This window comes from Bosea sp. OAE506 (assembly GCF_040546595.1).
Lineage (GTDB): Bacteria > Pseudomonadota > Alphaproteobacteria > Rhizobiales > Beijerinckiaceae > Allobosea.
Genome location: NZ_JBEPOB010000001.1, coordinates 4919948 through 5008847, shown reverse-complemented (window position 1 = coordinate 5008847; position 88900 = coordinate 4919948). Strand labels below are relative to the sequence as shown.

Here is an 88900-nt window from a genome sequence, read left to right as displayed (position 1 = left end):
GAAAGGGCGCGCTCAAGCGCGCCGGAAACGGATGCGTCTCAGGAAGCTGGGGCGCGGGCGTCGATCAGTCGGTAGCCAACGCCCGGCTCGGTGATGATGAAACGCGGATCGGCGGCGTCGTCGGCGATCTTCTCGCGGACATGGCCGATCGCGATGCGCAGATAATGCGTGTCGGCGACATGGGCGGGTCCCCAGATCGTGGTCAGCAACTGCCGGTGCCCGACGAGCTTGCCGGCATTGCGCGCCAGCAGCGCCACCACGTCGAATTCCTTGCGCGTCAGCTTCACCGCGAGGCCGTCGACCGTCAGCATGCGCCCGGCCAGATCGACCTCCAGCCCGCCGATCCGGAGCAGTGCCGGCTCGGCGTTACGCTCGCCACGGTTGCGCAGCAGCGCCCGCAGTCGCGCCAGCAACTCGCCCGTCGAGAACGGCTTGGTGACATAGTCGTCGGCGCCGGCGTCGAGCGCCGCAATCTTCTCGGTTTCAGCATCGCGCACGGACAGCACGAGGATCGGCACGCTCGACCATTCGCGGATCGCCTGGATCACCGCCTTGCCGTCCATGTCGGGCAGGCCGAGATCGAGAAGCACCGCATCGGGAGCGGCCGTTGCGGCCCGCTCGACACCAAGCCGACCGCGATCGGCCTCCAGCATCTCGAAGCCGCCGGCGCCGAGCACGATCGCGAGAAAGCGACGGATCGGAGCCTCGTCGTCGATCACCAGGATGCGGGCGGGCTTGGATTCGGTCATTCGGAAAGATCGCTGCAGGCGGGGGCGAAGGGCAGCCTGATCACGATCGCGGCGCCGCGTCCACCGACACCCGCCTGGGCGCGCGCGGTGCCGCCATGGGCCTCGACCAAGCCGCGCACGATCGACAGGCCGAGCCCGGTTCCGGCTGGCCGCGAATCCCCGTCCGCGACGCGGTGGAACAGGTCGAAGACGCGCTCGCGCTCACCCTCGGGGATTCCCGGTCCTTCGTCGGTCACCGCAATCTCGGCTATGGCACCGTCGGCCCGCGCCGTGATCGTGATCGACGTGCCCGCTGGCGCGTATTTGGCGGCATTCTCGACGATGTTGGCGATGGCCTGGCCGATCAGCACCGGATCGACATGCAGCGGTGGCAGATCGCGCGGCGTCTCGATGACGAGGCCGTGGTTGGCGAGCACGCGCTTCAGATCGGTGCGGACGACGCCGAGGATCTCGCGCAGATCGACCGCCGCGCGCTTGGGCGCCAGCACGCCATGCCCGAGCCGGGTCATGTCGAGCAGGTTCTGGACATAGCGGTCGAGCCGGCGCGCCTCGTCTAGGGCCGTCATCGTCAGCTCGCGGCGGTCGGCCGCGCCGAGGACGCCATCGGTCTCGGCCAAGCTCGACACGGCGCCGATCACCGTCACCAGCGGCGTGCGAAGATCATGGCTGACGGAGTTCAGGAGCGCCCCGCGCAGCTTCTCGCCCTCGGCCGAGACGCGGGCATTCGCCAGTTCGCCGGCGAGCCGCGTCCGCTCCACCGCCACGGCGACCTGATCCTCCACCGCCAGCAGCAGGCGCCGCGTCTCGGGGTCGAGCCCGCGCTGCCGGTCGCGGAAACGGACGCCGATCACGCCCAGGATGCTGCTGGCGGTGGCGAGCGGCACGAACAGCCATTCGGCCATCGGCAACGTCGCAGTGCCGGCTCCGGCCGGCTCGTTCTTCTCGAAGGCCCAGCGCGCGGCGCCCTCGGCGCGGGCATCGAGATCCTCGATCGTGGGGTGGCCCTGCACCTGCTGCAGCGCCCCCGCCGCATCCGGCATCAGGATCAGCGACTGGCAGTCCAGCGTCGCAGCGATGTGGAAGGCCGCGGCCCAGAGCACGTCGTCCGTCTGCGTGGCCGAGGCGATCTTGCGGGCAAAGTCGTAGAGGGTTTCGGTGCGCCTCTGCGCGGCGCGCATCGCCTCGACCTGGGCCTTGAGCCGCCCGGCCAGCGTGCCGGTGAAGAGCGCGCCCAGCAGATAGACGCCGATCGAGACGACATCCTCCGAGCGGCTGATGTGCAGCGAGTAATAGGGCGGCGTGTAGAAGAAGTTGTAGGCGAGCGAGCCCAGCGCCCCCGCCGCCAGCGACGGGCCGAGCCCCCAGCGCGCACCCACCGTCAGCACGGCGATGAGGTAGATCGCAGAGATCGCGCCGCCCGGTACGGCCTCCCAGATCGAAATCGGCAGGGCCAGGATGGTGGCGACCACGATCGCCCCGAAGGCCGTCGCGTAAGCCTGCCAAGGTCCATGCAGCCAGGGGCCGGCGACCGCCTTGCGCCGCTCGATCCGGGCATGCGGCGTCACCACGGTGATCTCGAAATCGGTGGCATCGTCGAGCAGCCGGTCCGCGACGGGCTCACGGAAGGCGCCGGCCAGCCGCTGCCACCAGGAGCGCTGCGAGCGCGGGCGCCCGATCACCAGCCGAGAGACATTGCGCTGGCGGGCGTAGCGCAGGATCTCGCCGGCGGCATCCGTCTCCGCCCGCAGGACCACCGTCTCGGCGCCGAGCGATTCCGCCAGGCGCAGGGCCTCGACGGTGACGGCGCGGGCCTCCGCGGGCAGTGCCTCATGCCGGGGTGTCAGCACCGTCGCCACGATCCAGGGCAGGCGCGCACGCTCGGCCATGCGCTTGCCGGCCCGCACCAGGCTGCGAGCGACGGGCGCCTCGTTGATGCAGACCAGCAGCCGCTCCTCCGCCGGCCATGGACCTTTGACGGCATGGGCCTGCATCCAGTCGAGCATTTCGGCATCGACCCGGCTGGCGGCCGTGCGCAAGGCGAGTTCGCGCAGCGCCGTCAGCTTGCCCTTGCCGAAGAAGTTGTCGAGCGCCCGGCCGATCTGCTGGGGCACATAGACCTTGCCGTCCTCGAGCCGCTTGATCAGCTCCTCGGGCGGAAGGTCGATCAGCTCGATCTGGTCGGCCCGCTGCAGGATCTGGTCGGGCACCGTCTCCTGCACGCGCACGCCGGTGATGCGGGCGACGACGTCGTTCAGGCTCTCGACATGCTGGATGTTCAGGGTGGTGACGACGTCGATGCCGGCATCGAGCACCTCGACGACATCCTGCCAGCGCTTGGGATGGCGGGAGCCAGGCGCATTGGTGTGGGCGAGTTCATCGATCAGCGCGATCGCCGGCCGGCGCGCGAGCAGGGCGTCGAGATCGAGCTCGCTCAGGACCTGGCCGCGATACTCGACCTGCCGCCGCGGCAATTGCTCGAGGGTATCCAGCAGTGCCGCCGTCTCGGCCCGGCCATGCGTCTCGACCAGGGCTACCACGACATCGCGGCCCGCGCGCTGGCGCACGCGGGCCTCCTCGATCATCGCGAAGGTCTTGCCCACGCCGGGCGAGGCGCCCAGGAAGATCTTGAGCCGGCCGGCGCCCGCCGCCTCCTCGCCGCGCGCACCGGCAAGGAAGGATTCGGGCGGGGGCCTATCGTCTTGCGGGCTGGGCATGCGCGGGCAACCAGAGCATCAGCGCGCGAGCCTGTCGAGCGCGAGATTTAGGGCGAGCACATTGACGCGCGGCTCGCCGAGGACGCCCAGCATCGTCGGCTCGACCTGGTCCTGCACGAGGCGCCGCAGGCTGTCCTCCGGCACGCCGCGGGCCTTCGCCACGCGTGCCACCTGGACGAGCGCCGCCTGCGGCGAGACGTCGGGATCGAGGCCCGAGCCCGAGGCCGTCACCAGATCGGCCGGCTGCGGACCGCCGCCGAGCGCGGCGACGCGGTCGGTGATCGCGGTCTTCAGCGTCGCGGAGCCCGGCCCGAGGTTGGAGCCGGTCGAGTTCGCGGCGTTGTAGGGGCTGTCCACGGTCTTGGACGCGTCCTGCGGATCGGGCGCGGAGGTCGCCGAGGGGCGGCCGTGGAAATAGCGCTCGGACGTGAAGGACTGGCCGATCAGCGCGGAGCCGATCACGGAGCCGTCCTTCACCACCGGCGAGCCGTTGGCCTTGGCGGGAAACACGGCTTGGGCGACGCCGGTGACGGCGAGGGGGTAGGCGGCGCCCGTCAGCACACTGAACAGGCCGAGCAGGACAAGCGCGGGACGAAGATAGGAGGTCATGATCTCTCTCCTCAGGCGAGGTGGAGCAGGTCGACGATCAGGTCGATCGCCTTGATGCCGATGAAGGGAACGATCAGCCCGCCGAGCCCGTAGACCAGCAGGTTGCGGCCGAGCAGCGAGGCCGCCGAAGCCGGCGCATAGCGCACGCCCTTCAGGGCGATCGGGATCAGCGCGACGATGACGAGCGCGTTGAAGATGATCGCCGACAGGATCGCCGATTGCGGGCTGCCCAGCCCCATCACGTCGAGCACGGCCAGGCCCGGATAGGCCGTGACGAACAGCGCCGGCAGGATGGCAAAATACTTGGCGACGTCGTTGGCGATCGAGAAGGTCGTCAGCGCGCCGCGCGAAATCAGGAGCTGCTTGCCGACCATGACGATCTCGATCAGCTTGGTGGGATCGCTGTCGAGGTCGATCAGGTTGCCGGCTTCCTTGGCGGCGGGCGTGCCGGAATTCATGGCGACGCCGACATCGGCCTGCGCCAGCGCGGGCGCGTCGTTGGAGCCGTCGCCGCACATCGCCACCAGCCTGCCTTCCGCCTGCTCCTTGCGGATCAGGGCGAGCTTGGCTTCCGGCGTCGCCTCGGCGAGGAAGTCGTCGACGCCGGCTTCGGCTGCGATGGCGGCCGCCGTCAGCGGGTTGTCGCCGGTGATCATCACGGTGCGGATGCCCATGCGGCGCAGCTCGGCGAAGCGCTCGCGGATGCCGGGCTTCACCACATCCTTGAGATGAACGACGCCGAGCACGTCGTTGTCGCGCGCCACCACGAGCGGAGTACCACCCGAGGAGGCGATCTTGCGAACCGCCTGCTCGACCGTCGCCGACAGCGTGCCGCCGGTGAGCTTGGCCATCGTGTCGGAGGCGCCCTTGCGCAGAGCGCGGCCGTCGGGGAGATCGACGCCCGACATGCGGGTCTGCGCGGTGAAGGGCACGAAGACCGCGCCAGCGCCGGCAGCAGCATCGAAGCCGAAGCGCTTGGCGGCGAGATCGACGATCGATTTGCCCTCCGGCGTGTCGTCCGACAGCGAGGCCAGGAAGGCCGCCTCCGCCAGATCGCGCTCGCTGATATTCGCCGCCGGCTCGAAGGCATGGGCCATCCGGTTGCCGAAGGTGATCGTGCCGGTCTTGTCGAGCAGCAGCACGTCGATGTCGCCGGCCGCCTCGACCGCGCGGCCGGATTTGGCGATGACGTTGGCCTTCACCAGCCGGTCCATGCCGGCGATGCCGATGGCCGAGAGCAGCCCGCCGATCGTGGTCGGGATCAGCGTCACGAACAGCGCCGCGAGGTAGATCACCGGCAGCGTCGTGCCCGACCAAGAGGCGAAGAAGGGCAGCGTCACCACGACGAAAAGGAAGACCAGGGTCAGCGCCGCCAGCAGGATGTCGAGGGCGATCTCGTTGGGCGTCTTCTGGCGCTTGGCGCCCTCGACCAGCGCGATCATCCGGTCGAGGAAGGTCTCGCCCTGGCGGGCGGTGACGCGCACCACAAGCCAGTCTGACACCAGCCGCGTACCGCCGGTAACCGAGGAGCGGTCGCCGCCGGATTCGCGGATGACCGGGGCGGATTCGCCGGTGATGGCGCTTTCGTCGACCGAGGCGACGCCCTCAATGATCTCGCCATCGGTCGGCACGGTATCGCCGGCCTCAATCAGGATGACCTCGCCGGGCTCGACGAGCTCGACCTCCTTGGTGCCGTAGACGACGCGGTTGGCCGGATCGACCAGGACCTTAGCCAGCGAGGAGGAGCGGGTCGAGCGGAAGGCGTCAGCCCGCGCCTTGCCGCGCCCTTCCGCGACCGCCTCGGCGAAGTTCGCGAACAGCACCGTGAACCACAGCCAGATCGCGATCTGCAGCCCGATCCAGAAGACAGGCCCCCCGGTCAGTCCCTCGCGGATGACCAGAACGCTGGCGAGCACGGAGACCAGCGCCGTCGAGAAGATGACCGGGTTGCGCGCCAGGCTGCGCGGATCGAGCTTGCGGAAGGCCTGCAGGATCGCGGGCCGGAGGATGACGGGCGAGAACAGACCCATCTCGGTGGGAGCATGCTTGCTCATGGGGACCTCTAGAAGCTCTGCCCGGCCAGGATCGAGACGTGTTCCGCGATCGGGCCCAGAGCGAGGACGGGGAGGAAGGTAAGCGCGCCGACGATCAGGATCGTCGCCACCAGCAGCGTGACGAAGAGCGGCCCATGGGTGGGGAAGGTGCCCGCCGTCTCGGCCGCCGGGCGCTTGCCCGCAAGGCTGCCGGCGATCGCCAGGATCGGAATGATGTAGCCGAAGCGGCCGAGCATCATGGCGATGCCGAGGAAGCTGTTGTGCCAGGGCGTGTTGGCGGTGAAGCCCGCAAAAGCCGAGCCGTTGTTGCCCGTCGCCGAGGTGTAGGCGTAGAGCAGCTCCGAAAGTCCATGCGGGCCGGCATCCTGCACCGACGCCTGAGCCTGGCCGGTCGCAATGGCCAGCGAGGCGAAGACCAGAATGCCCAGCGGCATGATCAGCAGGGTCAGCGCCGCAAGCTTGATCTCGCGCGCCTCGATCTTCTTGCCGAGATACTCCGGCGTGCGCCCTACCATCAGCCCGGCAAGGAAGACCGTGATGATGACGAAGAGCAGCATGCCGGTGAGGCCGACGCCGACGCCGCCATAGACCACCTCGCCGAGCTGGATATTCAGCATGGCGACCAGCCCGCCCAGCGGCGTGAAGGAATCGAGCATCGCATTGACCGAGCCGTTCGAGGCCGCGGTGGTCGCCGCTGCCCAGAGCGTCGAAGCAAGGATGCCGAAGCGGACCTCCTTGCCTTCCATGTTGCCGGCCGCGGCATCGACGAGTCCGGAATGCAGCGGGTTGCCGAGGCGCTCGGCGCCGTAGATCGCAGCGAAGCCGGAGAGGAACAGCACGGCCATGGCGGCAAACAGCGCGCGACCCTGCCGGCGGTCACCGACCAGCCGGCCATAGGTGAAGCAGAACGCGACCGGGATCAGCAGGATCGATATCGTCGTCAGCAGGTTCGACAGCGCATTCGGGTTCTCGAAGGGATGCGCCGAATTGACGTTGAAGAAGCCGCCACCATTGGTGCCGAGCTGCTTGATCGCGATCTGGCTGGCGACTGGGCCGATCGCGATGCTTTGCTTGGCGCCTTCCAGCGTCGTGGCGTCGAACGAGCCGGCAAGTGTCTGCGGCAGGCCGAGCGCGACGAGCACGAGCGCTAGGACGAGCGAGGCTGGCAGCAGGATGTAGAGCGTGGTGCGGGTCAGATCGACCCAGAAATTGCCGAGCACGCGGGTCTGCTTCGCGGCGAAGCCGCGCGCAACGGCGGCCGCCACCGCCCCGCCGCTGGCGGCCGAGACGAAGTTCTGCGTCGTCAGGCCGAGCATCTGACTGAGGTTCGAGAGCGTCGTCTCGCCACCATAGGACTGCCAGTTGGTGTTGGTGACGAAGGAGATCGCCGTGTTGAAGGCGAGATGCGCCGGCATCCCGTCGAAGCCCTGCGGGTTGAGCGGCAGCAGGTTCTGGTAGCGCAGCATCAGGAACAGCAGCGCGAAGCCCGCAGCGTTGAAAGCGAGCAGCGACAGGGCATAGCCCTGCCAGCGCTGCGGCTGCGGCCGGCCCTGGCCGGCGAGGCCAAGGATCGCGTTTTCGAGCGGCGCCAGGAACTGCGCCTCTCCGGTGAAGACGCGGGCCATGTAGTGGCCGAGCGGCCAGGCGAGGGCCAGCAGCAGGGCACAGAAGATCACGAACTGGACGAGGTCGAGGGTCATCAGCCGGTCCCCCGTTCAGAAGGATTCGGGGCGCAGCAGCGCCTTGAGCAGATAGGCCAGCAGCAGCGCCGCCACCGTCAGCCCCAGGATGATGTCGAGCGGCATGACGCGCCTCACAGCCGCTCTGCCGCGGCGACGGCGACGCCTGCGATGCCGAACAGCGCGAGGCCGCCGAGCAGGAAGATGATGTCGATGAACATGGAAAATCTCCGGTCCGTGTAAGGACCGGAGATGGAGCCGCTGCCCGTAAGGGCGCCATGTCGAATTCGCAGCTGTGCCGTAAAGCGCCCGTAAAGCGCCGTCGTGGCCGTGCGCGCGGGCCGCTTGGCCTCAGCCGCGGAAGGCGCCGCCGCCGTCGACGTCCAGCACCGTGCCGCTGACATAGCCGCAAGCCGGCGAACTGAGGAAAGCCGCCGCATTGGCGATTTCCTCGGGCTCGATCAGCCGGTCGAAGGGCAGCCCGGTCAGCATCTCCTCCCAGCGCTCCTCGTCGCCGAGCTTGATCTTCGCGCGGGTCTTGCTGAGCGAGATGATCCGGTCCGTGCGCGTCTGGGCGGGGTTGATGCCGAAGACCCGGACGCCCCATTCGGGCGAACGCCCGCCGACCGCGCCGGTGAAGGCCATCAGGGCGGCGTTGCCGGTGCCGCCGCAGACATAGTCGTAGCGCGGGCTGCGGCCGGCCCCGCCGATGACGTTGACGATCACGCCCGCACCCCGCTCCTTCATCTGGCCCAGATAGAGCTTGGTCAGGTGGATATAGCCCATCACCTTCAGCGCCCAGGCCTGCTCCCAGCTTTCCATCGAGAGGTCGAGCAGCCCTCCGGCCGGGATCGCGCCCGCATTGTTGACGAGGATGTCAATATCCGGAAAGGCCGCGGCGATGGCCTCTCTCTCGGCGGATACGGAGAGATCGGCGGCATGGGTCGTGACGCGGTTGGCCTCGCCGAGCGCGGCGGCGGTCGCCGCCAGCCTTGCGGCGTCCCGCGCGACCAGCACGACCGAGCAGCCCTCGGCCAGGAAGACCCGCGCGCAGGCGGCACCGATCCCCTTCGAGCCGCCGGTGATCAGCACGCGTCGGCCCGCCAGTTTCAGATCCATCGTCACGTCTCCCTTGCTTCGGCATCATGCTAGCCGATTCCGCCGGCTCCGCCATTTGGATGACGCAGGGCGCGCCGGCAGAACCCTAGGCTTTGCGAATGGCGGGCGCGCGGGGGGAGAGCGGTGGCCGGCGAACTCGCGGGGCGCCCCGGCGCCCGCATCGAGCCCTCAGCGGCGCGACCGCAGGGGCAGCACCGCGCTGCGCAGCAGCGAGACGAGCTGGCTTTGTTGGCGCGTCTCCGTCTTCTGGAAGATGCGCGCCAGATGGGTCCGGGCGGTCGATATCCTCACCTTCTGGGCGGCCGCGGCCTGCGTCAGCGACTGCCCGCAGGCCAGAGCAGAGGCGAAGCGGGCCTCGCTTTCGGTCAGGTGGAAGAGCTGGCGGCTGCTGGCGACGAAATCCGTCGTCTGCTCCAGCGGCTTGAGAGCCAGCATCACGCGCCGCGGCCGGAGCCCGGCCGCAATCGGCGAGACCGGGATGAGGCTGGCCGACAGGGCAGGCATCCCCTCCCGCCCGTCGCGGAGGATGAGGCTGCTGCGGGCGTCGACGAGCGGGGCTTCAGCACAATGCAGGGCCACCTCGACACCCTGCTTCAGCAGGCGCTGGTCGGCGGGATTGCGCAGGAAGAGCCGGCCCTGCCGCAGTCCGAGCGGGCCTTCGGCATCGGCCAGGATCGCCTCGGCCTCGGCATTGGCATAGGCGATGCGCAACTCGCCATCGAGCAGGATGATCGCCATCGCCACCGCATCCAGCGCATCGCGGGCCTCGTCGCGCTGCAGCCTGACATGGCTCATCTCGGCGCTCAGGAAGGCGACGCGTCGCAGCAGGGGCGCGAGCTGCTCCAGCAGTGCCACCTCGTCAGCACCGAAGGGTTCCTGTCGCTGCCCGCGCTGGACGTCGAAGAACCATTGGCTGCTGCCGGTCTCGGCCAGACGACAGCCGAGCCCGCCATACATGTCCTGCGGCGCCATCCATTCGCGCCAGGCGCGGCTGGCGCGCAGCGCTGCCTCGCCGAAGAGGTCGCTGTCGCGATAGACGCAACCGAGCGGCACGCCGCGCAGGCCTTCGGCGAACTGGATGAAATCCTCGGCCAGATCCTCGTAGCAGCGACGCTGCATCGCCTCGTCGCTGTTGGTGGCGACGGCGTCGGCGGCCGTAAGGCCGGGACCCAGCCGGGCGAGGCAGGCTTTCGAGCCGTCGAAGAGTTGTCGCAGCCGCTCGAGCGCCGCCGGCATCTGGGCGGAATCCAGCGCGCCCGCGAGCAGGCTGTCCACGGTGGATGTGACCGCATCGACGCTGGGACGGGACATGGCCGCGCCTCATCCTTCAGCCTGCCGGAGCGGGCAGGCGGCGGGACGCTAGCAGGATGACGCCGTTGCGGAAAGTCCAAAAACAATCCAAAAACAGTAGCCGGCGTCAGACCGTGGAGAGGCCGATCAGCTGGTCGATATCCGCCTGGCGGCCGAGCGCCTCGAAGACGCCGGCACGGCGTGTCGCCACCGCGCCTGCGGCCGCCGCCTGGCGCAGCGCCTCGGCGGTGCCGAGGCCTCGCGCCAGCGCCACGCCGAGCGTTGCGGCGAAGGCATCGCCGGCCCCGAGCGTGTCCACCGCGTCCACGGGAAAGGCCGGCTGGCCGATGGCGCCGTCACGCCCGAGCGCGACCGCCCCGGCCGCTCCCAGCGTCAGCACGACCAGCCGCGGCCCGCGTGCCAGGACGGCCGGCCCCAATTCCGCGACGAACCGCGCCGGCTCGGCCGGATCGGCATGGCCGGGCAGGATCGCCTCTGCCAGCGCCTCGGCCTCGGTCTGGTTGAGCACGAGGATGTCCGTGTCGGACAGCAGGCCGTCCGGGATCGGCCGGAACGGCGAGGGGTTGAGCAGGGTCGCGACACCGGTGCGGCGCGCCAGCGCGAAGGCTTCGGCGATGGGGCCGTCGCCGATCTCGAACTGCGCCATCACCATCGCAGCGGTCGCAATGCGGTCCGAAGCCTCCCGCACATGGGCGGCAGAGAGGGAGCGGTTGGCGCCGGAATCCACAGCGAGACAGGTTTCGCCCTCTGCATCGGTGAAGCCGACGCCGCTGCCGGTCTTGCCCGCGACCCGGATCAGCATCTGCGCCGGCAACTCCGCCTGGGCGAGCGCCGGCGCGGCGAAGGCGGAGGCGAGATCGTCGCCCACGGCGAGCAGGCCGTCCACGTCCGCGCCCAGGCGCCGCGCGGCGATGGCGAGGTTCAGTCCCTTGCCACCCGGTTCGATCGTGACGATATCGGCGGCGAGCGACTCTCCCGGCCGCGGGAAGCGCTGGACCTTGGCCGAGCAGGACACCAGGAAGCTTCCCAGCACGAAGACGGAGCCGTCAGCCATTTTGTTCGATCCTCTTTCGTCGTCCGGCAGCGCCGCCGGCGCATTTGCCCGCTGATGAAGCCGCCACGCAAGCTGAGCAACGTGCCGCCCCGGCCGCCGTTCCAGGATCTTCTGGACCTGCGCGACGACACGGCCCAGCCGCTCTACCAGCAGCTGGAGGATCAGCTCGCCCGCCTGATCGGGGAGGGGACCTTGCCACCCGGCACGACCCTGCCGGCCGAGCGCCAGCTTGCCGAGCGCCTGGCCATCAGCCGCTCGACCGTACAGCGCGCCTACAACGCCCTGCGGGCCAAGAGGCTACTGAGCGCCCAGGGCCGGCTCGGCTCGATCGTCCAGGGCACGGCCGGGCGCCTGCACTCCGGCATGGACCGGCTGAAAGGCTTCACCGAGGAGATGCGCGAACTCGGCCGCGTGCCGTCCTCGCGCATTCTGGAACGGGCCGTCGTCACCGACCGGGCCATCGCCGCGCTCTTCGGGCTGGATGAGCAGGCGCGGTTCCTCAAGCTGGTTCGCGTCCGCAGTGGCGACGGCACACCGCTCTCGCGCGAGGTTGGCTGGTACAATCTCCAGCGGGCGCCGGAACTCGAACAGGCCGATCTCGGCGGCTCTGTCTATGCCGAGCTCGCCCGGCTGGGGGCGCCGCTCGAGCGCTGCGACCAGACCATCGAGGCCGCGCAGCCGAGCGCCGATGAATGCGCCATCTTCGGCTTCTCGCAGCCGGTGCCCTGCCTGCTGATCAAGCGCCGCAGCTTCTCCCGCAATGGCGAGATGCTGGAATATGTCGAGGGCCTGTTCCGCGGCGACAGCTACACCTACCGGCTCTCGCTGCGAATCTGATGCCGCAGACTTCTCATCCGGGCCGCATTCGGATGAACCCGCGGCCGCGCCGCCGCGACCAACAGAAGGAACAGGACCACCCCCTCTGACACGGCCCTGACGGGCCGGCTGTCACGCAAGGAACCGCGAAGATGCTCGAATTCGAGGATGCTCCTCGCATGTCCATGATCTTCAGCCTTCCGAACGCTGCTGCGATCCAGCCCCTGCCGCCCTGCCGCGTCGAGGCGCAGGACCAGGGCCGCGCCGCCAAGCCGCTCTTCGTCATCGATGCCGATCTGCGTGTCCATTTCCGCAACCAGGGTGCCGCAGCGCTGGTGCGCGAGGGGCTTGGGAGCGACGGCCGTCTCATCTGCTCCGACAAGCTCTTTGCCGCCCGTCTCCAGACCTGGCTCAAGCGGCGCCTGGGCGGCGTCGCATCGGAGGAGATCCGCCTGCCGCTGCTGATGCGCTGCGGACGCCAGACCGTGGTCGAAGCCGTCCATCTCGGCGGGGCCGGCATGGATCTCTTCATCCTGACGATCGACGATCCCCAGCGCATGATCGACCGCAATGTCGACGAGGTCGCCGAGGCCTGCGGCCTGACGCCGACCGAGGCCCGCATGCTCGGGCTCATCGTCAAGGGCATGGACACAGTCGCAGCCGCCCGAAAGCTCAACATTGCGCGCACCACGGCGCGCACGCATCTGCAGCGCCTCTTCGCCAAGACCGGCACGGCCCGGCAGAGCGAACTCGTCCGCTTCGTCGCGACCTTCGTCGAGGAGGCCGCCTAAGCGCAGGAGCGACCGCTCAGTCCCGGCGCAGGCCGTCGATCCAGCCATCGACGAGGTTGCGGGCGAGCAGGAACTCGGCGCTGAAAGTGGTGCGCCGCAAGGGCTCGATCGGGATCGGCCCTGCGAGAAAGGCGCGCTCCTCCGCCAGCGCCCGCACCGCCTCGGCATGGCTGACCGCCCGGAAAGCGATCTGCGTTCCCGGCCGTGCCTGGGCGAGGCGCCCGAGATCGGCGCCGATCACCGTCGCGATCTTCGGATAGCCGCCGGTCGACTGCCGGTCCGCCATCAGCACGATCGGCTGCCCTTCGCCCGGGACCTGGATGGCACCCATGGCAACCCCGTCCGAGGGGATGTTGAAGCCCAGCCGGTGCCTCAGCACAGGGCCTTCGAGGAAGCAGGCCATGCGGTCGCCCCGCTCGGAAATCCGCCACGGACCGGCGAGGAAGGCGGCGAAGGCTTCGGCGTCGAAATAGTCGTCTTGCGGGCCGGGGAGCACGCGGATGAGATCGGCGGGCCGGTCCAGCAGGGGGGCCAGGATTTCGCCGGGGCCGGTGCTGCCGCCTGTCTCCACCCCCACGGGCAGACTGTCCCCGGCGCGGAGCATGCGCCCGCCCGGGCCACCCATGCCGGTGCGCAGATGCGTCGCCTGCGAGCCGAGCACCGGCGGCAGGTCGAGCCCGCCCGCGACTGCAAGATAGCCCCACATGCCCGCACTCCCGGCGCGCAGCCTGAGCGTCGCGCCCGGCTCCAGGCGAAGGACCACGGCCGCGGGCAGCGCTTCGCCGTCGAGCGTCACCCGGAAGGCGCCGCCGGCTAGGGCCACCGTGACCGGCTGCTCCTCGGCCGCGATCTCGACGCCCCCGAGCGAGACCTCGATGGCGGCGCTGCCGGCCGCATTGCCGAGCGCCCGGTTGGCGACGGCATGGGCGAAGGGGTCCATCGGGCCCGCAACGGTGACGCCGTAGCGCAGATAGCCATGGCGCCCGCCATCCTGGACGGTCACTCCCGGGCCGGCGGAGAGAATCCGCAGCGACGTCATGCCGGGTCCCTGCGCGCGACGACCTCGCCGGCCTGCGCCCGCGCTTCGAGCGCGGCGAAGGTCCCGGCGTCGATCGGCTCGAAGGCAAGGCGGTCGCCTGGCTCGAACAGGAAGGCGCTGCTGCGCTCCGGCGCATAGAGCCGCTCGGGCGTGCGGCCGACGACATACCAGCCCGTCGGCATCGCGAAATGCGCCACGGCGCAAAGCCCCCCGCCGACCAGCACGGCCTGGCTGTCATGCGGTAGGCGCGGCCGGGCGCGGCGCGAGATCGCGAGCGGCTCGGGCAGGCCGCCGAGATAGGTGAAGCCGGTCGAGAATCCGTACATATAGACGCGGTAGCGCCCGGCGGCGTGGAGCTCTGCAGCCCTGTCCGCCGTGAGCCCGAGAAGGCCGGCCATCTCGGCCAAATCCTCGCCATGGGGCGGCGCATAGCAGCAGGGCAGGGTCCAGAGCGCGCCGCTGCGGGCGGCGACCGGCGCGGGCCCGCAGAGCGCCGCTTCCACATGCGCGACCAGCCGGGCCCGGTCGAGCCGCAGCGGATCGTAGTGGATCATCAGCGAGCGATAGGTCGGGACGAGTTCGCGCAGGCCCTCGGGCGGATCGGCCGCCAGCGCCGCATCCAGCGCCAGAACCCTGTCGCTGAGGCCGGGATCGACGCTGCGGCCGAACTCAACGACCAGCGCCGCTTCCCCGGCATCGAGGAACTTCGGGGCAGCCGGCGTATCCTGGCTCATGCGAAGGGGGCGAGCCCGATGCCGGCCTCCTCCAGCGCCGCCCTCACGGCGCGAGCGGTGGCGACCGCATGGGCGGAATCGCCATGGACGCAGACGGATTCGATGCCGGTCGGCAGCCGCCGCCCCGACAGCGTGATCAGCGCCCCCTCGCGGACCATGGCGACCACGCGCTCGGCCGCCTCGCCCGCATCGGTGATCATGGCCCCCGGCAGATGGCGCGCCACGAGCTGGCCCTCCTCGGTGTAACCGCGATCCGCGAAGATTTCCTGATGGACCTTCAGCCCGGCCGCTTCGCCGGCCGCGACCTGCTGGGTCAGCGCCGTGGCGAGCAGAGCAAGGTTCGGATCGACCGCCTTGATCGCACGCGCGATGGCGTCCGCGACCGGCCGCTCCTCGCAGGAGATGTTCCCGAGCGCGCCATGCGGCTTCACATAGGTGATGCGGTGGCCCGCATAGCTGGCGAGCGCGGCAGCGGCGCCGATTTGATAGGCGACGAGCCGCTCGATCTCGCCCGTGCTGAAGGGGATCCGCCGCCGCCCGAAGCCCCAGAGATCCGGGAAGCCCGGATGGGCACCGACCGCCACCCCGTTCTGGCGGGCGAGGGCGAAGGCATTCGCCATGATCTCGGGATCGCCGGCATGCAGGCCGCAGGCGACATTGGCCGAGGTGACGATCGAGAGCATTGCCGCGTCGTCGCCGCAGCGATAGGCGCCAAATCCCTCCGCAAGATCCGAATTGAGATCGATCGTCGTCATGGTCCGTCCGTGCTGGCCCGACGGTGCCGGAGGGCGACCGCGAAACGTAAGCTTAAGGCCGAGGATGGGCGCCGAGAAGAGCCGCGGCAGCAACCTCCGCCTTTCGTCGGAAGGTCCAGATTGTCGCATTACCTTAGGTCAGTGTTAACGGTTGTGCCGCACCGTTCCATGCGGCATCTCACGCCTGGACGGACCCCCCCCCCCCCATGAAGACACTGGCTACCCGGATTGCCTCGCTGACCGTAGGTGCGAAAATCGCCGTCATCATGGCCCTGATGATGCTGCCGATCGGGCACCTGACCCTGCTGTTCGTCCAGCAGGTCCGCAAAGATGTCGCCTTTTCCGCGCTCGAGGTCGTCGGAGCCCGCGCGCTGACCGATGTCTGGGGCGCGCTGGCTGCCAGCACCAGCCCCACCGCTCCGGTGGACAAGCTCGCGAGCGAAGCCGGGCGCGTGGCCGCACTGCAGGGCGCCGCCGAATCGCTGAAGGCGGGCGAGGCCATGCGGACCTTTGCCGGCGCACTTGCCGACGGCAAGGACCGCGGCGCGACCTGGGACGCCGGCCAGGCGGCCATCCAGAAGATCGCCGATGGCTCCAACCTCACGCTCGATCCGGATGTCGATTCCTACTACGTCATGGACGTCGTCGCCGTCCGCCTGCCGGAACTCGTGATCGCGCGGGCCGCGCTCGAAGCCGCGATGCAGCCGGCCCTGGGCTCGGGCAAAATCACGCCGCGCCAGCACGATGCGCTGGTCCAGGCCGCGACACGCTATGACATCGCGCTTGCCGCCGTGCAGGCCTCGCTCGCCTCCGGCATCGGCGGCAATTCCGATGGCAGCCTCAGCGCGGCGCTCGCTGCCGCGCGTGGCGGCTTCGACAGTGCCAGCGCGGTCGTCGCGAAGCAGGCTGCCGCCCTGCGCGAGGATCACGCGCTGGAACGTGCGCCGTCCCTGCGCCAGCCCGAGGCCCAGGCCGCTGCCGCTGCCCTCGCAGCGTCGTCCGATGCGCTCTGGAGGAGCGGGCAGTCCCAGCTGATCCGGCTGATCGAGGCCCGTATCAGCGGCATCGAGTCCAAGGCGGTCCGCGACCTCGGCATCGCGGCGCTGGCGGCGCTCGCCGCCTTCGGTTGTGCGCTCGGCTTCGTCCGCACGATCCGCAACCCGCTTGGCGACCTTGTCGCGACGCTGCGCCGTCACGAGGCGCATAATTATGCCCAGCCCGTTCCCCACTGCGCGCTCGGCAACGAGATCGGCGAGATCGCCCGCGCCATCGACCAGGGCCGGGACGAAGCCGGCCGGACTGCGCTGACGGTCTCGGCGATGAACCAGTCGCCGACGATGCTGATGATCACCGATCCCGACGAGAGGATCACCTTCATCAGCGCCTCGCTGCAGCGCCTGCTGAAGCAGCTCGAGCCCACCTTCCAGGCGGCGTCGCCGGGCTTCCGGGTCGAGGCCATGATGGGCCAGCACATCGACTGCTACCGCACCAACGCCAATCTCACGCGCCAGCTCATTCTCGACAACGGCCAGGTCCGCAAGGTCCGCTACGATGTCGGGTCCGAGGCGATCATGGTCGACATGGCCTATATCAGCGATACGGGAGGCCGCACGATCGGCCACACCCTGATCTGGCGCAACGTCACGGCCGAACTGCAGAGCGAGGCCGAAGTCGCGGCCGTCGTCGATGCCGCCCGCGCCGGCGACTTCTCGGCGCGCCTGTCACTCGACGACAAGGAAGGCTTCGTCCGCGACATCGCGGTCGGCCTCAACCAGGTCTCGGCGGTGGTCGAGGACTCGACCGCCGACTTTGCCCGGGCGATGCAGGCCCTCGCAGCCGCCGATCTGACCTGCCGCGTCACAGGCGACTATCAGGGCGTCTTCCAGACGCTCAAGAGCGCGATCAACGAGACGGTCGAGCGGCTGTCCTCGACGGTGAAGACGATCCAGGTCACCTCGGCGGATGTCGGCCTCGCGGCGCGCGAGATCAACATGGGCGCCGACGATCTCTCGAAGCGCACGGAAGAGCAGGCGTCGAGCCTGGAGGAGACCGCGGCCACGACCGAGCAGCTCGCAGCCTCGGTCAAGGCGACCGCGCAGGCCTCGCGTCAGGCGGCCTCCGTCGCCGCGGAGGCGATGAAGGCGGCGCAGAACGGCGGGGCGATCGCGGGCCGCGCCGTCGATGCGATGTCGCGCATTGAGGACGCTTCGACCAAGATCTCCGACATCATCCGCGTGATCGACGACATCGCCTTCCAGACGAACCTGCTGGCACTGAACGCGGCGGTGGAGGCAGCGCGTGCTGGCGATGCCGGCAAGGGCTTCGCCGTAGTGGCCTCCGAGGTGCGCACCTTGGCCCAGCGTTCCAGCGACGCGGCCAAGGACATCTCGGCGCTGATCTCGTCCTCCAACAGCGAGGTGGGCGAAGGCGTGAAGCTGGTGCGCCAGGCCGGCGAGCAGCTCAGCCAGATCCTCAGCGCCTCCGAGAAGGTCGCCGCCACCATTGCCGAGATCTCGGCGGCGTCGGGCGAGCAGTCCAGCGGCATCGACGAGATGAGCCAGGCTGTGGCCCATCTTGACGAGATGACCCAGCAGAACGCGGCGCTCTCGGAGCAGAGCGCGGCCTCGGCGGCTTCGCTGTCCAACCGCATCGGCCAGCTCAACGAGCTCGTTGCGGCGTTCAAGACCGGCCCGGACTCCGGCCGCCCCGCGACGGCGGTATCCTCCGCTCCGGCAGGCGAGCCCGCCCGGCTGCGCCAGCTCGCGGAAGCCGCCTTTGCCGGTGCACGCCCCGCACCACGCCCCGCCCCCGCCGCGGCGCCCGCACCGCGCGACCCGGCGAAGAAGGTTGCCAACAGCCGCGCCGGGGACGCCGGCTGGGAAGAGTTCTGAGCGCAACAGACCGCTGCGAACCCAGCAAGGCCCTGCCCAGTGGCAGGGCCTTTTGTCATGCGGCGTTCGCAGCTTCACGGCGGTGAAGACGAAAAGAAGCTGCCGCGGCGGGGCAACATGACGCAGGTGCCGAGTCCGCTCCCGCAGCGAGTTTCGATCGTCCATCTGCCGCAAAAAAAGAGATGGCGACACGACGGGCCAATAGAACGTTACGGCAGTGCCGCGACGGCTTGGTTTATCCTTCGTTAAGTGCTGTTTGGTACCAGTTCTTCACTGCCATCGACAGTGACGCGACCGGGCGGGGGGACTCGCCTTTGCGGCGAGACCGTGCGCGTGGCCTCACCATCGGAGCCGGGACATGCTCAAGAAAATCACCATTCGCGGCTCGCTGATCGGGATCGTCGCCGCGCTCGCTGCCATGCTGGCACTGACGGTCGCGAAGTCGCTGTATTCCATGAAGGATATGAGCGACGACACAGCGGCCTTGGCGCAGCAGGTCATCCCCAACGTGATGATGAGCGGCGAAATCGAGACCGGGCTTCTTCGCCGCCATCTGCGCCTCAACATGCATGTCAATACGACCGATGCCGCCGTCCTGACGCGATACGAGGACGATATCCGGGGCGAGACGTCCAAGATCGAGGCGACGCGGACGAAGCTGGCACCACGGCTGATGCTGGAGCAGAGCCGGGAAGCGCTGAAGCGCTACGAGGCGCAGGTGCCGACCTATCGCACGGGTATGGAACAGGTGCTGGAGCTTTCCCGCAAGGGCGACAAGGCCGCGGCGGCCGGGCAGTTGCGTGAACTGCGGCCGACCCTGACGGCCATGGAAAAGGCGCTCAATGAGCTCTCGACGCATATCGCCAGCCGTGGCGACACCGTCGCCGCAGAGGCTGAAAGCGGCTATCGCAACAGCCTTTACATGCTGTTCGCGCTGGCGACCCTGGCCGCTCTGGTCAGCGTCGGCGCCATCCTGATCGTCACCCGTCGCGTCGCCAGCCCGATCGTGGCCACGACCGACGCCATGAACGAACTGGCCAAGGGCAATCTCGAGACCGTCATCCAGCACACCGATCGGCAGGACGAGATCGGGACGATGGCGAAGGCGCTGCAGGTGTTCCGCGAGAACCTCGTCAAGGTGCGGGCACTGGAGGAGCAGGAGCGCGCGGCAGCCGAGCGGCGCCTGGCCCGCGCCCAGTCGATGGAGGCTGTGGTGTCGGATGTCGGCGAGGTCGTGGCTGCGGCGGCTGCGGGCGATTTCTCGGCGCGGCTGCAGATCGACCAGGCCGACGAGCAGATGCAGAAGCTCGTCGCCGGCATCAACGAGATCAATGCGGTGGTGGACTCCGCCACCAGCGAGTTCGCCCGCACGCTCTCGGCGGTCGCCGCCGGCGACCTGACGGTGCGGGTCGATTCCGCCTATCGCGGCAAGTTCGCCGAGCTGAAGGGCGCCATCAACGAGACGGTCGACCGCCTCTCGGCCACGGTGAAGACGATCCAGCTGACCTCGTCGGAGGTCGGGCTCGCCGCCCGCGAGATCAACATGGGCGCGGACGATCTCTCCAAGCGGACGGAAGAGCAGGCCTCGAGCCTGGAAGAGACCGCCGCGACCACGGAAGAGCTCGCGGCCTCGGTGAAGGCCTCGGCCCAGGCCTCGCGCCAGGCGGCCTCGATCGCGAACGAAGCCATGGAAGCCGCCCAGACCGGCGGCGCCATCGCCGGCCAGGCGGTCGATGCCATGGCCCGCATCGAGGGCGCCTCGACCAAGATCTCGGACATCATCCGCGTCATCGACGACATCGCCTTCCAGACCAACCTGCTCGCGCTCAACGCGGCGGTGGAAGCGGCCCGCGCCGGCGATGCCGGCAAGGGGTTTGCGGTCGTGGCCTCGGAAGTCCGCACGCTCGCCCAGCGTTCCAGCGAGGCGGCCAAGGACATCTCGGCGCTGATCTCCTCCTCCAACAGCGAGGTCGGCGAGGGCGTCAAGCTGGTGCGTCAGGCGGGCGAGCAGCTCAGCCAGATCCTCTCCGCCTCGAAGAAGGTCGCCGCGACCATCGCCGACATCTCGGCAGCGTCGGGCGAGCAGGCCAACGGCATCGACGAGATGAGCCAGGCTGTCGCCCATCTCGACGAGATGACCCAGCAGAATGCGGCACTCGCCGAGCAGAGCGCGGCGTCCGCCGGCTCGCTCTCCAACCGCATCGGCCAGCTCAACGACCTCGTCGCGGCCTTCAGGACCGGGCCTGACGGCGCTTCCACCGGCCATGGCGCGATGTCGGCCTCGACCGAGCCCGCCCGCCTGCGCCAGCTCGCTGAGACGGCCTTCGCACGAACCCCGGCCCGGACCGCGGCGCCGCGGCCTGCTCCGGCCAAGGCCGCCGCCCCCGCGCCGGCCCCGGCGAAGAAGGTCGCCAACAGCCGCGCCGGCGACTCAGGCTGGGAAGAGTTCTGAGCGCCACACACCGCTGCGAACCAAGCAAGGCCCTGCCATCCGGCAGGGCCTTTTTCGTTGCGGCGGGCCTGCCGTCGCACCGCTCGGGATGTCGGTTTCGCCCACCTGCCGCAACGCAAGGCCATGATTGACAAGCGGCGCACGCGGCGCGCAGTATGCAGCATACAACTGAAGACGACGGCACGAACCGTCGCGCTCGGGCAGGGAACATCCGGAGGTGCGGTCATGCGCGCTCGCAGATTCGTCGTCGGCGACAGGCCGTCCGCGCCGCGGGTTCTCGCTGCGACCGGCTCATCCCGTCGGACGCTCGCTCCCTGATCCCGACCGACCGATCGGCTGACCGTCTGCGATGAATCTCTCCCGAATCCTGCTTCGCCAGCTCGAAAACCTGCTCATCCTCGCTTTTGCGGTGATGATCGCGATGGTCTTCGGCAATGTCGTGCTGCGCTACCTGTTCAACTCCGGCATCACCATGTCGGACGAGGCCTCGCGCATGATCTTCGTCTGGCTGACCTTCGGCGGCGCCTTCCTCGTCGCGCTGGAAGGCGGCCATCTCGGCATGACGACCGTGGTGCAGGCCCTTGGCCTGCGCGGGCGCTGGCTGGCGCGCCTCCTCGCCGAGGCGCTCTCGCTGTTCTGCATGGGCCTGCTGGTCTGGGGCTGCTGGCAGCAGAGCAGCCTCAACATGGCCAATCTCTCCCCCGTGATGGGCGTACCGACCGCGATCTTCTATGTCGCGGGCCTCGCCTGCGGCCTCGGCATCGGGCTGATCAACCTCGTCACGCTGGTCCGCCTGCTGACCGGCCGCCTCCCGCCGGGGGAACTCGTCATCGGGGCCGAATCCGAGGAGATGGCCGCCTTCGAGGCGCAGAGCCGCGAGCGCCCGCGTCCATGACCGTGCTCGTTTTCCTCGTGTCGCTGCTTGGCGCGATGGCGCTGGGCATGCCGATCGCCACCTCGCTGCTGGTCTGCGGCGTCGCGCTGATGCTGCATCTCGGCATGTTCGACGCCCAGATCCTGGCGCAGAACCTGATCGGCGGGGCCGACAGCTTCCCGCTGATGGCGGTGCCCTTCTTCATGCTCGCCGGCGAGCTGATGAATGCGGGCGGCCTGTCGAAGCGCATCATCGCCTTCGCGATGGCGCTGGTCGGCCATGTCCGCGGGGGGCTGGGCTATGTCGCCGTGCTCGCGGCGATCGTGATGGCGAGCATTTCAGGCTCGGCGGTGGCCGACACCGCAGCGCTTGCCGCCCTGCTGATCCCGATGATGCGGCAGGCCGGCTACAGGCTCGACCGCAGCTGCGGGCTGATCGCGGCCGGCGGCATCATCGCGCCCGTCATCCCGCCCTCGATCGGCTTCGTCGTCTTCGGTGTGGCCGCCGGCGTCTCGATCACCCGGCTGTTCCTGGCCGGCATCGTGCCCGGCCTGCTGATGGGTCTGGCCCTTGTGATCACCTGGTACATCCTCGCCAAGGACGAGCCGGTCTCGACCCAGCCGCGCCCGAACCTGCGCAGCATCGGCCGCGCCGCGCTCGACGGTTTCTGGGCGCTGATGCTCCCCTTCCTGATCATCGGCGGCATGAAGGTCGGCGCCTTCACGCCCACGGAAGCCGCCGTCGTCGCCGCCGTCTACGCCCTCTTCATCGGTATGTTCGTCTATCGGGAGCTGAGGATCGAGCATCTGCGGCCGGCCTTCCTGGCGGCGCTGAAGATGTCGGCCTCGGTCATGTTCCTGGTGGCGGCCGCCCTGGTCTCGGCCTGGCTGATCACCATCGCCAACATCCCCGCCGAGGTCGGCGCGCTGCTCGGCCCGCTGATCGAATACAAGACGCTGCTGATGATCGCGATGATGCTGCTCGTCGTCGTCGTCGGCACGGCGCTCGACTTCATTCCCACCGTGCTGATCCTGACGCCGGTGCTGATGCCCATCGTCAAGCAGGCGGGCATCGACCCGGTCTATTTCGGCGTCCTCTTCATCATGAACAACGCCATCGGCCTGCTGACGCCGCCGGTGGGGACGGTGCTGAACGTCGTCTGCGCCGTTGGCCGCGTGCCGATGGACAAGGTCATCCGCGGGGTCATGCCCTTCCTGCTCGCGCAGATCGCGGTGCTGGCTCTGCTCACGCTTTTTCCCGACATCGTCATGGTGCCGGCGAGATGGTTCTACGGGCGCTGAACAGCCCGCTCCCCAAGAAGACGATCAACCGGAGGACAACGCCATGACCATCACCAGACGCTCCGCTCTCGCCGCCGCCGGCGCAGGCCTCGGCCTGTTCGCCATCGGCCGCCCCGCTTTTGGCCAGGCGGCGAAGCTGCGCTTCGCCCACCCCCATCCGGAATCCGACAGCTGGCACAAGGCTGCGCTGCAGCTCGCCGAGAAGGTCAAGGCCAAGAGCGGCGGCAAGGTCGAGATCCAGGTCTTCCCGAACGGCTCGCTCGGCTCGGATTCGCAGACCATCAGCGCGGTGCGCGGCGGCTCGCTCGACATCTGCCTGACCGGCAATCCCTTCTTCACCGGGCTCGCGCCGAAGCTCAACGTGCTCGACCTGCCCTTCCTGTTTCAGAGCCGCAAGCATGCCGCCGCAGTGATGGACGGCGCCATCGGTGACGGCCTGCGCAAGGAACTCGAAGGCTCCAATCTCAAGGCGCTCGCGACCTGGGAGATCGGCTGGCGCAACCTCACCAACAGCCGCCGCCCGGTCGCCACCGCCGCCGACATCAAGGGGCTGAAGATCCGCACCACGCCGAACCCGGCCCATATCCGCGCCTTCCAGCTGCTTGGCGCGGTGCCGACGCCGATGGCCTTCACCGAGCTGTTCTCAGCGCTGGAGACGGGCGCGGTCGACGGTCAAGAGAACCCGGTGACGTTGATCCTCAATGCCAAGTTCAGCGAGGTGCAGAAGCATCTCTCGCTGACCCGCCACGCCTTCACCACCGGCCCTGTCGTGATGAACAAGGCCAAGTTCGATGCGCTCGACGCCGACATCCAGAAAATCCTGACCTCGACCGCGATCGAAATCGCCGCCATCCAGCGCCAGATGAACGAGGACACGGAAGGCTCGAGCCTCGCGGCGCTGAAGAAGGCCGGCATGCAGGCGGTCGAGAACCCCGATCGCGAGTCCTTCTCGAAGATCGTCACGGCGGAGGTCGAGAAGGAGTTCGTCACGAAATTCGGCGGCGAGACGCTGGACGCGATCAAGAAGGCCGCGGTCTGATGGAGATCATCGACCTCTCCATGCCGATCGAGCCGCATTTCCGCTGGCCGGTCGATTTGGCGATCAAGGGCGACATCGCGGCGGGGGACCCGTTCCGGGTCTCCCGCATCAGCATGACCTGCCATGGCTTCTCGCATGTCGATGCGCAGGCCCATGTCATCGCCCACAGCCCGACGATCGAGGCCACCGCACTCTCGCGCGTCGTCGGTCCGTGCCGGGTGCTCGACCTGCGCGACGTTGCGCCCAACCAGGCGATCGACGCCGACAGGCTGGCGGCGGCCGACCCCGGCGGGCCCGAGGGCGAGATCCTGCTGCTCTCCAGCGGCTGGGACACCAAGCGCGACTACAGGACCCGCGAATTCTGGCTCGACGCGCCCTATCTCACCCGCGAAGCGGCGCTCTGGCTGAAGGACCGCAAGCCCACCGCGCTCGCCTTCGACTTCCCGCAGGACTTTCCCATCCGCCTGCTGCTGGACGACAAGCACGTGCCCTTCGACCAGCACGTCACCCACGACATCTGCCTGCGCGCCGGCATCACGCTGATCGAATATGTCGTCAACACCAGCGCGCTGAAGAACCCCCGCACCTTCCTCTGCGCCGCCCCGCTGAAGCTGCCCAACGCCGACGGCTCCCCGGCGCGGATTTTCGCGATCGAGGGGATTGGGTGAGGGGAGTACTCTTTCGGGGCAGCCCGCCGGAGCGCCTTCGATGCTGTAGGGCCCTTTGAGGGTGCTGCGGTTTCTCGGACCCGCCGCCGTCATCCCGGGCTTGCCCCGGGACCCATCGGAGGGCTCCGACGCTTTACGATGGATTCCGGATTGGCGCGGCTTCACCGCTTGTCCGGAATGACGGTCTGTTTCCGAGCGACGTCAGCAGGCTCTAGGCATCTTGACTCCAGACCCGACAATGTTCCTATTTCGTTCTCATTCAAGGGAGCGATGAACATGTCAGCCGAGCCAGCCGAGATCGAGGATGATCGCGACGCGATCGAGTGGGAGCTGATCGAGCTGGTCGAGGAACATGGCAGCGAGCGGCATGCCCTGCGGGCGCTCCTGCATGATTTCCATGTGCTGCTGGCCGATGCCGACAAGGCAGTATCGCGGGGCTTCCTGCGCGGAATGTTCTCGGAGGGCGCCAGAGCGCCGCGCGATGATGATCAGGCCGCGTGATGGTCCAGAGATCGAAGCGCGGTTCTGCGATCACCAGCGCGCCGGTCTACCTGGCCGCTCAACGAAGCGCTTGGATGGATGGGTGAGTGTTGAAGCCTATCGGCAGACGCTGCTCGTCACCCGTTCACGGGGCACGATGTGGCCATAACGGCCAAACTGAGCGATATCGATGATTTCAAAGGGTTCCAGCCGGAAAGGGCTGGTGCTGCGAGAGAGGATTGAACTCTCGACCTCACCATTACCAATGGTGTGCTCTACCACTGAGCTACCGCAGCAGGATCGTCGGCCGGGGTGTCCTGCGGTCGCCGGGGCGAGGGGCAGGGCGGGCGTCGTTCCGAAGCGGCGTCCTGATGCCACAAGCGCCGGGTGGACGCAACCCACATCGTCGCGGCACGGACGAGATGGCCCCCGCTGTGCGGGCGGACCTCGTCTGCGGCGGCGGCTCGCTGTCGTTCAGTCCGGCAACAGCAGCCGCGGGTCGATGCGGAAGAGGCGGGCGTCGCCGAGGAGATGGGCGCTGAAGCCGGCGTCGAGCAGCGGGCCGAAGGCGGCGTCGCGCAGGTTGAGCCCGCCGGCATAGGCGCCCATCGCCGGCATGACGCAGCGCCGGGCCGACAGTGCGAAGCAGCGCCGCCGCAGCGCGCGGCCGCGCATCCTGATTTTGGCGGCCGGATGAAGATGGCCGGCGATCTCGAAGCCCGTCTCCCGCGCATCAGGCTCATGGCGCAGGGTGACGCCGCGAAGATTGACCGTCGCGGCGCTGTCGCCCCCCATTGCCGCGCTGATCTGCGGGTCGTGATTGCCGGTCACCCAGAGCCAGTCGCGGCCCGCCTGCAGCCGCTTCAGCGTCGCGCGGTTGTCCTCGTCGAGGCGGATTTCCGCGTCGCGGTCATGAAAACTGTCGCCGAGCGCGATGACGCGCGCGGGCGCATGGCGGGCGATAGCGGCCGACAGTGCCGCCAGCGTCGCCGCCGAATCATAGGGCGGCAGGAAGACGCCGCGCCTCGCATAGGAGGAGCCTTTTTCGAGATGCAGGTCGGCGACGACAAGCGCGCGCTCGTCGGGCAGCCAGAGCGCGCCCGAATGATCGGGCACGACCACGAGCCGGCCGAGCAGGAAGACCGCCTCGGCCGGTACCCGGTCGCTCGCCGCCACTGCGTTCACGCCATCGCCTCTTCGGTCAGCATCGCCTCGGCCTCCGCCAGGATCTCGTCGGCCGCCTCGCCATAGACCGCCTCGCGGCCGATCTCGAGCATGACGGAGACGCCCAGCGGCGACACATGATCCAGCGGCTGATGCACGATTCGCCCGCTGATCCGTGTCAGCATCTGGCCCAGGCGCTTGATGTCGAGCAAGCCCGTCGCGGCATCCGCGCGTGCGGCCTTGAGCAGCACATGCTCGGGCTCGTGCCGGCGAAGCACGTCGTAGACGAGATCGGTCGACATGGTGACCTGCCGGCCGTTCTTCTCCTGGCCGGGAAAACGCCGCTCGATCAGCCCGGCAATCACGGCGCATTGTCGGAAGGTGCGCTTCATCAGCGCCGATTCCGCCAGCCACTCCTCGAGATCGTCGCCGAGCATGTCCTGCGAAAACAGCTCGTCGAGGCTAAGAGCGCCCCGCGCGATCGCCGCGGACATGTCGCCGAGCCCCCAGCAGGCCATGCCGTAATCATTGCAGACGAAGCCGAGCGGCCGCATTTTCGCGCGCTCCAGCCGCCGTGTCAGCAGCATGCCGAGCGTCTGATGCGCGAGCCGCCCCTCGAAGGGATAGGCGACCAAGTAGAACCGCCCGCCGCGCGGAAAGGTCTCGACGAGGAGCTCGCCGGGCTTCGGCAGGCGCGATTTCAGCCGCTGCGCATGCAGCCAGGAGGAGACCTCCTCGGGCAGGCTGTCCCATTCCTTCGGGTTGGCGAGCATCGCCCGCACGCGCGCGGCCAGAAAGGTCGAGAGCGGGAACTTGCCGCCGGCATAGGAGGGGATCTTCGGGTCGGTGCCGGGCGGCGCGCGCGAGCAGACCGCCTCGTTGCCGGTGATGCCCTCGAAGCGCAGAATTTCGCCGGCGAAGATGAAGGTGTCGCCCGGCGTCATCGTCTCCGCGAAATACTCCTCGATCTCGCCGAGCACGCGACCGCCGCGGGTCACTGTCTGCGGCTGGCCGGGCTTGCCCGAACGCGCCTTGCCGAGCCGGACCTTCATCATCGTCGATTCGACGATGGTGCCGACATTCATGCGGTATTGCTGGATGATCTTGGCATGGCTGGCGCGCCAATGCCCGGCCTTGTCCTGCCGCAGCTTGGCGAAGCGCTCATAGCTCTTCAGCGCATAGCCGCCGGTCGCGACAAAGTTGACCACAGCGTCGAAATCGGCCCGTTGCAGCCCGGCATAGGGGGAGGCGGTGCAGACCTCCTGGTAAAGCGCGTCGGCCTCGAACCCGTCCGAGCAGGCAACGCCGAGCACATGCTGGGCCAGAACGTCGAGCGCCCCGATGCGCGCATCCGCCGTGTCCTGCGCGGCCTCGGCCACGGCGTCGAGCGCGGCCCGGCACTCCAGCAGCTCGAAACGGTTGGAGGGAACGAGCAGCGCCTGCGAGGGCTCGTCCATGCGGTGGTTCGAGCGGCCGATGCGCTGCATCAGCCGGCTCGCGCCCTTGGGCGCACCGAGATTGACGACGAGATCGACATCGCCCCAGTCGATGCCGAGATCGAGCGTCGCCGTGCAGACGACCGCCTTCAGCCGGCCCTCGGCCATCGCCGCCTCGACCTTGCGGCGCTGCGTGGCATCGAGCGAGCCGTGATGCAGCGCGATCGGCAGATTGTCGTCGTTGATCGTCCATAGCGCCTGGAAGGCGAATTCCGCCTGCATGCGCGTGTTGACGAAGACCAGCGTCAGCTTGTGCGCCTTGATGGCCTCGTAGATCGCCCCCATCGCATGGCCGGTGGTGTGCCCGGCCATCGGCAGGCGTGTCGGCGTCTGCAGGATGCCGATGCGCGCCGCCGCCCCACCTTTCACCGTCACCAGCCCGGCCGGCGTCTCGCTGCCGCCGAGGAAGCGCTGCAGATCCGCCGGCTCGCGCACCGTCGCAGACAGCCCGACCGCGCTGACCTGCGGGGCGAGGCTGCGCAGCCGCGCCAGGTCGAGCGAAAGCAGGTCGCCGCGCTTGGAGGTAACCAGCGCATGCAACTCGTCGAGCACGATCCGGCGCAGGCTCGCGAAGAAGGGCGCCGCATCCCGATGCGAGACCAGCAACGCGAGTTGCTCGGGCGTCGTCAGCAGGATGTCTGGCGGCGTCCGGAGCTGGCGCGTGCGCTTGGCGGCCGAGGTGTCGCCGGTGCGCGTCTCGACCGTGATGGGCAGCCCCATCTCGCGGATCGGGGCCTCGAGATTACGCGCGATGTCGACGGCGAGTGCCTTCAGCGGCGAGATGTAGAGCGTGTGCAGCCCCTCGCGCTTCCCCTGGCGCTGCGACAGCTCGACCAGCGAGGGCAGGAAGCCGGCCAGCGTCTTGCCGGCCCCGGTCGGCGCCACCAGCAGCGTCGAGCGGCCCGCACGGGCCTCTTCCAGCAAGGCCAGCTGATGCGGTCGCGCGCTCCAGCCGCGGCTGGCGAACCAGCCCGTGAAGGCGGAAGGGAGCGGGGAGGGCACGGCCATGCGCGACAGAGATAGGATGGCGTGGGCCGGAACGAAAGGAGAATGTCCTCACGTCGCGGTTCCGGGGCGGCGGCGCTGGCCGGCCGGAGAACGTCGTGCAACAAAACCGCTCCCCCGGCGTTTGAGCCGCTATCTGCTCCGACCGGGAGCCCGAGGTTCTGCCGTTGCCCGATACCGATCTGTACGAAGCCGGGCTGCCGGTCACCGAAGCGACCTTCAAGATCCTGACCGATGTGATGCCGCAGATGGTCTGGTCGACGCGGCCGGACGGCTTCCACGATTATTACAACGAGCGCTGGTATGAGTTCACCGGCGTGCCGCGCGGCTCGACTGACGGCGAAGGCTGGGCCGGATTGTTCCATGAGGAGGACCAGCCGGAAGCCTGGCGGCGCTGGCGCCATTCGCTGGCGACGGGCGAGGTCTACGAGGTCGAATATCGGCTGCGCCACAATTCCGGGCAGTATCGCTGGACGATCGGTCGCGCCCAGCCGGTGCGGGATGCGCAGGGCCGGATCGTCCGCTGGATCGGCACCTGCACGGACATCCACGAGGCGAAGCTTGCGGCCGAAGCCAACGAATTGCTGAGCCACGAGCTCAGCCACCGCATCAAGAACATCTTCTCCGTCGTCGGTAGCCTGATCGCACTGTCGGCGCGCGAGTTCCCGGAGGCGAAGGATTTCGCCGCCCAGTTCCGCGAGCGGGTCTCGGCACTGGCGCGGGCTCACGAATTCGTCCGCCCCCACAGCGAGGCGTCGCAGCCGGTCATCGGCCGCACCACGATCAAGGGCCTGCTGGAGAACCTGTTCTCGCCCTATCCGGCGGTCAGCGAGGGCCGGCTGATGGTCACCGGCGAGGATGCTGCGGTGGACGACCGCGGCGCGACGCCGATCGCGCTGCTCTTCCACGAACTCGCCACCAACGCCGTCAAATACGGCGCGCTCTCCGTCGAGGCTGGCCGCATCGACATCGCCATCCGCCAGGATGGCGGCGACATTGCCATGCGCTGGACCGAGACCGGCGGCCCGCCGGTGACTGGGCAGCCGGGACGGACGGGTTTCGGCACGAAGCTGGCGGAGATGAGCGTCGGGCGGCAGCTCGGCGGCCGGCTGATGCGCGACTGGAGGCCTGAGGGCCTCGTCGTCGAGGTGGTCGTCGCAGCGGCCAGGCTGGCGCGCGATCAGGACGTCCAGCCCTGAAGCGTTCGCCGGTTCTCAGAACACCGTCAGCCGGCTCGGCGGCGCCGCAGGGCGCCCGGCAGCGCGGCTGGTGACGTATTCGAGCAGCTCGGCGAGGTCGCGGTCGGCGACGGGCTTGTCGAAGACGCCGATCGCGTTTTCGATCCGGTTCTGCAGCATACGCGGATTGGCGGTGATGAACACGACCGCGATGCCGAGTTCGGCGAGCCTGGCCCCGACCTCGGGGCCGGTCGGGCCGTCGGCGAGATTGACGTCCACCAGCGCGACATCCGGCTCTTCCGCGGCAGCGAGCGCCAGCGCCTCCTGCGAGGTTGCGGCGATGCCGACGGGATAATGGCCGAGATCCTCGACGATCGCCTCCGTCTCCATGGCGATCAGGACCTCGTCCTCGACGATCAGAACTTTGGTGGGCATGGGCTGCGTTTCATGTCTTCCGTGGCGCCACTACAGCGCGCGAGGCCGAAGATTGTTCCCCTCCGCGGCGCCCTGCCGCAACGCAAAGCCGGCTCGCTGCACCACCGCGAGCAGCCCCGGTACCGCGACGCCGCGGTCCTGACGCGTGCTGACGGCTTCGAGAGCGACGATCCGCAGACCCGTTTCCTCCAGTCTCTGGCGTAGCCACTCTTCCGCATGAGCGAACCGCCGATCCTGACCCACCACGACGCCCTCGCCATCATGGCTCTGCACGGTGAACGCCAGCAGCCCGTCGCGGGTCATCACACGCGCGGCCTGGGCAAGGGCGGGCCGCAACTCGCCCAGATAGACGAAGACGTCGGCCGCCAGCAGGAGATCGGCGCAGGCGTCGGGACGGCTGGCGAGAAAGGCGGTCAGGCCCGCCACGGCAAGCTTGTCGTAGAGCGGCCCGCCATCGGGCTTCGTCTTGGCGCGTGCCCGCTCAATCATCCGCGGCGCAAGATCGCAGCCGGCGAGGAAGGCGGCCTCGCCGCGGATCGCCTCGCCCATCAGCCCGGTGCCGCAGCCAAGGTCGAAGACGGTGTCGAACCGGAAGGCGCGGCCGGCGTTGTCGCAGAGCCGCGCCAGCGTCGCCTTGATCAGTTCCGGAGCATTGTAGTGCAGTGCCTGCGTCAGATGGCTGTCGAACCGGTCGGCGTAGCCGTCGAACAGGGTGCCGGAGAAGTTCTCGGAGGTGGCGTCCTCCGCCGCCATCGCGCCGATCCGGGCGAGGTCGAGCCGCGCACCGAAATGGTCGTTGGGGTCCAGCGTCAGGCATTGCCGCCAGGCCGTCGCCGCCTCTTCCTTGTGGCCCAGCGCCTCCTGCGCGAGGCCGTAGAGATGCCAGGCAGCGGTGAAGTGGTAGGCTTGCGCCAGGGTCTGGTCGAGGATCTCGACGCAGGCCTGCGCGTCTCCCTCCTTGAAGGCGGCCTCGGCCCAGCCGTAGCGGCGGTCCAGCGTCGGATCGCCGGAACTGGCAGAATGCGCGGTCGAGGCCTTTTCGATCATGCGCGCGGGTCTATCTGAGGAGTATGACGCTGGCCAGACGCAACGCGCCGGGGACGATGCGCCCCTCCGATCTGCTGATCCCGACGCCGGCCGGCCTCTGGTGCCCTCCGGCCGACATTTACATCGACCCGGTGCGGCCGGTGGCGCGGGCGCTGATCACGCATGGCCATTCCGATCATGCGCGCGCCGGCCATGGCGCCGTGCTGGCGACGCGCGAGACGCTCGCCATCATGGCACTACGGTATGGCGAGGGCTTCACCGGCCAGCGGCAGGAAGCCGTGCCTGGCGAGACGACCCGCATCGGCGAGGTGGACTTCACCTTCGTGCCGGCCGGGCATGTACTCGGATCGGCCCAGATCGTCGTCGAATGCGGTGGGCTGCGGATCGTCGCCTCCGGCGACTACAAGCGCGAGCGCGACCCGACCTGCGCCGGCTTCGAACCTGTGCCCTGCGACATCTTCATCACCGAGGCGACATTCGGCCTGCCCGTCTTCCGCCACCCGCCCGCCCACGCCGAGGTCGGCAAGCTCCTGGAATCGGTGCGGCTGTTTCCCGAGCGGACGCATATCGTCGGCGCCTATTCGCTGGGGAAGGCGCAGCGCGTCATGGCCCTGATCCGCGAGGCCGGTTACGAGCGCCCGCTCTATCTCCACGGCGCGATGGAGAAGCTGACCGAGTTCTACCTGTCGGAGGGCGCGCAATTGGGCGAGGTCCGCAAGGTCGTCGCCGCAGAGCGCAAGGCGCTGGGCGGCGAGATCGTCATCTGCCCGCCGAGCGCGATCCAGGATCTCTGGGCCCGCAAATTCCCCGATCCGGTGACGAGCTTCGCCTCGGGCTGGATGCGCATTCGTGCCCGCGCCCGACAGAAGGGCGTCGAGCTGCCGCTCATCGTCTCCGACCATGCCGATTGGGACGATCTGCAGGCGACCATCCGCGAGACCGGTGCGGGTGAGATCTGGGTCACTCATGGCGAGGCCGATGCGCTCGTCCACTGGTGCACGAGCGTGGGCCTGCGCGCCAAGCCACTGCATCTGGTCGGTTATGGCGACGAGGGCGAAGCCGAGCCCGTGGCCGCGGCGGAGAGTGCCGATGCCGTACCGGTCTGAACCGCTAGCGCGTCTGGGCGACGACCGGCCGGCCGCCGGTGGTCAGCGAGACCAGACCGGCCGCCATGTCGCGGGCGAGGCAGTCATAGCCCGCGTCGCTCATATGGAAGCTGTCAGCGGCGAGCGCGGCCCGGAAGGCCTGGGCATCGGCCTCGTGCCATTCCCGCATCGTCTCGTAGCGCGTGAAGACCGGAACGCTCTCGCGCTTGGCGACCTCGGCGATCGCCTCGACATAGCTCTGGTAGCGCGCCGGTTCGCGGATGCCGGGGAAATACTGCGGATCGAGCAGCGCGAGGCTGACGCCAGCCTGCTTCACCATGGCGATGCCGTCGGCGATCATCGCCCGGAACGCCGCCATGTCGCCGCCGCGCACGGCGTCATTGGTGCCGACCTGCCAGATCACGAGGTCGTAGCGGCGCTCGGCCAGAGCCTTCTTCAGCCGCGTCAGCGTCTCGGGGGCGATCTCGCCGCCGATGCCGGCATTGGCGATGCTGACCTGAACACGCGGCCAGGCGGCCGACAGCAGAGTCTGCAGCCGCGCGGGGTAGCTCCTGTCGCGGCTGGTGGCACCGACGCCTTCGGTCGAGGAGGAGCCGATCGCGAGAATTTCGAGCTTGCCGCCGGTCGCAAGCCGCGGCGCGAGCGCTGTCAGCTTGTGGTTCGGCGCGACGATGGGGGTTTCGCGGCAGATGAAGGAGCCGGCCTGGGCGGCGCCTGCAAGCGCAGTCGCCATCGCGATGGCGAGGCCCGTGACCCGGATGGCAATACGCATCGGCAGCAGTTCCCCCTCAGCGAATATCAGCCTGCCGCCCCGTTCATGAATGGAAACTGAATGATGCGCCGCACCGACCGTCGCGTTCTCGAACAGGCCTTCTGGCGCCGGGGGCAGGTTTCGTGAACCGCTTCGCCTGGCTTCTCGACCGGCTGGCCTATGAGCCGCGCCGCAATGCCAAGCTTGCGCTGATCGCGGATTATCTGCGCAGCACGCCCGATCCCGACCGCGGCCTCGCCCTGGCGGCGATGACTGGCGGGCTGGTCTTCCCGAATGCCAAGGCCGGGCTCGTCCGCGGGCTGATCGCCGAGCGAACCGACCCCGTGCTGTTTGCGCTCTCCTACGACTATGTCGGCGACCTCTCCGAAACGGTGGCGCTGATGTGGCCGTCGCGGCATGGCGCCAACGCGGTGCCGCATCTGCCCGATGTGGTCGAGGGCCTGCGCAGCGTCGGCAAGACCGAGCTTCCCCGTCTCGTCGCCTCCTGGCTCGACGCGCTCGACGAGACCGGCCGCTGGGCGCTCTTGAAGCTGATCACGGGCTCGCTGCGCATCGGCGTCTCCGCTCGCCTCGCCAAGACGGCGGCTGCCAGCCTCGGCGGCATCCCCGCCGACGAGGTCGAGCAGGTCTGGCATGGGCTGGAGCCGCCCTATGCCACGCTCTTCGCCTGGCTGGAGGGCAGGGGCCCGCGGCCCGAGGCCACCGATCCCGCGCCCTTCCGCCCGGTGATGCTGTCGCACCCGATCGAGGACGGCGATTTCGAGAAGATGAATCCGGTCGAGTTCCAGGCCGAATGGAAATGGGACGGCATCCGCGTCCAGGCCGTCACCGGCACGCGGCCCGATGGCGAGCGCGTCACGCGGCTGTTCTCGCGCACCGGCGAGGACGTCGCGGCCGCCTTCCCGGACGTGGTCGAGGCGCTGACGCAGGATGGCGCGATCGACGGCGAACTGCTCGTGCGGCGGGAGGCGGCGGTGCAGAGCTTCAACAGCCTGCAGCAGCGGCTCAACCGCAAGAGTGTCACGCCCAAGATGCTGCTCGAGCATCCCGCCCATATCCGCGCCTACGACCTGCTCGTCGATGGCGACGAGGATCTTCGCGCCCTGCCGCTCTCGGCGCGCCGGGCGCGGCTGGAGGCTTTCGTGGCCCGCCTCGCCAGCCCGATCGTCGATCTGTCGCCTCCGATCCCCTTCAGCGACTGGGAGTCGCTTGCCGCCGCGCGGACCGACCCGGCCGCTGCGGGTGCCGGCGCCGATGCGGAAGCCGTTGAGGGCTGCATGATCAAGCGCCTCGACTCGCCCTACCTGCCGGGCCGCCCCAAGGGCCATTGGTGGAAATGGAAGCGTGAGGCCAGGCTGATCGACTGCGTGCTGATGTATGCCCAGCGCGGCCACGGCAAGCGCTCCTCCTTCTATTCGGATTTCACCTTCGGCGTCTGGCGCGCGGGCGAGGGCGGGGCGGACGAGCTGGTGCCGGTCGGCAAGGCCTATTTCGGCTTCACGGACGAGGAACTGGTCGAGCTTGACCGTTATGTCCGCAAGCACACTCTCAACCGCTTTGGTCCGGTCCGCGAGGTCACGCACACGGTTGATAGCGGGCTGGTCTTTGAAGTGGCCTTCGAGGGGCTGCAGCGCTCGACCCGTCACAAGTCTGGCGTCGCGATGCGCTTTCCCCGCATCAGCCGCATTCGCTGGGACAAGCCCCCGCTCGAGGCGGACCGGATCGAGTCGCTGGAGGCGCTGCTGCCGTCGAATGGCTGATTGCGCACCGGCACGCGATGGTTCACAGCCTGCCGGGTCGGCGGCCGCCCGCGCCGATGGCTTGAACCGGTGTCCGATTGAGGCACAATGCGGACCGGGCACGAGGATGGGATCCCATGAAACGACAGCCGTCGACACGGATCGTCATCGCGGATGATCATCCGCTCTTTCGCGGCGCGCTCCGGCAGGCGGTCTCGACCGCCCTCGAAGGCGCCGATGTCAGCGAGGTCGGCTCGCTGGAGGCGCTGACCGAGGCGCTCGACAGCGGCGGCGACGCCGATCTCGTCCTGCTCGATCTGACCATGCCGGGCGTCCAGGGCTTTTCGGGCCTGCTCTTCCTTCGCGCCGACCATCCCGAGATCCCGGTCATCGTGGTCTCCGCCAATGACGATCCGGCCGTGATCCGCCGCTGCATCGAGTTCGGTGCGCTGGGCTTTCTGCCCAAGACGGCCGATGTCGAGCAGATGGGCGAGGCGATCCGCGCCGTGCTCGAAGGCGGTGTCTGGACGCCGCCGGGTGTCGATCTCACGGCGCCGGTCGATGCCGAAACGGCAACGATGGTGCGCAACCTCTCGACCCTGACGCCGCAGCAGGTGCGCGTGCTGATGATGCTGTCGGAGGGGCTCCTCAACAAGCAGATTGCCTATGAACTCGGCGTCTCCGAAGCGACGGTGAAGGCGCATGTCTCGGCGATCCTGACCAAGCTCGACGTCGACAGCCGCACCCAGGCCGTCATCGCCGCCGCCAAGATCGCCGGAACGGCCTGGGCGACGGCCGGAGCCTCCGCCACCTCCTGATTCGCGTTGGGTTGACAGCCCGTTCAGCCGGGGTTCAACCACCCGGGCGTCTTATCCGCGCGAAGGGGATTGCTTGACCATGGCCAACGGCAGGATCGAACGCTTTCTCGGCGGCTCGCCGCTCGGCGTGCTCGTGCGGCTGCTCTTCATCTCGCTGCTCGTCGGCGCGGCGATGGCCTTTCTCGGCCTCTCGCCCCGCGCGCTGTTCGACGCGGCGGCTCGCTTCGTGCGCTCGCTCGGCGATCTCGGCTTCGGCGCGCTTCGCGAGGTCGGCCAGTGGATCATCGGCGGCGCGCTTCTCGTCGTCCCGCTCTGGCTGCTGTCGCGGCTCTTCGCGGCCCGCCGCTGAGCGGGCTAGCGCTCAGCCCGGCAGCGCCCGCAGCGCCGCCCCGAGGCAGACGATCAGCATGACCGCGGGCAGGGCCCAGCGCAGATGGGAGCGCAGGGCCGCGGCTTCGCCGCTCCAGCGTCCCCGCGGATTGGTGATGGCCACCGCCAGCGCGATCTCGAACATCAGCACCGCGACGAGATAGAGATAGCCGAGCGAGATCATCTCGGCGATCGGCGTGTTCAGCGAGATCGAGCCCGGGAAGCTCGATTCGAAGGTGAAGCTGATCGCCGCCAGCGCGAGCAGGGAGGAGAAGATCAGCCCGCCCTTGTCCTGCTCCTTGAGACCCGGCGACCACAGCACGAAGAGCGAGACCGCCAGCACGGCCATGATCGGCACGAAGACGCGCAGTACGTAGCGCTGGGCGTCCCGCGCCATCGTGACCGTGGCGTTCAGCCGCGAATAGGAGCGGGCATTCCAGCCCATCGCCGGCTCGCTCGCAAATCGCAGGCCGAGCGGGCGCCAGTCGACGACCGAGGGCGTGGCATCGACGCCCGAGAACTGCCGGTCCGCCTCGGTCGTGACGATCACCGCCTCCTGCTGCGGATAGCGTGGCAGCGAGAGCGACAGCGTCAGCCTCTGCTGGTCGAACGGGAAGGCGTCCATGTTCATGCGAAAGCGGAAATCGCTTTCGAACCGCTCGATCAGCATGACCTCGCCATGGGCGTGGACCGACAGCGCCACGCTGCGCGAATCCTTGTCGCCGATCTGGTTGTCGAGCGTCAGCCCCGGTGTCCAGATCGTCTTGAGATACTCGTCCGCCTCCTCGCCGACCCGGTCGTCCCGGGCGAGGCCGCGGGCGATGGCGTCGAAGGACAGGCGCGGATCGTGCCAGCGCTGGGTCAGTTCGATCTGCAGGCGGCCCTGGCCGGCGACCTCCTTGATCTCGAGCACGTTGAGCACGCGCAGCGCGACCCGCACCCGCACCGGCAATTCCACGCTCTGCGGGAGACCCGTGCGGGAGCCCGTCGCATTGTCTTCCGCCAAGGCCGTTCCCGCCGGGGCTAGAAGCAGAAGGGCGAGCAGAAGGAGGCCGCGCATCACGCCTCCCGCCGCCGGCGCGCCAGCACGAGGAAGCCGACGAAGGCGATGATGCCGCCGCAGAGTGCGATGACCCAGAGCTCCGTCATGAGGCGTCGCCAGTCCGAGCCAGGCTCCTCCTTCATCATGATGGCCATGCCGATCAGCCGACCCGAAAAATCGACCAGCGGCTGGACCATCACCCCATAGCTCTGGCCGTCGAGGCGGCGCGTGGAGATCTCCACGTCCCGCACCGGCCGGGTCGGCACGGCGCGCAGGAAGCGCGCAAACAGCGCCTCGTTGGTCGTCGCCATGATGGAGAGATCGCCGACCGAGGCCAGCTTGGGGTCGAGCGCGACGCCACTCAGCGAGGTCGCGGCCACCACGGCGATCTCGGTATTGGTCGCCGTCTTCACGAGTTCAAGCATCGGGCGGATGTCGAGCCCGGCCTCGACGCTGCCGAGCAGCGCGCCGCCCTGCTCGATCGGAGCCACGCCGCGGATGCCGATGCCGGCGATGCCGATCTCGACGCCGGTCTGCGAGCGCCGCAGCCGGTTGGCTGCGACGACCATGGCGCGGAAGCCGGAGATGTCGTCGCCATGCTGGTCGGGCCGGTGCATGCGCAGCAGGTAGCGTAGGTCCGGCGAGTGATAGCCGAAGATCTGCACGCTCGCCTGACGGCTGAGGTACTGGTAGGCGTCCTTCGACAGGGCCTCCAGCCGGGGCCGGTCGCCGGCCGCCAGCGCCTCGCGGATCTGCGGGTTGCGCGCGAAGGTTTCGGCCAGGGCGAGCGAGAACTTGGCGGCCTGGTCGAGGTTGGCGTCGAGCAGCGAGCCGACAAGGCGCATCTGCGCGGCCCGGTCGCGATCCGCGACCCGTTCGACGCTCTCATGCTGGTGAAAGAGCATGGCCCCGAGAATGAGCGCGATCAGCAGGGCGGGCGCGAATGCGCTCGCCGCAAGCCTCTTCCAGTCGAATGTCGGCAAGGCCCCCGCCTTTCGCTATCTCGCCGCACCCGGGGGCGGCGATGACGGCGGTAGGCATCTCTCGTCGCAGGGTGCTCAAGGCCCGATAGGCCAGCTACGGGGCGGCGGCAAGAGGCTGCCGCCGGGATCGTGAATGCAGGCGCCGTTAAAGGCCCTTGCCCGCCGCGATCGCGGCGGCGTCGCGCCCGACGAGGGCAGCGAGCTTCGGCAGTCCCGCGCGGCGCACCTCCAAGGCCAGCCCGGCCTTGACCGTCTTCACCAGCCCCGGCCCCTGGAAAACCATGGCGGAATAGAACTGCACGAGATCGGCCCCAGCGCGGATCTTGGCGAAGGCGGTTTCTGCGGAGTCGATGCCGCCGACGCCGATGAGCGGGAACTGCCTTTCGACCCGCAGGAAGGCCTCGGCGAGCAGGCGCGTCGAGGCCGTGAAGAGCGGCTTGCCCGAAAGACCGCCGGCCTCCGCCTTCGACGGGCTGCGCAGGCTCTGGGGCCGGGCGATGGTGGTGTTGGAGACGATCAGCCCATCGATTCCGCGGCGGCGTGCGACGGCGATCATGCCGTCGAGTTCCGGCAGGGTGAGATCGGGCGCGATCTTTAGCAGCATCGGCGTCGGTCGTCCGCCCGCCGCCGCCTCGTCGCGTGCCTCCATCGCCCGGGCGATCAGATCGTCGAGCGCGGCCTCCGCCTGCAGGTCGCGCAGGCCAGGTGTGTTGGGGGAAGAGACATTGACGGTGACGAAGTCGGTCAGCGGCGCCAGCCGGCGGGTCAGCACCGCATAATCCGCCGCGCGATCGGCCGAGTCCTTGTTGGCACCGAGATTGACGCCGACGATGCCGCCCCGCGCCCGCCGGGCCGCCAGCCGCTGCGCCACGGCCTCCATGCCGTCGCTGTTGAGGCCATAGCGGTTGATCACCGCGGCGTCCTCGACCAGCCGGAAGACGCGCGGCTTGGGATTGCCGGGCTGGGGCAGGGGCGTGACGCCACCGACCTCGACGAAGCCGAAGCCGAGGCCGAGCGCCCCGTCCACCGCCTCGGCGTGCTTGTCGAAGCCGGCCGCGAGACCGACCGGATTGGAGAAGGACAGCCCGAAGGCCTCGGTCGCCAGCGCCGGATCATCCGCGGCCGGCCGCAGCGAAGGCGCGGCGGCGAGTGCCGCGACCGTCAGCCGATGCGCGGTCTCGGCATCCATCTTGTGGATCAGCGGGCGGGCGAGGTTGAAGAGCGAGCCGATCACGCGATGTCCTCCGGAATGACGGGGCCGCCATCGCTGCCCTGGGCCAGGGGCGCCACCCAGCGAACGACGCGCGGATCGAGCGGCGCATAGAGATGCGGGAACAGGGCGCCGCCCCGCGACGGCTCGTAGCGCAGCGCCGTGCCGAGCGTGTCGCCCTCCACGGCGATCAGGAGCAGATCGCTCTGGCCGGCAAAATGCTTCGTCGTCGTCTCCCGAAGCTGGCCGCCGGTCGAGAAGTGGATGAAGCCATCGGCGAGGTCGATCGGCGCCCCGTCGAAACGGCCTGCGGCTTCGGCCTCGCGCCACAGGCTGGCAGGGCAGATCTTGTAGATGAGCGGCACGGGTGACCTCGGCGGATGATGGCTGCGGAGGGCTTAGCGGCTGTCGCAGGGCCGCGCCAATTTTTCTCGCCACAGGCAGCGGAAATCCGATTGATGTCTCATGAGATAGGGGATATTTCCTATTTCCATCCCCGGCTAGGCAACATCCCTGCGAGGTGCGCGCGGTGCTCTCCCACGACCAGATCTGGAGCGCGATCGACTCTCTCGCCCAGCGCTATGGCTTCACCGCCTCCGGCCTGGCGCGCAGGGCCGGGCTCGACGCCACGACCTTCAACCGCTCGAAGCGCATTGGGCCTGACGGGCGCGAGCGCTGGCCCTCGACCGAATCGATCGCGAAGATCCTGGCCGCGACCGGGGCCTCGCTGGACGAGTTCATGAACGTCGTGATGCGGCGCGGCGCGGGACCCTCGCGCACCATTCCGCTGATCGGCTTCGCCCAGGCGGGTTCCGGCGGCTTCTTCGACGATGGCGGCTTTCCCGTCGGTACCGGCTGGGAGGAGGTCGCCTTTCCCGGCGTCGCCGATGAGAAGGCCTATGCGCTGGAGATTTCCGGCGATTCGATGCTGCCGCTCTATCGCGATGGCGACACCATCATCGTCTCGCCGACGGCGACGGTGCGCCGGGGCGACCGCGTCGTCGTCAAGACCGTCGAGGGCGAGGTGCTGGCCAAGCAGCTCAAGCGGCAGACCGCCAAGACCGTCGAGCTCGCCTCGCTCAATCCCGAGCATGGCGACCGCGTGCTGCCCCTGGCGGAGATCGCCTTCATGGCCCGCGTCATCTGGGCGAGCCAGTAGCCGTCTCAGGCTGCCGCCATCCGCGGCGCCGGCAGCGTCACCTTGAACACCGCCCCGATCTCCGAGGGCTCCAGCGCGATCGTGCCGCCATGCAGCCGCACCAGCTCGGCGGCGATGGCGAGGCCGAGCCCGGTGCCGCCAGGCGTGACCGAGCCGCGGAAGGCCTGGAACAGGTTGGCGCGAGCCCGCTCGGGCACGCCGGGGCCATTGTCGGTGACGCGCAGGACGACGGATCCGTTGTCGCGCGCCGCATGGACCGCCAGCAGCGGCCGTCCGCCCGGTTCGGCGCCGGCCTGGGCGAGGGCCTGAACCGAATTGCGCATCAGGTTGAGCAGGACGCGGGCCATCTGGTCGGGATCGCAGGGGGCGACCAGCTCGGCGGGAACTTCGTTGCTGAAGCTCACCTGCGCCGCCTCGGCCAGTCCGAGAAGCTCGGCCTGTTCCGCCACCAGCTGGCGCAGGGCGACCTCCCGCAGCACCGGCGTCGCCTCGGCGGCGCGCCCATAGGCCAACGTCGCCTGGCAGAAATCGATGGCGCGGCCGAGCGTCGCGATCAGCCGCGGTGCGAAGCGCTTGATCTTGGTGTCGCGGGTCTCGGTCAGGCGGTCCGACATCAGCTGCGCGGCGGCCAGCATGTTGCGCAGGTCGTGGTTGATCTTGCTGACGGCGAGCCCGAGCTCCGCGAGATGCTTCTTCGTCCGAAGTTCCCCCGCCAGTGTCATCTGCATCCGCGCCAGGGCGCGCTGCGCCTCGCCGATCTCGTCGGCCCGCTGGGTCGGCTCGATGATGCGGTGCGGATTTTCAGGGTCGATCTCGAACTCCATGACATTGGCCGCCAATTGGCGGATCGGCCCGACGATCATCCAGTTCAGCGCGACATAGACGGCGACCGCCGTCAGCCCCGAGATGATCAGCGAGATCAGCAGCAGGTTGACGGAAAACTTGAGCATCGCCCGCCGCAGCGGCGCCTCGTCGATGACGATCTCGACGAAATCGGCACCACCCACCGCCCCGCCGATGACGCGGATCGGCATCTGCGCCGGCAGGATGAGCGTTTCCAGCGCTTCGCCGATGGCACCGAACCAGCCCATGCTGCGCAGGTCCACGGTGCGCGAAACCGCGGCGGGCGGCATTGAATCGAGGCTGAGCAGACGCCGCGCCCCGCCGACGCGGGCCGCGATCGCGCGCGCGCCGACACCCGTCAGCAGCCGGTTCTCGCTGCCCTCGGGCAGCCCGTCCTCGGGAGCGCCCTCGAGGACGAGGACCGCCACCTGGGCCGCCGCCAGCCGGTCGTTCAGCCAGTTGCGCCGGAAATTGGCGACGGACGGCAGATAGATCAGCACCTCCGCCAGCATGACGAACAGCACCGTCAGCACGAGCAGCTTGGCCGACAGGCCGAGCCGCGTCAGCCCGCGCGGCAGGCTGACGGAAAGCGACTCATTGTCCGGTCGTTGAGGCTGCATCACCGCCGATCCTAGCCCAGCCGACGCAGCCAGCCGATGAGGCGACGCAGCCCGGGCTTGGTGGCGAGCGGGGTGAGGAAGGAGGTCGCCGCGCGCTTCGACACCTCCGCCAGGGAAGGCTGCGGCATCGGCAGCGCGGCCATGTCCTGCACGGTCCGCCCGGCCGCAAGCGCCAGCCCCCAGCTCGCGATCAACTCGCCCGCCTGCGGCCCCACCACGGTCGCCCCGAGGAGCTTGCCCTTGGCGTCGGTCAGGATCTTCACGAAGCCTTCCGTCGTCCGGTCGGCCTGGGCGGCGTCGCTCTCCGCATAGGGCCACCGCAGGACCCGGATCTCGCCCTGCCGCTGCGCCTCCGCCTCGCTCAGCCCGACATGGGCGATGGGCGGCTGGGTCGCCGTGACGCGCGGGATCGCCGCCGGGTCGAAGCGGCCGCCCTGCCGGAACAGCGCATTGCGCAGCACGAGCCGCGCCTGCTCCTCAGCTGCGGTCGGCCCACCCGCCGCGCCGGCCGCGCAGTCGCCAATCGCATAGACGCGGCGGTTTGTGCTCCGCAGCCCGCGATCGACGCGGATGCCCGTGGGGCCTGAAGCAATGCCGGCGAGTTCGAGATCGAGCTTCTCGATCGCGGGGAGGTGCGGGCCGGCGATCAGGACCTGCCCCGCGTCGATGACCGTCTCCGATTCCTGGCTGTCGCCGTCCAGCACCAGGCGCAAGCCCCCTTTGGCGGCCTCCGCGCGCCGGATCGCTCGGTTCTCATGGAGGCCGACGCCCTCGCGCAGCAGCGTGCGCCGCAGGATCGCGACCGCCTCGGGGTCCTCGCCGGGCAACAGGCTTGCCGGCTCGACCAGGGCGACGCGGCTGCCCAGCCGCGCCAGCGCCTGCGCGATGGCTGCAGCCGCCGGGCTGCCGCCGATGACGATCAGGCTCTCCGGCCTGCGCGTGAGGCTGGCGAGGCTCGCCTCTGTCAGCACCGGGAGGTCGGCGAGGCCGGGAATGTCGGGCGTGATGGCCCGTGCGCCGGTGGCGACGACGAAGCGCCGCGCCCGGATCGTCTGATCGCCGACGGCGACCGTGCTGCGGCTGACGAAGCGGGCCTCGCCGGAGATCACGGTGGCCCCCAGCGCGGTCAGGCGCTCGGCCGAGACGTTCGGCTGGCGGGCCGCGAGGACGCGCTGCACATGGTCATGCAGGGCGGCGTCGCGGATGTCGGGCTCAGCCACAACGATGCCGAAGCGTCCGGCGTCGCGGATGGCCTGGGCGCGCGCGCCCGCACTGGCGAGCGCGGCGATGGCGCTGCTGCCGGTCTCTCCACCCATCCGGTCGCGCTCGACCAGCACGACGGGCACGCCGAAGGCGGCCGCGGCGGTGGCGACCGCCAGCCCGGCCGTGCCGGCGCCGATGACGCAGAGGTCCGGCGTCAGCGGCGCCGGCGGGGTGGGGGAGGCGGTCCCGCTCAAGCGGCCGCCTGCCTGTCGAGGGGCGCAAATGAGCCGTCTTCAGTTCGGATCATGCTGTCTCCCGATGTCCGGAGCGATTCCACCTCTCGCTGATGCGGTGTCGGTGGAGCGGAATCAAGACCGCAACGGCGGCATCCGCCGTTTCGCGCCCCGTCCGCGCCGAAACGCCACGGGGCAGGGCGGCTTAGGCGACGTTGCGGCTCTTCTCGGCGAAGCTCGCCATCGGCGCCGGCTTGCCGAAGAAATAGCCCTGCGCCCGCTGCGCGCCGAGCAGTTGCACGGCGATGCGCTGCTGCTCCGTCTCCACCCCTTCGACAACGACATTCATGGAGAGGCGCCGCGCCAGCTGGCAGACGGCCTCGATGATCGCCTTGGAAGCCTCGCTCGAATGAACGGTGCGGGTGAAGCTCTGGTCGATTTTCACCTGGGCGAAGGGATAGGTCGAGAGATAGCCGAGCGAGGAATAGCCCGTGCCGAAATCGTCGAGGGCGAAGGTCACGCCCAGCATCCGCAGCTCGTCGATGACGCCCAGCGTCGTCTTGTTGTCCTCGATCAGCAGCGATTCCGTGACCTCGAGCGTCAGGCGCTGCGAGCTGAGATTGGACGCGATCAGGGCATTCTTGACCGTCTCGACGATCCGCCGCGGCTCGCGGAACTGCAGCGGCGAGATGTTGACCGAGACACCGACATGCTTCTCCCAGGACGCGGCATCCTTGCAGGCCTGCCGGATCGCCCAGTCGCCGATGGTCGCGATCAGGCCCGACTGCTCGGCCACCGGGATGAACTGACCGGCGGGCACCATGCCGCGTGTGGGGTGGCGCCAGCGCATCAGCGCCTCGCGCGAGACCACTTCGCCGGTGCGCAGGTCGATGATCGGCTGGTAGTAGAGTTCGAGCGAGCCGTCCTCGCAGGCCTTTCGCAGATCGACCTCGAGCTCGTGGCGCTCGGTCATCTCCTCGGCCATCGTCGGGTCGAAGAACATGAGCGTGTTGCGGCCGGCGGCCTTGGCCTTGTAGAGCGCGGTGTCGGCGTGACGCAGCAGATCCGCAGGCGACGCGCCGTCGGCGGGCGCCATCGCGATGCCGATGCTGGCGGTGACATAGACGGTCTTGTTGTCCAGCCGGAAAGCCTTGGTCATGGCGTCGATCATACGCTGGGCTATCGCGGTGACGACGAGGTGGTTGGCGGCGGGCAGGATCAGCAGGAACTCGTCGCCGCCGAAGCGGGCCAGGAGATCGCTGCCGCGGATCGCGCCGCGCAGCCGCTCCGCCGTCTCGACCAGCACGCGGTCGCCGATGTCGTGGCCGAGGCTGTCATTGACCTGCTTGAAGCCGTCGAGATCGACATAGAGAAGCGCGAAGGGCTCGCCCGTGCGGTCGAGCCGCGCGAAGGCCTCCGAGATGTTGCTGTTGTACTCGAAGCGGTTGGCCAGCCCGGTGAGCTCGTCGAAGCGGGCCATCTGCTCGATGCGGGCCTCGGTCGCCTTGCGCTCGGTCGCGTCCTCGGTCGACATCAGCACGCCGCCCTCGGCCGCGGGCGCGAAGGTCACGACGAGGACCCGCCCCGCCCGGGTCTGGATTTCGCAGCTGGTGGTCTGCTGCGTCGCCTGAACCTCGGCCAGCGCCTCCTTGAGGTCGCGCAGATGCCCGGCGGCGACGACCTGCCGCTCGACCAGGAAGCGGGCGATCGCGGTGATCGGCGTGCCCGGCAGGGCGAGCGTCTCCGGCAGGCCGTAAAGCGCGAGATGGGGCGCGTTGCTGACGGCGAGCTTGAGGTCGCGGTCGAACATCGCGAGCCCATGGATCATGGTGTTGAGCGCAGCGTCCAGCGTCAGGTTCTGCGAGTGCAGGGCGGAGGCCAGCGCCTTGGACTGCTTGGTCGCATCGCTCAGCGCCAGCAGATTGCGGTGCAGCGAATTGGTGATGGCGATGTTGGCCGCCACATAGAGGAAGGCGAAGTAGCCGATATACTGGTAGTAGGGGTTGTGCGCCTGGATCAGGCCGAAGGCCATCGGCACGCAGAAGGTCAGCAGCTGAACGGCGACGAATTTGGGCCGGCCGGCGTTGCGCGAGACATAGCCAGAGGCGATCGCGATCGTCGACGAGACCGAGGTGATGTGGGCGGCCGGATCGTCGGTCTGTGCGAGCGCCGCATAGCAGCTGTAGCCGAGCACGGCGCTGAAGGCAGTCGCGCCGAGGAAATAGTCGCGATCCCAACGCCGCGTCTCGTCATAGCCGTCGCGCGAATGATCGGTTCGCCGGTAGGAAACGAAGGTCGCCAGCCGCAGCAGCACGATGAGTGCGACGAGGATCGTCAGGGCTTCGAAGACGACGAGGCCGGTCGAGATCCAGCACAGGAAGGGCGTCAGGATGCCGGCGACGCCGCCGGGAATGATCGAGGCGGGCGAGGAAAACAGCGAGCTGACCAGCAGCGCATAGCTGGGCTGATCGAAGTCCTCGCCGGGACGACGCAGTCTGGCGTTCCACCAATCCTTCAGCGCGCCCGCCATCTCATCCCGTCCCGCCGGTCGCTGATGCGCCTTGCTCGTGGCGCCCGCCTATATCTCCCGCTTTAAAGTTTTAGAGGCTCAGAGGTAAATGTTTGGTGTTGCAGCCGCGAAGCATTGATCGCGACGCGCCGGCGGTCAGAAGGCGAGCTGCAGGTCCGGCGTCGTCGCCGGGCGCTGATACATGCGCGCCAGCATGCGATCCTGCGTCTGCGCGATGCGCTGGAGCTTGGAGATCGCACTCGGGTTCAGCCGCAGCATGCAGTCGGTCCAGATCTGGCCGAGTTGCTCGAGTTCGGCCTGCAGGTCGCCGGCGCGGCGGTTGAAGGCAGAGAACAGCGCCGTCTTGGCCGCGTGCATCGGCAGCGAATCCTGCGCGTATTTGCGGATCCAGGCCTCGCCTGTGCCGGTCGGCACCACGGCCTCGAGCCCGCCCGCCTCCATGAAGGCCTGCGCGCTCATCTCCTCGCCCGACATCAGCATGCGCTCGGCGGCGCGCGCCCCCATCCGGCGCGAGAGGATCGCGACGGCGGTGATCGGGAAGTGGTTGAACTTGATTTCCGGGTAGACGAACGACGCCTGCTCCTCCGCGATCATCACGTTGCAGGAGCGCGGCGCGTCGATTCCGCCACCGATCGCCTTGGCGTGGATCGTCGAGAGCGTCACCACGAGGCCGTTCAGCCCGCTCGCATTCATCACCGCCCCGGCGGCCGAGAGACGGGCGTATTCGGCCAGGGCCGCACGGTCGTTCTTGGCCAGGCAGTCCAGACAGATAGAAGTCGAGATCGCCGCCGAGCGTGAAGAACGGACCCGTGCCGCGGAACGCCAGGAACCGCACCGGCGCGCGGTGATACTGTTCCGGAGCGCCCCACAGCGCCATGATCGCGCTCTGGATTTTCACCAGGCTGTCGAGCAGCTGCAGCGTGAAGACCGGCTTCAACTCGGGCCGGATCGTGACCCAGAGCGTCTTGATCTCGGGTTCGTAGGAGAGCTGCGTCTCGGGAAGGAAGCCCGCCCGATGACGGATCGCATCGATGACCTCGCAGCTGTCGAGAACAGCTGTGGGCGTGGCATTCATGACCGAAGCAATCGACTGGAACATGCTGTTGATCCCGTACCGCCTTCGAGGAGCGCCATGCGGCCAAGCTACGCGAAGTTAACAAACTGTAAATGAAAACCCGGGCAGATGGTTAATCTTGTTAACCAATATTACCTAACGTCAGGGCGTCTACTGTTCGAATTGTATCGGAATGGCACGCCTGCGGATCGATGTCTTGGCGTTGGCAAGCCGCGTGCCGCGCCGCCGCGGCGCTTGTCGAAACAAGGCGATGCGGCTAACGATGCGCCGCGATTTCGCCGCGATGCGAGCGTTGAACCCGGTTGCCGAGTCGTTGCCGTGAACCGCCAGACATCCGCAGAAGACGAGAAGCGGGCGCGCCTTGCCGCCGCCCTTCGGGAGAACCTGAAGCGCCGCAAGGCCCAGGCCCGAGCCCGTCGAGCGGAAGGGGCGGCCGTAGAGGCCGACGAAGCGCCGCAAACCCAGGCCGATCCAGACCGGTCCTGATACCGAATTCCTCGCCTCCGGCGCCTGCCGGGGCTCACAGGACCTGACGATGGACAAGATCCGCATCACCGGCGGTCAGCGCCTCGACGGCGCCATTCCGATCTCCGGCGCCAAGAACGCCGCCCTGCCGCTGATGATCGCGAGCCTGCTCACCGACGAGACGCTGACGCTCGCCAATGTGCCGCGCCTCTCCGACGTCAGCGCGCTGTCGCGCATCCTCTCCAATCACGGCGTCGATCGCTCGATCGCGGGCAAGCGTATCGGTCAGTCGGCTGAGACGGGCCAGACCATCGCGCTGACCGCAAGGCAGATCGTCGACACCTGCGCGCCCTACGAACTCGTCTCGACGATGCGCGCGAGCTTCTGGGTCATCGCGCCGATCCTGGCCCGCATGGGCGAGGCGAAGGTGTCCCTGCCCGGCGGCTGCGCCATCGGCACGCGCCCGGTCGATCTGCTGCTGATGGCGCTGGAGCGGCTGGGTGCCGAGATCGAGATCGAGAACGGCTATGCCATCGCCCGCGCCCCGCGCGGCCTGCGGGGCGCCGAGATCGTTTTCCCGAAGGTGACGGTCGGCGGCACCCATACCGCGCTCATGGCCGCGGTCCTCGCCCAGGGAACGACGGTGATCGAGAACGCCGCCCGCGAGCCTGAGATCGCCGACCTCGCCGCCTGCCTGTCGAAGATGGGGGCGAAGATCGAGGGCGCCGGCACCAGCCGGATCGTGGTCACGGGCGTCGCGCGCCTCGGCGGTGCCCATCACGCCGTCCTGCCGGACCGGATCGAGGCCGGCACCTATGCGATGGCGGTTGCCATGACGGGGGGCGACGTCCTGCTCGAGGGCGCCCGGCCCGAATTGCTGCAGTCTGCATTGGACGTGCTGGTCCAGGCGGGCGTCGACATCTCCTCGACCAATGAGGGCATCCGCGTCCGCCGCAATGGCCAGCCGCTGGAAGCGGTCGATATCGCGACCGATCCCTTCCCCGGCTTCCCGACCGATCTCCAGGCCCAGTTCATGGCGCTGATGACCCGGGCGAAGGGCACGTCGCGCATCCGCGAGACGATCTTCGAGAACCGCTTCATGCATGTGCAGGAACTGGCGCGCCTCGGCGCGAAGATCCGGCTCGAGGGCGACGCGGCCCATGTCGAAGGCGTGGCGAAGCTGACCGGCGCCCCCGTGATGGCAACTGATCTGCGTGCCTCGGTCTCGCTCGTCATCGCCGGCCTGGCTGCCGAGGGCGAGACCACCATCAACCGCGTCTACCATCTCGACCGCGGCTTCGAGGCGCTGGAAGCGAAGCTGACGCGCTGCGGGGCGCAGGTCGAGCGCCTGAGCGGTTGACGCGCGCGAGCGGCACCGCCAGAACACACGCCATGTCGGACGATGCCGCAGACCCCCTGAAGCTCATCGCGCTCGATGCCGATGACCTCGCCGTGATGTCGGCCCACCTGCAGGACGCCGTCCTGAAGGTGGCGGACATCGTCTGGCTGCCGGCCGACAAGCGCTTTGCGCTGGCCGCCCGCCGCTTCGACTGGGAGGGCGCGCCGCGCGGCCAGTACAGGCGCCGGCTGACGGCAATCCATTTCGACCGTGTCCTCGCCGTGCGCAGCACCGGCATCGACAAGCAGCTCCCCGACCGCGTGCTGAGCCTGCTGGCCATTGCCTTCAGCGGCAGCGAAGGTCCGGAGGGCGATGTCACGCTGCATTTTTCGGACGGCGCCGCGATCCGCCTCACCGTGGAATGCGTCGAGGCGCAGATGAAGGATCTCGGCCCGGTCTGGGAAGCCCTGGCCAAGCCCGAGCATCCTGACGGCCCCTGATCCGCCGCCTTTCATCCCGCCCGCGAACCACCCATCCGACCAGCACCTCCGGGGACAGCGATGCCGATCAGGCTCGACGACAGCACCGCCGATTTCGAAAGCGCGTTCCGGGACCTGCTGTCGGCCAAACGCGAGGTCTCCGAAGAGGTCGATCGCGTCGTGGCCGACATCATTGCCGAGGTCCGCGAACGCGGCGATGCGGCGGTGATCGACTACACCCATCGCTTCGACGATCTGGCACTGACGGCTGGGACGTTGCGCGTGCCGGCCGCCGAGATCGACGCCGCCGTCGCGGCCTGTTCGCCGGCGCAGATCCAGGCCCTCGAAACCGCGCGCGACCGCATCGAGGCCTATCACGCTCGCCAGAAGCCAGAGGATGCCTGGTTCACCGATGCGGCGGGCGTTGAAAGCGGCTGGCGCTGGAGCGCCGTCGAGGCTGTCGGCCTCTATGTGCCCGGCGGCACCGCGAGCTATCCCTCATCCGTGCTGATGAACGCCGTGCCGGCCAAGGTGGCGGGCGTGGACCGGGTGGTGATGGTGGCGCCGACGCCGCGGGGCGAGACGAACCCCCTCGTTCTCGCCGCGGCGCGCCTGGCCGGCGTCGACGAGATCTACCGCATCGGCGGAGCGCAGGCTGTGGCGGCCCTGGCCTATGGCACGGCGACCATCGCGCCGGTCTCCAAGATCGTCGGTCCCGGCAACGCCTATGTCGCCGCCGCCAAGCGCCGGGTCTTCGGCCAGGTCGGCATCGACATGATCGCCGGCCCGTCCGAGGTGCTGATCGTCGCCGACGGCACCGCCAATCCGGACTGGATCGCGGCCGATCTCCTGGCCCAGGCCGAACACGACGTCTCGGCCCAGTCGATCCTGATGACGGACGATGCGGCCCTGGCGGAGCAGGTCGAGCAGGCCGTGGAGGCGCAGCTGCGCACGCTGCCGCGGGCGGCCATCGCGGGCAGGAGCTGGGCGGATTTCGGTGCGATCCTGCTCGTCGCCGATCTGGAGGCGGCCGTGCCGCTGATCGACCGGATGGCTCCCGAGCATCTCGAGATCATGACGGCAGAGCCGGAGCGCCTGTCCGGGCTGATCCGCAACGCCGGCGCCATCTTCCTCGGCGGCCATACACCCGAGGCCATCGGCGACTATGTCGGCGGACCCAACCATGTGCTGCCAACAGCCCGCTCCGCCCGCTTCTCCTCTGGGCTCGGCGTGCTCGACTTCATGAAGCGGACATCGCTGCTGAAATGCGGCCCCGATTCCCTGCGCGCGCTCGCGCCGGCGGCCACCGCGCTCGCGGAGGCGGAGGGCTTGCACGCGCATGGACGTTCCGTGACGATCAGGCTGAATCTCTGAGCGCGCGCCTCGGAGCGGCAGACCGCCATGGCGGAACCGGAGGGACCGATGCCCCAGGCCGAGACACCCGCGAAGCAGTGCCTCGTCGGCGTGACGCTGGATCCTTCGTCGCTGGGGGGCGGCTCGGCCGATCAGGAGCATGAGCGGGCCGTCGCGATCTACGACCTGATCGAGCGCAACCGCTTCGTTCTCCCCGGCCATGAGGGCGGGCCCTATCTCGCCCATCTCGCCATGGTCGAGCGCAGGCTCGTCTTCGAGATCCGGGAGGCGGATGGCGCGCCCGTGATCACGCATCATCTCTCGCTCACGCCCTTTCGCAGCATCGTCAAGGATTATGCGATGGTCTGCGAGAGCTATTACGCCGCCATCCGTACTGCCACACCCTCGCAGATCGAGGCCATCGACATGGGCCGGCGCGGCCTGCACGACGAAGCCGCCGGCATCCTCGTCGAGCGCCTCGCGGGCAAGGTCGAGATCGACTTCGACACCGCGAGGAGGCTCTTCACCCTGATCTACGCGCTGCACTGGAAGGGCTGAGGCTTGGAGCCCCCCGCATCGCGAAAGGTTCAGAGCGTGCTCTTCATGTGCGCGCACAACGCAGTTCGCTCACCGATGGCGGAGGCGATGGCCAAGCATTTCTTCGGCAAATCGGTCTATGTCCAGTCAGCCGGCGCGCGCCGGGGCGAGGTCGATGCCTTTGCTCTCGCCGCCCTCGACGAGATCGGCATCGACGCCCACAAGCACAAGCCGAAATCGATCGAGGAACTGGAGGAGTGGGAGGGTCTCAACTTCGACCTCATCGTCTCGCTCTCGCCCGAGGCGCATCACCGCGCCCTCGATCTGACCCGCACCGTTGCCGCCGAGGTCGAGTACTGGCCCACGGTCGATCCGACCGCCGTCCAGGGCTCACGGGACCAGGTGATGAACGCCTATCGCGAGGTTCGCGACGGGCTGATGCGCCGCATCAAGGACCGTCTCGCGCGCTGAGTCCCGGATGGGTCGGCGCCCCGCGGCGAGCCCCCTGGCGTAAGCGATCCCTTAACCTGAATCTGCGCTGATATCGGGGTCTGCTGGGGGGGCCTGCGGACAGTCGTCCAGCGTTCGGGTTCTTCATGCATTCGACTGCGTTATCGCGCCCCCGTCTGTCGCGCGCTCTGTCCGGCCGCGACCGTATCGCATTGATGCTCGTCGCCCTCGCTAGCCCACTGGCGATCATAGCGGCGCTCCCGCAGGCGGCGCCCGACACGCGAACACCGGTCGCGATCCTCTTTCCGCCCTGGACAACGGGTCAGGACGCGCTCGCGCACTCTCTGGCGGCCGGGCATCGCGTCCTGCGGCCGGGCCGCGCGCCCTATGTCGTCGTCGTCGCTCCGCCGGACGAGGGCACCGTGAGCCGCCCACGCGGCGCGCTGCTGCTGGTAGCGCTGGCCGGTCTGGCCGGCTGTCTCGACGCTCCCGCCGACGATCGGTCCGCGTGATGAGCTGGACGCTCGATTTTGTTCGCCGTCGCGTGGCCTGCGTGCTGCTCGGGCTTGCCTTCCTGCATGTGCCGCTGCTGCTGCTGATTGAGCTCATGCTCGGGCGCTCGGCCTGGCTGCCGACCGCACTGGCCTTCGCCATGGCCGCGGCGGCGCTGCTGCTCTATGCCGGCCGCGGCGCCGCCATCGTCACGCAACTCGCGCTCGCGATCGTGCTGATCGCGCAGGTCTCGCTCATGGTGGCGAGCCTGGCCGGGCATCCCTGGCAGCCCGACATGCACATGTACTATTTCGCCGTGCTGGCGCTGCTGGCGGGCTTCTGCGACTGGCGCCCGATCGTGCTCGGGGCGGCGCTGACGGCCGTCCATCATCTGATCCTGCAATATCTGCTTCCCGCGGCCGTCTTCTACCAGGGCGGCAGCCTGATGCGGGTGTTGCTGCATGCCGCCATCGTCGTCATCGAAACCTCCTTCCTCACCATGGTCGCGGTGATGATGGAGCGCATGTTCGCGATGAACGAGGACAGCCTCGCCAAGGCCCGCGACAATGCCGAGCGCGAGCGGCTGGCGGCGGAGCGGGAGAAGCAGCTGGGCGAGGAGATCGCGCGACGCTCCGAGCTGCTGCGCCAGACCGTCGCGGTCTTCCGAGCGCGGATGGAGGAGGAAATGGCGGTGCTCGACGGCGCCGCGGGCGTGATGCAGGGAGAGGCCGTGGCGCTCACCACGACCTCGGATGAGGCCCGCAGCCACACGGTCGTGGTGTCCGACGCGACCTCTGAAACGCTGCTCAGCATCGATCACCTTTCCGCCGCCAGCGACGAGCTTGCCATGTCGATCGGCGAGATCGGCCGCAGCGTGGCCCATGCCGCGCATGGCACGGCGACGGCCGCCGAACTGGCCCGCAGGGCGAGCAGCGAGATCGAGGTGCTGGCCCGCAACAGCGAGAATGTCGGGGCGGTGGTCGAGCTGATCCGCAGCATCGCGGCGCAGACCAGCCTTCTCGCGCTGAACGCGACGATCGAGGCGGCGCGGGCCGGCGAAATGGGGCGTGGCTTTGCCGTGGTTGCCGGCGAGGTGAAGACCCTCTCGGCCCAGACCGCCAAGGCCACCGATGAGGTCTCGGCGCAGATCGGCGCGATGCAGGACGCCTCGCAGCGCTCGCTCAAGGCGATCCGCGACATTGTGACGGCCATCGGCGACGTCGAGCGCGTGGCGGAGGCGATCTCGGTGTCCGTGCAGCAGCAGGGGCAGGCGACCGGCGAGATCGCGCATCAGGTCAGGATGTCCTTCGAGGGCGCGAGGCGCAGCGCCGACATCGTCGGAAGCTTCGAGGCGATGACCGAGAGCGCCCATCACGCGGCGCGACAGGTCCAGGACTCCGCCGAGGCCCTCGCGACCCATACGCGGGAAATCCGGACCGAGGTGGCGGATTTCTGCGGGCGCGTGGCGGCAGCCTGAGCCCTACCAGCCGCGGCCGGGGCCAACCTGGCCGAGGCCGAGCCAGTGGCCGAGGGTCGCGGCAATGTCAGCGAAGCTCTCACGCCGGCCCAGCGGCTCGGGCGCGATGCCCGGACCGAAGGCAAGGATCGGCACATGCTCGCGCGTGTGGTCGGTGCCCGGCCAGGTCGGGTCGTTGCCATGGTCGGCCGTCAGCACAGCCAGATCGCCGGGGCGCAGCGCCGCTTCGAGCCGCGGAATCATCGCATCGAAGGCTTCGAGCGCTGCTGCATAGCCCGGCACGTCGCGACGATGCCCGAACTCGGTGTCGAAATCGACGAGGTTCACGAAGCAGAATCCACCGTCCGGCAGGTCCGACCAGGCGGCCAGCGCGGCTTCAAACATCGCGGCGTTCCCGAAGGGCTTGATCTCCTGTCCGGTGGCGCGATGCGCGAAGATGTCGCCGATCTTCCCGACGGTGACGACGGGCCGTCCCTGCGCCGCGAGCCGGTCCAGGATGGTTTCATCTGGCGGCGGAATGGCGAAGTCCTTGCGATTGCCGGTGCGGGTGAAGCCCGTCTCTGGGCTGCCGACGAAGGGCCGCGCGATCACGCGTCCGATCCGCAGCGGATCGACCAGTCCCCGCACCGTCCGACAGAGGGCATAGAGCCGCTCCAGCCCGAAATGCTGTTCATGCGCAGCGATCTGAAGCACGGAATCGACGGAGGTGTAGCAGATGGGCTTGCCGGTCGCGATGTGCTCCACGGCGAGGTCGTCGATGATCGCCGTGCCCGAGGCATGCCGATTGCCGAGGATGCCGGGCAGGCCGCCGTCACGAATGATCGCGGCTACCAGCTCGCCGGGGAAGGAGTTCTCCAGATCGGTGAAGTAGCCCCAGGCGAAGGGCACGGGGCAGCCGGCGATCTCCCAATGGCCTGAGGGCGTGTCCTTGCCCTGGCTACGCTCGACGCCATAGCCATGGCGCCCCGCCGGCCTTGTAGGCTTGGCTGCGCCCGCCAGAGCGATCCCGGTCGAGGCCTCACAGGCATGGGCGAGCCCCAGGCGCACGAGATGGGGCAGGGCGAGCGGCCCGCTGCGAAGACCGGCGCGGTCACCGGCTCCCGCTGCGCAGGCGGCGGCGATGTGGCCGAGCGTATCGGAGCCGGCATCGCCATAGGCAGCCGCATCCTCCGCCCCGCCGCAGCCGACGGAATCGAGCACGATCAGGATGGCGCGCGCCATGCTCAATCCCTCACCGCGGCGGCGCCGGCCGGTTCGAGATTGAGCGCCGCGGCGAGCAGGGCCTGGGTATAGGCCTCGCGCGGCCGCGAGAAGATCGCCTCGGCCGGCCCCTCTTCGACGACCTTGCCGTTCTGCATCACGAGCACCCGGTGGGCCATGGCCCGGACGACCTTGAGGTCGTGGCTGATGAAGAGATAGCCCAGCTTGCGCCTCGCCTGCAGGTCGCGCAGCAGCGCGACGATCTGCACCTGAACCGACATGTCGAGCGCCGAGGTCGGCTCGTCCAGCACGACGAACTTGGGATCGAGCGCCATCGCCCGGGCGATCGCGATGCGCTGGCGCTGCCCGCCCGAGAACTCGTGCGGGTAGCGGTCCATGGCCGAGGGATCGAGGCCGACATCGCTCAGCGCCTGCGCCACCACCTCGCGGCGCTGCGCATAGCTCTGCTGCTTCGCCTGGACGGTCAGGCCCTCGGCCACGATCTCGGCCACCGACATGCGTGGCGAGAGCGATCCGTAAGGATCCTGGAAGACGACCTGCAGATCCTTGCGCTTCGGCCGGACCTGCGAAGCCGAAAGCCCGTCGATCCGGTCGCCCAGGAACAGGATCGGCCCCTCCGATGAAATCAGCCTGAGGATGGCGAGGCCGAGCGTCGTCTTGCCCGAGCCGGATTCGCCGACGACGCCCAGTGTCTCGCCTTCGCGCACGCTCACCGAGATGCCGTCGACAGCCTTCACGTGACCCGTGGTCCGGCGCAGGAAGCCGCTTTTGATCGGGAACCAGACCTTGATCGGCCCGGCCTCGACCAGCGTCGCCGCGTCATCTGCGACCGGGGCGGGGCACCCGGTCGGCTCGGCCGCGATCAGGCGCCTGGTATAGGCGTGCTGCGGGTTGCCGAAGATCTCGGCCACCGGTCCCTGCTCGATGATCTGGCCCTTCAGCATCACGCAGACCCGGTCGGCGATGCGGCGGACGATGCCGAGATCATGGGTGATGAACAGCATCGCCATGCCCAGCCGCGTCTGCAGATCCTTGAGCAGCTTCAGGATCTGCGCCTGCACGGTCACGTCGAGCGCCGTGGTCGGCTCGTCGGCGATCAGGAGGTGAGGCTCATTGGCGAGGGCCATCGCGATCATCACGCGCTGGCGCTGGCCGCCGGAAAGCTGGTGCGGATAGGCATCGAGCCGGCTTTCAGCGTCGCGAATGCCGACCAGTTCCAGCAGTTCGAGTGTGCGGGCCCGCGCGGCGTCGCCGCGCAGACCCTTGTGAAGCTCGAGGATCTCGCCGATCTGCCGCTGGATCGTGTGCAGCGGGTTGAGCGAGGTCATCGGCTCCTGGAACACCATGGTGATGTCGTTGCCGCGCACCTTGCGCATCGCGTCCTCGTCGGCGGCGATGAGGTCCTGGCCATCGAACATCACCCTCCCCGAGGGGTGGTGCGCTGCCGGATAGTTCAGCAGTTTCAGGATCGACAGCGCCGAGACCGACTTGCCCGAGCCGGACTCGCCGACAATCGCGAGCGTCTCGCCCTTGGCGAGATCGAAGGACACCCGGTCGACTGCGAGCGTCTCGCGCCCCCCCTGGCGGAAGGCGACGGAGAGATCCTGGACGGAGAGGAGGGGGGAGGGGGTCACTAACTGAGCTCGGTTCTCAATGTGTCGAGGGCCGCAACCGTCAACTGGACAAAACTGAATCTGCGGGGGGAGTGGAGCCAAGCGTCATCGCGTTCGATGCTTCTCATCAATCTGGTATCTCCCGTCACAAAATGCGTGCAGCCGAAGTGATAGGCCGTCGCAGCATGAATGGCGTCGGGCGTTTTTCAGAGATGGGTTTCGCGCGCGCATAATGGCAGCTTGAAGCAGGATGTCCCGGTGCAAGGGCCTCGTTCGGAAAAGCAAGCCATCGGGTATCAGGTTGCCCAAGTACCAGTCATGATCCGCACGTTTTGTCGGATTCTCTCGTTCTGGAGTTTGGTCCATCAGACCTTGGATTGGTTTGGCAAGGACCTCAACAAGGGATAGGTCGCTTGTAATGAACGGGGTGTCAGCGCCGGATGCCTGCGCGATCAGGTTGACCAAAGCTTGGCTTTCTGGCGTGGACTTTTCTCTCGCATCGATAAGCGCGCATGCGTCGAGATAGATGAGCCCCATCGCTGCTGTCAGCCATCCCACTCATCGCGAAGCTTGCGTACGCGCTCCACTGAATCATTGGCGGATGGTGCCAACTTACTGCGATGCTCAAGCAGTTCTGCAATGGCGGCCGCCCTCGCGGCGCGCCTCAATGGAGCGTCTTCCGTCTCGATAACGACCCGGGCCGTCTGGGCAAGCCCAAGTTCTGCCCGCAGATCCTCGGGCAGGCGCTCCACCGGATAGTGCTCCCTGACGATCCTGTTCATCGCTCGCTCCTGACGGCGACCATCATACCACAGCCTTCACGCAAACGTCTTCCGCGGGTCGAACGCATCCCGCACCGCTTCGCCGATGAAGATCAGCAGCGAGAGCATCAGCGCGATCACGACGAAGCCCGAGAGGCCGAGCCAGGGGGCCTGCAGGTTGGATTTGCCCTGCGCCAGGAGCTCTCCGAGCGAGGGCGAGCCGGGCGGCAGGCCGAAGCCGAGGAAGTCGAGCGAGGTCAGGGTCGTGATCGAGCCGTTCAGGATGAAGGGCAGGAAGGTCAGCGTCGCCACCATCGCATTGGGCAGCAGATGCTTGACCATGATGGCGCGGTTGGAGAGCCCGAGCGCCCGCGCCGCGCGGACATATTCGAAATTGCGTGCCCTCAGGAACTCGGCCCTGACCACGCCGACCAGTGCGACCCAGGAGAACAGGAGCAGGATGCCGAGCAGCACGAAGAAGCTTGGCGTGATGATCGCGGCCACGATGATCAGCAGGTAGAGCGCCGGGATCGAGGTCCAGATCTCGATCACGCGCTGGAAGATGAGGTCGGTCCAGCCACCGAAATAGCCCTGGATCGCGCCGGCCGTGATGCCGATGACCGAGGAGATCCCACACAGGATCAGCCCGAACAGGATCGAGATGCGGAAACCGTAGATCAGCCGGGCGACGACGTCGCGGCCCTGGTCGTCGGTGCCGAGCCAGTTCCACTCGATGTCGCGGCAGCCTGTCCCGCCGGTCCGCTCCGCGATGCCCTTGCACTGCTCGTCCTTGAGCATCCAGGTCGGCGGCGCCGGCGCAGGGACCGGCAGGTCGAGGTTGTGCGTGCGGTAGCTGTAGCGGATCGGCGGCCAGACCGAAAAGCCGTTGGCGCCGATCTCCTTGGCGATGACGGGGTCGCGATAGTCCGTCGTGGCGAGGAAGCCGCCGAACTTCTCTTCCGGATAGTTCACCGCGACCGGAAACAGCCACTCGCCTTTGTAGCGCACGATGAGCGGCCGGTCGTTGGCGAGGAACTCGGCGAAGAGCGACAGCACGAACAGGGTCAGGAAGATCCAGAGCGACCACCAGCCGCGCCGGTTGGCCTTGAAGTTGTTGAGCCTGCGCCGGTTGATCGGCGAGAGCTTGAGCCAGCCCTGGGCGGCTTCGGCCGGGGCCAGCGGCGCCTCGCCACGCAGGGTCGCGGGGGGCGGGGCGATCAGCGTGTCGCTCATCTCAGGTCTCCCGCGTCTCGAAATCGATGCGGGGATCGACCCAGGTATAGGTGAGGTCGGTGATGAGGTGCACGAACAGGCCGATCAGCGAGAAGATGTAGAGATTGGCGAAGACGACCGGATAGTCGCGGTTGACGATCGCCTCGAAGGAGAGAAGCCCCAGCCCGTCGAGGGAGAAGATCGTCTCGATCAGCAGCGAGCCGGCGAAGAGGGCGCCGACGAAGGCGCCGGGAAAGCCTGCGATCACGATCAGCATCGCATTGCGGAAGACATGTCCGTAGAGCACGCCACGCTCGGACAGTCCCTTCATCCGCGCGGTCAGGACGTATTGCTTGCGGATCTCGTCGAGGAAGGAGTTCTTGGTCAAAAGCGTCGAGGTCGCGAAGGCGCCGAGCGCCATTGCCGTCACCGGCAGGGCGATGTGCCAGAGATAATCGAGGATTTTGCCCGTCAGGCTGAGCTGCGCGAAATTGTCGGAGGTGAGCCCGCGCAGCGGGAAGATCTGCCAGAACGAGCCGCCCGCGAAGAGCACGATCAGCAGGATCGCGAAGAGAAAGCCCGGGATCGCATAGCCGACGATGACGACAGCGCTCGTCCAGGTGTCGAAGCGCGACCCGTCCTTCACCGCCTTGCGGATGCCGAGCGGGATCGAGATCGCATACGACAGCAGCGTCATCCACAGCCCGAGCGAGATAGAGACCGGCAGCTTCTCCTTGATCAACTGCAACACCGGCGCGTCACGGAAATAGCTGCGGCCGAAATCGAACCGCACATAGTCGCCGAGCATCTTCAGGAAGCGCTCATGCGCCGGCTTGTCGAAGCCGAACTGTTTCTCGAGCTCCTTGATGAAGGCCGGGTCGAGGCCCTGTGCGCCGCGATAGGCGGAGCCGGCGTCGCCGGCTGCCTGCGCGCCGGCATCGCCGCCTGAGCCACCACCGACGCGATCGGCCGCGCCGCCGCTATTGGGGTTCTGCAGCTGCGAGATGACCCGTTCCACCGGCCCGCCCGGAGCGAACTGCACGATCACGAAGGAGATCAGCAGGATGCCGAACAGGGTCGGCACCATCAGGGCGATGCGGCGCGCAATATAGCTCAGCATGCCGGCTTAAGCCTTCCCGATCCGCTTCGCCTTGTCGGCGTCGTACCACCAGATTCCCGGCGCGCCCGAGCCGAATTTCGGCTTGGTCTGCGGGCGGTCGAACATGTCCCAATAGGCTAGCCACTCGGTGGGATTCCACCACATCGGGATCCAGTAGCGGCCGGCGCGCAGGATGCGGTCGAGGCATTTGGCCGCGACGACGACCTCGGCATAGCTGTCGGCCTGGCCGACCGCCTCGATCATCGCGTCGATGGCCGGGTGGCTGACGCCGCCGACATTGCGCGAGCCGCGCGTCTTCGCGGCCTCCGAGCCATAGACGATGCGCAGGCTGTCGCTGGGAATGGCGCTGCCGCCGAGCGCCCGGCTGATGATGTCGAAATCGAACTCGTCGAGGCGGCGCTGATATTGCGCGCCATCGACGATCCGCGAGGTCGCGGTGATGCCGAGCCGCTTCAGATTGGCCTGGAAGGGCTGGGTATGGGGCTGCAGCGCGCCCTGCGAATCGAGGAACTCGATCTCGAAGGGCTGGCCGTTCGGCAGCTTCAGCACATTGCCGTCGCGCTTGCAGCCGGCGGCACGGAACATCTCGTCGGCGCGGCGCAGCAGGGCGCGGTCGCTGCCGGAGCCGTCCGAGACCGGCGGCAGGAAGGGCTCGCCGAAGACCTCGTCGGGAACCATTGCCGCGGAAGGGCTCGAGCAGCTTGAGTTCCGCGGGCGAAGGCAGGCCGGCTGCCTTCGAATCCGAGTTCTCGAAATAGGAGGTCATCCGGGCGAAGGACGAGAACATGATGTTCTTGTTCGTCCATTCGAAATCGAAGCACAGCCCGAGCGCCTCGCGGATGCGCGGATCGGCGAATTTCTCGCGGCGCAGGTTGAAGATCCAGCCCTGCGAGCCCGTCGGGTCGGTCTTCGGCAGGCTCTCCTTCTTGACCTTGCCCTCATGCAGGGCAGGGAAGTCGTAGCCCGTCGCCCAGATGCGGGAGGTGAACTCCTCCTGGAAGGTGATGACGCCGCTCTTGAAGGCCTCGAACGCCACCTGCCGGTCGCGGAAGTACTCCCAGCGCACCCGGTCGAAATTGTTGACGCCGATATTCACCGGCAGGTCGCGCCCCCAGTAGTCCGCCACGCGCTCGAACTCGATGAAGCGGCCCTGTTCGAAGCGTCCGACCTTGTAGGGGCCCGAGCCGAGCGGCGCCTCCAGCGTCGAGGCCTCGAAATTGCGGGTCGACCAGTATTTCTCCGAGAAGACCGGCAGCCCGGCGACGATCAGGTGCAGATCGCGGCTGCGCTTGGGCGTCAGCTGGGCGACGAAGATGTCGTCGCTCTCGGCTGTGGCGGAGGCGAGCTCGTTCAGCATCAGACGGTAGGAGGGGTGCCCCTTGCTCTTCAGCAGGTTCATGCTGAAGGCGACGTCGCGGGCGCTGACGCGGCTGCCGTCATGGAAGCGGGCCTCCGGCCGCAGCCGGAACCGGTAGGTCAGCCTGTCCGCCGAAACCGCGACGCTCTTGGCCAGCAGGCCATAGAGCGTGCCTGGCTCGTCGCCCGAGCCCGACATCAGGCTGTCGAAGCAGGAATCCATGCCGGCCGCGCCGTCGCCCTGCAGCACGAAGGTGTTGAGCGTGTTGAAGGTGTCGAAGCTCTGGTTGCCGCTGGCGCGCTTGATCTGGACGGTGAGCGTGCCGCCCTTCGGCGCCTTGGGGTTCACGTAGGGAAAATGCGGAAAATCGGCGGGGAGTCCGAGTTCGCCGAAGGTCGAGAGACCATGCGTCTCGACGCCTTGCGCGATCGCGCGTCCTCCCAGGCCCGGCAGCACCGCGCCGCCCGCGAGGAGAGCAGCCCCTTCCAGAACCCGCCGGCGCGTCATGCGGATCGTCATCGTGTCGCGTCTCCTCGTCGATGGCGGGGCGTCCGAATCGCCCGGTTTCATCTGGCCCGCCCTGTCGGCAGGCGCAACATCGCACATCATCGTGGCGGCAACACCGTGACCGGCGCAAGCGCCGGGCCGGCAAAGAAAAAGCCGGGCGGTGCGCCCGGCTTCAAAGAAGCGTGACCGTCGGTGCGCTGTCGCTCAGGGCTTGGGCAGCGGCTTGGGCGCGTCGGCGAGCGAGTTGAGATAGGCAACCATGTCGGCGCGGGTATCGGGGCGGCCGACACCGGCATAGGCCATGATCGTGCCGGGCAGATAGGCCTTCGGGTTCTTCAGGAAGCCGTCGAGCTGATCGGCCTCCCACTTCTCGCTCGACTTGCCCTTCATCGCCGCAGAATAGGCGAAGCCGTCGACCGAGCCCTTGTTGCGGGCATAGACGTCATAGAGATGCGGGCCGATCTTGTTGGCGCCGCCCTTCTCGAAGGTGTGGCAGGCCTTGCAGGCGCCGACGGCCTTTTCGCCGCGCGCCACATCGGCCTTGGCGAGGCGGACCGCGATCGGCTCGTCGGCTGCAGCGGCCGGGGCGGCAGCGGCGGCCACCGGCTCGTCGCTCGGCAGGTCGAAGCCCGGCACGGCGGGCTTCTTCGGCGCGAACACGATGCCGGCCGTCATGTTGAGGCCCATCACCACCAGCAGCGTCGCGAGAACGGCACCGGCGATCTTGTTGGTTTCGATATCCATCGTATCCGAACCCTCGGCCGCCCGTGCGCCCGGCACAGGAAGCAAGACAGCGTTGTGCGGACCCGGAAAGGGCCGACACCCGCGCGTTGCTTAACCGCTTTGCGCGCCTCATTGCAACTCGTATAAGCACGCTCCGCTTTGAGACCTTTTGACGCCTCGTGCCGCGCCTGCGCGCCGCCGCCACCGAGCCCTGCCAGCCATCATGTCGGACCCGCTGATCCTGATCCCTGCCCGCCTGAGAGCGACGCGCCTTCCCGGCAAGCCGCTGGCCGATATCCATGGTGAGCCGATGATCGTCCGCGTCTGGCGCCGCGCCGTCGCGGCGGGCATCGGCCCCGTCGCGGTCGCGACCGACTCGACCGAGATCCTCGCCGCCGTCGAGGCCGTCGGCGGCGTCGCGGTGATGACCAGCGTCGATCACCCGTCGGGCTCCGACCGGATCAAGGAGGCGGCCGATATCCTGGATCCTAACGGCCTCCACGACGTTATCGTCAACGTACAGGGCGACTTCCCGACGCTGGAGCCGGTCGCCATTGCGGCCGCGATCACGCCGCTGGCCGATCCGGCGGTGCAGATCGCCACGCTGGTGGGGCTCATCACCGATGACGAGGAGAAGACCGCGCCGAGCGTCGTCAAGATGGTCGGCAGCCCCGTGGCGCCGGGCCGGCTGCGGGCGCTCTATTTCACCCGTGCCACGGCCCCCTATGGCGAGGGGCCGCTCTACCACCATGTCGGCATCTACGCCTATCGCCGCCGCGCGCTCGACCGTTTCGTCAGCCTTCCGCAATCGACGCTCGAGAAGCGCGAGAGCCTCGAGCAACTGCGCGCGCTGGAAGACGGCATGCGCATCGACGCCATGATCATCGACCACGTCCCCCGCGGCGTCGACACGCCCCCCGACCTCGACCGCGCCCGCGCGGTCCTGAAGACCAGCGCCTGAAGTCCGAGAGCCGCATTCATGACCATCATCGTTTCCTACCAGGGCGAACCCGGCGCCTTCTCCTCCCAGGCGGCCCTGCAGGTCTTTCCCGATTGCGAGCTTCTGCCCTGCGCCACCTTCGAGGATGCGCTCGCGGCGGTCTCTGACGGCACCGCCCGCTACGGCATGATTCCGATCGAGAATTCGATCGCCGGCCGTGTCGCGGACATCCATCACCTGCTGCCGCGCTCGGGGCTGCACATCATCGGCGAGCATTTCCTGCCGATCCGCTTCCATCTGATGGCGGTGAAGGGCGCGACCCTGGCGACGTTGACGAAGGTGCAGAGCCACATCCATGCGCTCGGCCAGTGCCGCAAGATCATCCGCAAGCTCGGCCTCAAGGCCGAGGTCGCGGCCGACACCGCCGGCTCGGCCCGGCAGGTGGCGGAAGCGGCCGACATCACCCGCGCCGCGATCGCGCCGCGCATCGCGGCCGAAGTCTACGGCCTCGAGATCCTGATGGAGGACATCGAGGACGAGAAGCACAATACCACGCGTTTCGTCATTCTCTCGAAATACCCGGAGTTCACCCGCCAGGGCGCCGCGGAGACGGTGACGACGCTGATCTTCCAGGTCCGTAACCTGCCGGCCGCGCTCTACAAGGCGATGGGCGGCTTCGCCACCAACGGCATCAACATGACCAAGCTCGAGAGCTACATGGTCGACGGCCAGTTCTCGGCGACGATGTTCTATGCCGATGTCGAGGGACACCCGGACGATCCGGGCCTGCGCCGCGCGCTCGACGAACTCGCCTTCTTCTCGAAGGAGGTGAAGATCCTCGGCGTCTACCCGGCAAGCCCCCTGCGCGAGAACTTCGCGGAAGCCGCCGAGTAAGGGGGCTGCCGTTGTGGTCGAGGCCATCCCTGCGCACGCATCGAAGCGGCCTTCCCTGCATCTCGACCATCTGACGGTGATTGCGCCCTCGCTGGCCGAGGGCGTCGCCCATGTGCGGGCCTGCCTCGATCTCGACGTGCCCTTTGGCCAGCGCCACGCCTATATGGGCACGCACAACCACCTGCTGCAGCTCGGCGGCTCGGTCTATCTGGAGGTCGTCGCGCTCGATCCGGAAGGGCACGTGCCCGGGCGGCCGCGCTGGTTCGGCCTGGACGATCAGGCGGGCGTCAGGCGGGCCTGGGACGAAGGGCGCCGCCTGCGCGGCTGGGTCGCACGCACCGACGATATCGACGCCGTGCTGGCGGGGCGCGAATACATCTTCGGTCGAAAGGTCGCTCTGCCTTTCGACGATCCCACCTTTGATTTCGCAATCCCGGATAACGGCTCGCTGCCTGGCGACGGCGCCTGTCCCTCGCTCATCGACCGGCGCGGCAAGGCACGCTTCATGGCGGCGATGGCCGATCTCGGCGCGAGGCTACGGGCGATCACGCTCGAGAGCCCCGATCCCGCTGCCATCCAGCGGCTGTACGACGCATTCGCGATCGACACCCCGCCCGTTGTCGGGCCCGGGCCCGCCCTGCGCTACCGGGCGAGCATCGAGACGCCGGCGGGCATGAGGGAGCTGACCTAGGCGCGCTCGCCCTCGACCGCCCAGGCCCGCAGCAGCGTGTTGGCGATGGCGAGATGCTGCGGGCTGGTGAAGCCCTCGGGATGGGTGCCGTCCAGCATCGCCAGCGCCTCGTCGCGGGTGAACCAGCGCCCGGCCTCAAGCTCGGTCATGTCGAGCACGATCTCGTCGTTCAGCGCTTCCGCGATGCAGCCGATCATCAGCGAGGAAGGGAAGGGCCAGGGCTGCGAAGCGATGTAGCGGACGGTGCCGACGCGGAGGCCGGCTTCTTCCCAGCTCTCGCGGCGTACCGCGTCCTCGAAGGTCTCGCCGGGCTCGACGAAGCCGGCGATGCAGGAATACATCCCCGGCGCGAATCGCGCCTGGCGCGCCATCAAGCAGGTCTCGCCGCGCGTCACCAGCATGATCACGACGGGGTCGGTGCGCGGGAAATGCTGGGCGCCGCAGGCGCTGCATTCGCGCTTCCAGCCCGATGCGCCGAGATGGGTCGGTCCGCCGCACTGGGCGCAGAACCGGTGCCGCGCATGCCAGTCCAGCAGCGCCTTGGCCTGGCCGAGTGGGCCGACCTCGTCCTCGGGGACCAGGCACTTCAGTGCGACCGAGCGCAGATCGCTGACGACCAGCTCGGGCCGCGCCCGCAGCACATCTGCCTGCGCCCGGTCCAGCAGCCGTCCGAAGCGCGGGGCGCCATCAGGCGCGAGGCCGAGGAAGGCCTCCTCCAGCCCGTCGCCGAGGGACTGCGTCTCGCCATGGGTGAACCAGATCGAGAGCGCCTCGCCGTCGAGCCGCTTGAGGATCGGCGTCTCGCCCGCCACCACCGCGATGCGGGTGTCCGAGCGGTGGCGCAGCGCATTCACAGCGTCGGGGTTATTGCGCAGGTCCTCGCGGCGGTCGAGCGTGTTGACGGCAAAGCCGGTGAGGGCCGAGCGTTCGCGGGGACGAGAGGCGTCGTTCATGACCTCCGTCCTAAACCCGGCTCACGCCCTCGCGCAAGCACGCTTACGAGGCAGTGCGTCCGCGCAGCAGATGGACGATGGCGGAGAAGTCCGCTCCGCCTTCACCCCAGGCGTTGTGTAGCCCGTAGAGTTGCGTCGCCGCCGCGCCGAGCGGCGTCGAGGCGCCGGCCGCCTGGGCGGCCTCCTGCGAGAGCTTGAGATCCTTCAGCATCAGGGCCGAGGCGAAGCCGGGCTTGTACTCGTTGTTGGCCGGCGAGGTGGGCACGGGGCCCGGCACCGGGCAGTAGGTCGTCAGCGACCAGCACTGGCCCGAAGAGGTCGAGGCGACGTCGAACAGCGCCTGATGCGAAAGGCCTAGCTTCTCTGCCAGCACGAAGGCTTCCGAAACGCCGATCATCGAGATACCCAGGATCATGTTGTTGCAGATCTTGGCGGCCTGGCCGTTTCCGGCGGCGCCGCAATGCACGATGCGGCGGCCCATCGCCTTCAGGATCGGCTCGCCCAGCGCGAAGGCCTCTTCCGCGCCGCCGACCATGAAGGTCAGGGTTCCGCCCTTGGCGCCGCCGGTGCCGCCCGAGACCGGGGCGTCGAGCGAGAGACAGCCGCGCTCGCCAGCCAGCCCATGGGCCTTGCGCGCGCTTTCGACATCGACGGTCGAGCAGTCGATCAGCAGGGCGCCGCTCTTCACGCGGGGCAGCACGTCGCCCCAGACGGCGAGCACATGCTTGCCGGCCGGCAGCATGGTGACGACGACATCGGCGTCCGCGACGGCCTCCTGTGCCGAGCCGGCGATCGCCACGCCGAGTTCGGCGGCGGCATCCTTCGACGCCTGAACCAGATCGAAGGCGCGGACCTCATGCCCCGCCTTGACGAGATTCCCGGCCATCGGGCCGCCCATATTGCCGAGGCCGATGAAGGCGATGCTGGTCATGGTCGTGTCCTCCCGCTGTTTGCGACGTCATGATCGACCTTGAGCCGACCATCTCCTGCCAGAGATTCTCAGGTCTGCGCTTTGCTCCGCCCGAGAATGACGCCGAATCTCAATTCCCCTTGGCCCGGCCGACCAGACCGCGCGCCACGATCATCCGCATGACCTCGTTGGTGCCCTCGAGGATCTGATGGACGCGCAGGTCGCGGACGATCTTCTCGATCCCGTAATCGGCGAGATAGCCATAGCCGCCATGGATCTGGAGGGCGTCGTTGGCGACGGTGAAGCCCGTATCGGTCGCGACGCGCTTGGCCATGGCGCAGAGCTTCGTGGCGTCCGGCGTCTTGGCATCCAGTGCCGCTGCCGCCCGCCAGAGCAGGCTGCGGGCCGCTTCGAGTTCGGTGGCCATGTCAGCGAGCTTGAATTGCAACGCCTGGAAATCCGCGATGCGCGAGCCGAAGGCCTTGCGCTCCCCGGCATAGGCCAGCGCCTTGTCGAGGGCGCTTTGCGCGCCGCCGAGCGAGCAGGCGCCGATGTTGAGCCGCCCGCCATCGAGCCCCGCCATCGCGATCTTGAAGCCGATGCCCTCGGGCCCGAGCCGGTTGGCGACGGGGACGCGGCAATTCTCGAAGATCACGGCGCGCGTCGGCTGCGCGTTCCAGCCCATTTTCTTCTCGTTGGCGCCGAATGAGAGGCCGGGCGTGCCCTTCTCGACGACGAGGGTCGAGATGCCCGAGGGGCCGGCCTCGCCGGTGCGCACCATCACGACATAGAGGTCGGAGACGCCGGCGCCCGAGATGAACTGCTTCTGGCCGTCGAGGATGTAATGGTCGCCGTCGAGGACCGCCTTCGTCTTCAAGGCCGCCGCGTCCGAGCCGGCACCGGGCTCGGTCAGGCAATAGCTCGCCAGATGCTCCATCGTGCAGAGCTTCGGCAGGAAGGACGCCCGCTGCTCGGCCGAGCCGTAGCGGTCGATCATCCAGGCGCACATGTTGTGGATCGAGATATAGGCCGCCACCGTCGGACAGCCGGTCGAGAGCGCCTCGAAGATCAGCGCCGCATCGAGCCGCGACAGACCCGACCCGCCGACATCCTCGGCGATATAGATGCCGCCCATGCCCAGCGCCGCCGCCTGGCGCATCTCGTCGACGGGGAAATGCTTCTCCTCGTCCCAGCGCATGGCGTTGGGCGCCAGCGTATCGGCGGCGAAGGCGGTGGCCATCTCCTGGATGGCGAGTTGGTCCTCGCTCAGCGCGAACATGGCCACCACCTCCTTGCCTGCCTCAACCCATCGTCGGGATGACGAAGCTCGCGCCGTCCTTGATGCCGCTCGGCCAGCGCGCCGTCACCGTCTTGGTCTTGGTGTAGAAGCGGATCGAGTCCGGGCCATGCTGGTTCAGGTCGCCGAAGGACGAGCGCTTCCAGCCGCCGAAGGTGTAATAGGCCAGCGGCACCGGGATCGGCACGTTGATGCCGACCATGCCGACCTGGACCTTCGAGGCGAAATCGCGCGCCGCATCGCCATCGCGGGTGAAGATCGCGGTGCCGTTGCCGTATTCGTGGTCGTTGGTGAGCTTCAGCGCCTCGTCATAGCTCTCGGCGCGCAGCACGGAGAGGACGGGCCCGAAGATCTCCTCCTTGTAGATGCGCATGTCCTTGGTCACGTTGTCGAACAGGCAGCCGCCGACATAGAAGCCGTTCTCATAGCCCTGCATGGTGAAGTCGCGCCCGTCGACGACGAGGCTCGCGCCCTCCTCGATGCCGGTGTCGACATAGGCCTTGATCTTCTCCATCGCCGCCTTGGTCACAACCGGGCCGTAGTCGGCCGATGCGTCGGTCGAAGGGCCGATCTTCAGGCTCTCGACCCGCGGGATCAGGCGCTTCACCAGCTCGTCGGCGGTGGCCTTGCCGACCGGAACAGCGACCGAGATCGCCATGCAGCGCTCGCCGGCCGAGCCATAGCCGGCGCCGATCAGCGCGTCGACCGCCTGGTCCATGTCGGCGTCGGGCATGATGATCATGTGGTTCTTGGCGCCGCCGAAGCACTGCACGCGCTTACCGTTGGCGCAGCCGCGGGCGTAGATGTACTCCGCGATCGGGGTCGACCCGACGAAGCCGACGGCCTTGATGTCGGGGTCGTCGAGGATGGCATCGACAGCCTCCTTGTCGCCGTTGACGACGTTGAGGATGCCGGGAGGGCCGCCCGCCTCGATGAACAGCTCGGCCAGGCGCATCGGCACGCCCGGATCACGCTCGGAGGGCTTCAGGATGAAGGCGTTGCCGCAGGCGATGGCAGGGCCGAGCTTCCAGAGCGGGATCATCGCCGGGAAGTTGAACGGGGTGATGCCGGCGCAGACGCCCAGCGGCTGGCGCAGCGAATAGATGTCGATGCCGGGGCCGGCGCCGTCGGTAAACTCGCCCTTCATCAGGTTGGGGACGCCGAGCGAGAACTCGACCACCTCGACGCCGCGCTGGATGTCGCCCTTGGCGTCGGGAATGGTCTTGCCGTGCTCGCGGGCGAGCAGTTCGGCCAGTTCGTCGTTGTTCTGCGCGATCAGGTCGAGGAACTTCATCAGCACGCGGGCGCGGCGCTGCGGATTGACCGCCGCCCATTTCGGCTGGGCCTCGGCGGCGTTTTCGACGGCGGCGCGCAACTCGGCGGCCGAGGCCAGCGCGACCTTGCCGATCACCGAGCCGTCCATCGGCTGGTAGATGTCGGCGCTGCGCCCCGAGGTGCCGGCGACATGCTTGCCGCCAATGAAGTGCCCGACCTGACGCATCGCGTCCTCCCCTACCAATGGTGATGGCTCGAAATTCCGCTCTCCCCTACCATTCCTGTTTACGCACGGCTATAGCGACAGCCGGACCGATGGCGTGCGGAAAAGCAAATACCGGGGAGTGGCGATGGAGCGGTTCGACTGGGACGATCTGCGCTTCTTCCTGGCGGTGGCCCGCTCCGGCCGCCTGACCGCCGCTGCCCGGCGCCTGGGCGCCGATCACGCCACCGTTTCGCGACGCATCACCTCGCTGGAAGAATCGCTCAAGGCCAAGCTCTTCGAGCGGCGCCCCCAGGGCTATACCCTGACCGCCCATGGCGAACGCCTGCTGGTGCGCGCGGAGAACATGGAAACCGATGCGCTGGCGATCCAGAGCGACATCGGCGGAGCCGACATGGCGCTGGCCGGCACGGTCCGCATCGGCGCGCCGGACGGGTTCGGCACCGTCTTCCTGGCGCCGCGCCTGGCCAAGCTCGCCGGCGTCTATCCCGGTCTGGAGTTGCAGCTCATCGCGATGCCCCGGCTGCTCTCGCTCTCGAAGCGCGAGGCCGATGTCGCGATCACGCTCGCCCCGCCCAAGGAGGGCAAGGTCGTCGCCCGCAAGCTCTCGGATTATCGTCTCGGCCTCTATGCCAGCCGGGCCTATCTCGACACCATGCCCCCGGTAACCAAGCCGGAGGATCTCTTCGCCCACCGCATCGTCGGCTATATCGACGACCTCATCTTCACCCCCGAACTCGACTATCTCGACGAGATCGCCAAGGGCCTGCGCGCTCAGGTGCAGAGCTCGAGCGTGCTGGCGCAGATGAATGCCGTCGTCTCGGGAGCGGGGATCGGCGTCATCCACCATTTCATGGCGGAGGACGAGCCGCGCCTGGTGCCGGTCCTGCCCGAGACCGTCTCGATCACGCGGTCCTTCTGGCTGCTTGTCCATGCCGATCTGAAGGATGTCGCACGTGTGCGGGCGATCGTCGATTTCATCGTCCGCGAGGCCAAGGCGAGCCGCGCCCTGCTGATGGGCGAGGGGCAGGCGGCAGGTCAGTCGGCCTGACCGTTCAGGCTCGGACGCGCTTCCTCAGCACGAGCGCAGCTAGATTCGCCAGGGCAGCACGTTGCCGGGCAGGCGCCGCGCCAGCCGGTCGAGCGTCAGCATCGCGATGAGGATCACGGCCGAGGCGCTGATCGCGACGGCCGCCGCCTCGCCGGCCAGGCCCGCTTCCTTGAGCGAGAACAGCACGACGCCCAGCGTCTCCGTGCCGGACGACCACAGCAGCGCCGAGACGGTCAGTTCGTTGAAGGCGACGAGGAACACCATCAGGGCGCTGACCACGGCCGCAGGCGCGAGGATAGGCGCCACGATGAAGCGCAGCATCTGCCAGAGGGTCACGCCGTCCAGCCGTGCCGCCTCCTCGTGATGCGCCTCGATCTGCGCCATGGCGGCGAGCGGGGCCTTGAGCGCGAGCGGCAGGAACCGCGCGAGATAGGCGAACAGGATGATGAAGGGCGTTGCATAGATGCTGACGCCCAGAAGCGGCAGCGGCTTCAGGAACATCAGGATGCAGGCGATGGCGAGCACCACGCCGGGCAGCGCATAGGGCAGCTCGATGACCGCCTCGACGATGCGGCGCAGCCTGCCCATCCGCCGCTCGAGCGCATAGGCGAAGGCGATCGAGGCGAGCGCGAGGATCAGCGCGGCGCTGCCGGCGAAGAGGAAGGAGTTGCGGAAGGCCCGCATCGTCACGTCCTGCCGCAGCAGCACCTCGGTGAATTTGTCGAAGGTCAGACTCTGCCAGGTCAGGGCAACGCCGAGAGCCGGCGTCAGCGCCTCAGCCAGCAGGGCGAGAAACGGCAGTCCGAGCTTGATCACCAGCAGCAGCAGCAGCCCGCCGGTGACGAAGGGCCGCGCCCGGCCCAGCGCCCAGAACGGCTCCAGCGGCCGCTCGATCTCGACCTTGCCGCCGGCGCGTCGCGTCGCCAGCATTCCGGCCGCAATGCCGAGCGCTGCGACGAGCCCGACCAGGATCGACAGGGCCGCCGCGTCCGGCAGGCCTGCGGGGCCGAAGCTGGACAGGCGCCGGTAGATCAGCGTCGGCAGCGTGAGATAGTTCACGGGCAGTCCGAGCAGCGCGGGAATCCCGAAATTGCCGATGCCCGCAACGAAGGCGAGCAGCGCGGCAGCGACGATCTGCGGCCGCAGCACCGGCAGCAGCACGCGGCCGATGATGGTCGCAGGCCCGGCGCCCTCCATCTGGGCGGCCTCGATCAGGGAGTGGGGCACGCTGCGCAGGCCGGTCCAGAGCGTAATCGCGACGAGCGGCGCATGGTGCAACGCCATCACCAGCGCGATGCCGCCGCGGCCGAGCAGCGGGTTCGGCGTGCCGGGGGGCGGCGCGAGGCCGATCAATGCCAGGATCGGCGATTGCGGCGCCAACAGGCTGAGGAAGGCGAGCGCCGCGACCTGCGGCGCGATCATCATCGAGAAGACCAACGCGAAGGCGATCGGCCTCTTGCCGCGCATGTCGGTGACACTGAGCAGGATGGCCGCCGCGCCGCCGATCAGCAGCGCGCCCAGCGCCGAGAGGCCGGCCGTCTCCAGCGTGTGCAGCGTTGCGTTGATGGCAGACCGGCTGGCGAGCAGGGCGAGCGCATCGGCGGGCGCGAACTGGCCGCCGGGGGCGAGGGCCGCCCCCGCAAGACGCAGGAAGGGAAGACCGCCGAGCAGCAGCGCGATGGCGGCGACCAGCACGGGCAGGCCGAGCCCGGCCGGCAGGGCCGGGCGCCGCCAGGGAGGTCGGCCCTGCGCCTCCCGCCAACCTGTCTGCGCGGCGAGCGTCACTCGAAGATCGCGCTGAACCGCTTGCGGGCAGCGGGTTCGTCGGCCAGCGCCTTGGCGGCATCGAACGGCATCAGCTTGATGGCGCTGCGGGCAGGGTAGCCGGCGGGCAGGGCGACGTCGGGATGTGCCGCGACATAGCCCTGCTTGAGGGCGAGTTCCTGGCCTTCCTTCGAGAGCAGGAAATCGACGAACGCCTTGGCGGCTTCGGGGTTCTTGCTGGTCTTCAGGATCGCGACCGGCTCGCTGACGGCGGAGACGCCTTCGCTCGGGAAGACGAACTCAACCGGCGCACCCTTGGCCTTCTCGCGGATCGGCATGAAGTCGACGATCATCCCGTAGAGCTTCTCGCCGGTGGCGACCTGGCGGAGGATGTCGCCATTGGCACCGGCGGCGAGCGCGCCATTGGCCTGCAGCGCCTCATAGAAGCCCCAGCCCGTCGGCAGGTTGCCGGCCAGCGTCAGGGTGTGGATCATGGCTGCGCCGGAATTCAGTGGGCTTGGCATGGCCAGCAGGTTCTTGGCCTCGGGCTTGGTCAGGTCGAGCCAGCTCGATGGCTTCATCGGCGCCTTGGTGTTGTAGACGATGCCTGTGGTGATCAGCTTGGTCGCAAACCAGAACTTCGCCTTGTCGTGCACGCCGGCGGGGTAGGCTGAGATGTCGGCCTTCTCATGCGCCAGCAGCCGATCTTCCTTCTTCAGCCCTTCCATGGTGACCGCGTCGGCGATCAGCAGCAGGTCGGCCTGGGGCGTACCGGCCTCGAACTCCGCCCGCAGCTTCGCCATCACGCGGGGCGTGCCATCGCGCACGAAGCTGATCTCGACTTTCGGATGCTTCGCCTTGAAGGCATCGATGGTCTGCTGGGCGTCGGTATTGGGCTGGCTGGTGTAGAGAACGAGCTTGCCTTCGACCGCCAGGGCCGGGACGGCCGGCAGGAGCGCGGCGGAGAGGCTGGCGAAGAGGCCGGTGGCGAGGGCGCGGACGGACGCCTTGAAGCGCATGGTGGTCTCCTGTGCGGATGCCCGGAACGGGGTCTGCGCTGGCGGTAGTCCGCGCATATGACATATCCATGAAAGCGCCGTCATCTGGATCTGCATCGCCGTGAGGCCGGGCGGTCCATTCGCCGCTCCGGGTTGACCCTGCCATCCCGGCGCCCCACCTTCGGGCTCCACGCCTAGCCTTCGACAGGACCGCCATGACCGCCTCCAAGCTCGACCAGCTCCGCCAGATGACCACCGTCGTCGCCGATACCGGCGACATCGAAGCGGTCCGCCGGCTGGCGCCCGTCGATTGCACCACGAATCCGACACTGATCCTGAAGGCTGTCGAGACGCCGGCCTATGCCGATCTGGTCGAGGAGGCCGTGACCTGGGGAAAGAAGTCGGGCAGCGGGGAATCGACGGTGCACGCCGTCTGCGACCGGCTGGCGGTCACCTTCGGCGCTGAGCTGACCAAGATCGTCCCCGGGCGCGTCTCGACCGAGGTCGACGCCGACTTGTCCTTCGATACGCAGGCCACGATCGGGAAGGCGCGCGCGCTCATCGCCGCCTATAAGGAGCGCGGAATCGAGAAGGATCGCATCCTCGTCAAGATCGCGTCGACCTGGGAAGGCATCCAGGCGGCGAAGGTGCTGCAGGCGGAGGGGATCGACTGCAACCTGACGCTGCTCTTCAGCCTGCCGCAGGCGGCAGCCTGCGCGGATGCCGGGGCCTTCCTGATCTCGCCCTTCGTCGGCCGCATCCTGGACTGGCACGTCAAGGCCGGCGGCGGTCCCTACACCGCCGAGACCGATCCCGGCGTCGTTTCGGTGCGCACCATCTACGACTACTACAAGGCCTATGGCATCGGCACGGTGGTGATGGGCGCGTCCTTCCGCAACATCGGCGAGATCGAGGCGCTGGCGGGCTGCGACCGTTTGACGATCGGCCCCTCCCTGCTCGACGAACTCGCGGCCGCGACCGGCGAGTTGCCCCGCAAGCTCTCGCCCGAGGCTGCGCGCGAGGCGCCCGCACGGCTCCATCTCGACGAGAAGGCCTTCCGCTTCGCGCTCAATCAGGATGCGATGGCGACCGAGAAACTGGCCGAGGGCATTCGCGGCTTCGTCAAGGACCTGGTGGGCCTGCGAAAGCTCGTCGCAGCCCGCCTCGTCTGACCCGATCGCGCTGCGCGATCAGGGCGTCTTCGCTTCGGCCTGGGCGGTGATAGCCGGCTTCGGCGGCGCCGTGGCGCCGTCGAAGAAGCTGCGCCCGCCGGCTGCGGCCATTTCGAGCTGCTGCTTCCAGCCCTTGCTGTCCTTGCCGCCGCCGAGCGCGGTAAAGTCCGCGCGGCGATTGTCGTCGCCACCGCGCGCGCCCTGATAGACCATCACGCCCTGGGCCGTGACGACGATGTCGCCGCGGCGCAGCGTCGGGTCCTTCAGATACCAGCTCGGATCGGCGGACGGATCGAGCTGGACCACCGGCGGCTTCGGCTTCGAGGAGATCTCGGGCGCCTTCTGGCGCGGCATCCGCTGCTGCGGTTCGTCATATTCGTAGATCGGCGTGGCGTGGAGGCGCTGGCCTCCGCCGAAGATGGCGCGGCCGAGCTCCTCGAACAGGTTCGCCGCCTGGGCGGGCGCCCCCATAGCGGCCATCGCCGCCACCAGCCCCATCATCGTCACGCGCCGCACCGTCATCGCCACCATCCTCTGCCAATCGGCTGATCAACGAGGAATGGTCGCAAAAGGTTCAGCGCGGGTTCACCGATGCGGTTAACATTTTAACCGCGGTCGCGGCGGGGCCGTCAGCCCTTCGCCGCCAGTGCTTCCGCCCGGATCGTCGAGAGCGAGCGGGCTGGGGTGATCGCCTCGGGATCGAGCAGGCAGTGGATGATCGCCGGCTTGCCGGAGGCCTGCGCCCGCTCGAAGGCGGGCCCGAACTGCTCGGTTGTCTCGACCCGCTCGCCATGGCCGCCGAAGGCCCGCGCATAGGCGGCGAAGTCGGGGTTCTTCAGCGTCGTCGCCGAGACGCGGCCGGGATACTCCCGCTCCTGATGCATCCGGATCGTCCCGTACATGCCGTTGTCGACGACGACGACGATGACCGGCAGGTCGTACTGCACGGCGGTCGCAAAATCCTGTCCGTTCATCAGGAAGCAGCCGTCGCCGGCGAAGGCCACGACGGTGCGCTCCGGATAGAGCCGCTTGGCGCCGATCGCGGCGGGCACGCCATAGCCCATCGAGCCCGAGGTGGGGGCCAGCTGCGTCGCGAATTTTGTGAAGCGGTGGAAGCGGTGCACCCAGGTCGCGTAATTGCCCGCGCCATTGCACAGGATCGCATCGTCCGGGAGGTGGTTGCGCAGCCAGCGCACCATCTCGCCCGGGTGGAACGTGCCGGCGACCGGTGCCGGCTGCTCGCTCCAGCCGAGATAGGCCTCATGCGCCGCAGCCGCGGCTCCGGCCCAGGCAATTTCCTGCGGCGGGTGCACCGTCTCCAGCGCAGCGCAGAAGGCGGTCGGCGAGGCATTGATCGCCAGCGACGGCCGGTAGACCCGTCCCAGCTCCTCGGGGTCGGGATGGACATGCACCAGCGGGCGGCCCGGATTGGGAATGCCGAACAGCGAGTAGGACTGGCTCGGCATCTCCGAGAGCCGCCCGCCGACGAGGATGACGAGATCGCTCTCCTTGATCCGCGCCAGCAACTTGGGGTTGGGACCGATGCCGAGATCGCCGGCGAAGTTCGGGTGGTCGGCCGGGAACAGCATCTGCCGCCGGAAGGAGACGGCGACGGGGAGGTCGAAGCGCTCTGCGAAGCGCTGGAAGCGCGCGATCGCCTGCGGGTCCCAGCGCGAACCGCCGAGGATCGCGACCGGCGACTTCGCCGCCCAGAGCCGCTTTTGCAGGTCGATCGTCTGCAGCAGGGAGGGGTGGGTCTCGGTCACCTGATAGGGTTCGGCATCGACCGCTTCGACGACGTCCGTCAGCATGTCCTCCGGCAGCGCGATTACGACCGGCCCGGGCCGGCCCGATGTCGCGACATGGAAGGCGCGGCTGATGATCTCGGGGATGCGCTCGGCCTGGTCGATCTCGGTCGCCCATTTTGTCATGGTGCCGAAGACGGCGCGGTAGTCGAGTTCCTGGAAGGCCTCGCGCTCGCGCATCGAGCGGTCGATCTGGCCGACGAACAGGATCAGCGGCGTCGAATCCTGATGCGCGATATGGACGCCCGGCGAGGCGTTGGTGGCGCCCGGCCCGCGCGTGACGAAGCAGATGCCGGGCTTGCCCGTGAGCTTGCCGGCGGCCTCGGCCATCATGCAGGCGCCGCCCTCGGCCCGGCAGATCGTGACCTTCAGCTTGGCGTCGTGCAGCGCGTCGAGCACGGCGAGATAGCTCTCGCCGGGCACGCAAAACGCGTCGGTGGCGCCATGGATCAGGAGTTGGTCGACGAGGATCTGCCCGCCGGTGCGTAGTGCCATAGCCACATTCCTCTCGCGGCGCCTCAAGGGTGAGGGCCGAGTACGTCACATTATCCGAGGGGCCCGCCCCAGGCCGGGTCGTTCAGAATTTCATCGGCATGCTGGCCCAGCCGCGGGCTCGGGCGCGGCGACACCTGCCGGACACCGTCCATGACGATCGGCGATGCGACCGTCGGGATCGCGCCGCCCTTCGCTTGCTCGCTCTTGAGATCGACGCGCACCCCGCGCGCCACCACCTGCTGATCGGCGAAGACCTCGTCGACGGCGTTGATCGGGCCGGCCGGGACACCGACCTTCTCGAGCGCGGCCAGCAGATCGACCTTGAGATAGCGCTGGCAAAGGACGTGCAGCCGCTCCGTCAGCGCGACGCGGTTCTTCACCCGCGAGCGGTTGTCGAGATAATCCGCCTCGTCTGCCAGTGAAGCCTCGCCTAGCACCTCGCAGAGTTTGCGCCACTGCCCGTCATTGCCGGTCGCGATGATGATGTGCCCGTCCGCCACCGGGAACACGTCATAGGGCACGATGTTGGGGTGCGCGTTGCCCAGCCGCGGCGGCAGATTGCCCGAGACGAGATAGTTCAGCGCCTGGTTGCCGAGCACGGCGATCTGGCTGTCGAGCAGCGCCATGTCGAGCGTCGCGCCTTCACCGGTGGCGTCGCGCCGGCGCAGCGCCGAGAGGATACCGATTGTGGCGTAGAGCCCCGTGTAGATGTCGGCTGTCGCATAGGCCGCCTTCATCGGCGCGCCCTCCGGTTCGCCGGTGAGCGACATCACGCCGCCCATGCCCTGGACCAGGAAGTCGTAGCCGGCGCGCGGTGCATAGGGGCCGGTCTGGCCGAAGCCAGTGACCGAGCAATAGATCAGCCGCGGATAGGCGGCCCGCAGCGAGGCGGCGTCGAGCCCGTACTTCTCCAGCCCGCCGACCTTGAAGTTCTCGACCACGACATCGGCATGGGCGGCGAGCTTTCGCACCAGCGCCTGGCCCTCGGGCGTGCGGAAATCGGCCGTGATCGAGCGCTTGCCGCGATTGGCGGAGTGGAAATAGGCGGCTGACAGGTGCTCGTCGCCCACGCCCTCGACGAAGGGCGGCCCCCATTTGCGGGTATCGTCGCCCTCGGGCGCCTCGACCTTGACGACATCGGCACCGAGATCGGCCAGGACCTGGCCGATCCAGGGCCCGGCGAGGATGCGCGCGAGTTCGAGAACGCGCAGGCCGGCGAGGGGAGGTGTGACGGTCATGGCGCCTTTGGCTCGACGTCATGGTCGGGCTTCACCGACCATCTCCGGGGAAGTTCACGCGGGACGAGATGCCCGGGTCAAGCCCAGGCATCTCGGCTGCCAGATACGCTCAGAAGAACGCCTGCAGCCCGGTGACGGCTCGGCCGAGGATCAGCGCGTGGACGTCATGCGTGCCCTCATAGGTGTTGACCGTCTCGAGGTTCGCGGCATGGCGCATCACGTGATACTCGATCGAGATGCCGTTGCCGCCATGCATGTCGCGGGACTGGCGGGCGATGTCGAGCGCCTTGCCGCAATTGTTGCGCTTGACGAGCGAGATCATCTCGGGGGCCATCTTGCCCTCGTCCATCAGCCGGCCGACGCGCAGCGAACCCTGCAGGCCAAGCGAGATCTCGGTGAGCATATCCGCCAGCTTCTTTTGGAAAAGCTGCGTCTGGGCGAGCGGCTTGTTGAACTGCTTGCGGTCGAGCCCGTACTGACGCGCGCGGTGGAAGCAGTCCTCGGCCGCGCCCATCACGCCCCAGGAAATACCGTAGCGCGCGCGGTTGAGGCAGCCGAACGGACCCTTCAGGCCGGAAACGTTGGGCAGCAGGTTCTCTTCCGGCACGATCACGCCATCCATGACGATCTCGCCGGTAATCGAGGCGCGCAAGCTGAGCTTGCCGCCGATCTTCGGCGCCGAAAGCCCCTTCATGCCCTTTTCGAGGATGAAGCCGCGGATCTGGTTGTCATGCGCGGCCGACTTCGCCCAGACGACGAAGACGTCGGCGATCGGCGAGTTCGAGATCCACATCTTCGAGCCGGTCAGGCGATAGCCGTCGGCGACCTTCTCGGCGCGGGTCTTCATGCCCGCCGGGTCGGAGCCGGCATCGGGCTCGGTCAGGCCGAAGCAGCCGACCCATTCGCCCGAGCCCAGCTTGGGCAGGTACTTCTTGCGCTGGGTCTCGTCGCCATAGGCGTAGATCGGGTACATCACCAGCGAGGACTGGACCGACATCATCGAGCGATAGCCGGAATCGACGCGCTCGACCTCGCGGGCCACGAGCCCGTAGGACACGTAATTGGCGCCGGCACAGCCATACTCTTCCGGGACGGTCACGCCGAGCAGGCCGAGTTCGCCCATCTCGTTGAAGATCGAACGGTCCGTCTTCTCGTCCAGATAGGCCTCGGAGATCCGGGGCTGCAGCTTCTCCTGCGCGAAGTCGCGCGCCGTGTCGCGGATCAGGCGCTCGTCCTCGGTCAGCTGCTCGTCGAGCAGGAAGGCGTCGTCCCAGGTGAACTCGGCCAGCTTGTGGCTGGTGCTGTGGCTGCGGGCGGCTTCGGCCATGGTCGTCTCCCTCATGGTTCCTGCGTCATGGTCGGGCTTGACCCGACCATCTCTCAAAACCAGCGAACTGGTCTAAGAGCTTCCCGGGTCTGCGCTGCGCTTCGCCCGAGAATGACGTGCTGTTGGATCACGCACCCACATCGAAGCTGACGCCCTGCGCCAGCGGCAATGTCGTGCCGTAATTGAGCGTATTCGTGGCCCGGCGCATATAGGCCTTCCAGGCATCGGAGCCGGCCTCTCGGCCGCCGCCGGTTTCCTTCTCGCCGCCGAAGGCCCCGCCGATCTCGGCGCCGGACGGGCCGATATTGACGTTGGCGATGCCGCAGTCGGAGCCTTCGCCGGAAATGAAGGTCTCGGCCTCGCGCATGTCGAGCGTGAAGATCGAGGAGGACAGCCCGGCGCCGACAGCGTTCTGGATCGCGATCGCCTCCTCCAGCGTCTTGTACTTCATGACGTAGAGGATCGGCGCAAAGGTCTCGCGGACGACCGGGCCGGTCTGCGTGGGCATCTCGACGATCGCAGGGCGGACATAGAAGCCCCCCGTTCCGACCGTGACGCGCTCGCCGCCATGCACCGTCCCGCCGGCGGCCTTCGCCTCCGACAATGCGGACTGCATGCCCTTGAAGGCAGCCTCGTCGACGAGTGGGCCGACCAGCACGCCCGCTTCGCGCGGGTCGCCGATTGTCACCGAACCATAGACCTTGATGAGCTTGGGGATCAGAGCGTCATAGACGCTCTCATGCACGATGAGGCGACGCAGCGTGGTGCAGCGCTGGCCGGCCGTGCCCATGGCCGCGAACGCGATGCCGCGCAGCGCGAGGTCGAGATCAGCGGACGGCGCGACGATCGCCGCGTTGTTGCCGCCGAGTTCGAGAATGGCGCGCGCGAAGCGGGCGGCGAGCTTCTGGCCGACCTCCTGGCCCATCCGGGTCGAGCCCGTCGCCGAGACGACCGGGACGCGGTGATCCTGCACGAGGATGTCGCCGATCTCGCGACCGCCGATCAGGATTTCGGACAAGCCCGCCGGCGCCTCGGGGCCGAAGCGCTTCATCGTCTTCTCGACGATCGCCTGGACGGCGAGGCCGGTCAGCGGGGTCTTCTCGGAGGGCTTCCAGACGACGCTGTCGCCGCAGACGAAGGCAAGCGCCGCGTTCCAGGACCAGACCGCGACCGGGAAATTGAAGGCGGAGATCACCCCGCAGACGCCCAGCGGATGCCAGGTCTCCATCATGCGGTGGTTTGGTCGCTCGGTCGCGATGGTCAGGCCGTAGAGCTGGCGCGACAGGCCGACCGCGAAATCGCAGATATCGATCATCTCCTGGACCTCGCCGAGGCCCTCGGAGGTGACTTTGCCGGCCTCCAGGGTGACCAGCAGGCCGAGATCGTCCTTGGCCGCACGAAGCTCCTCGCCGAGCAGGCGCACGAACTCGCCGCGGCGCGGCGCCGGCACCTTGCGCCAGGCCAGGAAGGCGGCATGCGCCCGGCCGATCGCGGCCGAGGCCTCGGCGGCGCTCGTCTCCCGCAGCGTCGCGACGCTCTCGCCCGTGATGGGCGAGCGGGCGGCGAGACCGGTGGCGGCGAAGGCGGCATCCGTGACGCCGAGACGCTTCAGCAGCGCGAGTGCGTCCTGGGGGAGAGGAGAGGTCATGATACGTCCTGGGCGCGGTTCGGCCGGATGGATGTCAGGCCAGCGAGAATGCCCTCTTACGCCCTGCGCGGGCAACCGATATGTTCTCACGACTTGATGAGAAGGGCTCATGAACCTCGAGATCGTGCCAGGGCGCCTCACCGTGCCGTCGCTGTCGGCTTTGGCGGCCTTCGAGGCCGCGGCGCGCCATGGCAGTTTCACCCGTGCGGCGGAGGAGCTGAGCCTGACCCAGGGCGCCGTCAGCCGGCAGGTCGCGCATCTCGAGACGGTGCTGGGCGTGGCATTGTTCCAGCGCGCAAGACAGCGCGTCGCGCTGACGCCGGCGGGCGCCGCCTATGCCGCCGAGATCCGGGACGGGCTCTCGCGGCTGGCGGCGGCCACCGTCTCGACTATGGCCTTCCGGGGCGCCGGCGGTGTGCTCAATCTCGCCATTCTCCCGACCTTCGGCACGCGCTGGCTGATTCCGCGTCTGCCGCGCTTCACCGAGGCGCATCCCGGCATCACCATCAACTTCACCACGAAACTCGTGCCCTTCGACTTCGCGCGCGAGCCGCTCGATGCGGCGATCCACTTTGGCGATCCGGTCTGGCCCGGCGCGAGGCTGCACCGCCTGATGGGCGAGGAGATCGTGCCCGTCGCGGCACCCGGCCTGGTAGCGCGCCTGGGCCTCAAGGAGCCCGCCGACATGCTCAGGGGCTCCCTCCTGCAGCAATCGACGCGGCCCCGCGCCTGGGCGAACTGGCTGGAGCAGCAGGGTCTGCCGCCGCAGCGGGCGCTGATGGGGCCGCGCTTCGAGCAGTTCGCCATGGTCTCGCAGGCGGCCGTTGCGGGTCTCGGGTTGGCCATCGTGCCGCGCTTCCTGGTCGAGGAGGAGCTACGCTCCGGATCGCTGGTCATTCCCTTCGATCGGCCGGTCACCGGTACCGAAGGCTACTACCTGGTCTATCCTGAGACCCGCGCGGAACTGCCGGCGGTCGCAGCCTTCCGTGACTGGCTGCTGGCCGAATGCGAGATGGCGAGCTGACTCGACAAGTTTCGCCGGCCGCGCCATTCATGCGCAGCGTTCATCAACCGGGTCGCAGCGCGCACCCGTCTCTGGCTTGGGACCCGCCATGTCGTCTTCGTCCGAATCCGCCGACGTTGTCATCTGCGGCGGCGGTGCGCTTGGCTCCTCGGTCGCCTATCACCTCGCTGCCGATCCGGGTTTCAGGGGCAGGATCGTCGTCGTCGAGAAGGATCCGACCTATCGCTACGCCGCCTCGGCGCTCTCCGCAGCGTCGATCCGCCAGCAATATTCGAGCGCGGTGAACATCCGCATCTCGCTGCACGGCATCGATTTCCTGCGCAACATCGGCACCCGTCTTGCTGTCGAGGGCGAGGTGCCGGTCATCGATCTGCACGAAGGCGGCTATCTCTATCTGGCGGGCGAGGAAGGGGCTCCCGTGCTCGCCGCCAACCAGGCGCTGCAGGCCGCCGAGGGCGCCGATATTGCGCTTTATGCTGCGCCCATGCTGCGCAGCAAATTTCCCTGGATGAACGCGGACGACATCGCCTGCGGCAGCTTCGGCGTGAGCGGCGAGGGGTGGTTTGACGGTTGGGCCGTGTTGCAAGCGTTTCGCAAGAAGGCGCGGTCGCTCGGCGTTGAATACCGCCAGGGAGAGGTGACCCGTTACACCGTCGAGGGCGGCCGCGTGTCCGGTGTCGAACTCGCCGACGGCAGCCGCATCGCCTGCGGCGCCGCGGTGAACGCCTCGGGCACGCATGGCGCCCGCCTCGCCGCCACGGCAGGCGTGACCATCCCCGTGCGGTCGATGAAGCGCTATGTCTTCTCCTTCCTCTGCAAAAGCGAGGTCGACAACTGCCCGCTTCTGATCGACCGGAGCGGCTCCTGGTGCCGGCCGGAAGGCAAGCGCGGCAGCGACGGGCAGCTCTTCATCGGCAGCTGCTCGCCGCTGACGCCCGAGCAGGACCGGGAGTGGATCGAGACCGACGCGGATGTCGAGGATGTCGACTGGGGCTTCTTCGAGGAGGTCGTCTGGCCGGCACTCGCCCATCGTGTCCCGGCCTTCGAGCAGATCAGGCCCGGCCGGGCCTGGGCCGGCCCCTATGACATGAACGAGCTCGACCACAACGCCATCATCGGCCCCGCGGTCGGCCTGTCGGGGCTCTACCTCGCCAACGGCTTTTCCGGGCATGGCTTGCAGCAGGCGCCGGCGGTTGGGCGCGGTCTCGCCGAGCACATCCTGCATGGCGGCTATCGCACGCTGGACCTCTCCGAGCTCGGTCATGAGCGCATCGTCGAGGGCCGGCCGCTGCTGGAAACGAACGTCATCTGAACGGAGGCGGCCATGATCGACACGGGCTATGTCCGCACCCTGGCGCGCTACAACGCCTGGCAGAACGAAAGTCTCCTGACCGCCGCCGCCACGTTGGACGAAGCGGCCCGCCGGCAGGATCGCGGCGCCTTCTTCAAGTCGATCCACAGCACGCTCTGCCATCTGCTCTGGGCCGACCGGATGTGGCTGTCGCGCTTTGCCGGTACGCCGAAGCCGACCCAGCGCATCCACGAATCCGCCGGCCTCGTCGCCGACTGGACCGACCTCGTCGCGCAGCGGCTCGCCTTCGACGGCACGATCCTGGAGTGGGCGCGCGGGCTGTCGCCCGAATGGCTGGCCGGTGATCTCGTCTGGTTTTCCGGCGCGACGCAGCGCGAGATGCGCAAGCCCCGCGCGTTGCTGGTCGTCCATCTGTTCAACCACCAGACCCACCACCGCGGCCAGGTCCACGCCATGCTGACCGCGGCCGGGGCGAGGCCCGAAGACACCGACCTGATGCTGCTGGAGCCGGAGGGCTGAGGCTCCGCGGTCAGGCTTCCGCGGCGCTGTCCCGGGCCTGCGGCTTCTCGCCTTTCCCCTTCGGACGGTCCGGCGGCACCACGGCGGTGGCATTCTGGCTGAGCTTCTGGAACAGGCCGAGCCCGACCATCGCCGTCGCAGCCAGGAACACCAGCAGCCCCGGATAGACGATGTCGCCCATCGTTTCGCGGGAGGTCTTGGCGATCAGCACCAGCGCCTCGAGATTCAGCGCGACGATGATGATGGTCATGAACTTGGTCAGCGAGCCCCGCGCCTCGGCCGGGCGCCGCAACTCCCGGTCCGACAGAACCTCCTCCTCGAACAGGAACTTGCCGACATCGGCAACCGCCACCGCGATGATGATCAGGCCGATGCCGTCCAGCATCGATTCCAGCGCGTTCTCGCCCGTCCAGTAGCCTGTCGCGGTGCGCCAGACGGCCACGCCGATGAGCAGGATCGCCGCCGCAAGCAGCGTGAAGGCGATCACCGTGTAAAGCAGGCGGCTGAACAGCGTCATGGAAATCCCCCCGACCCGATATCCAGGTCAGCGGTGACAACGGTGGTTCCGGCGCCGGGTTCCCGAGGGGGAGGCTGCGCGCTGCGCGGCGAGCTGGCATGCCGGCGGTAAGATTGCGGGCAGCCGCATCATCTGGCACGCCGGAGCAGCAAGGAGCTGCCGATGCCTGAATCGAAAGAACTCGCGGCGTTCGCCCTGATCTGCCTCGGCATGGTGCTCACGCCCGGCCCCAACATGATCTACCTGATCTCGCGGTCGATCGCGCAGGGCCGCCTCGCGGGTCTGGTTTCGCTCGGCGGCGTGGCGCTCGGCCTCGTCGTCTACATGCTGAGCGCGGCCTTCGGCATCACGGCGCTGCTTTTCGCGGTGCCCTTCGCCTATGACGCGTTGCGGTTCGGGGGCGCGCTCTATCTGCTCTGGCTGGCCTGGCAGGCGGTCCGCCCGGGCGGTGCCTCGCCCTTCCAGATCCGCGACCTTCCCGTCGATAGCCCGCGCAGGCTGCTCGCCATGGGCTTTCTGACCAGCATGCTCAACCCGAAGATCGCGATGCTCTATCTCGCGCTTCTGCCGCAGTTCATCGATCCCGCTTCCGGCGGTGTCCTCGGCCAGTCGCTGGTCCTCGGCTCGGTCCAGATCGCGATCAGCGTCACGGTGAATGCGCTGATCGCCTGCGCTGCGGGCTCGATTGCGCTGTTCCTGCGCCGAAGGCCGGGCTGGGCGCTCGCACAGCGCTGGCTGATGGGCAGCATGCTCGCGGGCTTCGCGGTGAAGATGGCCACGGAAGTGCGGCGCTAGCTTTCGGTCCGAGAGCCCCGTCAGCCAGCTGCCAGTGGCCCGCTCCGACTGCCGCGCGAAGCGGCATGACGGCATGCTTGACCTTTGCTACGATCCCTCTGCGTCAACCAGCGATGGTCGGCAGGGGAGGGTGGTCGATGGCCTGCTCGTTCTCAAGGATCGCATCGCTCGCCGCGCTGCCACTGGCCGCGGCCCTGGCATTCTCTCCCACGCCGGCCCTGGCCCAGAAGGCCGAGACCGTCGCGCTCTGCAGGGCCGAGAAGACCGAGCGGGCGATTGCCGCCTGCACCACGATCATCAAGGGGCGCGGGGACCGCAAGGCGAAGGGCTCGGCCCTGCTCAGCCGTGCCCAGGCTTACTGGGCTCTCAACCGTCTGGCCGAGGCCGAGAAGGACTACAGTGAGACGATCACACTCGCGCCGAAGGCGATGCCGCTTTATCGCGACCGCGCCCAGATCCGCTTCGGCCTGGGCAACACGGCAGGCGCGATGGCGGATTTCACCACGGCGCTCGAGATGGCGCCCTTCGACGCCGACAATTACGCCAATCGCGGCTACCTGAAGATGCTGCAGAATGACTTTGCCGGGGCGCGCGCCGATCTCAGCCAGGGCTTGTTCTGGCAGCGGGAGCATCCGCGCAGCCACTATATGATGGGGCTTCTGCATTACTCCACGGGCCAATATCGCGAGGCCGTCGCGGCGATCGAACAGGCGCGCACCCTTGGCTTCAAGGGCAACGAGGGTTTTATCACCAAGGCCCGCAGCCATTTTTATCTCAACGCCTACGAGCTCGCCGAAAAGGAAACCTCGGACGGTCTCGCGGCTTTCCCGACCGTCCACGATCTCAACGAGATCCGGGCGCGAGCGCGGCTGGCGCAGAACAAGGTCGCCGACGCGCTCGCCGACGCCGAGCGCGTCGTCGAGAAGGCGCCGCGCTATGGCCGCGCCTTTGCGACGCGAGCCGCCGTCAAGCTCGCCATGAAGGATCTGGCCGGCGCGCGGACCGATGCCGACAAGGCGATCGAGCTCGACCCGAAGCTGTTCGACGCCGTTCAGATCAAGGCCGAGATCCTCCTGGCGGCTGGCGACAAGCCCGGCGCGCGCGCGCTCTACGCGCAATCGGCCGCTCGCACAGATACGATCATGGCCTATGACAGGACCTCCCGAAATGTCGCGGCAGCCTGGATCATCGAACTCGACACACCGGCGCCGATCGTCGTCGCCGATCTCGACGAGGCCGAACTGAAGTCGCGCTGCGACAGGCGCGACGATCCGTTGCGGTTCCAGAGTTGCGACCGGCTTGTCGAAACGGCGACGACGCCCCAGGAGCGGGCCCATCGACTGATCCTGCGCTCGCGGGCGCGCCCTTTCGCCGAGCAGCTGGGCGATCTCGATCTCGCCGTCGCCGCAGCGCCGGATCACCTCCCGGCGACGATCGCCCGCGCCTATGCGCATATGTCGACCTATCGCTACGATTCCGATCTTCGGCCTTACGAGCGGGCCTGGGCGGATGCCGACAGTGCCGTGCGTCGGGCCTCCTCCGGATCACCGGAGCACGAAGAGGCGTTGCTGACGCGCGCGACGGCGGCGGAGGGCAAGGGCGATTATGAGGCGGCCATCGCGGACCTGACCCAGATTTTGATGCGCGATGGTGCGGCTCCCTATGCCCTCGAGATGCGCGGGACGATGCAACTGATGGCTGGCCGTGCCGCGGCGGCGTTGGCCGACCTGAGGGAAATCCGGCGCGTGGTGCCGGAGGACCGCCGCCAGTTTCTCAATGACGATCTGTTCGTCATTGCCCTCATCGAGAACGACAAGACGGATGAAGCATTGGCCGCCCTCGATTCCCGGCCGCAGGGTCATCTCGGCAACGAGATGACGCGACAGGCGCTGCGCGCGCGGGCTTTCCTGGCGCGTGGCGAAGCGGCAGCGGCCGCTGAGGCCGCCTCGGCCGTCCTCACCACCAATCGTGCCCATAGCGGCGCCAGCGCCGTCCGCGGGATCGCCTTCGCAAAACTCGGAAATGCCCTCGAAGCAGCCTCCGACCTGACCACCGCAATCGACGAGACGGGAGCGGTGCCCTTCAAGGCCGCGAGCATGGGCATCACGCCCGGGCATATGGCGGATCTGTTCCTGCATCGCGGGCTCGCACGTGTTCAGCTGAATCAGAGCCGGGCCGCCCATGCCGATTTCAGCGAGGCGATCCGGCGCATGCCCGATCGCGCCTCGGCCTATGGCGAGCGAGCGCGGCTGCTGCTGCGCGGCGACAATCCCGGCGCACTGACTGACATCGCCATGGCGCTGCGCATCGAGCCCACGGAGCCGCGCTGGCTGGCGTTGGCCGCGCGCATCCATCTCGCGACGGGCGACCTCGGCGCGGCCGAGCGTTTCGCCGGTGCGGCCCTCGCGGTTTCTGCGCCCGAGGCGGACCTGCTTCTGCTGCGGGCCAGGGCCAGGCTCGGGCTGCGCAATTTCAGTGGCGCGGTCGAGGATGCGACGGCGCATCTGGCTGCGCGCGCCACGGATGCAGAGGCGCTGCTGATCCGGATTGAGGCGCGTAACGGGCAGGGCGATTTGAAGGCCGCGCTGGCCGATGCGGATGCGGCGCGCAAAGCTCGTAGCGACGACGTGCGGATCCTGCTGGCGCTGGCCGAACTGAGACGCCGCAATGGCGATGCGCCGGGCGCCATCGGCGCCTTCGAGGACGCGGCAGGGAAGCCCGATGCCGCCCTGATCGCGAACAAGCGGCTGGGCGATCTCTATGCCGAGATCGCCTCGGACCAACTGGCGCTGGGCTATTACGCCAAGGCGCTCGAACAGCCGGTGCGAACACCCGATGACGAGGCCTTGCGAGCCCAGACTCGCGCAGCCCGTGACGCGCTGATCCGGAAAATGGCGGCGCCGAAATAGCGCTCCGCTTTTTTTGCGCAGCCCCGCTCGCAGCGATACGCTTTCGGTCGGAAGCCAGCTTGTCTAAGGTCCCGACTAGTCCCGTCCGGAACCATGAGAACGAGCCATGAGCGCGATGACTCCCGAGGAAGCCAAGGTCACGGCCTGGCTCGCCGACCGCAAGGACGCGATGGTCGCGCTCCTGCGCGAGATGGTCGATACGGATTCCGGTTCCTACGACAAGGAGGGCGTCGATCGCGCCGGGCAGGTGATCGCCCGCTTTCATGAGCGCAACGGGCTCGATGTCGAGATCATCCCCGATGGCCGCTATGGCGATGCGGTCAAGGCGCGCCTGCCGAACCCCTCGGCCAACGACCAGCGCCCGGTACTGCTGCTCGGCCATCGCGACACCGTCTTCCCGAAGGGTGAGCCGACGCGACGGCCGTTCTCGATCAAGGATGGCCGGGCCTATGGGCCGGGCGTCGCCGACATGAAGGCAGGTCTCGTGATCGAGGCTTTCGTCGCCGCCGCCTTCGCCGAATGTGGCGGCCTCTCCGCCCCGCTGATGATGCTGACGACGAGCGACGAGGAGATCGGCTCGCCGTCCTCGCGCCCGGTGATCGAGGCGGCGGCGCGGGAATCGCGCTGTGTCTTCAACGCCGAGCCCAGCCGCCTGCCTGTCGGCAGCGATTTCGCCCGCGACCGGCGCCAGTCGGTCACCAGCGGCCGCAAGGGCGGCGTCTTCATGCGCGCCGAATTCACCGGCAAGCCCGCCCATTCCGGCGCGAACTACGAGAAGGGCGCCTCGGCCATCGTCGATCTCGGTCACAAGATTCCGAAGTTGCAGGGCCTCACCGATCTCGAGAAGGGCATCACGGTCAATGTCGGGCTGATCGGCGGCG

General features: G+C 68.4%; 78 protein-coding genes, 1 tRNA gene and 1 pseudogene (1 of these 80 only partly in view). 33 read left to right on the top strand and 47 right to left on the bottom strand.

Annotated elements, in window-relative coordinates; genetic code table 11:
* Nucleotides 1–38: 38 nt before the first annotated feature.
* From ABIE41_RS24235 to ABIE41_RS24195, 9 genes are all read right to left on the bottom strand, one after another.
* Nucleotides 39–749 (bottom strand): response regulator, encoded by a 711-nt coding sequence (locus tag ABIE41_RS24235; RefSeq protein ID WP_192642746.1) that lies wholly within the window; start codon nt 747–749, stop codon nt 39–41.
* Nucleotides 746–3463, bottom strand: coding sequence for an ATP-binding protein (locus ABIE41_RS24230; protein ID WP_192642745.1), 2718 nt, complete (start codon nt 3461–3463; stop codon nt 746–748). The genes ABIE41_RS24235 and ABIE41_RS24230 overlap by 4 nt, the downstream gene beginning before the upstream one ends.
* An 18-nt stretch (nt 3464–3481) precedes the next feature.
* Nucleotides 3482–4072 (bottom strand): potassium-transporting ATPase subunit KdpC, encoded by a 591-nt coding sequence (gene kdpC, locus ABIE41_RS24225; protein WP_192642744.1) that lies wholly within the window; start codon nt 4070–4072, stop codon nt 3482–3484.
* Nucleotides 4073–4083: 11 nt separating this feature from the next.
* Nucleotides 4084–6126, bottom strand: a complete 2043-nt coding sequence (kdpB, locus tag ABIE41_RS24220; protein ID WP_192642743.1) for a potassium-transporting ATPase subunit KdpB — start codon at nt 6124–6126, stop codon at nt 4084–4086.
* Nucleotides 6127–6134: 8 nt separating this feature from the next.
* On the bottom strand, nt 6135–7826 hold the full coding sequence (gene kdpA / locus ABIE41_RS24215) for a potassium-transporting ATPase subunit KdpA (protein WP_192642742.1): 1692 nt from the start codon (nt 7824–7826) through the stop codon (nt 6135–6137).
* 15 nt (nt 7827–7841) lie between these two features.
* On the bottom strand, nt 7842–7931 hold the full coding sequence (kdpF, locus tag ABIE41_RS24210; protein WP_082732779.1) for a K(+)-transporting ATPase subunit F: 90 nt from the start codon (nt 7929–7931) through the stop codon (nt 7842–7844).
* 225 nt (nt 7932–8156) lie between these two features.
* Complete coding sequence (locus ABIE41_RS24205; protein WP_192642741.1) at nt 8157–8924, bottom strand: short-chain dehydrogenase/reductase; 768 nt, start codon at nt 8922–8924, stop codon at nt 8157–8159.
* Nucleotides 8925–9092: 168 nt separating this feature from the next.
* Nucleotides 9093–10235, bottom strand: coding sequence for a helix-turn-helix transcriptional regulator (locus tag ABIE41_RS24200; RefSeq protein ID WP_192642740.1), 1143 nt, complete (start codon nt 10233–10235; stop codon nt 9093–9095).
* A gap of 106 nt (nt 10236–10341) precedes the next feature.
* Nucleotides 10342–11289, bottom strand: coding sequence for a PfkB family carbohydrate kinase (locus ABIE41_RS24195; protein WP_192642739.1), 948 nt, complete (start codon nt 11287–11289; stop codon nt 10342–10344).
* 54 nt (nt 11290–11343) lie between these two features.
* Between ABIE41_RS24195 and ABIE41_RS24190 the strand changes: the two genes are divergently transcribed.
* Together ABIE41_RS24190 and ABIE41_RS24185 are read left to right on the top strand one after the other, a co-directional pair.
* Complete coding sequence (locus ABIE41_RS24190; RefSeq protein ID WP_192642738.1) at nt 11344–12126, top strand: GntR family transcriptional regulator; 783 nt, start codon at nt 11344–11346, stop codon at nt 12124–12126.
* A gap of 158 nt (nt 12127–12284) precedes the next feature.
* Entirely contained in the window at nt 12285–12896 is a 612-nt protein-coding gene (locus tag ABIE41_RS24185; RefSeq protein WP_192642737.1) for a helix-turn-helix transcriptional regulator, read from the top strand.
* A 16-nt stretch (nt 12897–12912) separates the two neighbouring features.
* Here ABIE41_RS24185 and ABIE41_RS24180 read toward each other — a convergent pair whose 3' ends face one another.
* Genes ABIE41_RS24180 through ABIE41_RS24170 form a run of 3 tightly spaced genes read right to left on the bottom strand, consistent with a single transcriptional unit; the run spans nt 12913 to nt 15424 of the window.
* Nucleotides 12913–13935, bottom strand: a complete 1023-nt coding sequence (locus tag ABIE41_RS24180) for a 5-oxoprolinase subunit C family protein (RefSeq protein WP_192642736.1) — start codon at nt 13933–13935, stop codon at nt 12913–12915.
* On the bottom strand, nt 13932–14669 hold the full coding sequence (locus ABIE41_RS24175) for a 5-oxoprolinase subunit B family protein (protein WP_192642735.1): 738 nt from the start codon (nt 14667–14669) through the stop codon (nt 13932–13934). The genes ABIE41_RS24180 and ABIE41_RS24175 overlap by 4 nt, the downstream gene beginning before the upstream one ends.
* Nucleotides 14666–15424 carry a 5-oxoprolinase subunit PxpA gene (locus ABIE41_RS24170; protein ID WP_192642734.1) on the bottom strand — a complete coding sequence of 253 codons (759 nt, stop codon included), beginning with the start codon at nt 15422–15424 and terminating at the stop codon, nt 14666–14668. The genes ABIE41_RS24175 and ABIE41_RS24170 overlap by 4 nt, the downstream gene beginning before the upstream one ends.
* Before the next feature lie 206 nt (nt 15425–15630).
* Here ABIE41_RS24170 and ABIE41_RS24165 point away from each other — a divergent pair, with 206 nt between their 5' ends.
* The 7 genes from ABIE41_RS24165 (at nt 15631) to ABIE41_RS24135 (ending at nt 25150) form a co-directional block, all read left to right on the top strand.
* Complete coding sequence (locus ABIE41_RS24165; RefSeq protein ID WP_192642733.1) at nt 15631–18315, top strand: methyl-accepting chemotaxis protein; 2685 nt, start codon at nt 15631–15633, stop codon at nt 18313–18315.
* Nucleotides 18316–18673: 358 nt separating this feature from the next.
* A complete protein-coding gene (locus tag ABIE41_RS24160) occupies nt 18674–20767 on the top strand; it encodes a methyl-accepting chemotaxis protein (RefSeq protein WP_192642732.1) in 2094 nt (697 codons plus the stop codon).
* A gap of 349 nt (nt 20768–21116) precedes the next feature.
* On the top strand, nt 21117–21662 hold the full coding sequence (locus ABIE41_RS24155; protein WP_192642731.1) for a TRAP transporter small permease: 546 nt from the start codon (nt 21117–21119) through the stop codon (nt 21660–21662).
* Nucleotides 21659–22942: a TRAP transporter large permease subunit gene (locus ABIE41_RS24150; RefSeq protein ID WP_192642730.1), complete on the top strand. Its 1284-nt coding sequence runs from the start codon at nt 21659–21661 to the stop codon at nt 22940–22942. The genes ABIE41_RS24155 and ABIE41_RS24150 overlap by 4 nt, the downstream gene beginning before the upstream one ends.
* Nucleotides 22943–22985: 43 nt before the next feature.
* Nucleotides 22986–23981 carry a TRAP transporter substrate-binding protein gene (locus ABIE41_RS24145; RefSeq protein ID WP_192642729.1) on the top strand — a complete coding sequence of 332 codons (996 nt, stop codon included), beginning with the start codon at nt 22986–22988 and terminating at the stop codon, nt 23979–23981.
* Nucleotides 23981–24649 (top strand): cyclase family protein, encoded by a 669-nt coding sequence (locus tag ABIE41_RS24140; protein WP_192642728.1) that lies wholly within the window; start codon nt 23981–23983, stop codon nt 24647–24649. The genes ABIE41_RS24145 and ABIE41_RS24140 overlap by 1 nt, the downstream gene beginning before the upstream one ends.
* A 276-nt stretch (nt 24650–24925) precedes the next feature.
* Entirely contained in the window at nt 24926–25150 is a 225-nt protein-coding gene (locus ABIE41_RS24135) for a hypothetical protein (protein ID WP_192642727.1), read from the top strand.
* Between the two features lie 200 nt (nt 25151–25350).
* On the opposite strand, the gene ABIE41_RS24130 is transcribed toward ABIE41_RS24135, so the two are convergent.
* The 3 genes from ABIE41_RS24130 to ABIE41_RS24120 form a co-directional block, all read right to left on the bottom strand.
* Nucleotides 25351–25425, bottom strand: a tRNA-Thr gene (locus tag ABIE41_RS24130).
* 178 nt (nt 25426–25603) lie between these two features.
* Nucleotides 25604–26305 carry a ligase-associated DNA damage response endonuclease PdeM gene (gene pdeM, locus ABIE41_RS24125; RefSeq protein WP_465247125.1) on the bottom strand — a complete coding sequence of 234 codons (702 nt, stop codon included), beginning with the start codon at nt 26303–26305 and terminating at the stop codon, nt 25604–25606.
* Between the two features lie 5 nt (nt 26306–26310).
* The gene (locus tag ABIE41_RS24120; protein ID WP_192642725.1) at nt 26311–28797 is read right to left on the bottom strand and encodes a ligase-associated DNA damage response DEXH box helicase; all 2487 of its coding nucleotides are present in this window, start codon (nt 28795–28797) and stop codon (nt 26311–26313) included.
* Between the two features lie 164 nt (nt 28798–28961).
* On the opposite strand from ABIE41_RS24120, the gene ABIE41_RS24115 reads away from it, so the two are divergent.
* Complete coding sequence (locus ABIE41_RS24115; RefSeq protein ID WP_210320856.1) at nt 28962–29993, top strand: sensor histidine kinase; 1032 nt, start codon at nt 28962–28964, stop codon at nt 29991–29993.
* 15 nt (nt 29994–30008) lie between these two features.
* On the opposite strand, the gene ABIE41_RS24110 is transcribed toward ABIE41_RS24115, so the two are convergent.
* Both ABIE41_RS24110 and ABIE41_RS24105 read right to left on the bottom strand, forming a co-directional pair.
* Nucleotides 30009–30407, bottom strand: coding sequence for a response regulator (locus ABIE41_RS24110; protein WP_192642724.1), 399 nt, complete (start codon nt 30405–30407; stop codon nt 30009–30011).
* Between the two features lie 30 nt (nt 30408–30437).
* Entirely contained in the window at nt 30438–31454 is a 1017-nt protein-coding gene (locus tag ABIE41_RS24105) for a class I SAM-dependent DNA methyltransferase (RefSeq protein WP_192642723.1), read from the bottom strand.
* A 23-nt stretch (nt 31455–31477) separates the two neighbouring features.
* Here ABIE41_RS24105 and ABIE41_RS24100 point away from each other — a divergent pair, with 23 nt between their 5' ends.
* Nucleotides 31478–32560, top strand: coding sequence for a ligase-associated DNA damage response exonuclease (locus tag ABIE41_RS24100; protein WP_354193322.1), 1083 nt, complete (start codon nt 31478–31480; stop codon nt 32558–32560).
* A 4-nt stretch (nt 32561–32564) separates the two neighbouring features.
* On the opposite strand, the gene ABIE41_RS24095 is transcribed toward ABIE41_RS24100, so the two are convergent.
* Nucleotides 32565–33332 (bottom strand): SGNH/GDSL hydrolase family protein, encoded by a 768-nt coding sequence (locus tag ABIE41_RS24095; RefSeq protein ID WP_192642722.1) that lies wholly within the window; start codon nt 33330–33332, stop codon nt 32565–32567.
* A 122-nt stretch (nt 33333–33454) separates the two neighbouring features.
* Here ABIE41_RS24095 and ABIE41_RS24090 point away from each other — a divergent pair, with 122 nt between their 5' ends.
* From ABIE41_RS24090 to ABIE41_RS24080, 3 genes are all read left to right on the top strand, one after another.
* Nucleotides 33455–35092: a cisplatin damage response ATP-dependent DNA ligase gene (locus tag ABIE41_RS24090; protein WP_192642721.1), complete on the top strand. Its 1638-nt coding sequence runs from the start codon at nt 33455–33457 to the stop codon at nt 35090–35092.
* Between the two features lie 116 nt (nt 35093–35208).
* Nucleotides 35209–35889 (top strand): response regulator, encoded by a 681-nt coding sequence (locus tag ABIE41_RS24085; protein ID WP_192642720.1) that lies wholly within the window; start codon nt 35209–35211, stop codon nt 35887–35889.
* A 79-nt stretch (nt 35890–35968) separates the two neighbouring features.
* Nucleotides 35969–36238, top strand: a complete 270-nt coding sequence (locus ABIE41_RS24080) for a DUF6460 domain-containing protein (protein ID WP_192642719.1) — start codon at nt 35969–35971, stop codon at nt 36236–36238.
* Between the two features lie 12 nt (nt 36239–36250).
* On the opposite strand, the gene ABIE41_RS24075 is transcribed toward ABIE41_RS24080, so the two are convergent.
* From ABIE41_RS24075 to ABIE41_RS24060, 4 genes are all read right to left on the bottom strand, one after another.
* Complete coding sequence (locus ABIE41_RS24075) at nt 36251–37318, bottom strand: ligand-gated ion channel (RefSeq protein WP_192642718.1); 1068 nt, start codon at nt 37316–37318, stop codon at nt 36251–36253.
* Nucleotides 37318–38283 carry a cache domain-containing protein gene (locus ABIE41_RS24070; protein WP_192642717.1) on the bottom strand — a complete coding sequence of 322 codons (966 nt, stop codon included), beginning with the start codon at nt 38281–38283 and terminating at the stop codon, nt 37318–37320. The genes ABIE41_RS24075 and ABIE41_RS24070 overlap by 1 nt, the downstream gene beginning before the upstream one ends.
* Nucleotides 38284–38428: 145 nt before the next feature.
* Nucleotides 38429–39517: a quinone-dependent dihydroorotate dehydrogenase gene (locus tag ABIE41_RS24065; protein WP_192642716.1), complete on the bottom strand. Its 1089-nt coding sequence runs from the start codon at nt 39515–39517 to the stop codon at nt 38429–38431.
* Entirely contained in the window at nt 39514–39858 is a 345-nt protein-coding gene (locus ABIE41_RS24060; protein ID WP_192642715.1) for a DUF952 domain-containing protein, read from the bottom strand. The genes ABIE41_RS24065 and ABIE41_RS24060 overlap by 4 nt, the downstream gene beginning before the upstream one ends.
* Before the next feature lie 164 nt (nt 39859–40022).
* Here ABIE41_RS24060 and ABIE41_RS24055 point away from each other — a divergent pair, with 164 nt between their 5' ends.
* Complete coding sequence (locus ABIE41_RS24055; RefSeq protein ID WP_192642714.1) at nt 40023–40652, top strand: S24 family peptidase; 630 nt, start codon at nt 40023–40025, stop codon at nt 40650–40652.
* Between the two features lie 5 nt (nt 40653–40657).
* Here the strand turns inward: ABIE41_RS24055 and ABIE41_RS24050 are convergent, their stop codons facing one another.
* From ABIE41_RS24050 to ABIE41_RS24030, 5 genes are all read right to left on the bottom strand, one after another.
* Nucleotides 40658–42115 carry a sensor histidine kinase gene (locus ABIE41_RS24050; RefSeq protein ID WP_192642713.1) on the bottom strand — a complete coding sequence of 486 codons (1458 nt, stop codon included), beginning with the start codon at nt 42113–42115 and terminating at the stop codon, nt 40658–40660.
* 11 nt (nt 42116–42126) lie between these two features.
* On the bottom strand, nt 42127–43572 hold the full coding sequence (locus tag ABIE41_RS24045; protein WP_192642712.1) for an FAD-dependent oxidoreductase: 1446 nt from the start codon (nt 43570–43572) through the stop codon (nt 42127–42129).
* Between the two features lie 184 nt (nt 43573–43756).
* Nucleotides 43757–46081 carry a putative bifunctional diguanylate cyclase/phosphodiesterase gene (locus tag ABIE41_RS24040; RefSeq protein WP_192642711.1) on the bottom strand — a complete coding sequence of 775 codons (2325 nt, stop codon included), beginning with the start codon at nt 46079–46081 and terminating at the stop codon, nt 43757–43759.
* A 135-nt stretch (nt 46082–46216) separates the two neighbouring features.
* Nucleotides 46217–46774 carry an enoyl-CoA hydratase-related protein gene (locus ABIE41_RS24035; protein WP_354193540.1) on the bottom strand — a complete coding sequence of 186 codons (558 nt, stop codon included), beginning with the start codon at nt 46772–46774 and terminating at the stop codon, nt 46217–46219.
* 532 nt (nt 46775–47306) lie between these two features.
* A complete protein-coding gene (locus tag ABIE41_RS24030; protein ID WP_192642709.1) occupies nt 47307–47615 on the bottom strand; it encodes a hypothetical protein in 309 nt (102 codons plus the stop codon).
* Between the two features lie 76 nt (nt 47616–47691).
* Between ABIE41_RS24030 and murA the strand changes: the two genes are divergently transcribed.
* The 7 genes from murA to ABIE41_RS23995 all read left to right on the top strand — a co-directional run bounded on the left by murA (nt 47692) and on the right by ABIE41_RS23995 (nt 53748).
* Nucleotides 47692–48981 carry a UDP-N-acetylglucosamine 1-carboxyvinyltransferase gene (gene murA, locus ABIE41_RS24025; RefSeq protein WP_192642708.1) on the top strand — a complete coding sequence of 430 codons (1290 nt, stop codon included), beginning with the start codon at nt 47692–47694 and terminating at the stop codon, nt 48979–48981.
* Nucleotides 48982–49013: 32 nt separating this feature from the next.
* On the top strand, nt 49014–49460 hold the full coding sequence (locus ABIE41_RS24020) for a DUF2948 family protein (RefSeq protein ID WP_192642707.1): 447 nt from the start codon (nt 49014–49016) through the stop codon (nt 49458–49460).
* A gap of 60 nt (nt 49461–49520) precedes the next feature.
* Nucleotides 49521–50813, top strand: coding sequence for a histidinol dehydrogenase (gene hisD / locus ABIE41_RS24015; protein ID WP_192642706.1), 1293 nt, complete (start codon nt 49521–49523; stop codon nt 50811–50813).
* A 48-nt stretch (nt 50814–50861) separates the two neighbouring features.
* Nucleotides 50862–51350: a UPF0262 family protein gene (locus ABIE41_RS24010; protein ID WP_192642705.1), complete on the top strand. Its 489-nt coding sequence runs from the start codon at nt 50862–50864 to the stop codon at nt 51348–51350.
* 45 nt (nt 51351–51395) lie between these two features.
* Nucleotides 51396–51800 (top strand): arsenate reductase/protein-tyrosine-phosphatase family protein, encoded by a 405-nt coding sequence (locus ABIE41_RS24005; protein WP_192642704.1) that lies wholly within the window; start codon nt 51396–51398, stop codon nt 51798–51800.
* A 191-nt stretch (nt 51801–51991) separates the two neighbouring features.
* A complete protein-coding gene (locus ABIE41_RS24000) occupies nt 51992–52291 on the top strand; it encodes a hypothetical protein (RefSeq protein WP_192642703.1) in 300 nt (99 codons plus the stop codon).
* Complete coding sequence (locus ABIE41_RS23995) at nt 52291–53748, top strand: methyl-accepting chemotaxis protein (protein WP_210320855.1); 1458 nt, start codon at nt 52291–52293, stop codon at nt 53746–53748. Before ABIE41_RS24000 ends, ABIE41_RS23995 begins: the two co-directional genes overlap by 1 nt.
* A 3-nt stretch (nt 53749–53751) precedes the next feature.
* On the opposite strand, the gene ABIE41_RS23990 is transcribed toward ABIE41_RS23995, so the two are convergent.
* The 8 genes and pseudogenes from ABIE41_RS23990 to ABIE41_RS23955 all read right to left on the bottom strand — a co-directional run bounded on the left by ABIE41_RS23990 (nt 53752) and on the right by ABIE41_RS23955 (nt 62283).
* Nucleotides 53752–54969: a phosphopentomutase gene (locus tag ABIE41_RS23990; protein ID WP_192642702.1), complete on the bottom strand. Its 1218-nt coding sequence runs from the start codon at nt 54967–54969 to the stop codon at nt 53752–53754.
* Nucleotides 54970–54971: 2 nt separating this feature from the next.
* Nucleotides 54972–56603, bottom strand: a complete 1632-nt coding sequence (locus ABIE41_RS23985) for an ABC transporter ATP-binding protein (protein WP_192642701.1) — start codon at nt 56601–56603, stop codon at nt 54972–54974.
* A gap of 84 nt (nt 56604–56687) precedes the next feature.
* Nucleotides 56688–57119: a hypothetical protein gene (locus ABIE41_RS23980; protein WP_192642700.1), complete on the bottom strand. Its 432-nt coding sequence runs from the start codon at nt 57117–57119 to the stop codon at nt 56688–56690.
* Nucleotides 57120–57127: 8 nt separating this feature from the next.
* Nucleotides 57128–57364 carry a hypothetical protein gene (locus ABIE41_RS23975; RefSeq protein WP_192642699.1) on the bottom strand — a complete coding sequence of 79 codons (237 nt, stop codon included), beginning with the start codon at nt 57362–57364 and terminating at the stop codon, nt 57128–57130.
* Between the two features lie 36 nt (nt 57365–57400).
* Nucleotides 57401–58576, bottom strand: coding sequence for an ABC transporter permease (locus ABIE41_RS23970; RefSeq protein ID WP_192642698.1), 1176 nt, complete (start codon nt 58574–58576; stop codon nt 57401–57403).
* A 1-nt stretch (nt 58577) separates the two neighbouring features.
* Nucleotides 58578–59675, bottom strand: coding sequence for a microcin C ABC transporter permease YejB (locus tag ABIE41_RS23965; RefSeq protein WP_192642697.1), 1098 nt, complete (start codon nt 59673–59675; stop codon nt 58578–58580).
* Between the two features lie 6 nt (nt 59676–59681).
* Nucleotides 59682–61551 (bottom strand): annotated as a pseudogene (locus tag ABIE41_RS23960) (extracellular solute-binding protein).
* Nucleotides 61552–61743: 192 nt separating this feature from the next.
* Nucleotides 61744–62283: a c-type cytochrome gene (locus ABIE41_RS23955; RefSeq protein ID WP_192642695.1), complete on the bottom strand. Its 540-nt coding sequence runs from the start codon at nt 62281–62283 to the stop codon at nt 61744–61746.
* Nucleotides 62284–62485: 202 nt separating this feature from the next.
* Between ABIE41_RS23955 and ABIE41_RS23950 the strand changes: the two genes are divergently transcribed.
* From ABIE41_RS23950 to ABIE41_RS23940, 3 genes are read left to right on the top strand one after another with little or no spacing between them, the layout of a single operon-like run.
* The gene (locus ABIE41_RS23950; RefSeq protein WP_192642694.1) at nt 62486–63223 is read left to right on the top strand and encodes a 3-deoxy-manno-octulosonate cytidylyltransferase; all 738 of its coding nucleotides are present in this window, start codon (nt 62486–62488) and stop codon (nt 63221–63223) included.
* Between the two features lie 18 nt (nt 63224–63241).
* Complete coding sequence (locus ABIE41_RS23945; protein ID WP_192642693.1) at nt 63242–64096, top strand: prephenate dehydratase; 855 nt, start codon at nt 63242–63244, stop codon at nt 64094–64096.
* A 13-nt stretch (nt 64097–64109) separates the two neighbouring features.
* Complete coding sequence (locus tag ABIE41_RS23940; RefSeq protein ID WP_354193308.1) at nt 64110–64787, top strand: VOC family protein; 678 nt, start codon at nt 64110–64112, stop codon at nt 64785–64787.
* Here ABIE41_RS23940 and nudC read toward each other — a convergent pair.
* From nudC to ABIE41_RS23920, 4 genes are all read right to left on the bottom strand, one after another.
* Nucleotides 64784–65740 (bottom strand): NAD(+) diphosphatase, encoded by a 957-nt coding sequence (gene nudC, locus ABIE41_RS23935; protein WP_192642692.1) that lies wholly within the window; start codon nt 65738–65740, stop codon nt 64784–64786. The genes ABIE41_RS23940 and nudC overlap by 4 nt on opposite strands.
* A gap of 43 nt (nt 65741–65783) precedes the next feature.
* The gene (gene mmsB / locus ABIE41_RS23930) at nt 65784–66671 is read right to left on the bottom strand and encodes a 3-hydroxyisobutyrate dehydrogenase (protein ID WP_192642691.1); all 888 of its coding nucleotides are present in this window, start codon (nt 66669–66671) and stop codon (nt 65784–65786) included.
* 109 nt (nt 66672–66780) lie between these two features.
* Nucleotides 66781–67929, bottom strand: coding sequence for an isobutyryl-CoA dehydrogenase (locus ABIE41_RS23925; protein ID WP_192642690.1), 1149 nt, complete (start codon nt 67927–67929; stop codon nt 66781–66783).
* A gap of 22 nt (nt 67930–67951) precedes the next feature.
* Nucleotides 67952–69448, bottom strand: coding sequence for a CoA-acylating methylmalonate-semialdehyde dehydrogenase (locus ABIE41_RS23920; protein WP_192642689.1), 1497 nt, complete (start codon nt 69446–69448; stop codon nt 67952–67954).
* 124 nt (nt 69449–69572) lie between these two features.
* Here ABIE41_RS23920 and ABIE41_RS23915 point away from each other — a divergent pair, with 124 nt between their 5' ends.
* Entirely contained in the window at nt 69573–70496 is a 924-nt protein-coding gene (locus tag ABIE41_RS23915; protein ID WP_192642688.1) for a LysR family transcriptional regulator, read from the top strand.
* Between the two features lie 39 nt (nt 70497–70535).
* On the opposite strand, the gene ABIE41_RS23910 is transcribed toward ABIE41_RS23915, so the two are convergent.
* On the bottom strand, nt 70536–72281 hold the full coding sequence (locus ABIE41_RS23910; RefSeq protein WP_354193304.1) for an ABC transporter permease: 1746 nt from the start codon (nt 72279–72281) through the stop codon (nt 70536–70538).
* Nucleotides 72278–73279, bottom strand: coding sequence for an ABC transporter substrate-binding protein (locus ABIE41_RS23905; RefSeq protein ID WP_192642687.1), 1002 nt, complete (start codon nt 73277–73279; stop codon nt 72278–72280). The genes ABIE41_RS23910 and ABIE41_RS23905 overlap by 4 nt, the downstream gene beginning before the upstream one ends.
* A 194-nt stretch (nt 73280–73473) precedes the next feature.
* On the opposite strand from ABIE41_RS23905, the gene tal reads away from it, so the two are divergent.
* Entirely contained in the window at nt 73474–74430 is a 957-nt protein-coding gene (tal, locus tag ABIE41_RS23900; RefSeq protein WP_192642686.1) for a transaldolase, read from the top strand.
* Nucleotides 74431–74448: 18 nt separating this feature from the next.
* Here tal and ABIE41_RS23895 read toward each other — a convergent pair whose 3' ends face one another.
* The 5 genes from ABIE41_RS23895 to amaB all read right to left on the bottom strand — a co-directional run bounded on the left by ABIE41_RS23895 (nt 74449) and on the right by amaB (nt 80943).
* Nucleotides 74449–74952 carry a hypothetical protein gene (locus ABIE41_RS23895; protein ID WP_192642685.1) on the bottom strand — a complete coding sequence of 168 codons (504 nt, stop codon included), beginning with the start codon at nt 74950–74952 and terminating at the stop codon, nt 74449–74451.
* Nucleotides 74953–75059: 107 nt separating this feature from the next.
* Nucleotides 75060–76730 carry a thiamine pyrophosphate-binding protein gene (locus tag ABIE41_RS23890; RefSeq protein ID WP_192642684.1) on the bottom strand — a complete coding sequence of 557 codons (1671 nt, stop codon included), beginning with the start codon at nt 76728–76730 and terminating at the stop codon, nt 75060–75062.
* Between the two features lie 50 nt (nt 76731–76780).
* The gene (locus tag ABIE41_RS23885; protein ID WP_192642683.1) at nt 76781–77968 is read right to left on the bottom strand and encodes a CaiB/BaiF CoA transferase family protein; all 1188 of its coding nucleotides are present in this window, start codon (nt 77966–77968) and stop codon (nt 76781–76783) included.
* A 109-nt stretch (nt 77969–78077) separates the two neighbouring features.
* Complete coding sequence (locus ABIE41_RS23880) at nt 78078–79295, bottom strand: acyl-CoA dehydrogenase (RefSeq protein WP_192642682.1); 1218 nt, start codon at nt 79293–79295, stop codon at nt 78078–78080.
* A 127-nt stretch (nt 79296–79422) separates the two neighbouring features.
* Nucleotides 79423–80943: an L-piperidine-6-carboxylate dehydrogenase gene (amaB, locus tag ABIE41_RS23875; RefSeq protein WP_192642681.1), complete on the bottom strand. Its 1521-nt coding sequence runs from the start codon at nt 80941–80943 to the stop codon at nt 79423–79425.
* A gap of 109 nt (nt 80944–81052) precedes the next feature.
* Between amaB and ABIE41_RS23870 the strand changes: the two genes are divergently transcribed.
* The 3 genes from ABIE41_RS23870 to ABIE41_RS23860 all read left to right on the top strand — a co-directional run bounded on the left by ABIE41_RS23870 (nt 81053) and on the right by ABIE41_RS23860 (nt 83798).
* Nucleotides 81053–81967 carry a LysR family transcriptional regulator gene (locus ABIE41_RS23870; protein ID WP_192642680.1) on the top strand — a complete coding sequence of 305 codons (915 nt, stop codon included), beginning with the start codon at nt 81053–81055 and terminating at the stop codon, nt 81965–81967.
* 88 nt (nt 81968–82055) lie between these two features.
* Complete coding sequence (locus tag ABIE41_RS23865; RefSeq protein ID WP_192642679.1) at nt 82056–83279, top strand: NAD(P)/FAD-dependent oxidoreductase; 1224 nt, start codon at nt 82056–82058, stop codon at nt 83277–83279.
* A gap of 12 nt (nt 83280–83291) precedes the next feature.
* A complete protein-coding gene (locus ABIE41_RS23860) occupies nt 83292–83798 on the top strand; it encodes a DinB family protein (RefSeq protein ID WP_192642678.1) in 507 nt (168 codons plus the stop codon).
* 10 nt (nt 83799–83808) lie between these two features.
* On the opposite strand, the gene ABIE41_RS23855 is transcribed toward ABIE41_RS23860, so the two are convergent.
* A complete protein-coding gene (locus ABIE41_RS23855; protein ID WP_192642677.1) occupies nt 83809–84315 on the bottom strand; it encodes a GNAT family acetyltransferase in 507 nt (168 codons plus the stop codon).
* Between the two features lie 162 nt (nt 84316–84477).
* Here ABIE41_RS23855 and ABIE41_RS23850 point away from each other — a divergent pair, with 162 nt between their 5' ends.
* The 3 genes from ABIE41_RS23850 to ABIE41_RS23840 form a co-directional block, all read left to right on the top strand.
* Complete coding sequence (locus ABIE41_RS23850; protein WP_192642676.1) at nt 84478–85110, top strand: LysE family translocator; 633 nt, start codon at nt 84478–84480, stop codon at nt 85108–85110.
* A 137-nt stretch (nt 85111–85247) separates the two neighbouring features.
* The gene (locus ABIE41_RS23845) at nt 85248–88019 is read left to right on the top strand and encodes a tetratricopeptide repeat protein (RefSeq protein WP_192642675.1); all 2772 of its coding nucleotides are present in this window, start codon (nt 85248–85250) and stop codon (nt 88017–88019) included.
* A gap of 115 nt (nt 88020–88134) precedes the next feature.
* On the top strand, nt 88135–88900 hold the 5' portion of the coding sequence (locus tag ABIE41_RS23840; RefSeq protein WP_192642939.1) for a M20 family metallopeptidase. It continues 434 nt past the right edge of the window; the window shows 766 of its 1200 coding nt (coding positions 1–766); it begins with the start codon at nt 88135–88137; its stop codon lies off the right edge, out of view.

Excerpts from the sequence above, each read along its gene's own strand:
- ABIE41_RS23995 (WP_210320855.1), top strand. The coding sequence starts at position 52,291 with ATGAGCTGGACGCTCGATTTTGTTCGCCGTCGCGTGGCCTGCGTGCTG.
- ABIE41_RS23980 (WP_192642700.1), bottom strand. The coding sequence starts at position 57,119 with ATGGGGCTCATCTATCTCGACGCATGCGCGCTTATCGATGCGAGAGAA.
- ABIE41_RS24200 (WP_192642740.1), bottom strand. The coding sequence starts at position 10,235 with ATGTCCCGTCCCAGCGTCGATGCGGTCACATCCACCGTGGACAGCCTG.
- amaB (WP_192642681.1), bottom strand. The coding sequence starts at position 80,943 with ATGACCTCTCCTCTCCCCCAGGACGCACTCGCGCTGCTGAAGCGTCTC.
- ABIE41_RS23975 (WP_192642699.1), bottom strand. The coding sequence starts at position 57,364 with ATGAACAGGATCGTCAGGGAGCACTATCCGGTGGAGCGCCTGCCCGAG.
- ABIE41_RS23895 (WP_192642685.1), bottom strand. The coding sequence starts at position 74,952 with ATGACGGTGCGGCGCGTGACGATGATGGGGCTGGTGGCGGCGATGGCC.
- ABIE41_RS24170 (WP_192642734.1), bottom strand. The coding sequence starts at position 15,424 with ATGACGACGATCGATCTCAATTCGGATCTTGCGGAGGGATTTGGCGCC.
- ABIE41_RS24110 (WP_192642724.1), bottom strand. The coding sequence starts at position 30,407 with ATGCCCACCAAAGTTCTGATCGTCGAGGACGAGGTCCTGATCGCCATG.
- ABIE41_RS23955 (WP_192642695.1), bottom strand. The coding sequence starts at position 62,283 with ATGGATATCGAAACCAACAAGATCGCCGGTGCCGTTCTCGCGACGCTG.
- ABIE41_RS24230 (WP_192642745.1), bottom strand. The coding sequence starts at position 3,463 with ATGCCCAGCCCGCAAGACGATAGGCCCCCGCCCGAATCCTTCCTTGCC.
- ABIE41_RS24180 (WP_192642736.1), bottom strand. The coding sequence starts at position 13,935 with ATGACGTCGCTGCGGATTCTCTCCGCCGGCCCGGGAGTGACCGTCCAG.
- ABIE41_RS23990 (WP_192642702.1), bottom strand. The coding sequence starts at position 54,969 with ATGGCGCGCGCCATCCTGATCGTGCTCGATTCCGTCGGCTGCGGCGGG.
- ABIE41_RS24075 (WP_192642718.1), bottom strand. The coding sequence starts at position 37,318 with ATGCGCGGCCTCCTTCTGCTCGCCCTTCTGCTTCTAGCCCCGGCGGGA.
- ABIE41_RS24160 (WP_192642732.1), top strand. The coding sequence starts at position 18,674 with ATGCTCAAGAAAATCACCATTCGCGGCTCGCTGATCGGGATCGTCGCC.
- mmsB (WP_192642691.1), bottom strand. The coding sequence starts at position 66,671 with ATGACCAGCATCGCCTTCATCGGCCTCGGCAATATGGGCGGCCCGATG.
- ABIE41_RS24135 (WP_192642727.1), top strand. The coding sequence starts at position 24,926 with ATGTCAGCCGAGCCAGCCGAGATCGAGGATGATCGCGACGCGATCGAG.
- ABIE41_RS23870 (WP_192642680.1), top strand. The coding sequence starts at position 81,053 with ATGAACCTCGAGATCGTGCCAGGGCGCCTCACCGTGCCGTCGCTGTCG.
- ABIE41_RS24195 (WP_192642739.1), bottom strand. The coding sequence starts at position 11,289 with ATGGCTGACGGCTCCGTCTTCGTGCTGGGAAGCTTCCTGGTGTCCTGC.
- ABIE41_RS24095 (WP_192642722.1), bottom strand. The coding sequence starts at position 33,332 with ATGCGTATTGCCATCCGGGTCACGGGCCTCGCCATCGCGATGGCGACT.
- ABIE41_RS24010 (WP_192642705.1), top strand. The coding sequence starts at position 50,862 with ATGCCCCAGGCCGAGACACCCGCGAAGCAGTGCCTCGTCGGCGTGACG.
- ABIE41_RS24235 (WP_192642746.1), bottom strand. The coding sequence starts at position 749 with ATGACCGAATCCAAGCCCGCCCGCATCCTGGTGATCGACGACGAGGCT.
- ABIE41_RS24175 (WP_192642735.1), bottom strand. The coding sequence starts at position 14,669 with ATGAGCCAGGATACGCCGGCTGCCCCGAAGTTCCTCGATGCCGGGGAA.
- ABIE41_RS23965 (WP_192642697.1), bottom strand. The coding sequence starts at position 59,675 with ATGCTGAGCTATATTGCGCGCCGCATCGCCCTGATGGTGCCGACCCTG.
- ABIE41_RS24105 (WP_192642723.1), bottom strand. The coding sequence starts at position 31,454 with ATGATCGAAAAGGCCTCGACCGCGCATTCTGCCAGTTCCGGCGATCCG.
- murA (WP_192642708.1), top strand. The coding sequence starts at position 47,692 with ATGGACAAGATCCGCATCACCGGCGGTCAGCGCCTCGACGGCGCCATT.
- ABIE41_RS23970 (WP_192642698.1), bottom strand. The coding sequence starts at position 58,576 with ATGAGCGACACGCTGATCGCCCCGCCCCCCGCGACCCTGCGTGGCGAG.
- ABIE41_RS24050 (WP_192642713.1), bottom strand. The coding sequence starts at position 42,115 with ATGCAGCCTCAACGACCGGACAATGAGTCGCTTTCCGTCAGCCTGCCG.
- ABIE41_RS24080 (WP_192642719.1), top strand. The coding sequence starts at position 35,969 with ATGGCCAACGGCAGGATCGAACGCTTTCTCGGCGGCTCGCCGCTCGGC.
- ABIE41_RS24005 (WP_192642704.1), top strand. The coding sequence starts at position 51,396 with ATGTGCGCGCACAACGCAGTTCGCTCACCGATGGCGGAGGCGATGGCC.
- ABIE41_RS23925 (WP_192642690.1), bottom strand. The coding sequence starts at position 67,929 with ATGTTCGCGCTGAGCGAGGACCAACTCGCCATCCAGGAGATGGCCACC.
- ABIE41_RS24085 (WP_192642720.1), top strand. The coding sequence starts at position 35,209 with ATGAAACGACAGCCGTCGACACGGATCGTCATCGCGGATGATCATCCG.
- ABIE41_RS24155 (WP_192642731.1), top strand. The coding sequence starts at position 21,117 with ATGAATCTCTCCCGAATCCTGCTTCGCCAGCTCGAAAACCTGCTCATC.
- ABIE41_RS24185 (WP_192642737.1), top strand. The coding sequence starts at position 12,285 with ATGTCCATGATCTTCAGCCTTCCGAACGCTGCTGCGATCCAGCCCCTG.
- tal (WP_192642686.1), top strand. The coding sequence starts at position 73,474 with ATGACCGCCTCCAAGCTCGACCAGCTCCGCCAGATGACCACCGTCGTC.
- ABIE41_RS23885 (WP_192642683.1), bottom strand. The coding sequence starts at position 77,968 with ATGACCGTCACACCTCCCCTCGCCGGCCTGCGCGTTCTCGAACTCGCG.
- ABIE41_RS24150 (WP_192642730.1), top strand. The coding sequence starts at position 21,659 with ATGACCGTGCTCGTTTTCCTCGTGTCGCTGCTTGGCGCGATGGCGCTG.
- ABIE41_RS23845 (WP_192642675.1), top strand. The coding sequence starts at position 85,248 with ATGGCCTGCTCGTTCTCAAGGATCGCATCGCTCGCCGCGCTGCCACTG.
- ABIE41_RS23950 (WP_192642694.1), top strand. The coding sequence starts at position 62,486 with ATGTCGGACCCGCTGATCCTGATCCCTGCCCGCCTGAGAGCGACGCGC.
- ABIE41_RS24035 (WP_354193540.1), bottom strand. The coding sequence starts at position 46,774 with ATGAATGCGAGCGGGCTGAACGGCCTCGTGGTGACGCTCTCGACGATC.
- ABIE41_RS23890 (WP_192642684.1), bottom strand. The coding sequence starts at position 76,730 with ATGGCACTACGCACCGGCGGGCAGATCCTCGTCGACCAACTCCTGATC.
- ABIE41_RS24100 (WP_354193322.1), top strand. The coding sequence starts at position 31,478 with ATGACGCTGGCCAGACGCAACGCGCCGGGGACGATGCGCCCCTCCGAT.
- ABIE41_RS23915 (WP_192642688.1), top strand. The coding sequence starts at position 69,573 with ATGGAGCGGTTCGACTGGGACGATCTGCGCTTCTTCCTGGCGGTGGCC.
- kdpC (WP_192642744.1), bottom strand. The coding sequence starts at position 4,072 with ATGACCTCCTATCTTCGTCCCGCGCTTGTCCTGCTCGGCCTGTTCAGT.
- ABIE41_RS24140 (WP_192642728.1), top strand. The coding sequence starts at position 23,981 with ATGGAGATCATCGACCTCTCCATGCCGATCGAGCCGCATTTCCGCTGG.
- ABIE41_RS23850 (WP_192642676.1), top strand. The coding sequence starts at position 84,478 with ATGCCTGAATCGAAAGAACTCGCGGCGTTCGCCCTGATCTGCCTCGGC.
- ABIE41_RS23945 (WP_192642693.1), top strand. The coding sequence starts at position 63,242 with ATGACCATCATCGTTTCCTACCAGGGCGAACCCGGCGCCTTCTCCTCC.
- kdpB (WP_192642743.1), bottom strand. The coding sequence starts at position 6,126 with ATGAGCAAGCATGCTCCCACCGAGATGGGTCTGTTCTCGCCCGTCATC.
- ABIE41_RS24020 (WP_192642707.1), top strand. The coding sequence starts at position 49,014 with ATGTCGGACGATGCCGCAGACCCCCTGAAGCTCATCGCGCTCGATGCC.
- ABIE41_RS23905 (WP_192642687.1), bottom strand. The coding sequence starts at position 73,279 with ATGCGCTTCAAGGCGTCCGTCCGCGCCCTCGCCACCGGCCTCTTCGCC.
- nudC (WP_192642692.1), bottom strand. The coding sequence starts at position 65,740 with ATGAACGACGCCTCTCGTCCCCGCGAACGCTCGGCCCTCACCGGCTTT.
- ABIE41_RS24205 (WP_192642741.1), bottom strand. The coding sequence starts at position 8,924 with ATGGATCTGAAACTGGCGGGCCGACGCGTGCTGATCACCGGCGGCTCG.
- ABIE41_RS23855 (WP_192642677.1), bottom strand. The coding sequence starts at position 84,315 with ATGACGCTGTTCAGCCGCCTGCTTTACACGGTGATCGCCTTCACGCTG.
- ABIE41_RS24145 (WP_192642729.1), top strand. The coding sequence starts at position 22,986 with ATGACCATCACCAGACGCTCCGCTCTCGCCGCCGCCGGCGCAGGCCTC.
- ABIE41_RS24040 (WP_192642711.1), bottom strand. The coding sequence starts at position 46,081 with ATGGCGGGCGCGCTGAAGGATTGGTGGAACGCCAGACTGCGTCGTCCC.
- ABIE41_RS24165 (WP_192642733.1), top strand. The coding sequence starts at position 15,631 with ATGAAGACACTGGCTACCCGGATTGCCTCGCTGACCGTAGGTGCGAAA.
- kdpF (WP_082732779.1), bottom strand. The coding sequence starts at position 7,931 with ATGCCGCTCGACATCATCCTGGGGCTGACGGTGGCGGCGCTGCTGCTG.
- ABIE41_RS23880 (WP_192642682.1), bottom strand. The coding sequence starts at position 79,295 with ATGGCCGAAGCCGCCCGCAGCCACAGCACCAGCCACAAGCTGGCCGAG.
- ABIE41_RS24190 (WP_192642738.1), top strand. The coding sequence starts at position 11,344 with ATGAAGCCGCCACGCAAGCTGAGCAACGTGCCGCCCCGGCCGCCGTTC.
- ABIE41_RS23860 (WP_192642678.1), top strand. The coding sequence starts at position 83,292 with ATGATCGACACGGGCTATGTCCGCACCCTGGCGCGCTACAACGCCTGG.
- ABIE41_RS23865 (WP_192642679.1), top strand. The coding sequence starts at position 82,056 with ATGTCGTCTTCGTCCGAATCCGCCGACGTTGTCATCTGCGGCGGCGGT.
- hisD (WP_192642706.1), top strand. The coding sequence starts at position 49,521 with ATGCCGATCAGGCTCGACGACAGCACCGCCGATTTCGAAAGCGCGTTC.
- ABIE41_RS24120 (WP_192642725.1), bottom strand. The coding sequence starts at position 28,797 with ATGGCCGTGCCCTCCCCGCTCCCTTCCGCCTTCACGGGCTGGTTCGCC.
- kdpA (WP_192642742.1), bottom strand. The coding sequence starts at position 7,826 with ATGACCCTCGACCTCGTCCAGTTCGTGATCTTCTGTGCCCTGCTGCTG.
- ABIE41_RS23920 (WP_192642689.1), bottom strand. The coding sequence starts at position 69,448 with ATGCGTCAGGTCGGGCACTTCATTGGCGGCAAGCATGTCGCCGGCACC.